The organism is Flavobacterium sp. PL002, from assembly GCF_054165825.1.
Genome location: NZ_CM135110.1, coordinates 2,513,771 through 2,629,113 on the forward strand (window position 1 = coordinate 2,513,771; position 115,343 = coordinate 2,629,113).

The 115,343-nt window shown below is 33.6% G+C and carries 103 protein-coding genes and 4 tRNA genes (1 of these 107 cut by a window edge); 69 read left to right on the forward strand and 38 right to left on the reverse strand.

Annotated features, from left to right (window positions below; genetic code table 11):
- Positions 1–97 precede the first annotated feature (97 nt).
- The 5 genes from ACVEGE_RS10990 to ACVEGE_RS11010 form a co-directional block, all read right to left on the reverse strand.
- A complete protein-coding gene (locus tag ACVEGE_RS10990; protein WP_192500446.1) occupies positions 98–1,225 on the reverse strand; it encodes an esterase-like activity of phytase family protein in 1,128 nt (375 codons plus the stop codon).
- Positions 1,226–1,249: 24 nt separating this feature from the next.
- Positions 1,250–1,639: a group III truncated hemoglobin gene (locus ACVEGE_RS10995; RefSeq protein WP_192500445.1), complete on the reverse strand. Its 390-nt coding sequence runs from the start codon at positions 1,637–1,639 to the stop codon at positions 1,250–1,252.
- A gap of 61 nt (positions 1,640–1,700) precedes the next feature.
- A complete protein-coding gene (locus ACVEGE_RS11000) occupies positions 1,701–2,231 on the reverse strand; it encodes a DUF4136 domain-containing protein (RefSeq protein WP_173856988.1) in 531 nt (176 codons plus the stop codon).
- 47 nt (positions 2,232–2,278) lie between these two features.
- Positions 2,279–4,261, reverse strand: a complete 1,983-nt coding sequence (locus ACVEGE_RS11005) for a urocanate hydratase (RefSeq protein WP_192500444.1) — start codon at positions 4,259–4,261, stop codon at positions 2,279–2,281.
- Positions 4,262–4,444: 183 nt separating this feature from the next.
- On the reverse strand, positions 4,445–4,621 hold the full coding sequence (locus tag ACVEGE_RS11010) for a DUF5522 domain-containing protein (RefSeq protein ID WP_173850998.1): 177 nt from the start codon (positions 4,619–4,621) through the stop codon (positions 4,445–4,447).
- Positions 4,622–4,822: 201 nt separating this feature from the next.
- On the opposite strand from ACVEGE_RS11010, the gene ACVEGE_RS11015 reads away from it, so the two are divergent.
- The 5 genes from ACVEGE_RS11015 (at position 4,823) to hemL (ending at position 10,557) form a co-directional block, all read left to right on the forward strand.
- Positions 4,823–5,167 carry a hypothetical protein gene (locus ACVEGE_RS11015; RefSeq protein WP_192500443.1) on the forward strand — a complete coding sequence of 115 codons (345 nt, stop codon included), beginning with the start codon at positions 4,823–4,825 and terminating at the stop codon, positions 5,165–5,167.
- 353 nt (positions 5,168–5,520) lie between these two features.
- A complete protein-coding gene (locus ACVEGE_RS11020) occupies positions 5,521–7,353 on the forward strand; it encodes a T9SS type A sorting domain-containing protein (protein ID WP_192500442.1) in 1,833 nt (610 codons plus the stop codon).
- 84 nt (positions 7,354–7,437) lie between these two features.
- Positions 7,438–8,334: a 1-aminocyclopropane-1-carboxylate deaminase/D-cysteine desulfhydrase gene (locus ACVEGE_RS11025; RefSeq protein WP_192500441.1), complete on the forward strand. Its 897-nt coding sequence runs from the start codon at positions 7,438–7,440 to the stop codon at positions 8,332–8,334.
- The gene (locus tag ACVEGE_RS11030) at positions 8,327–9,223 is read left to right on the forward strand and encodes a glucosaminidase domain-containing protein (RefSeq protein WP_192500440.1); all 897 of its coding nucleotides are present in this window, start codon (positions 8,327–8,329) and stop codon (positions 9,221–9,223) included. Before ACVEGE_RS11025 ends, ACVEGE_RS11030 begins: the two co-directional genes overlap by 8 nt.
- Positions 9,224–9,270: 47 nt before the next feature.
- Positions 9,271–10,557 carry a glutamate-1-semialdehyde 2,1-aminomutase gene (hemL, locus tag ACVEGE_RS11035; protein ID WP_173850168.1) on the forward strand — a complete coding sequence of 429 codons (1,287 nt, stop codon included), beginning with the start codon at positions 9,271–9,273 and terminating at the stop codon, positions 10,555–10,557.
- A 39-nt stretch (positions 10,558–10,596) separates the two neighbouring features.
- Here hemL and ACVEGE_RS11040 read toward each other — a convergent pair whose 3' ends face one another.
- Entirely contained in the window at positions 10,597–11,061 is a 465-nt protein-coding gene (locus ACVEGE_RS11040; RefSeq protein WP_192500439.1) for a hypothetical protein, read from the reverse strand.
- A 159-nt stretch (positions 11,062–11,220) separates the two neighbouring features.
- On the opposite strand from ACVEGE_RS11040, the gene ACVEGE_RS11045 reads away from it, so the two are divergent.
- The 4 genes from ACVEGE_RS11045 to ACVEGE_RS11060 all read left to right on the forward strand — a co-directional run bounded on the left by ACVEGE_RS11045 (position 11,221) and on the right by ACVEGE_RS11060 (position 14,623).
- Complete coding sequence (locus ACVEGE_RS11045; RefSeq protein ID WP_192500438.1) at positions 11,221–11,562, forward strand: hypothetical protein; 342 nt, start codon at positions 11,221–11,223, stop codon at positions 11,560–11,562.
- Between the two features lie 102 nt (positions 11,563–11,664).
- Positions 11,665–12,465, forward strand: a complete 801-nt coding sequence (locus ACVEGE_RS11050; protein WP_192500437.1) for an MbnP family protein — start codon at positions 11,665–11,667, stop codon at positions 12,463–12,465.
- 143 nt (positions 12,466–12,608) lie between these two features.
- Positions 12,609–13,646: a cytochrome-c peroxidase gene (locus ACVEGE_RS11055; protein WP_192500436.1), complete on the forward strand. Its 1,038-nt coding sequence runs from the start codon at positions 12,609–12,611 to the stop codon at positions 13,644–13,646.
- 5 nt (positions 13,647–13,651) lie between these two features.
- Positions 13,652–14,623 carry a transporter gene (locus ACVEGE_RS11060; RefSeq protein WP_192500435.1) on the forward strand — a complete coding sequence of 324 codons (972 nt, stop codon included), beginning with the start codon at positions 13,652–13,654 and terminating at the stop codon, positions 14,621–14,623.
- Positions 14,624–14,679: 56 nt separating this feature from the next.
- Here the strand turns inward: ACVEGE_RS11060 and ACVEGE_RS11065 are convergent, their stop codons facing one another.
- The gene (locus ACVEGE_RS11065) at positions 14,680–15,351 is read right to left on the reverse strand and encodes a ribonuclease HII (RefSeq protein WP_192500434.1); all 672 of its coding nucleotides are present in this window, start codon (positions 15,349–15,351) and stop codon (positions 14,680–14,682) included.
- Between the two features lie 153 nt (positions 15,352–15,504).
- On the opposite strand from ACVEGE_RS11065, the gene ACVEGE_RS11070 reads away from it, so the two are divergent.
- The 5 genes from ACVEGE_RS11070 to ACVEGE_RS11090 all read left to right on the forward strand — a co-directional run bounded on the left by ACVEGE_RS11070 (position 15,505) and on the right by ACVEGE_RS11090 (position 21,403).
- Positions 15,505–17,454 (forward strand): putative porin, encoded by a 1,950-nt coding sequence (locus tag ACVEGE_RS11070; RefSeq protein WP_192500433.1) that lies wholly within the window; start codon positions 15,505–15,507, stop codon positions 17,452–17,454.
- 338 nt (positions 17,455–17,792) lie between these two features.
- A complete protein-coding gene (locus tag ACVEGE_RS11075; RefSeq protein ID WP_192500432.1) occupies positions 17,793–19,154 on the forward strand; it encodes a pyridoxal-phosphate dependent enzyme in 1,362 nt (453 codons plus the stop codon).
- A gap of 123 nt (positions 19,155–19,277) precedes the next feature.
- Positions 19,278–19,760, forward strand: a complete 483-nt coding sequence (locus ACVEGE_RS11080; protein ID WP_173850157.1) for a 3'-5' exonuclease — start codon at positions 19,278–19,280, stop codon at positions 19,758–19,760.
- Between the two features lie 61 nt (positions 19,761–19,821).
- A complete protein-coding gene (locus ACVEGE_RS11085; RefSeq protein WP_192500431.1) occupies positions 19,822–21,099 on the forward strand; it encodes a DUF2851 family protein in 1,278 nt (425 codons plus the stop codon).
- 64 nt (positions 21,100–21,163) lie between these two features.
- Complete coding sequence (locus tag ACVEGE_RS11090) at positions 21,164–21,403, forward strand: PspC domain-containing protein (protein ID WP_225738088.1); 240 nt, start codon at positions 21,164–21,166, stop codon at positions 21,401–21,403.
- Between the two features lie 72 nt (positions 21,404–21,475).
- Here the strand turns inward: ACVEGE_RS11090 and ACVEGE_RS11095 are convergent, their stop codons facing one another.
- Positions 21,476–22,957 carry an amino acid permease gene (locus ACVEGE_RS11095; protein WP_192500430.1) on the reverse strand — a complete coding sequence of 494 codons (1,482 nt, stop codon included), beginning with the start codon at positions 22,955–22,957 and terminating at the stop codon, positions 21,476–21,478.
- A gap of 307 nt (positions 22,958–23,264) precedes the next feature.
- Between ACVEGE_RS11095 and ACVEGE_RS11100 the strand changes: the two genes are divergently transcribed.
- From ACVEGE_RS11100 to ACVEGE_RS11195, 20 genes are all read left to right on the forward strand, one after another.
- The gene (locus tag ACVEGE_RS11100) at positions 23,265–24,149 is read left to right on the forward strand and encodes a ComEA family DNA-binding protein (RefSeq protein WP_192500429.1); all 885 of its coding nucleotides are present in this window, start codon (positions 23,265–23,267) and stop codon (positions 24,147–24,149) included.
- 176 nt (positions 24,150–24,325) lie between these two features.
- Positions 24,326–25,495, forward strand: a complete 1,170-nt coding sequence (locus ACVEGE_RS11105; RefSeq protein ID WP_173857002.1) for an acyl-CoA dehydrogenase family protein — start codon at positions 24,326–24,328, stop codon at positions 25,493–25,495.
- 253 nt (positions 25,496–25,748) lie between these two features.
- A complete protein-coding gene (rpsU, locus tag ACVEGE_RS11110; protein ID WP_007137807.1) occupies positions 25,749–25,943 on the forward strand; it encodes a 30S ribosomal protein S21 in 195 nt (64 codons plus the stop codon).
- Positions 25,944–26,020: 77 nt separating this feature from the next.
- Entirely contained in the window at positions 26,021–26,914 is an 894-nt protein-coding gene (locus tag ACVEGE_RS11115) for a tyrosine-type recombinase/integrase (protein ID WP_173857231.1), read from the forward strand.
- A 42-nt stretch (positions 26,915–26,956) separates the two neighbouring features.
- Positions 26,957–27,259, forward strand: a complete 303-nt coding sequence (hpf, locus tag ACVEGE_RS11120; RefSeq protein ID WP_173857232.1) for a ribosome hibernation-promoting factor, HPF/YfiA family — start codon at positions 26,957–26,959, stop codon at positions 27,257–27,259.
- A 91-nt stretch (positions 27,260–27,350) separates the two neighbouring features.
- A tRNA-Thr gene (locus ACVEGE_RS11125) sits at positions 27,351–27,424 on the forward strand.
- A gap of 56 nt (positions 27,425–27,480) precedes the next feature.
- Positions 27,481–27,561 (forward strand) — tRNA-Tyr (locus ACVEGE_RS11130).
- A 34-nt stretch (positions 27,562–27,595) separates the two neighbouring features.
- Positions 27,596–27,667 (forward strand) — tRNA-Thr (locus ACVEGE_RS11135).
- 59 nt (positions 27,668–27,726) lie between these two features.
- A complete protein-coding gene (gene tuf, locus ACVEGE_RS11140) occupies positions 27,727–28,911 on the forward strand; it encodes an elongation factor Tu (RefSeq protein ID WP_173850150.1) in 1,185 nt (394 codons plus the stop codon).
- Positions 28,912–28,968: 57 nt separating this feature from the next.
- Positions 28,969–29,039 (forward strand) — tRNA-Trp (locus ACVEGE_RS11145).
- 21 nt (positions 29,040–29,060) lie between these two features.
- Complete coding sequence (secE, locus tag ACVEGE_RS11150; protein WP_173850149.1) at positions 29,061–29,258, forward strand: preprotein translocase subunit SecE; 198 nt, start codon at positions 29,061–29,063, stop codon at positions 29,256–29,258.
- Positions 29,259–29,266: 8 nt separating this feature from the next.
- Positions 29,267–29,818, forward strand: coding sequence for a transcription termination/antitermination protein NusG (gene nusG, locus ACVEGE_RS11155; protein ID WP_173850994.1), 552 nt, complete (start codon positions 29,267–29,269; stop codon positions 29,816–29,818).
- A 68-nt stretch (positions 29,819–29,886) separates the two neighbouring features.
- Entirely contained in the window at positions 29,887–30,324 is a 438-nt protein-coding gene (rplK, locus tag ACVEGE_RS11160) for a 50S ribosomal protein L11 (RefSeq protein ID WP_173850148.1), read from the forward strand.
- A 13-nt stretch (positions 30,325–30,337) separates the two neighbouring features.
- Entirely contained in the window at positions 30,338–31,027 is a 690-nt protein-coding gene (rplA, locus tag ACVEGE_RS11165; RefSeq protein ID WP_173850147.1) for a 50S ribosomal protein L1, read from the forward strand.
- A gap of 22 nt (positions 31,028–31,049) precedes the next feature.
- Positions 31,050–31,559 carry a 50S ribosomal protein L10 gene (rplJ, locus tag ACVEGE_RS11170; RefSeq protein WP_173850146.1) on the forward strand — a complete coding sequence of 170 codons (510 nt, stop codon included), beginning with the start codon at positions 31,050–31,052 and terminating at the stop codon, positions 31,557–31,559.
- Between the two features lie 89 nt (positions 31,560–31,648).
- Positions 31,649–32,017 carry a 50S ribosomal protein L7/L12 gene (rplL, locus tag ACVEGE_RS11175; protein ID WP_026708579.1) on the forward strand — a complete coding sequence of 123 codons (369 nt, stop codon included), beginning with the start codon at positions 31,649–31,651 and terminating at the stop codon, positions 32,015–32,017.
- 277 nt (positions 32,018–32,294) lie between these two features.
- Positions 32,295–36,107: a DNA-directed RNA polymerase subunit beta gene (gene rpoB / locus ACVEGE_RS11180; protein ID WP_173850145.1), complete on the forward strand. Its 3,813-nt coding sequence runs from the start codon at positions 32,295–32,297 to the stop codon at positions 36,105–36,107.
- Positions 36,108–36,347: 240 nt separating this feature from the next.
- On the forward strand, positions 36,348–40,664 hold the full coding sequence (gene rpoC / locus ACVEGE_RS11185) for a DNA-directed RNA polymerase subunit beta' (protein WP_173850144.1): 4,317 nt from the start codon (positions 36,348–36,350) through the stop codon (positions 40,662–40,664).
- A 179-nt stretch (positions 40,665–40,843) separates the two neighbouring features.
- Entirely contained in the window at positions 40,844–41,146 is a 303-nt protein-coding gene (locus ACVEGE_RS11190) for a DUF3467 domain-containing protein (RefSeq protein ID WP_173850143.1), read from the forward strand.
- Positions 41,147–41,498: 352 nt separating this feature from the next.
- A complete protein-coding gene (locus ACVEGE_RS11195) occupies positions 41,499–41,855 on the forward strand; it encodes a hypothetical protein (protein WP_173850142.1) in 357 nt (118 codons plus the stop codon).
- Between the two features lie 72 nt (positions 41,856–41,927).
- Here the strand turns inward: ACVEGE_RS11195 and ACVEGE_RS11200 are convergent, their stop codons facing one another.
- Both ACVEGE_RS11200 and ACVEGE_RS11205 read right to left on the reverse strand, forming a co-directional pair.
- A complete protein-coding gene (locus tag ACVEGE_RS11200) occupies positions 41,928–43,517 on the reverse strand; it encodes a peptide chain release factor 3 (protein WP_173850141.1) in 1,590 nt (529 codons plus the stop codon).
- Between the two features lie 104 nt (positions 43,518–43,621).
- Positions 43,622–45,064: an alpha-amylase gene (locus ACVEGE_RS11205; protein WP_458008538.1), complete on the reverse strand. Its 1,443-nt coding sequence runs from the start codon at positions 45,062–45,064 to the stop codon at positions 43,622–43,624.
- Between the two features lie 493 nt (positions 45,065–45,557).
- On the opposite strand from ACVEGE_RS11205, the gene ACVEGE_RS11210 reads away from it, so the two are divergent.
- From ACVEGE_RS11210 to ACVEGE_RS11240, 7 genes are all read left to right on the forward strand, one after another.
- The gene (locus ACVEGE_RS11210; RefSeq protein WP_173857234.1) at positions 45,558–46,991 is read left to right on the forward strand and encodes a peptidylprolyl isomerase; all 1,434 of its coding nucleotides are present in this window, start codon (positions 45,558–45,560) and stop codon (positions 46,989–46,991) included.
- A gap of 78 nt (positions 46,992–47,069) precedes the next feature.
- Positions 47,070–48,023, forward strand: a complete 954-nt coding sequence (locus tag ACVEGE_RS11215) for an AAA family ATPase (protein ID WP_192500428.1) — start codon at positions 47,070–47,072, stop codon at positions 48,021–48,023.
- Between the two features lie 158 nt (positions 48,024–48,181).
- Positions 48,182–48,814 (forward strand): PAS domain-containing protein, encoded by a 633-nt coding sequence (locus ACVEGE_RS11220; protein ID WP_192500427.1) that lies wholly within the window; start codon positions 48,182–48,184, stop codon positions 48,812–48,814.
- A 407-nt stretch (positions 48,815–49,221) separates the two neighbouring features.
- Complete coding sequence (locus tag ACVEGE_RS11225) at positions 49,222–51,993, forward strand: bifunctional aconitate hydratase 2/2-methylisocitrate dehydratase (protein ID WP_192500426.1); 2,772 nt, start codon at positions 49,222–49,224, stop codon at positions 51,991–51,993.
- A gap of 108 nt (positions 51,994–52,101) precedes the next feature.
- Positions 52,102–54,363 carry an aconitate hydratase gene (locus ACVEGE_RS11230; RefSeq protein ID WP_192500425.1) on the forward strand — a complete coding sequence of 754 codons (2,262 nt, stop codon included), beginning with the start codon at positions 52,102–52,104 and terminating at the stop codon, positions 54,361–54,363.
- Between the two features lie 279 nt (positions 54,364–54,642).
- Complete coding sequence (gene trhA, locus ACVEGE_RS11235) at positions 54,643–55,275, forward strand: PAQR family membrane homeostasis protein TrhA (RefSeq protein WP_192500424.1); 633 nt, start codon at positions 54,643–54,645, stop codon at positions 55,273–55,275.
- A 364-nt stretch (positions 55,276–55,639) separates the two neighbouring features.
- Positions 55,640–56,995, forward strand: a complete 1,356-nt coding sequence (locus ACVEGE_RS11240; RefSeq protein ID WP_192500423.1) for a C40 family peptidase — start codon at positions 55,640–55,642, stop codon at positions 56,993–56,995.
- 184 nt (positions 56,996–57,179) lie between these two features.
- Here ACVEGE_RS11240 and ACVEGE_RS11245 read toward each other — a convergent pair whose 3' ends face one another.
- The 4 genes from ACVEGE_RS11245 to ACVEGE_RS11260 all read right to left on the reverse strand — a co-directional run bounded on the left by ACVEGE_RS11245 (position 57,180) and on the right by ACVEGE_RS11260 (position 59,859).
- The gene (locus ACVEGE_RS11245) at positions 57,180–57,635 is read right to left on the reverse strand and encodes a ferritin-like domain-containing protein (protein ID WP_192500422.1); all 456 of its coding nucleotides are present in this window, start codon (positions 57,633–57,635) and stop codon (positions 57,180–57,182) included.
- 240 nt (positions 57,636–57,875) lie between these two features.
- On the reverse strand, positions 57,876–58,256 hold the full coding sequence (locus ACVEGE_RS11250) for a PH domain-containing protein (protein ID WP_173850133.1): 381 nt from the start codon (positions 58,254–58,256) through the stop codon (positions 57,876–57,878).
- Between the two features lie 23 nt (positions 58,257–58,279).
- Positions 58,280–59,140 (reverse strand): NAD(P)-dependent oxidoreductase, encoded by an 861-nt coding sequence (locus ACVEGE_RS11255; RefSeq protein WP_192500421.1) that lies wholly within the window; start codon positions 59,138–59,140, stop codon positions 58,280–58,282.
- A 371-nt stretch (positions 59,141–59,511) separates the two neighbouring features.
- Positions 59,512–59,859, reverse strand: a complete 348-nt coding sequence (locus tag ACVEGE_RS11260; protein WP_192500420.1) for a DUF6249 domain-containing protein — start codon at positions 59,857–59,859, stop codon at positions 59,512–59,514.
- Positions 59,860–60,005: 146 nt separating this feature from the next.
- Here ACVEGE_RS11260 and ACVEGE_RS11265 point away from each other — a divergent pair, with 146 nt between their 5' ends.
- From ACVEGE_RS11265 to ACVEGE_RS11275, 3 genes are all read left to right on the forward strand, one after another.
- Positions 60,006–60,596 carry an RNA polymerase sigma factor gene (locus tag ACVEGE_RS11265; protein ID WP_192500419.1) on the forward strand — a complete coding sequence of 197 codons (591 nt, stop codon included), beginning with the start codon at positions 60,006–60,008 and terminating at the stop codon, positions 60,594–60,596.
- Positions 60,577–60,990: a hypothetical protein gene (locus tag ACVEGE_RS11270; RefSeq protein WP_192500418.1), complete on the forward strand. Its 414-nt coding sequence runs from the start codon at positions 60,577–60,579 to the stop codon at positions 60,988–60,990. The genes ACVEGE_RS11265 and ACVEGE_RS11270 overlap by 20 nt, the downstream gene beginning before the upstream one ends.
- A 127-nt stretch (positions 60,991–61,117) precedes the next feature.
- On the forward strand, positions 61,118–61,345 hold the full coding sequence (locus ACVEGE_RS11275) for a CDGSH iron-sulfur domain-containing protein (RefSeq protein ID WP_192500417.1): 228 nt from the start codon (positions 61,118–61,120) through the stop codon (positions 61,343–61,345).
- Between the two features lie 80 nt (positions 61,346–61,425).
- Here the strand turns inward: ACVEGE_RS11275 and ACVEGE_RS11280 are convergent, their stop codons facing one another.
- The 3 genes from ACVEGE_RS11280 to ACVEGE_RS11290 form a co-directional block, all read right to left on the reverse strand.
- Positions 61,426–62,397 (reverse strand): tetratricopeptide repeat protein, encoded by a 972-nt coding sequence (locus tag ACVEGE_RS11280; protein WP_192500416.1) that lies wholly within the window; start codon positions 62,395–62,397, stop codon positions 61,426–61,428.
- Positions 62,398–62,739: 342 nt separating this feature from the next.
- Positions 62,740–63,699: a fasciclin domain-containing protein gene (locus ACVEGE_RS11285; protein WP_192500415.1), complete on the reverse strand. Its 960-nt coding sequence runs from the start codon at positions 63,697–63,699 to the stop codon at positions 62,740–62,742.
- A 19-nt stretch (positions 63,700–63,718) separates the two neighbouring features.
- The gene (locus tag ACVEGE_RS11290; RefSeq protein ID WP_192500414.1) at positions 63,719–64,603 is read right to left on the reverse strand and encodes a hypothetical protein; all 885 of its coding nucleotides are present in this window, start codon (positions 64,601–64,603) and stop codon (positions 63,719–63,721) included.
- Positions 64,604–64,989: 386 nt separating this feature from the next.
- Between ACVEGE_RS11290 and ACVEGE_RS11295 the strand changes: the two genes are divergently transcribed.
- Complete coding sequence (locus tag ACVEGE_RS11295) at positions 64,990–66,396, forward strand: APC family permease (RefSeq protein WP_192500413.1); 1,407 nt, start codon at positions 64,990–64,992, stop codon at positions 66,394–66,396.
- 232 nt (positions 66,397–66,628) lie between these two features.
- Here the strand turns inward: ACVEGE_RS11295 and ACVEGE_RS11300 are convergent, their stop codons facing one another.
- On the reverse strand, positions 66,629–68,077 hold the full coding sequence (locus ACVEGE_RS11300; RefSeq protein WP_192500412.1) for a glyceraldehyde-3-phosphate dehydrogenase: 1,449 nt from the start codon (positions 68,075–68,077) through the stop codon (positions 66,629–66,631).
- 155 nt (positions 68,078–68,232) lie between these two features.
- Positions 68,233–69,633, reverse strand: coding sequence for a trypsin-like peptidase domain-containing protein (locus ACVEGE_RS11305; protein ID WP_192500411.1), 1,401 nt, complete (start codon positions 69,631–69,633; stop codon positions 68,233–68,235).
- Between the two features lie 136 nt (positions 69,634–69,769).
- Here ACVEGE_RS11305 and dapF point away from each other — a divergent pair, with 136 nt between their 5' ends.
- From dapF to ACVEGE_RS11330, 5 genes are all read left to right on the forward strand, one after another.
- Positions 69,770–70,552, forward strand: coding sequence for a diaminopimelate epimerase (gene dapF / locus ACVEGE_RS11310; protein WP_192500410.1), 783 nt, complete (start codon positions 69,770–69,772; stop codon positions 70,550–70,552).
- 41 nt (positions 70,553–70,593) lie between these two features.
- Positions 70,594–71,127 carry a GNAT family N-acetyltransferase gene (locus tag ACVEGE_RS11315; RefSeq protein ID WP_192500409.1) on the forward strand — a complete coding sequence of 178 codons (534 nt, stop codon included), beginning with the start codon at positions 70,594–70,596 and terminating at the stop codon, positions 71,125–71,127.
- Positions 71,128–71,137: 10 nt separating this feature from the next.
- Positions 71,138–72,178 carry an endolytic transglycosylase MltG gene (gene mltG / locus ACVEGE_RS11320; protein WP_192500408.1) on the forward strand — a complete coding sequence of 347 codons (1,041 nt, stop codon included), beginning with the start codon at positions 71,138–71,140 and terminating at the stop codon, positions 72,176–72,178.
- Between the two features lie 2 nt (positions 72,179–72,180).
- Positions 72,181–73,098 (forward strand): DUF2279 domain-containing protein, encoded by a 918-nt coding sequence (locus ACVEGE_RS11325; RefSeq protein WP_225738087.1) that lies wholly within the window; start codon positions 72,181–72,183, stop codon positions 73,096–73,098.
- Positions 73,099–73,195: 97 nt separating this feature from the next.
- Positions 73,196–73,837, forward strand: coding sequence for a peptidoglycan-binding protein LysM (locus tag ACVEGE_RS11330; RefSeq protein WP_173854467.1), 642 nt, complete (start codon positions 73,196–73,198; stop codon positions 73,835–73,837).
- An 83-nt stretch (positions 73,838–73,920) separates the two neighbouring features.
- On the opposite strand, the gene scpA is transcribed toward ACVEGE_RS11330, so the two are convergent.
- The 8 genes from scpA to dnaA form a co-directional block, all read right to left on the reverse strand.
- Positions 73,921–76,050: a methylmalonyl-CoA mutase gene (gene scpA / locus ACVEGE_RS11335; RefSeq protein WP_173854468.1), complete on the reverse strand. Its 2,130-nt coding sequence runs from the start codon at positions 76,048–76,050 to the stop codon at positions 73,921–73,923.
- Positions 76,051–76,106: 56 nt separating this feature from the next.
- Positions 76,107–77,471, reverse strand: coding sequence for a methylmalonyl-CoA mutase subunit beta (locus ACVEGE_RS11340; protein ID WP_192500407.1), 1,365 nt, complete (start codon positions 77,469–77,471; stop codon positions 76,107–76,109).
- A gap of 28 nt (positions 77,472–77,499) precedes the next feature.
- Complete coding sequence (locus ACVEGE_RS11345; RefSeq protein ID WP_173854470.1) at positions 77,500–77,829, reverse strand: FtsB family cell division protein; 330 nt, start codon at positions 77,827–77,829, stop codon at positions 77,500–77,502.
- Positions 77,830–77,980: 151 nt separating this feature from the next.
- Complete coding sequence (gene udk, locus ACVEGE_RS11350) at positions 77,981–78,589, reverse strand: uridine kinase (protein WP_173854471.1); 609 nt, start codon at positions 78,587–78,589, stop codon at positions 77,981–77,983.
- Between the two features lie 279 nt (positions 78,590–78,868).
- The gene (locus tag ACVEGE_RS11355) at positions 78,869–79,750 is read right to left on the reverse strand and encodes an SDR family oxidoreductase (protein ID WP_192500406.1); all 882 of its coding nucleotides are present in this window, start codon (positions 79,748–79,750) and stop codon (positions 78,869–78,871) included.
- A gap of 282 nt (positions 79,751–80,032) precedes the next feature.
- Positions 80,033–80,755 (reverse strand): SAM-dependent methyltransferase, encoded by a 723-nt coding sequence (locus tag ACVEGE_RS11360; protein WP_192500405.1) that lies wholly within the window; start codon positions 80,753–80,755, stop codon positions 80,033–80,035.
- 103 nt (positions 80,756–80,858) lie between these two features.
- Positions 80,859–81,326, reverse strand: coding sequence for a low molecular weight protein-tyrosine-phosphatase (locus ACVEGE_RS11365; RefSeq protein WP_192500404.1), 468 nt, complete (start codon positions 81,324–81,326; stop codon positions 80,859–80,861).
- 7 nt (positions 81,327–81,333) lie between these two features.
- A complete protein-coding gene (dnaA, locus tag ACVEGE_RS11370; RefSeq protein WP_173854475.1) occupies positions 81,334–82,761 on the reverse strand; it encodes a chromosomal replication initiator protein DnaA in 1,428 nt (475 codons plus the stop codon).
- 196 nt (positions 82,762–82,957) lie between these two features.
- Here dnaA and ACVEGE_RS11375 point away from each other — a divergent pair, with 196 nt between their 5' ends.
- Positions 82,958–83,362, forward strand: a complete 405-nt coding sequence (locus tag ACVEGE_RS11375) for an acyl-CoA thioesterase (RefSeq protein WP_173856586.1) — start codon at positions 82,958–82,960, stop codon at positions 83,360–83,362.
- Between the two features lie 20 nt (positions 83,363–83,382).
- Here the strand turns inward: ACVEGE_RS11375 and ACVEGE_RS11380 are convergent, their stop codons facing one another.
- On the reverse strand, positions 83,383–84,015 hold the full coding sequence (locus ACVEGE_RS11380; RefSeq protein WP_192500403.1) for an IMPACT family protein: 633 nt from the start codon (positions 84,013–84,015) through the stop codon (positions 83,383–83,385).
- A gap of 86 nt (positions 84,016–84,101) precedes the next feature.
- Entirely contained in the window at positions 84,102–85,145 is a 1,044-nt protein-coding gene (gene ribD / locus ACVEGE_RS11385; RefSeq protein WP_192500402.1) for a bifunctional diaminohydroxyphosphoribosylaminopyrimidine deaminase/5-amino-6-(5-phosphoribosylamino)uracil reductase RibD, read from the reverse strand.
- Between the two features lie 116 nt (positions 85,146–85,261).
- Here ribD and ACVEGE_RS11390 point away from each other — a divergent pair, with 116 nt between their 5' ends.
- On the forward strand, positions 85,262–85,747 hold the full coding sequence (locus ACVEGE_RS11390) for a GNAT family N-acetyltransferase (RefSeq protein WP_192500401.1): 486 nt from the start codon (positions 85,262–85,264) through the stop codon (positions 85,745–85,747).
- A 45-nt stretch (positions 85,748–85,792) separates the two neighbouring features.
- On the forward strand, positions 85,793–86,647 hold the full coding sequence (gene prmC / locus ACVEGE_RS11395) for a peptide chain release factor N(5)-glutamine methyltransferase (RefSeq protein ID WP_192500400.1): 855 nt from the start codon (positions 85,793–85,795) through the stop codon (positions 86,645–86,647).
- 13 nt (positions 86,648–86,660) lie between these two features.
- Here prmC and ACVEGE_RS11400 read toward each other — a convergent pair whose 3' ends face one another.
- Entirely contained in the window at positions 86,661–87,905 is a 1,245-nt protein-coding gene (locus ACVEGE_RS11400) for an ABC transporter permease (protein WP_173854481.1), read from the reverse strand.
- A 139-nt stretch (positions 87,906–88,044) separates the two neighbouring features.
- On the opposite strand from ACVEGE_RS11400, the gene ACVEGE_RS11405 reads away from it, so the two are divergent.
- The 10 genes from ACVEGE_RS11405 to ACVEGE_RS11450 all read left to right on the forward strand — a co-directional run bounded on the left by ACVEGE_RS11405 (position 88,045) and on the right by ACVEGE_RS11450 (position 98,630).
- Complete coding sequence (locus ACVEGE_RS11405) at positions 88,045–89,214, forward strand: peptidase associated/transthyretin-like domain-containing protein (RefSeq protein WP_192500399.1); 1,170 nt, start codon at positions 88,045–88,047, stop codon at positions 89,212–89,214.
- A gap of 128 nt (positions 89,215–89,342) precedes the next feature.
- Positions 89,343–90,713, forward strand: coding sequence for a histidine--tRNA ligase (gene hisS, locus ACVEGE_RS11410; RefSeq protein WP_192500398.1), 1,371 nt, complete (start codon positions 89,343–89,345; stop codon positions 90,711–90,713).
- 333 nt (positions 90,714–91,046) lie between these two features.
- The gene (locus tag ACVEGE_RS11415) at positions 91,047–91,625 is read left to right on the forward strand and encodes a nucleotide exchange factor GrpE (RefSeq protein WP_173854484.1); all 579 of its coding nucleotides are present in this window, start codon (positions 91,047–91,049) and stop codon (positions 91,623–91,625) included.
- Positions 91,626–91,713: 88 nt separating this feature from the next.
- Positions 91,714–92,838: a molecular chaperone DnaJ gene (gene dnaJ / locus ACVEGE_RS11420; protein ID WP_192500397.1), complete on the forward strand. Its 1,125-nt coding sequence runs from the start codon at positions 91,714–91,716 to the stop codon at positions 92,836–92,838.
- 181 nt (positions 92,839–93,019) lie between these two features.
- Positions 93,020–93,943, forward strand: coding sequence for an ABC transporter ATP-binding protein (locus ACVEGE_RS11425; RefSeq protein WP_173854486.1), 924 nt, complete (start codon positions 93,020–93,022; stop codon positions 93,941–93,943).
- Positions 93,944–94,006: 63 nt separating this feature from the next.
- Positions 94,007–95,329 carry an ABC transporter permease gene (locus ACVEGE_RS11430; RefSeq protein ID WP_192500396.1) on the forward strand — a complete coding sequence of 441 codons (1,323 nt, stop codon included), beginning with the start codon at positions 94,007–94,009 and terminating at the stop codon, positions 95,327–95,329.
- Positions 95,330–95,597: 268 nt separating this feature from the next.
- Positions 95,598–96,761 (forward strand): sigma-54-dependent transcriptional regulator, encoded by a 1,164-nt coding sequence (locus ACVEGE_RS11435; RefSeq protein WP_173856593.1) that lies wholly within the window; start codon positions 95,598–95,600, stop codon positions 96,759–96,761.
- A gap of 56 nt (positions 96,762–96,817) precedes the next feature.
- Positions 96,818–97,480, forward strand: a complete 663-nt coding sequence (locus ACVEGE_RS11440; protein ID WP_192500395.1) for a DEAD/DEAH box helicase — start codon at positions 96,818–96,820, stop codon at positions 97,478–97,480.
- Between the two features lie 58 nt (positions 97,481–97,538).
- Complete coding sequence (locus tag ACVEGE_RS11445; protein ID WP_173854490.1) at positions 97,539–97,757, forward strand: DUF2007 domain-containing protein; 219 nt, start codon at positions 97,539–97,541, stop codon at positions 97,755–97,757.
- Between the two features lie 75 nt (positions 97,758–97,832).
- Positions 97,833–98,630 (forward strand): Cof-type HAD-IIB family hydrolase, encoded by a 798-nt coding sequence (locus tag ACVEGE_RS11450; RefSeq protein ID WP_192500394.1) that lies wholly within the window; start codon positions 97,833–97,835, stop codon positions 98,628–98,630.
- An 8-nt stretch (positions 98,631–98,638) separates the two neighbouring features.
- On the opposite strand, the gene ACVEGE_RS11455 is transcribed toward ACVEGE_RS11450, so the two are convergent.
- The gene (locus ACVEGE_RS11455; protein ID WP_173856595.1) at positions 98,639–99,160 is read right to left on the reverse strand and encodes a hypothetical protein; all 522 of its coding nucleotides are present in this window, start codon (positions 99,158–99,160) and stop codon (positions 98,639–98,641) included.
- A gap of 173 nt (positions 99,161–99,333) precedes the next feature.
- Positions 99,334–100,938: an ABC transporter substrate-binding protein gene (locus ACVEGE_RS11460; RefSeq protein ID WP_192500393.1), complete on the reverse strand. Its 1,605-nt coding sequence runs from the start codon at positions 100,936–100,938 to the stop codon at positions 99,334–99,336.
- A gap of 87 nt (positions 100,939–101,025) precedes the next feature.
- Here ACVEGE_RS11460 and mtaB point away from each other — a divergent pair, with 87 nt between their 5' ends.
- Positions 101,026–102,354, forward strand: a complete 1,329-nt coding sequence (mtaB, locus tag ACVEGE_RS11465; protein ID WP_173854494.1) for a tRNA (N(6)-L-threonylcarbamoyladenosine(37)-C(2))-methylthiotransferase MtaB — start codon at positions 101,026–101,028, stop codon at positions 102,352–102,354.
- A 284-nt stretch (positions 102,355–102,638) separates the two neighbouring features.
- Positions 102,639–103,076 carry a hypothetical protein gene (locus tag ACVEGE_RS11470; RefSeq protein WP_458008539.1) on the forward strand — a complete coding sequence of 146 codons (438 nt, stop codon included), beginning with the start codon at positions 102,639–102,641 and terminating at the stop codon, positions 103,074–103,076.
- Between the two features lie 132 nt (positions 103,077–103,208).
- Here the strand turns inward: ACVEGE_RS11470 and ACVEGE_RS11475 are convergent, their stop codons facing one another.
- The gene (locus ACVEGE_RS11475) at positions 103,209–103,925 is read right to left on the reverse strand and encodes a 3-ketoacyl-ACP reductase (protein WP_192500103.1); all 717 of its coding nucleotides are present in this window, start codon (positions 103,923–103,925) and stop codon (positions 103,209–103,211) included.
- A 305-nt stretch (positions 103,926–104,230) separates the two neighbouring features.
- Here ACVEGE_RS11475 and ACVEGE_RS11480 point away from each other — a divergent pair, with 305 nt between their 5' ends.
- The gene (locus tag ACVEGE_RS11480) at positions 104,231–105,124 is read left to right on the forward strand and encodes a L,D-transpeptidase (RefSeq protein WP_192500102.1); all 894 of its coding nucleotides are present in this window, start codon (positions 104,231–104,233) and stop codon (positions 105,122–105,124) included.
- A gap of 198 nt (positions 105,125–105,322) precedes the next feature.
- Here the strand turns inward: ACVEGE_RS11480 and ACVEGE_RS11485 are convergent, their stop codons facing one another.
- From ACVEGE_RS11485 to ACVEGE_RS11500, 4 genes are all read right to left on the reverse strand, one after another.
- Positions 105,323–107,479, reverse strand: a complete 2,157-nt coding sequence (locus tag ACVEGE_RS11485) for a VWA domain-containing protein (RefSeq protein ID WP_192500101.1) — start codon at positions 107,477–107,479, stop codon at positions 105,323–105,325.
- A 40-nt stretch (positions 107,480–107,519) separates the two neighbouring features.
- Positions 107,520–108,458: a hypothetical protein gene (locus tag ACVEGE_RS11490; protein WP_192500100.1), complete on the reverse strand. Its 939-nt coding sequence runs from the start codon at positions 108,456–108,458 to the stop codon at positions 107,520–107,522.
- A 2-nt stretch (positions 108,459–108,460) separates the two neighbouring features.
- A complete protein-coding gene (locus tag ACVEGE_RS11495) occupies positions 108,461–108,961 on the reverse strand; it encodes an RNA polymerase sigma factor (protein WP_173854500.1) in 501 nt (166 codons plus the stop codon).
- Positions 108,962–109,061: 100 nt separating this feature from the next.
- Positions 109,062–109,898: a DUF6929 family protein gene (locus ACVEGE_RS11500; protein ID WP_192500099.1), complete on the reverse strand. Its 837-nt coding sequence runs from the start codon at positions 109,896–109,898 to the stop codon at positions 109,062–109,064.
- A 214-nt stretch (positions 109,899–110,112) separates the two neighbouring features.
- Between ACVEGE_RS11500 and ACVEGE_RS11505 the strand changes: the two genes are divergently transcribed.
- The 3 genes from ACVEGE_RS11505 to ACVEGE_RS11515 all read left to right on the forward strand — a co-directional run bounded on the left by ACVEGE_RS11505 (position 110,113) and on the right by ACVEGE_RS11515 (position 114,413).
- Positions 110,113–110,991 (forward strand): PPK2 family polyphosphate kinase, encoded by an 879-nt coding sequence (locus tag ACVEGE_RS11505; RefSeq protein ID WP_173854511.1) that lies wholly within the window; start codon positions 110,113–110,115, stop codon positions 110,989–110,991.
- A 130-nt stretch (positions 110,992–111,121) separates the two neighbouring features.
- A complete protein-coding gene (locus ACVEGE_RS11510) occupies positions 111,122–112,564 on the forward strand; it encodes a PhoX family protein (protein ID WP_192500098.1) in 1,443 nt (480 codons plus the stop codon).
- 91 nt (positions 112,565–112,655) lie between these two features.
- The gene (locus ACVEGE_RS11515) at positions 112,656–114,413 is read left to right on the forward strand and encodes a cytochrome-c peroxidase (RefSeq protein ID WP_192500097.1); all 1,758 of its coding nucleotides are present in this window, start codon (positions 112,656–112,658) and stop codon (positions 114,411–114,413) included.
- 60 nt (positions 114,414–114,473) lie between these two features.
- Here the strand turns inward: ACVEGE_RS11515 and ACVEGE_RS11520 are convergent, their stop codons facing one another.
- Positions 114,474–115,343, reverse strand: partial view of a catalase gene (locus tag ACVEGE_RS11520; protein WP_192500096.1) — the end only. It continues 1,281 nt past the right edge of the window; the window shows 870 of its 2,151 coding nt (coding positions 1,282–2,151); its start codon lies beyond the right edge, outside the window; it ends in the stop codon at positions 114,474–114,476.

Genomic DNA, 115,343 nt, shown 5'->3' on the forward strand with positions numbered 1-115,343 from the left:
CAGAAAACAATATAAAACACAACCAACCTCAAAAAATAAACGAAAAAAATCCGCAACAAAGCTGTTACGGATCTCTAATATCATTTATAAAGGCAATTTACTCTATTTCAAAAAGCAATACTTGCGTTTTTTGTTTGTCAGAGAAATTGTTATCAGTCACAAAAAGTAATGACTGCTTGCCATTGGCTAATTTAGGACCAAAAGTAATTCCTTCTATATTGTCTGTAAAAATTCCTAAATCGTCCATATTCAAAATTAATTTTTTAGGAGCGACAGTGAATTCTTGATTTTGTAATGAATCTATGTTTTTTATATCAGTCGCTTTCGATAAATCGCATAAATACAATTTTATGGTGCACGCTTGTTTTCCTACGGAATACGAACGCTCTAAAATGAATAAATGATTGTCATCATAAAATTGAATCGACGATATTCCGTTTACGGCAAAGCCAGTATGCGGGTTGGGTTCGTGTGCAATGGGATCGAGCAGGTAGCCGTATTGCGCGGTATTTTTTCTGGATTTAGCATCAAATTTAAAGATACGGATTAAGCCACCTTTAGTTGTTGTTGCTTCAGTATCGTCTTCGTATAAAGGTTCTTCAACGTTAGTGTAAACAACACTGTAATCTTTATTGAAAGTAATTCCCTCAAGCACACCATTGCTACGTGGCCCTTTTTCCTCTTTTTGCATGTTGAGGTTACTGGGTAATTCAAATGCGTTACTGTAATCTCCGTTTAGTTTTGCATACTGCAAAGACGGATTTTGAATAACCGCAAAATCTTTGGCAATTACGCGTGCGCCTTCGCTGCTCCAAACCACCGATTTTGTTTTTGGGTTATAACGCATCTCTTCAGGATCTATAGAGCTATCAGGATATTTTTCCCAGTTGGCGTATTTTTGACCAGCCTCATTTTTTAAAGCAACTACATTTTGAAAAGCAATATGGTTTAAGGTGTCTGCAGTCAATTGAATTTTGGCGGTATAGAAACGCGCATCATTATAAATGGATCGATCATCGCAAATAAAATAATATAAATCATTTTTAGCATCATAATCTACACTTGACAATCCGCCTACAACGGTATTTTTGAATTCTTGATTAAAAGGCACTTCAATTGTGTTGATGTATCTTAATGTTGGGTTTTGGTTTGCTGTCGTTGCAGGTTTAATGCTAGAACAAGAGATGATTGCGAAAGGTAAAAAAGCAAGGAGTAATTTGCGCATGAGGTATTGTTTTTAGTTTAAAGACTAGTTATTTTTGGCTGCGTCTCTAAAATAGTTGATTTTATAATTAAACATTTCGGCCATGTTTTTAGCACGTAATTTAGCTTCATCGGCAATTGGCCCTTCAAATAAAGTATCTACTGTAGCTACAAAAATTTCCATCCAACGGTCAAAATGTTCTTTGTCTACGGGTAAATGTTTGTGTGGTGGAAAAGGACTGCCAGAATAGGAATGGACTTCCAATAAAATAGTTTGCCAAAAACGGTACATTTTTTCTAAATGCTCTGGCCAGTGGTTGCCTATTTTGTTATTAAATATAGGGCCTATAAAGTCGTCTTTTTGAACTTTGGCATAAAAAGTATCAACTAATAATTTAATATCATCGAGTGTGGATATATCTGCTTGTGTTGTCATAAGTGGGTATAAAAAAAGCCTACGCAAAGGTAGGCCATTTCTAGTAAAAAGTCTTGTTTTTTTATTGTTTTGGAGGAAACTGTGCTAGAATTTTAGCAACAAATTCGTTGATTACTTGCTCTTTTCTATCACGATTTTCGGTTAAATATCCTACGCCTTCACCTTCCCAAATTAATTCTTTTTTCTTGGCATCAATCAGGTCAATGTATAAGGTTCCTTCTGTCGATGAGCTTACGTAATTGCGTCCGCCCCACATGTAAGGATTCCAACCAAATCCCCAACCATAACCAAATCCAGCATTGAACTGGTTCACTTCTAGCTTTTCTCTTTCTTTAGTCATAATGTTGATTAAAAGATCTGGATTCTCACTTTTTGTCATTCCCATTTTGCCCAATTCGTTATCGATGGCACGCAGAATTCGTTTTTTATCAAATTCAGATATTTGCACTTTATCTATGCCGTTTTTATGAAAGGCATACGTTTTATATTGCGTAAAATCTACATTTTTATCATAATCGGCATTCACTCTCACAGAGCTACAGGCACCTAATATGAAAAGGAAAAGTACGGGAAGAAGTTTAATTGCTTTCATAGTGTGATTATTTTATAATTAGGAGGTATTAAAGATACTTTTAATGTTTAAAAATCTAATAAACTATCTTCAACTATATTAGGGATGGTAACTTTTAATAAAGGTTGCGTTTCCATCGCTCTTTTTATTGCAAAAATAGCACCTTCGTTACGAGCCCAACTTCTTCTAGAGATTCCGTTATTGACATCCCAGAAAAGCATTGAGGCTAAGCGTCTTGAAGCTTCTTTAGAACCATCAAGAACCATACCAAAGCCACCGTTAATTACCTCTCCCCAGCCAACACCTCCACCATTATGAATAGAAACCCAAGTTGCACCGCGAAAACTATCGCCTATTACGTTTTGTATTGCCATATCAGCAGTGAAACGGGATCCATCGTAAATATTAGAGGTTTCTCTGTAGGGTGAATCTGTTCCAGATACATCATGATGATCACGACCTAATACCACAGTTCCAATTGACACTTTGGCTATAGCCTGATTAAAAGCTTCAGCAATTTTTACACGACCTTCCGCATCGGCATATAATATTCTGGCTTGCGAACCTACTACTAGTTTATTGGCCTGCGCTCCCTTGATCCAAGTAATGTTATCCTGCATTTGTTGCTGAATTTCAATAGGAGCTGTTTTTGCCATTTCTTCAAGAACGGCGCATGCAATGTCATCTGTTTTTTGTAAATCTTCGGGTTTCCCTGAAGCGCAAACCCATCTAAACGGACCAAATCCATAATCAAAACACATTGGTCCCATGATGTCTTGTACATAACTAGGGTATCTAAAATCAATGTTATTTTCGGCCATAATTGCTGCACCTGCGCGGGAAGCTTCTAGTAAAAAAGCATTTCCGTAATCAAAGAAATAAGTTCCTTTGGCGGTGTGTTTATTGATAGCCTCTGTATGACGGCGTAATGTTTCTTGTACTTTTTGTTTGAATAATTCGGGATTTTCGGTCATTAGTTTATTCGATTCTTCAAATGAAATTCCGACAGGGTAATAGCCTCCCGCCCAAGGATTATGAAGCGAAGTTTGATCACTACCAAGGTCAATAGAAATGTTTTCTTGATCGAATTTTTCCCATACATCGACTACATTTCCTAAATAAGCTAATGAGACTACCTCATTATTTGCTTTCGCCAAAGCGACTCTGCTCACCAGTTGGTCTAAGTCTTCAAAGACTTCGTTAATCCAACCTTGACTGTGGCGAATGTGGGTGATTTTGGGGTTTACTTCGGCACAAACAGTGATGCAACCGGCAATATTACCCGCTTTGGGTTGTGCGCCGCTCATTCCTCCTAATCCTGAGGTAACAAATAAACCTCCTTCGGGGGATTTTTTTATTTTTCTAAACCCATTCAAAACAGTAATGGTTGTTCCATGAACAATTCCTTGTGGACCTATGTACATATAACTTCCTGCCGTCATTTGACCATATTGAGATACGCCAAGCGCATTCATTTTTTCATAATCATCAGGTTGAGAGTAGTTAGGGATTACCATTCCGTTTGTCACCACAACTCTTGGCGCTTCTTTATGCGAAGGGAACAAGCCCATAGGGTGTCCAGAGTACATGGTTAGGGTTTGGTCTTCGGTCATTTCAGACAAATACTGCATGGTCAATAAATACTGAGCCCAGTTTTGAAATACAGCTCCATTACCACCGTAAGTAATTAATTCATGCGGATGTTGCGCCACTGCATAATCCAGATTGTTCTGAATCATTAACATAATCGCTTTTGCTTGTTCGCATTTCCCAGGATATTCTGCTATGGGACGCGCACGCATTTCGTAATCAGGGCGCAGGCGGTACATGTATATACGGCCATAAGTGGCTAGTTCATCTTTAAATTCTGGAATTAATTCGGTATGATGTTTTGCATCAAAATAGCGTAAGGCATTGCGAAGCGCTAGTTTTTTTTCATCTGTAGATAAAATATCTTTTCGTTTAGGCGCGTGATTAATGTTGGCCTCAAACGGTTTTAGTTGCGGTAAAGTAGTTGGAATTCCTTGTTGGATTTGTTCTTTAAAAGTCATCTTAAAATGTTTATTCGTTAAATAGGTGAATTGTTTGTTACTAATATGCGTACAAATCACTAAGGATAACGAATATCTGACCGATGATAGGATTTGAAGATGGTAATCCTAAATTTCTGAGCGCAAATATCCATTTTATTATGTTTAATTTTTTAAATTGAGCAGTTGATTGTAGCAATCATCTTATTTTTTAATTGCTCCTGTTTTTTTGTCGTAGCCATATGGGCAATGACGACAGCCACTTTTACAGCAATAGCCTCTTTTTAAGTGGTGTTTTTCGGTGAAGCATTTATAACCTTCTGGGGTATAATAAAAATCTTCTCCTTCAATTAATTTATTTTGATTCTCAGGTTCTTGCATTCTTGTAACGGTATGATTTTTAGTATTTAAAACTTGTCCTTCTATAAAAGTCAATTGTAGCAATGATAATTAAGAAAAATCAGTTGTGTGATTACAAATTTATGCTTTTTAAAGCGATAGTGCCATTTACTTATTAAATATTTAATATTGTGTATTGAATTGATTTTTTTATTATCTTTAATCATTATTGAAATGATTTAGATGTTGTTAGTATTTACAAAGTTTTTAATCCCAAAAGGATTTCGCGGTTTAACAATTTACCCCTTTGTATTTATAAGACATAAATCAGATAAGAAGAATGCAATTTTTATAAACCATGAAAAAATTCATTTGAGACAACAATTAGAAATGCTAATAATCCCTTTTTTTATTTGGTACTTCTTAGAATTTGTTTTCAGATTATTACAATATAAAAATTTTGATCGAGCATACTTGAATATTAGTTTTGAAAGAGAAGCTTATACTAAAGAAAGTGATCTTAGTTATTTGAATAAAAAGCCTTTTTTTAGCTTTTTAAATTTTATTTTGGTGAAAACCAAAAAGTAAAAAGTCTCCCCATTTTGTGATTTCTTAAGTAGAAATCTTTTTTTTACAAACCTACCTTGTTGATTTATTGATAATTAACTCAGTCTTCTATTTTTTAAATACGAATATTCTTATATGGTAGATTTTAAAATCTTTATATATAGATATTATTGTAAGAAAAAAAGCTAATTAAATCAGCAAAAGTGTAGTTTGTCGATATTATAGGTGTTTTATCGGTTATTTTTCAATTCTGAATTGTTATTAATTGTAGTTTTGTAAAACAAATTATCTAAAAAGAACGATTGTTCCTTCTGTTAAGAAAATCATTAGTTCTCCATAATAAGAATGTATTATTAACTAAATTTTTTACGCTTATGAAAACAAATATACCTACCCAAATTTGCTTAGCCTTAGGGTTTTTATTTACAGTTTCTACTGTGAAATCGCAAATGTTTGTGAGTCCTAATAGTAGTGTTTATGTAAGTAATGAAGTTGTTTATATAAAAAGTGGTTTAGAATTAAATGGAGGAACTAGTAATTTTTATTTAAGAAATGATGGGCAATTACTACAAGGATCAGCTGTAGCAAGTACCAATAAAGGATTAGGTAATTTGTCAGTTTATCAAGAAGGAAGTACTAATAACTTTCAATATAACTATTGGTGTTCTCCAGTAGGAGGGAATGATGTTGTTACTGGAAATTCAAATTTTGGAATTACTCAATTGAATGATGTTACTACAAATACAACTAGTACGGCAGCGACAATTTTACCGTCAAATAATTATGACGGTACAGCATCTCCACTTGGGATAGCTCCTTATTGGATTTGGAAATTACCTTCACTAGCAGCTTCGAACTGGGTTTATGTAGGTTCAGGAAGTACACTAGCGGCTGGAGAAGGATTTACAATGAAAGGAACTTCAGGGACAAATGCAACCGCAGTAAATGGAGTGCAAAATAACCCAGGAGGTAAGCAACGTTATGACTTTAAAGGCAAACCTAATGATGGTACAATTACAATTCCGGTTTTAGCAGGTAAATTAGTATTAACTGGGAATCCTTATCCATCAGCAATTGATTTGTCTGCTTTTTTATTGGCAGCAACAAATACTAGTGGGATAGCTTATTTCTGGGAACAAGACAAGACAAATAATACACACTATATAGCAAGTTATAAAGGAGGGTATGGAACCTATTCTCCTATGGGAGGTTCTGGTAATGGAGTATATAGTCCAGCTACATTTTACACCTACGATGGTTCTGGAAATCAAGTAGCAGCTGCAGGAGCTGGAGCTTCTTATGAAAGACGCTTTTCGCCAATCGGGCAAGGTTTTATGATTGCGGGAACGGCGAATGGGAATGTAGAAATGAAAAACAGTTTTCGCGTTTTTGTTAAAGAAGGCTCAACAAATTTCTCTCAGTTTGAAAGAAAAGAAAATACCTCAAAAACTACAAAAGATACGGGGTATTATGAAGCTATTGCTTCGGTTTCAGGTTTTGATTATACTACAATTAGTACAGCTCCTACGCCACAAATTAGATTAAATGCGGTGCTAAATAGTCAAGGCGTACGCCAAATTGTTGTGGCTTTTGCAGAGAATGCAACTGATGGATTAGATCACGCAATGGATGCCGCTTCAACGGGAGTTGATGCTAAAGCAGATGCTTATTTTGTTGTTGAAGATAGATCAGTTGTGATTAATGCAATGCAAATGGATATTGATAAAAAAATTCCGCTAGGGTTCACAAATAATGCAGAAGCTAATTATAAAATTATGGTTAACGAAATCATTAATTTAGATGCCGTAGATAATGTGTTTTTACATGATAAAATCACTAATGAATATTTTGATATTAAAAACAATTTTCATGAAATGACATTGCCTGAAGGGGTTAATAATACACAGTTTGAAATTACATTTAAAAATGGTAGTACTTTAGGAGTTGATGATGTTACTAAAGAAAATTTAATAATGTATCAGGATAATAACGCTAAAAGCTTAAAAATAAGCAATCCACTTCAAAAAGAATTAGTTTCATGTAGTGTATATGATATAGTTGGAAAACTTATTTTTAGCAAAGCTAAATTAGGATCGGATTCAAATTATAACTTTTCAACTTCGGGATTAAGTGACGGAATTTACATCGTTAAATTGATAACAGATGATAAAGTAGATATAGGTCAAAAAATTATTATTAGAAATTAAATTAAAAAATAACTTATTCAAAATGCAATCCTTAAACCGATTGCATTTTTTTTTGTCTATAAGTTTTTACCTTTGTAAAAAAAGTTGAATCAGCTAATTACTTTCCATCTTCCCTCTTCTGTTTCTGTTACTGTCAAACGCGACGATTTGATACATCCGTTTGTTTCAGGTAATAAATTCAGAAAACTTAAGTATAATTTGCTTGAAGCAAAAAAAGAAAATAAGCAAACGCTATTGACTTTTGGAGGAGCTTTTTCGAACCATATTGCAGCAGTCGCTTATGCAGCAAAAGAAAATGGTTTGCAAAGTATTGGAATCATTAGAGGAGATGAACTTCGCGATAAAATCATTCAAAACCCTACTTTGCAATTTGCTCAAGATTGTGGCATGCAACTTGAATTTATAACTAGAGAAGCGTATCGTGATAAGAATGAACCAACTTTTATAGCATCATTACAAAAACAATTTGGAGACTTTTACCTAGTGCCTGAAGGAGGTACAAACGACTTAGCTATTAAAGGTTGTGAAGAAATTTTAACTAACGAAGACGCTGCGTTTGATTATATCTGTTGTGCTGTGGGAACTGGTGGTACGATATCAGGACTTATAAATAGTGCCTTGCCTCATCAAAAAGTTTTAGGTTTTCCTGCTTTAAAAGGGGACTTTTTACAAGATGAAATTCGTATTTTTGTCCAGAATCAAAATTGGGAGCTAATAACCGACTATCATTTTGGCGGTTACGGAAAAGTGAATGAAGTCTTAATTGCTTTTATAAATGAATTTTTTAAGGAAACGAAAATTCCTTTAGATCCTATTTATACTGGAAAGCTATTTTTTGGCGTTATGAATATGATCGAAGATAACTATTTTCCGCCTCAGTCAAAAATAATGTTAATTCATACGGGAGGACTTCAGGGAATTCAAGGAATGAATAATAAATTAAGAAACAAACATTTACCAATAATAGATAGCCATGTTTAAAAAAATATTTTTTGTTTTAGTACTAGTGTGTTTAGTAAGTTGTAATGCTACAAAAACACCTATTAGAACCACCAAATCGGCGCCATCAAGTGTTAGGAAACCAGTGGTAAGAAACGTGAGAGCAAGGACTGATGCAAAGGCAACGAGACCAGCGGTTGCGCAAAGGTCAACAACGAGAAACAACCAAAATGAAGTGATTGAATCGACTTCAAGAACCGTAGTTTCTAATGATGTTATAGGTGATTATATTTATTTGTACAAAAATATAGCCATGAATAATATGAAGGTTTATGGAATTCCTGCTAGTATTATTCTTGCGCAAGGTATTTTAGAATCAGGAGCGGGTAGAGGTGACTTAGCGCAAACTGCAAATAATCATTTTGGAATTAAATGCCATGCAGGATGGACAGGCGAAAGTGTACGTCATGACGATGATGCGAGTCAAGAATGTTTTAGAAAATATGATGATCCAGGAGAATCGTTTAAAGATCATGCCCTATTTTTAACTGGAAGAGGCCGTTACTCTACATTATTTGAACTTGATAAAGACGACTATAAGGCATGGGCTAAGGGGTTAAGAAAAGCAGGCTATGCTACTGATCCTAGGTATCCTGAAAAGTTGATAACCTATATTGAACGTTATGATTTAGGGCAATATGATGCCTTAGTATTAGGAAATAAATTTGTTCCTACAGAAAACAGAACTGTTGTAAGGACAGTAAGTAATGCTTTAGCTTACGATCCTAATAGAACGTATCATGAAGTGTTAAAAGGAGATACGTTATACTCTATATCAAAAAAATACAATGTTCAAGTTAATGATTTAAAACTAAAAAATAATCTCTCAGAAAACACGATTTCTATTGGTCAAAAACTAATTGTAAATTAATTTTTTACTCACGATCTATAATTTTACTATAATAAATACTAATTATAATGCTATATAAAAGAAGTAGTCAGCTTTTTGCTGAAGCAGAAAAAGTAATACCAGGCGGAGTTAACTCGCCTGTAAGAGCTTTTAAAGCAGTAGGAGGAACCCCTATTTTTGTAGAACGCGCAAAAGGAGCTTACCTGTATGATGTTGATGGAAATCGTTTAATTGATTATATTAATTCATGGGGTCCTATGATTTTAGGTCATGCGTTTGAACCCGTTGTGCAAGCAGTTATTGAGAAAGCAAAACTGGGAACTTCATTTGGAATGCCAACAGAACTAGAGACTCAAATCGCTGCATTGGCTGTAGATATGGTTCCTAATATAGATAAAATACGTTTTGTGAATTCAGGAACTGAAGCTTGTATGAGTGCCGTACGTTTGGCTCGTGGATTTACTAAAAGAGACAAGATAATAAAATTTGCAGGCTGTTATCACGGCCATTCTGATTCTTTTTTAATTCAGGCAGGAAGTGGAGCAGTAACTTTTGGTTCTCCTAATAGTCCAGGGGTGACTGAAGGAACGGCTAAAGATACTTTACTAGCTACCTATAACGATTTAGAGAATGTAAAAACCTTAATCGAAGCAAATAAAAACGAAATTGCAGCAATTATTATTGAACCTGTTGCAGGGAATATGGGATGTATTCCACCTAATAAAGGTTTTCTTGAAGGTTTAAGAGCAATGTGTACGGCTAATGGAATCTTATTAATTTTTGATGAGGTTATGACTGGTTTTAGATTAGCTAAAGGTGGTGTACAAGAGTTATTTAATATCAAAGCTGATATCGTTTGTTTTGGAAAAGTAATTGGAGGCGGATTGCCAGTAGGTGCTTTTGCAGCTCGTAATGAAATAATGAATTTTCTTGCTCCTCTAGGGCCTGTTTATCAAGCAGGAACGTTGTCAGGAAATCCACTAGCTATGGCTGCTGGATTAGCAATGTTACAAACACTGAATGAAGACAAAATTATTTTTGACAGACTAGCAGAGAAAACGGCCTATTTACATGCTGGAATTGAGAAAGTGTTAACTGCTAATAATGTAGTTTTTACCATCAATAGAATTGGGTCTATGATATCGGTACATTTTGATGCACGACCAGTTATTGATTTTAAATCGGCTGCAAATGGAGATAACGAAACTTTTAAAAAGTTCTTTCATGGATTGTTGCAAGAAGGGATTTATATTGCACCTTCAGCTTATGAAACTTGGTTTATAACTGATGCACTTAGTTATGAAGATTTAGATTTCACAATTCAGGCTATAGATAAAGTGAGTAAAACATTTTAGACTAAATAAAAAACTTCCGGCTTTCACCGGAAGTTTTTTTTATTTCTGTTCTTGATTTTTGTGGTCCATTTTGTCACCAGCTTTTTTATGCTTTTTGTGACCTCCACGTTTGTGATGCTTTCCTTTCATGGCATCCCATTTAGTAAATTGCTCAGCAGATAAGATTGTTTTCATTTTTGCTTTCATAGCAATTTGCTCGTCAAGCATTTTAGTTTTCATTGCAAAACGTTCATCCTTTGTTGGTTTTACTTTACTGTCTTTGTTTTGCTCTCTCTCTTTCATCATAGCATCTCTTTTTGCAGTTTTATCCGCTATGATAGGTTTCATTTGCTCTTGTTGTTTTGCATTTAAATCAAGTTGTAATGTCATCTTTTTTAGCATCAACTCATTTTGTTGCGTTGGAGTAAATTTTTCAGTTTCAGCTCCTTTTGGCGTGTCTTTTTTAGCTTGTGCAAAGTTGGCTATACTAACTGCTAATAAAGCAGCAATAAATAATTTTTTCATTTTAACTGTTTTTAAGGTTATAGTAATAAGACCATGATTTGTTTCATAGGTTTAATGCTTAACAAAAGTTTAGCAAAAGATGATTTTTATCATTTAAAATTAAATTTTGTAATGTATCTTTGAAGCGTGAAAAAATATGCAGTCATAATTTTGTTACTCTTGTTTCTAAAACCAATTCTTCCGGTTATAGACTATGCTGTTAATTATGAGTATATATCACAAGTACTTTGTATCAATAAAGCAAAACCAGAATTAAAATGTAATGGTAAGTGTCATTTGATGAAAGAATTGGCAAAAGCATCTGATGATGATAAATCCACTTCTTCTGAAAAAAAACAAAGTACCAATCCATTTGTAGATCTTTTTGTTGCAGAAGTAGCTTCTTATTATTATTTAGTTTTTCAAAAAACAGCTACACAACAATTCAATGTTAACTACACTAATCACTATTCACATTTAGATAGTGACGTTGTTTTTCGTCCGCCAATTTTCATTTCTTAATATACCGTTTTTTTGTATCTAATTTCCTTTGGCGAAAGCCTAGTGGGATTTTTAGTGACGCAATTTATTTAAAAATTATAAAAAGAAATTATACTTAACGAAATGAAAAATTTACTATATAAAGCCTTAGTTGTACTAGCTTTGAGCGCTACTTTTACTGCATGTTCTAATGATGATAATGAAGCAATTTCAGGAACAGGTTCACTGGGTTTAGAATTTGATAATTCTTTCAACGGAAACGATTTAATCCTAGATACACAAGCGAATACAACTGCTAGCAACGAAGTACTTAAAATTACCTCAATAAAATACATTATTAGTAATGTTGTTTTGACAAAAGAGGACGGAACTACATTTACTTATCCTAAAAGCGAAAGTTATTTTATTGTAGATGAAGCAAATGCTGATAGCCATGTTCTTGACTTGAAAAATGTACCTGCGGCTAATTATACTAAGGTTACTTTTGGTATCGGTGTAGACAAAGCGCAATGGGATTTAGGGATAACTGGCCAAGGAAATTTCTATGCTACCGCACAGGATGCAAAAATGATGTGGAACTGGTCTGCAGGATATAAATTTGTGGCTTTCGAAGGTACTTTTACCTCTCCTACAGTTACTACAGCCTTACCTTTTATGGTTCATACTGGACAAACAGGTACTGATTATAACTACACAACTGTAACGCTAGATTTGCCAACTAATGCTTTGGTAAGAACTACTATTACACCTGATGTTCATATTATCACAGATTTGTCTAAAATATTAAACAGTACCAATACGATCAAACTTTCTGATAATAATGCTACAGGAACGGGAGCAATGATTATGGGTGGAACTAATTTACCATTAATTACTGCAAATGTTGCTACAATGTTTACTGTAGACCACGTTCATAACGATTAATTTCATCATTAGAAGCACAAGAGTAAAAGTTTAATCAAGTGTAGTCCCGTTTTTCGCTATATCTTTTTTTTAAAATAAAAAAAGGATGCCGCTGCAACCGGGGCTAAACGATGCCTTTTGTGCTTCTTTTAAAATATATAACCATGAAAATAAAATATTTTCTTTGGCTACTCCTTCCTTTATTAACTAGCTGCTCTGATCAAGATGACGACTATGTAAACGTACCATTAGATTTTACAGTGCCTTCAAATTTCCCAGATTTACAATATGATATTACTTTAAATCCGCCTACAGAGAAAGGATTTGAACTGGGTAAAAAATTGTTTTATGATGGTCGCTTAGCGTCTGATGGACTTGTTTCTTGTGGGTTTTGTCACCTACAAGAAAATGCCTTTACGCACCATGGACATACCGTGAGTCATGGCGTGAATGATGCTCAAGGAACAAGAAATGCACCAGCTATTCAAAACATGGCTTTTCAAAGTATTTTTATGTACGATGGAGCTGCATCACATTTAGACTTGCAACCGCTCATTCCGTTAGTTAGTGAAATTGAAATGAATGGTAATTTAAATACGATTCTTGCAATGATGAAGGCTGATAAAGCCTATCGTGAATTGTTTAAAGCCTCTTTTGATGATGGAACTGTTTCTGTCGAGAACATGCTTAAAGCACTTTCGCAATTTATGGTTATGTTGACTTCATCTAATTCAACATTCGATCATTACAGGCGCAACGAAGCAGGAGGAACGTTAACAAGTGATGAAAGTGCGGGTTATACTGTATTTAAAAACAAATGTGCTTCTTGTCATGCAACAGATTTAATGACAGATGACGCTTTTAGAAACAATGGCTTGGCCGTTAACCCATTAATAAATGATGTGGGGCGTTACCGTGTAACAGCATTAGTGACGGATTATTATAAATTCAAAGTACCTAGTTTGCGTAATGTTGAGGTAACTGCTCCTTATATGCATGATGGTCGCTTTGGTACTCTAGAAGCGGTGCTTAATCATTACAGTTCAGGAATCGTAGATTCGGCTACTTTAGACCCTATTTTAAAACAAGATGGGAAACTTGGAATCTCACTTTCGGAGATAGAAAAACTGCAATTAATTGCATTCCTAAAAACATTAACAGATAATCAATATCTAACGGATAAACGATTTTCAGAAAATTAATTACAATGAAAAATACATTAATAATAAGCCTGCTAGCTTTTTTATCCTTACAATTAGTTAGTGCTGCCCCCGTAAAAGATAGTATTTCAGGATTTACTTTTCAAAAAATGCAATTGGATGCAGTAATGGATTTTGATTGTGATGCTTGCGGATGTTCTGCCAGTGGAGGAAGTATGGGATTTAGTTCTATGCTAAATAGTAACTTTGTGGGTATTCGTTATTTCAACCAAAGTTATTCTAGTAGAGATGGGATTTTTGCTAACTCTCCTTGGGTTGATGAAAACTTTAATACTGCGCAAGTTTGGGCAAAAATCCCCATAACAGAGAAGGTGCAAATTACTGCATTGATTCCGTATCATTTTCACAATAGAGAATTGACTACTGGAAATGAAGGCATTAGTGGTTTAGGTGATGTAACACTTATGGCAACCTATTCTGTTTATCAAACTCAAAAAGATAGTACTGTTTTTACGCACAACTTACAAATTGGAGGTGGAGTGAAAATGCCAACAGGTAAGTTTGAAGAAGCAAACAATTTAGGAACAGTAAACCAGAGTTTTCAACTAGGAACTGGAAGCTGGGACTATCTTTTGATTACTGAATATGTGATTAAAAAGAAAAATTTAGGTTTGAACAATATGTTGAATTACAATATAAAAACTGAGAATTCTAAAAAATACCAGTTTGGGAATCAATTTAATTACGGAAGTACGTTGTTTTATCTTTTAGATTTAAAAAGTATCCAGTTAGTGCCTCAAATAGGTTTAGCAGGAGAAGTTTATGAAACCAATAAGCAATATGGTGAAAAAGTCCTTAATACGTCAGGAGATATTTTATTTAGTAAATTTGGTTTTGAAATTGGTAAAGATAAATTTTCATTGGGGGTAAATGCTATGTTGCCTATAAATCAAAATTTATCTAAGGGTGCTATTGAAGCCAATTACCGTTGGAGTGTAAATTTGAATTATACCTTGTAATAATAGTTAAATAAAATAAAAAGTCCCTCAAAACTAGTTTAGTTTTGAGGGATTTTTTATTTTATAATATCAAAATCAAGTTTTATTTGTTCAGGGAGAAGTCTAAAAGTCATCCGGTGGTATTTTGTTACACCATATTTTCTGATTGCTTCACGATGTTCTTTAGTAGGGTAGCCTTTATTTTTTTTCCAATTGTACATGGGGTATTCTTCGTGAATGCTATTCATGTATTCATCGCGATAAGTTTTTGCAAGAATTGATGCTGCAGCAATACTTAAAAACTTAGAATCCCCCTTTACAATACTTTGATGCGGGATTGAGGTAAGAAGTTCTTTTTCTTCTAAAGTGAAAATTTTCCCAGTTTTATTCTGAGCCCATTTTTTTTGAATAAAAGCACTATTACCATCCACAATAACATATTCGGGAGCGGGATTTAGTTTCAATACACATTCTTGCATTCCCTTTATAGAGGCATTAAGAATATTGATTTGGTCAATTTCTAGAGGCTCTAAATGGGCTACAGCAAAAGTTACTGCTTGCTCTTCAATAATAGGACGCAATTTTTCTCTCACTTTTTCTGAAAGTTGCTTACTATCATTTAGAATATCGTTTTTAAAGTTAAATGCTAAAATTACTGCTGCCGAAGTCACGGGTCCAGCAAGACAACCGCGGCCGGCTTCATCAGTACCTGCTTCTAATATAATAGAGGAATAGTTGTTTTTTAGCATTTGTTTTTTTAAAGGTGCAAAGATTGTATTTTTTTTTGGATTAAAACGAACCTCAAATCACTCCATTTATTGTGTTTTTTTATACGTTTATATCATTTACCTTTGCGATAATTATTCTGAATTAAAATACATCATAATTATATCTTTATCTAAATGAGAATTCTTCTTTATATCTATATATTACTATTTTCAGTAGTTGCTTTTTCACAAGCAAGGCCCGATAAAAAACCAGAATTGAACTCTAGTGAAAACGGTGTTTTAGATTCTACTAAAACTAAAAAAATTCAAGAAGTAGCTACCATTGATCAATATCGATTTATCAATATTGAACGTGATACGACTTACTTAGATACTTCGCTTACTATTAAAAAAGAACATACTTTCAATTATTTAAGAAAAGATAATTTTGGACTATTAGCATTTCCTAATGAGGGACAAACCTATAATACTTTACAGTATGGTATGGGTAAATTTTCTCCTTATCCTGAATTTGGTTTTAAAGCCAAACATTTTAATTTTCTTGAAGCTAATGATATTAAATACAGTTCTGTTGCTACTCCTGTAACCGAATTATATTTCAAATCGGTGATGCAAAAAGGACAATCATTAGATGCTTTTTTTACATTAAATATCACTCCGAGACTTAATTTTTCGATTGCTTACAAAGGATTACGATCTGAAGGGAAATATATAAACCAACTTTCAAGTACGGGGAATTTTAGATTTACTACTAGTTATAATACTTTAAATAAGCGCTATTTTGTTAACGCACATTATACATATCAAGATATTTCTAATGAAGAAAATGGGGGAATAACAACTCTTTCAGATTTTGAAAGTGGGAATGCTGATTATAATAATAGAGAGAGGCTTCAGGTGTATTTTAATGATGCTAAATCATTCTTAAAGGGGAAAAGAATATTTGTGGATCAATTTTTTAGAATCAATCCTAGTAAAGGAGAAAATAATCTTTATGTTTCACACCAATTTAATTACGAGAATAAATTTTTTGAATTCAACCAACCTACTATTGAGTCTACAGTAGGTATTGAAACGGTCTATAGATTTGGTGATTCTTATAAAGATAATAGCATCAATGATCAAACGCATTATAATAAGATGTATAATAAGGTTGGATTGACTTATGAGAATTTAACTTTAGGAAAGTTTCAGTTTTTTGCAGATGACTTTAGAAGTAATTATTATTATTACCAAATATTGATTCGAGCGGATGAAACTATTCCAGCTTCATTAACACGTAATATTAATAATATTGGTGGACAGTACGATTATAAAAAAAATAAATGGAGGGGAACATTTTTATATTCTACGTCTATTACAAATCAGTCTTTGTCTAACTTAGATGCCAAGATGGAATACGAGTTGAATGATGATTATCAGTTTTCTTTTGGGTATCAAAACCTCAATAAGCTTCCTAATGATAATTATCTCTTGCATCAAAGTAGTTATGTAGGTTACAACTGGTCAAAGAATTTACAAAACGAAAAAATAAACATAATTTCAGCGAATGCTACAACACCTTGGATTAATGCTTCACTTCAATTAATGACTTTAAATGATCATTTGTATTTTGAAAATACTGCTACAAGTGATAGTCAGCAAATTGTGACACCACAGCAATATGGTGGCTCAATTAATTATGTTTCGGTGAAGGCGAGCAGAGAATTTAAATTTGGCAAATTTGCTTTAGATAATACTGTTTTGTATCAAAAAGTGGATCAAAAGAACGCTATTTTAAATGTTCCTGAATTAGTTACAAGAAACACAATATATTATACAGACCACCTTTTTAAGAAAGCTTTGTTTTTTCAAACAGGATTTACTTTAAATTACTTCACTAAGTATTTTGCAAATGATTATAATCCAGTTATTGGAGAGTTTTTTATTCAAGAAAAAAAGGAAATAGGGAACTATCCTAATATTGATTTCTTTTTTAATGCTAAAATTCAAAGAACCCGAATTTACTTTAAAGCAGAACATTTTAATTCCTCTTTGACAGGAAATGATTTTTATGCAGCTCCTAATAATCCCTATCGTGACTTTATGATACGTTTTGGATTGATCTGGAATTTCTTTAATTAATGCCAAAATTATTTCAATTATATAGTTCAAATTAATTTTTGTCAAGTCGAGCAGGGTATTTAGATAGTAATAGTCTGTACTAATTGATGATTAGACTGTTTTACAAATAGTATTGTTATCATGAGTTTTTTTTGCTATAATTTGGACGTGATTACAATGTTTTTTTATTTGAAATTATAGCATAGTAATTGTTGTCAAAATATACTAAAGCCACATTTAGAGAATCAGCTGGTAATGAAATGTCAAATGCAATTTGGCTTAAGCCAAAATGTTTATAACAAAATACTATCTTTGCAAAAGTATTTATAACAAAATTAGAATCTTAAACGTATAACTGAATGCAATACGCAGAAAATATATTAGGTACTATTGGAGGAACTCCATTAGTGAAATTGAATAAAGTAACTAAAGAAGTTGACGCTTTAGTACTTGCAAAAGTAGAGACTTTTAACCCAGGAAACTCTGTAAAAGACCGTATGGCTGTCAAAATGGTTGATGATGCCGAAGCTGATGGGCGTTTACAACCAGGAGGTACTATTATTGAAGGTACTTCTGGAAATACAGGAATGGGATTAGCTCTTGTAGCTATTATTAGAGGTTACAAATTGATTTGTGTGATCTCTGATAAACAATCTAAAGAAAAAATGGACATCCTTAGAGCTGTAGGTGCTAAGGTTGTTGTTTGTCCTACTGATGTAGAGCCATCTGATCCAAGATCATATTATTCAGTTTCTAAAAGATTAGCGACCGAAACTCCAAATTCTTGGTATGTAAATCAATATGATAATCCTTCAAACGCTTTAGCACACTATGAGCAAACTGGTCCTGAAATTTGGGAACAAACAGAAGGTAAGATTACTCATTTTGTTGTAGGAGTAGGTACAGGTGGGACAATTTCAGGTTGTGCTAAATACTTGAAAGAGAAAAATCCAAATATTAAAATTTGGGGAATAGATACCTATGGTTCTGTTTTTAAAAAGTACCACGAAACAGGTATTTTTGATGAAAACGAAATCTACTCTTATATTACCGAAGGGATTGGAGAGGATATTTTACCAAAGAATGTAGACTTTTCTTTAATTGATGGATTTACAAAAGTAACTGATAAAGATGCGGCTGTTTATACTCGAAAAATAGCTCTTGAAGAAGGGATATTTGTAGGGAATTCTGCTGGAGCTGCTATTAAAGGTCTTTTACAACTGAAAGAACATTTCAGACCAGAAGATGTTGTAGTGGTTTTATTTCACGATTCAGGAAGCCGTTATGTAGGTAAAATGTTTAATGATGACTGGATGCGTGAAAGAGGTTTCTTAGAGGAAACAATCACAAAGGCTGAAGATGTTATTAAAGATCATATTGATAAACCATTAATTGTTGCCCGTACTGAGGAATTAGTATCACATGCAATAGAGAGAATGCGTAAATATAAAATATCACAAATTCCGGTTATAGATATTACTGGATTTGTAGGTTCATTAGATGAGTCTGATTTGTTTCAAAGCTTTGTTAATGATAAAAACACTGCTGATAGACCTATTAGAGAGGTTATGGGAAAAGCTTTTCCTATTGTGCCACTAGGAACAACAATTGAAGAAGTTTCAAAATTATTTACTAGAGAAAATCCGGCAGTATTAATCGATTTAGGGAATGGTAAACACCATATCATCACTAAATATGATATTATTGGGTCTATTAAATAATACTAACTATTTTTTTTACCACGAGTTTCTACTTTTTGCATTTAGGTGTGAAATTATGAAATTCGTGGTTTTTTATTTTCAAATTTTAGACGGTTGTCTAAATCACTTTAATTAAGTTAATATATGACTTTTGTTGCAATAGATTTTGAAACTGCCATTGCGCACCATCCTTGCTCAGTAGGGATTGTTACTGTAGAAAATGGTGTGATTATAGATGAGTTTGTGAGTTTAATTAAGCCACCTAATAATCTCTACTCTCCTTATACTATCCAGGTCCACGGTATTTACCCTCGAGACACTGTTAATGCAAAAACATTTTCGCAAGTTTACCCTGAAATTCAAAAACGTCTTCAAAACCGAGTTGTTGTAGCACACAACGAAAGTTTTGATAGAAATGTATTGAGCAAATCAATGGCGCTTTATAATTTAGATTATGAAAGCTTAAATATTGCTAGTAAGTGGGAATGTACAGTAAAAATTTATAAAGCAAAAGGACTGAAACCTACTAAGCTTAGTGATTGTTGTAATGCAATGAATATTGCCTTGAATCACCACGAAGCACTTTCGGATGCTAGGGCTTGTGCCAAATTATATTTGCTACGATAAATACAAAATTGGTTAAGGTATTTATTTTCATTACTTTAGTGGTTTAGCTATTGTTTGTATTATGAAAGAAGCCTTTTTACATTACCTCTGGAAATTTAAAAAATTTGATACCTTAAATTTGTTTTCGGTGAGCAAAGAACCAATAATTATTGCTAATGTTGGCCAATATTTAGAGCTAGCAGGGCCTGATTTTTTTAATGCTCAAATAACAGTGGGAAGTCAAAAATGGGCTGGTAATGTTGAGATTCACCTTAAGTCATCTGACTGGTATGTTCACAATCATGAACGTGATGCTAATTATGATAACGTTATTTTGCATGTTGTATGGGAACACGATGCCGAGATATTTAGAAAGGATAATTCAATAATTCCTGTTTTAGAACTTAAAAGCTATGTTGACAAAGAGACAATTGCTAATTATCAAGCTTTAATAACTCCCAAGTCTTGGATTTTTTGCGAAAGGGATTTGAGGGATGTTCCATCTTTTACTATAAATAACTGGCAAGAAAGACTCTTTTTTGAGCGCTTAGAGCGAAAATCACAACCTATAGATGACTTGCTCTTAAAAACAAATAATGATTGGGAGGCGGTCTTGTTTTGTATGTTGGCTAAGAATTTTGGGCTGAATACTAATGGGGCTATTTTTAACGAAATAGTACAAGCGATTCCATTTAGTATTATCAGGAAAGAAGGCTTTGAAACTGAAAATCTAGAAGCTTTATTGTTTGGTTTCGCTAATTTATTGGAAACTGATAAAGAAGATGTTTATTTTAAAGATTTGAAATTCCGCTACTATTATTTACTCCACAAATACCAATTAGAAGCACCAGTCTTTGAACCTGTTCAATTTTTTAAACACAGACCAGATAATTTTCCTACTATTCGATTGTCTCAATTTGCTAATTTATATGGAGAACAACATAATTTGTTCTCAAAAATTATTGGTTTAACCAAGTTGGATTCCATTTATGATGCCTTTAAATTAACTGTATCTACCTATTGGAAAACGCATTATTTATTTGATAAGGAGAGTAGTTTTAAGCATAAAAAAGTTTCAAAGTCATTTATTAATTTAATCGTTATTAATACGATAATTCCATTACAATTTGCTTACGCCAAAAGTCAAGGGCAAAACCCATCAGAAGAAATTATTCGCTTAATGCATGAAGTAGCACCCGAAAAGAATGCTATTATTGATAAGTTTTCATCCTTCGGGATTAAGTCAAATAGTGCTTTTGATTCACAATCTTTATTGCAATTAAAAAATGAGTATTGTGCTAAAAGTAAATGCTTAGATTGTGCAATAGGGACTTATTTATTAAAAGGAGCATCTTCGTGAATATTATGATTTAACTAAAATAATGATGTACTTTTGATGGCAATTAATTTCATCTATACTAGATATGCCTGAAAAAATAGCAAGAGTAATAAAAATAAAGTATTTTTTTGAAAAATATGGCTTCCATGTATCTTCGCGTTTAGCCGATAAATTGGGTATGCGTGTGACGAGTGTGCGTTTGTTTTTTATTTATATCTCTTTTGTAACTGTGGGATTGTGGTTTGGAGTGTATTTAACTATAGCTTTTTGGCTTAAGTTCAAAGATTTAATTCGTGCAAAAAGAACCTCAGTATTTGATTTGTAAATACGCTTTAAATAGAAAAAGGGATTATAAAGTTGGTACTTTATAATCCCTTTTTATGTTTAGTATGAACTGTTATTTTTTGTCCGGATTATTTAATATACTGTTTCTCTTTCCGTATAAGAAATAAATCACCACACCAATAACCATCCAAATTGCAAGTCTTTCCCAACTTACAATAGGTAATCCAGCCATTAAAATTAGGCAAATGATAACACCTATGATAGGGAAAACGGGTACAAAAGGTACTCTAAAACCTCTTTCTGCATCTGGATTTGTTTTTCTCATTACAATAACTCCAATACATACAAGAGCAAATGCGAATAATGTACCAATACTTACCATATGGCCTAAGTCTGATACTGGAACAAAACCAGCAAATACACTTACAAAAATCATGAAAAGTAAGTTTGTTTTATATGGTGTTCTATTTTTTGCATGCAGTGTACTAAAAAATTTAGGTAATAAACCATCTACACTCATACTGTAGAATACCCTACTTTGTCCCATTAACATTACTAACATTACTGATGTATATCCTGCAATAATAGCGATTGTAAGTGCAGAGTTTAAGAAAGTATATCCTGTTTTAGCAAATGCGGTAGTAACTGGACTAGCATCACCCTTAAAGTTTAAGTAATTTTCTAAACCTGTTAATACAAAAGCAAAAAGAACGTATAAAATTGTACATATAATTAAAGATCCTAAGATACCTATTGGCATTCCTTTTTGTGGGTCTTTTGCTTCTTGTGCAGCAGTAGATACAGCGTCAAAACCAATAAATGCAAAGAAAACAACTCCTGCACCTCTTAAGATACCACTCCATCCATAATGACCAAAGTAGTCGCTGCTAAAGAAGTTTAAGAATGTCATTTTACCTGAGCTTAAAAGTGCTTCTCCTTCATTTACAGGGATAAATGGGGTGTGGTTAGCGCCATCTATGAATCCCCAACCTAAAGCGATGAACACAATAACAACAGTTACTTTCAAAATAACTAAAATATTATTTAGTAAAGCAGATTCTTTTGTACCTCTAATTAATAAAAGAGATAGTGCAAAAATTATAAGTATGGCTGGTAAATTGATAAATCCAGGGCTACTGTCCCATGGTCCATGGAGTATTTCTTGCGGAATATGGAGGCCGTAATTGGCTAAGAATTTGTCGACATATTGTGACCAACTCACCGCCACGGTAGCAGCTCCAAGGGCATATTCTAGAACTAAATCCCATCCAATAATCCATGCTACAAACTCTCCCATTGTGGCATAAGAGTAGGTGTAAGCACTACCTGCAACTGGAATCATAGAAGCAAATTCAGCGTAACATAGTCCTGCAAAGGCGCAACCAAAGGCTGCTAATATGAAAGATAAGGTTACTGCTGGTCCTGCATTATCTGCGGCTGCTATTCCTGTTAAAGAAAATAATCCAGCACCAATAATAGCTCCAACACCAAGTGCGACTAATGAGCGTGCAGATAAAGTCCTCTTTAGACCTTTCTCATCGTCAGACGCCTCATTTAATAAAACCGAAAGTGGTTTTGTTTTCCAAATTGACATATATTTTTAGGTTTATTGTTATTAGTGCCCAAATGTATTATTTTTTATAAAATATAAAAACAATATTACAATATAAGTTTAAAATAAAATCAGCATATATATATGGTTTTAATTCAGAATACCTAATATTCTACTCTTACTAATTGAGGATTTGTTTGTTTATTAAGTGTTTGTCTGTAGTGTTGTTAATTTTTGTTTTTGTAAATTGCTGTTTTTTATTATAAAAACGTTGTGTTTGAAATATTCTTAAATGACTATAATTGATACTGTTAGTGCTTAATTATGGTTAAATTACTAAGCTTTATAAATGAACTTTAAAAAAATTACAAACTATTTTAAATATTCAAAAGAACAGAGTAAAGCTGTTTTATTGTTATTCGGTATTATTATAACTTCTCAAATGATTTATTTTTTTGTTGATTTTGATTCGCAGGAAGAAAATGATCCCGAAGAACAACAGTGGCTTTCCCTTCAGCATGGAATTGATTCATTAAAAATTCAAAAAGATAGTTTAGCTTATAAAGTGTATCCTTATAACCCAAATTTTATAAGTGATTATAAAGGCTATAAACTCGGAATGTCAATTGCTGAAATTGATAGACTGCATGATTTTAGAAATAAGAATAAATATGTTAATTCGGCTGCTGAATTTCAATCAGTGACTAAAGTCTCAGACTCATTGTTGCAAACAATGTCATCCAATTTTAAATTTCCTGATTGGGTTACAAATAAAAAAAGCACAACTAAGTATGTTAATTATACTACTAAGGCTTTCGCCAAAAAAGAAAAGGTGCAAAGTGATATTAATAGTGCTACTCAAGAAGATTTGATAAAAGTGTATGGGGTGGGGGCTGCTTTTTCAGAAAGAATATTAAAATATAAAGCCACTTTAGGTAGTTTTGTTTCGATGGATCAAATTGAAGATGTTTGGGGACTTTCTCCAGAAGCGGTGCAAGGAGTGAAAGATAATTTTAAAATAGGAACCACAACTAATTTGAATAAATTAGATATAAATAATGCGTCTTTAAAAGAGATTTCGAGATTCCCCTATTTTAATTATAAGCAAGCTACTAGTATTATAACGTATCGAAGTATGAATGGTGATTTTGTTAATATTGAGGATTTAATAAAAATTAAGGGTTTTCCTGTTGATAAAGCAAAAATAATTGCCTTATATTTGGACTTTGATTAGAAGTTTGTAAATAAGGGCTTTTTTATTTTTAATTAATCTTCAGGATAATTGTTTTGGAGATTGCTTTTTTCTTTAAAGTACGGTCCTTTAACATAACTTAAAAAAAACTTAAATTTGAAACACAAAGCATTTGCTTTCGATTTCAATTACTTAATTTGTTAAAAAACTTTAGTTATATGGGATCAATTTATTTCACAGAAGAGCACCAATTATTCAGGAAGAGTTTGCAAGATTTTTTGCAAAAAGAAGTGGTGCCTCATATTGAAAAATGGGAAAAAACGGGAACGATAGAGCGTTTTATTTGGAAAAAGTTTGGTGAAATGGGCTTTTTTGGAATAAATTATCCAGAAGTTTATGGTGGAATGAATCTAGATTTATTTTACACTGTTATTTTTTTAGAAGAACTTCAAAAAATTAAGTCTTCTGGTTTTGCAGCTGCAATGTGGGCGCACTCTTATTTAGCAATGACGCATTTAAATGCAGAAGGAGATGAAAGAATTAAGCAAGATTATTTAGCTCCAAGTATTTCAGGAGATAAAATAGGCGCTTTGTGTATTACAGAACCTTTTGGAGGTAGTGATGTTGCAGGTATGCGCACTACTGCAATAAAAACAGGCGATAAATATGTCATTAATGGATCTAAGACCTTTATTACTAACGGAGTTTATGCTGATTATTATGTAGTCGCTGCTAAAACGAATATGGAACTTGGTAATAAGGGAATAAGTATCTTTTTAGTAGATAAAAATACAAACGGAATTTCTGCAACAAAATTGGATAAATTGGGTTGGAGAGCTTCAGATACTGCAGAAATCGCTTTTGATAACGTCGAAATTCCTTTAGAGAATTTGATGGGTGAAGAAGGGAAAGGTTTTCCTTATATCATGCAACATTTTGCTTTAGAACGTTTGATTATGGCTATAAATGGTCATGCAAGAGCCGAATATGCAATTGAGTATACAATAGAGTACATGTCGCAACGAGAAGCTTTTGGTAAAACAATTGATAAATTTCAAGCGCTAAGACATACATTGGTAGAACATGCAACAGATGTTGAGCATTGTAAAGTGTTTAATTATGCTGCTGTGGCACGATTAAATAAAGGAGAGTACGTGGTTAAGGAAGCGACAATGGCTAAGTTGAAGTCTACAAAAGTAGCTGATGAGACAATTTATAGTTGTTTGCAAATGCTAGGAGGCTATGGTTACATGGAGGAATATCCTTTGGCGCGTTTATTAAGAGATAGTCGTCTAGGGCCAATAGGTGGTGGAACATCAGAAATCCTTAAAGAAATATTGTCAAAAATGATTATTGATAATAAAAATTATAAACCAGCGGTGAAGTAATATTTTGTTGAAGAGTTAGAGAAGAGTCAATTTGGTTATTGACTCTTTTTTTGTGTGAAGGATAGTAGTGTAAATCCTTTTATGGAGCCATGCGGAGTAAAAGATTGTAACGAATAGCCTGACGGCAAACGGAAAGTTGTTTTGAAATAAAATGTTGTTTTTGCCGGCACATCCAAAATAAATAGTAATTTATAGTCTTTAACCCAAAATAATGTTTACTTTTGCACACTTAACGAAAGGGGGTGTCAAAATTATGTTAATTATACCAATTAAAGACGGAGAAAATATCGATAGAGCATTAAAGCGCTATAAAAGAAAATTTGATAAAACAGGAACTGTTCGTCAGTTAAGAGCACGTACTGCTTTTATTAAGCCTTCTGTAAAAAATAGAATTAAAGTTCAAAAAGCAGCTTATATTCAAAACATGAAAGACAACTTAGAAAACTAAGTAGTTCTTTTTACATGATAATTACCGTTAGTCATTAAAGTTTTATAACTTTGATGCTAACGGTTTTTTTATTTATTATGAATTCTAATATTGCAGCTTTTCAGGATTATTTACAAAAAGAGAAAAAATATTCACAGCATACGGTTAAAGCGTATTGTGGTGATGTTTTAGAATTTCAAGTGTTTAATACTGCTGAATTTGATGATGATGACATTGCGGGTGTGGCTTATGGTCAAATTAGATCTTGGATTGTGCTTCTAGTTGATGGGGGTTTGTCGAATACTTCAGTAAATAGAAAGATTGCCTCTTTAAAAGCTTTTTATCGTTTTCTTCTTAAAAGTAAACAAATTGTAGTTTCTCCTTTAGTAAAGCACAAGGCTTTAAAAACAAATAAAATTTTGCAAATCCCTTTTTCTGAAAAAGAAATTGTTAATGCTTTGAATGTCGAGATAGGCTCGGGTAGTTTTGAAATAGTAAGAAATAAGTTGATTGTGGATTTATTTTATGCTACAGGTATGAGGCGGGCTGAATTGATTGGTTTGCGTTATGCAAATGTTGATTTGTCAAATAGTACTATTAAAGTGCTTGGAAAACGAAGTAAAGAACGCATTTTGCCTATTTTACCAGTTGTAATGGGGCAATTTTCAAGGTATATTGAAGAACGTTCTCATTTGGAATTAATTAGTGATGAGGATTCTTTTTTTTTGTCTAAAAAAGGATTAAAGTTGAGTGATTCTTTTGTGTATCGTTTAATTAATTCTTACTTTAGTAGGGTGTCAGAAAAGGTGAAGACGAGTCCGCATGTTTTGCGACATACATTTGCGACTCATTTGTTAAATAACGGCGCTGATTTGAATTCTGTTAAAGAATTATTAGGTCACTCTAGTTTGGCTTCGACTCAAATTTATACGCACAGCAGTTTGTTAGAATTGAAAAAGGTGTATAATGAGGCGCATCCAAGGAGTGAATAGTGATTTATTGATGGGGATGTTTAACTATAAAACAAATTGATTATGAAGGTAAGTGTTCATGCGGTTAATTTTGCAGTAGATGCAAAGTTGGTGGGTTTTATTCAAGAGAGAATGGATAAATTGGAGAAGTATTATGACAAGGTTGTTTCTTCGGATGTTTATTTAAAAGTTGAAAATACCAGTGATAAGGAAAATAAGATTGTTGAGATTAAAATGAATGTTCCTGGAGATGATTTTGTTGTTAAAAAACAATGTAAGTCTTTTGAGGAAGCAGTGGAGGTTTCGGCGGAATCATTGGAGAGAATGCTGGTAAAAAGGAAAGAAAAGATAAGAGCTCATATTTAAAATGAAAATTTTTTAAAAAAATGTTTTGTTTCAGAGATAAAATCTATACATTTGCAGTCCGTTAGAAATAGCGGGCTTTTTTAACAATACTGCCAGCGTAGCTCAGTTGGCTAGAGCAGCTGATTTGTAATCAGCAGGTCGTGGGTTCGAGTCCCTCCGCCGGCTCTAAATAGTGATTGTATTGTATTTGGCTAAATGCAGTATTAAAGATAAAAAAGTGAGGGGAGATACTCAAGCGGCCAACGAGGGCAGACTGTAAATCTGCTGTGTAAACTTCGCAGGTTCGAATCCTGCTCTCCCCACAAAATTAGATTTTAGGTCTAGTTAAAGGGCTCTGCCGGTGTAGCTCAGGGGTAGAGTGCTTCCTTGGTAAGGAAGAGGTCTCGGGTTCAATTCCCGACATTGGCTCAACAAAGTATATTTTGAACACTAATAAATATTAATAAAAAGATTAAAAACGAAGTAAAATGGCAAAAGAAACCTTTAACCGTTCGAAACCACATTTAAATATAGGTACGATCGGACACGTAGATCACGGAAAAACTACATTAACTGCTGCAATAACTAAAGTGTTATCTGATGCAGGTTACTGTCAAGCAAAATCATTTGATCAAATTGATAATGCTCCTGAAGAAAAAGAAAGAGGTATTACAATTAATACATCTCACGTTGAATATGAAACTGCTAATCGTCATTACGCTCACGTTGACTGTCCAGGTCACGCGGATTACGTAAAGAACATGGTTACAGGTGCTGCACAAATGGATGGAGCTATCCTTGTTGTAGCTGCTACAGATGGACCTATGCCACAAACACGTGAGCATATCCTTTTAGGACGTCAGGTAGGTATTCCTAGAATTGTTGTATTCATGAATAAAGTGGATATGGTTGATGATGAGGAATTACTTGAATTAGTTGAAATGGAAATTAGAGACTTATTGTCTTTCTATGAATATGATGGAGATAATGGTCCTGTTGTTCAAGGTTCTGCTTTAGGTGGATTGAATAATGACGCTGCATGGGTTCCTAAAATTCTTGAATTAATGGATGCTGTTGATGCATGGATCGAAGAGCCAGTAAGAGATGTTGAGAAACCTTTCTTAATGCCTGTTGAAGATGTATTCTCAATTACAGGTCGTGGAACTGTTGCTACAGGTCGTATCGAAACTGGAGTTGCTAATACTGGAGATGCAGTTGAAATCATTGGTATGGGAGCTGAGAAATTAACTTCTACTGTAACTGGAGTTGAGATGTTCCGTAAAATCCTTGATAGAGGTGAAGCTGGAGATAACGTAGGTATTCTTTTAAGAGGTATTCAAAAAGAAGACATCAAAAGAGGAATGGTAATCTGTAAGCCAGGTTCTGTTAAACCACACGATACTTTCAAAGCTGAGGTTTATATCTTGAAAAAAGAAGAAGGTGGACGTCATACTCCATTCCATAATAATTACCGTCCACAGTTTTATGTACGTACAACTGATGTAACTGGTATTATTACTTTACCAGAAGGTGTAGAGATGGTTATGCCTGGGGATAACTTAACAATTGATGTTAAATTATTAAGCCCAATTGCATTAAACGTAGGTTTACGTTTTGCAATCCGTGAGGGTGGTAGAACAGTAGGTGCAGGTCAGGTAACTGAAATTGCATAATTCTATAAAATAATTTTTAAACCAGTAACCGCTTAAGAGTTGGTTGCTGGTTTTTATACGGGCGTAGTTCAAGGGTAGAATAGCGGTCTCCAAAACCGTTGATGGGGGTTCGAATCCCTCCGCCCGTGCAAAAAAAAAATATATCTAAAATGGCGAAAATAGTTAATTACATTACAGAATCATTTGAGGAATTAAAGTCAAATGTGACTTGGCCAGAGTGGGCTGAGGTGCAACGTCTAACAATTATTGTTGCTATTTTTTCAGTATTATTTGCCCTGTCAACTTGGGGTGTAGATGAGTTTTTTGCAGGAGTATTAGCTAAATTTTTCACTTGGGTAAAAGCTTAATTTTTGTGATGACAGATAATAATGTAAAAAAATGGTACGTCGTTCGTGCGGTAAGTGGGCAAGAGAATAAAGTGAAAGCTTATATAGAAACTGAAATCTCTAGATTAGGGATGGAAGACTATGTTTCTCAAGTTTTAGTACCTACGGAAAAAGTAGTTTCTGTTAAAGACGGAAAAAAATTAATCAAGGAAAAAGTTTATTTTCCTGGTTATGTAATGATGGAAGCTAATTTAGTTGGGGAAGTTCCTCATATCATTAAGTCAATAACAAGTGTTATTGGTTTTTTAGGAGAGACTAAAGGCGGGGAGCCTGTTCCTCTTAGGCTTTCAGAAGTGAATAGAATGCTAGGTAAAGTAGATGAACTTGCTGTTAATACAGATAATCACGCAATACCTTTTAACTTAGGAGAAACAATTAAGGTCATTGATGGACCTTTTAATGGTTTTAACGGTACGGTTGAAAAAATTAATGATGAAAAGCGTAAACTTGAAGTTATGGTTAAAATTTTCGGAAGAAAAACACCATTGGAATTAAGCTTTATGCAAGTTGAAAAAGTATAATATTTGTTACATTACCTATAATAACATTGCAATCGCTTCCAATGATTGTAATGTAAAATTTTAAAAAAATGGCTAAAGAAATTAGTAAAGTAGTTAAACTACAAGTTAAGGGAGGTGCTGCGAATCCATCGCCACCGGTTGGACCTGCTTTAGGAGCTGCTGGGGTAAACATCATGGAGTTCTGTAAGCAATTCAATGCTAGAACACAAGATAAACCCGGCAAAATATGCCCAGTACAAATTACTGTGTATAAAGACAAATCATTTGATTTTGTTATTAAAACTCCTCCTGCAGCCGTTCAGCTATTGGAAGCTGCGAAGCTTAAATCTGGTTCTGGTGAGCCTAATCGTAAAAAAGTAGCTAGTGTTACTTGGGAACAAATTAGAGCTATTGCTGAAGACAAAATGCCTGACTTAAATGCTTTCACAACGGAAGCTGCAATGAGTATGGTTGCTGGAACAGCTAGATCTATGGGTATAACTGTATCAGGAGACGCTCCTTTTTAATTAAGAGAAAGACATGGCAAAATTGACAAAAAAGCAAAAAGAGGCTAATTCAAAAATTGACAAGAACAAATTTTATTCTTTAAAAGATGCTGCGGCATTAATAAAAGAAGTTTCTTCTGCAAAATTTGATGAGTCTGTTGATATCGCAGTACGTTTGGGTGTAGATCCAAGAAAAGCGAATCAAATGGTAAGAGGTGTAGTTACATTACCTCACGGTACTGGTAAAGACGTTAAAGTATTAGCATTGGTTACTCCAGATAAAGAAGCGGAAGCTAAAGAGGCTGGAGCAGACTATGTAGGTCTTGACGAATATTTACAAAAAATTAAAGACGGTTGGACAGATGTTGATGTAATTATCACGATGCCTTCTGTTATGGGTAAATTAGGTCCATTAGGTCGTATTTTAGGACCTAGAGGTTTAATGCCTAACCCTAAAACAGGGACTGTAACTATGGATGTTGCAAAAGCTGTTGCAGAGGTTAAAGCTGGTAAAATCGATTTCAAAGTTGATAAAACTGGTATCGTACATGCAGGAATTGGTAAAGTTTCTTTTGGAGCTGAGCAAATTTTTGACAATGCACACGAAATTATTCAAACATTAATCAAACTTAAACCAACTGCTGCTAAAGGAGTATACATTAAAAGTATCTACCTTACAAGTACAATGAGTCCTGCTATTGCATTAGACCCAAAAGCAGTATAATTGGTAGTTAATAATTTTTAGTATGACTAGAGAAGAAAAATCAATCGCGATTGAAAATTTAACTGCACAGTTAGCTGGTACAAATATTCTTTACGTAGCAGATATATCTGGACTGAATGCAGATACAACTTCAAAATTAAGAAGAGCTTGTTATAAAGCTGGAATTAAATTAGAAGTGGTTAAAAATACTTTGCTTGTAAAAGCAATGGAAGTTTCTGAAAATGAATATGGTGAATTACCTGCAGTTTTAACAGGGAATAGTGCGATCTTTATTTCTGATGTTGCAAATGCACCAGGAAAAATTATCAAAGATTTTCGTAAAAAATCAGATAAGCCAGTTTTAAAAGGAGCTTATGTTAATTCTGAAATTTACATTGGAGACGATCAGTTAGATATGTTATCTACTATCAAATCTAAAGAAGAGCTTCTTGGAGAACTTATTGGATTACTTCAATCTCCAGCTCAAAGAATTATCGCTGCACTTCAAAACAAGTTTGCTGGAGAAGAGCAAGCTGAAACTGAAGAAGCATAATAACATACGAGCTTTGCTCAAATGTTGTTACTTACAACGCGCACAATAAACAAAATATATTTTACAAATCATTTTAAACGATAGAAAAAATGGCAGATTTGAAACAATTCGCAGAACAATTAGTTAACTTAACTGTTAAAGAAGTTAACGAATTAGCAACAATATTAAAAGATGAGTACGGAATCGAACCAGCTGCTGCAGCTGTAGTAGTTTCTGCAGGTGGTGGAGAAGCTGCTGAAGAGGCTCAAACTGAATTTACAGTTGTATTAAAAGAAGCTGGTGCTTCTAAATTAGCAGTTGTGAAAATGGTAAAAGAACTTACAGGTTTAGGTTTGAAAGAAGCTAAAGATGTAGTGGATAGCGCACCATCAAATGTTAAAGAAGGTGTTTCTAAAGAAGAGGCTGAAGGTCTTAAAAAATCATTAGAAGAAGCTGGAGCTGTAGTTGAACTTAAATAGTTAAACTTAGTTTAAAGAATAAGGTTTAGGTCTTGGGTTTAATCGCCCAAAGACCTAAACCATTTTTTCGTATAACAAAAGTCTATATTGTATCGCTACATAATAACTTTTCAAATCGAAGTTATTTTACCTATTACGAGGAAAAAAAATTGACAGATAATAAGAAAGTAGTTATCTTAAATTGGTTTTTAAAGATGTAATGGTTGTAAAATTCAGGTATAAATTAAATAATATTTATACAAAAAAATTACTTTTATAATCAAAATTTTGTCCATTGATGATTACAAATCAGACCGAAAGATTGAATTTTGCCTCTACTAAAAATATTCCTGCATATCCAGATTTTCTAGATGTTCAGGTTAAATCTTTTCAAGATTTTTTTCAATTAGAAACTAAATCTGACGAAAGAGGCAATGAAGGACTTTATAATACCTTCATGGAGAATTTTCCAATTACAGATACAAGAAATAACTTTGTATTGGAATTCCTTGACTATTTTGTAGATCCACCACGCTATACAATTCAAGAGTGTATAGAAAGAGGACTAACTCATAGTGTACCTTTAAAAGCAAGGTTAAAACTATATTGTACAGATCCAGAACACGAAGATTTTGAAACAATTGTTCAAGATGTATATCTTGGTACAATTCCTTACATGACGCCAAGTGGTACTTTTGTAATCAATGGAGCAGAGCGCGTTGTCGTTTCTCAGCTACATAGATCTCCAGGAGTTTTCTTTGGTCAATCTTTTCATGCTAATGGAACAAAATTATATTCTGCCAGAGTAATTCCTTTTAAAGGTTCTTGGATTGAATTTTCTACAGATATCAATAGCGTAATGTACGCTTACATTGATAGAAAGAAAAAGTTACCTGTTACTACTTTATTCCGTGCAATTGGTTTTGAAAGAGACAAGGATATCCTTGAAATCTTTGACCTTGCTGAAGAAATTAAAGTTTCTAAAACAGGACTTAAAAAATATATCGGTAGAAAATTGGCTGCTCGTGTATTAAATACATGGCATGAAGATTTCGTAGATGAAGATACTGGTGAAGTAGTTTCTATCGAACGTAACGAAATAATCCTTGATAGAGATACTATTATCGATAAAGATAATGTAGAAGAAATCATTGATTCTAACGTTAAATCTATTTTGTTACATAAAGAAGATGCTAATCAAGCTGATTATGCCATTATTCATAATACGTTACAAAAAGATCCAACAAACTCTGAAAAAGAAGCTGTTGAGCATATCTACAGACAATTGCGTAACGCAGAACCGCCTGATGAAGAAACTGCTCGTGGTATTATTGATAAATTATTCTTCTCAGACCAACGTTACAACTTAGGTGAAGTAGGTCGTTACAGAATGAATAAAAAGTTACAGTTGGATATCCCAATGGAAAAGCAAGTGCTTACCAAAGAAGATATCATAACTATCGTGAAGTATTTAATTGAGTTGATTAATGCGAAAGCAGATATTGATGATATTGACCACTTATCAAACCGTCGTGTTAGAACAGTTGGGGAACAATTGTCACAACAATTCGGAGTTGGTTTAGCTCGTATGGCTAGAACTATTCGTGAGAGAATGAACGTTAGAGATAACGAGGTGTTTACACCAATTGATTTGATCAATGCTAAAACATTATCATCAGTTATCAACTCTTTCTTTGGTACGAACCAATTGTCTCAATTTATGGATCAAACGAATCCATTAGCTGAGATTACGCACAAGAGAAGATTATCTGCGCTAGGACCAGGTGGACTTTCGAGAGAAAGAGCTGGATTTGAGGTTCGTGATGTTCACTATACGCACTACGGACGTTTATGTCCTATTGAAACACCAGAGGGACCAAACATTGGTTTGATTTCATCTCTTGGAGTTTATGCTAAAGTGAACGGAATGGGATTCATTGAGACTCCTTACCGTAAAGTAACTAATGGAGTTGTAGATTTAGAGGCCACTCCAATTTACTTAAGTGCAGAAGAAGAAGAAGGAATGTTGATCTCTCAAGCAAATATTGAGATGGATGATTCTGGAAAAATTCTTGCTGAAAACGTAATTGCACGTCAAGAAGGTGATTTCCCAGTAATTGACCCTACAAAAGTTGATTATGCTGATGTTGCTCCAAATCAAATTGCTTCAATTTCTGCATCTTTAATTCCTTTCTTGGAACATGATGATGCGAATAGAGCGTTGATGGGATCTAACATGATGCGTCAGGCCGTACCATTAATTCGTCCTGAAGCACCTATCGTTGGAACTGGATTAGAGCGTCAAGTTGCTTCTGACTCTAGAGTATTAATTAATGCTGAAGGAGATGGAACTGTTGAATACGTAGATGCAAATATCATTACTATTAAATACGATCGTTCTGAAGAAGAAAGAATGGTTAGTTTTGAATCGGATGATAAAACATATAATCTAATTAAATTTAGAAAAACCAATCAAGGAACAAGTATTAACTTGAAACCTATCGTAAGAAAAGGGGATAGAGTTATTCTTGGTCAAGTATTATCAGAAGGATATGCTACCCAAAATGGTGAACTTGCTTTAGGTCGTAACCTAAAAGTAGCGTTTATGCCATGGAAAGGGTACAACTTTGAGGATGCGATTGTGATTTCTGAAAAAGTGGTTCGTGATGACATCTTTACTTCAATTCACGTAGATGATTACTCATTAGAAGTAAGAGATACGAAATTAGGTAATGAAGAGTTAACGAATGATATTCCTAACGTTTCAGAAGAGGCTACAAAAGACTTAGATGAAAACGGAATGATTAGAATTGGTGCCGAGGTTAAACCTGGTGACATTCTTATCGGAAAAATTACTCCAAAAGGAGAATCAGATCCTACTCCAGAGGAGAAATTGCTTCGTGCAATCTTTGGGGATAAAGCAGGTGATGTGAAAGATGCTTCATTAAAAGCTTCTCCATCTTTACATGGTGTGGTTCTTGATAAAAAATTATTCGCGAGAGCGGTAAAAGATAAACGTAAACGTACGCAAGATAAAGATGCTTTGGGTGCTTTAGAAATGGAGTTCGAAACTAAATTTGTTGAATTAAAAGACAAATTAGTAGAGAAACTTTTCTTGATCGTTAACGGAAAAACTTCTCAAGGTGTAATGAATGATTTGGGTGAAGAAGTTTTACCAAAAGGTAAAAAATATACTCAAAAGATGCTTTATGCTGTAGAAGATTTTGCTCACTTAAGCAAAGGACAATGGGTAGCAGACGATGCAACTAATAAAATGGTGAATGAATTAATTCATAACTATAAAATTAAGTTGAATGACTTGCAAGGTTCTTTACGTAGAGAGAAATTCACGATAACTGTAGGTGATGAATTGCCAGCAGGAATCTTGAAATTAGCAAAAGTTTATATCGCTAAGAAACGTAAGTTAAAAGTAGGGGATAAAATGGCGGGACGTCACGGTAATAAGGGTATTGTTGCTCGTATTGTTCGTCATGAAGATATGCCTTTCCTTGAAGACGGAACACCAGTTGATATTGTGTTGAACCCACTTGGGGTACCTTCACGTATGAACATTGGTCAAATTTATGAGACGGTATTAGGATGGGCTGGAATGAACTTGGGTAGAAAATTTGCTACTCCAATTTTTGATGGTGCTTCTCTTGATCAAATCAATGAATTAACTGATGAAGCTGGAATACCACGTTTTGGACATACACACCTTTACGATGGTGGTACTGGAGAGCGTTTCCATCAAGCAGCAACTGTTGGTGTAATCTATATGTTAAAATTAGGACACATGGTTGATGATAAGATGCACGCACGTTCAATAGGACCATACTCATTAATTACGCAACAACCACTTGGTGGTAAAGCGCAATTTGGTGGACAACGTTTTGGAGAGATGGAAGTTTGGGCACTTGAGGCTTATGGAGCATCAAGTACACTTAGAGAAATCTTGACTGTGAAGTCTGATGATGTTATTGGTAGAGCTAAAACTTACGAAGCTATCGTAAAAGGAGAATCTATGCCAGAACCAGGATTACCTGAATCATTCAATGTATTGATGCATGAATTGAAAGGTCTTGGATTAGATATTAGATTAGAAGAATAAATAAAAGTTTGTAGTTGTCAGTCCCGATTTTTTTCGGGGCTGATTACTCATTTATAAGAGTTTTTTAGATTTAGACCCGTAAACCGTTCCGATTTTTTATATAAAATTTAGTTTTGTATAATTAGCACTTTAATAAAAGTTTAAAGTTTAGAGAAGTAATCCGAGGGAGGTAGAAGTATAGTAATCTATATATGTGCCAAAATCAATTTTTTAATTGCAATTAAATCAGTAGTAAAAACTATGATGAATAATAGAAATAACAACAATAATAAAGATAAGAATCCTATAAAAAGATTTAGTAAAATCTCAATAGGACTTGCTTCTCCTGAATCTATCTTGAAAGAGTCAAGAGGTGAGGTTTTAAAACCAGAAACAATTAACTACCGTACGCACAAGCCAGAGCGTGACGGTCTTTTTTGTGAAAGAATATTTGGACCTGTAAAGGATTTCGAATGTGCTTGTGGGAAATATAAAAGAATACGTTACAAAGGGATCATCTGTGACCGTTGTGGTGTAGAAGTTACTGAGAAAAAAGTACGTAGAGATAGAGTAGGTCACATCAACCTTGTTGTGCCAATTGCTCACATCTGGTATTTCCGTTCTCTTCCTAATAAAATTGGTTATATCCTTGGTCTTCCATCTAAGAAATTAGATATGATCATTTACTACGAGAGATATGTAGTAATTCAAGCAGGTATCGCTAAAAATGCTGAAGGTGAATCTGTTAAAAGACTTGATTTCTTAACTGAAGAAGAGTACTTGAATATTTTAGATACTCTTCCAGCAGATAATCAATATCTTGATGATTTTGATCCAAATAAATTTGTTGCCAAAATGGGAGCAGAATGTATTATGGACTTATTAGCACGTATTGATCTTGATGAGTTATCTTACCAATTAAGACATAGTGCTAATAACGAAACGTCTAAACAACGTAAAACGGAAGCTTTAAAAAGATTACAAGTAGTTGAATCTTTCCGTGAATCTAACTTGAACCGTGAAAACCGTCCGGAATGGATGATTATGAAAGTGGTTCCTGTTATCCCACCAGAATTGCGTCCACTTGTGCCACTTGATGGAGGTCGTTTTGCAACTTCAGATTTAAATGATTTATACCGTCGTGTAATTATCCGTAACAACCGTTTGAAAAGATTAATGGAGATTAAAGCTCCAGAGGTTATCTTAAGAAACGAGAAACGTATGTTGCAAGAATCTGTAGATTCATTATTTGATAATACAAGAAAAGCATCTGCTGTTAAAACAGAATCAAACAGACCATTAAAATCATTATCTGATTCCCTTAAAGGTAAGCAAGGACGTTTCCGTCAAAACTTACTTGGAAAACGTGTGGATTATTCTGCTCGTTCGGTAATTGTTGTTGGACCTGAATTGAAATTGTTCGAATGTGGTATCCCTAAAGATATGGCAGCCGAATTATACAAGCCTTTTGTGATCCGTAAATTGATCGAAAGAGGAATTGTAAAAACTGTAAAATCAGCTAAGAAAATAATAGACAAGAAAGAGCCTGTAGTTTGGGATATACTTGAAAACGTAATTAAAGGTCACCCTATATTACTGAATAGAGCCCCTACTTTGCACAGACTTGGTATTCAAGCATTCCAACCAAAATTAATTGAAGGAAAAGCAATCCAATTGCACCCTTTAGTTTGTACGGCATTTAATGCGGATTTTGATGGGGATCAAATGGCAGTTCACTTGCCTTTAGGACCAGAAGCTATTCTTGAAGCACAATTATTAATGTTGGCTTCACACAATATCTTAAACCCTGCAAATGGAGCTCCAATTACGGTACCATCTCAGGATATGGTTTTGGGTCTATATTATATGACCAAAGAGAGATTGTCTACTCCAGAAAAGAAAATTTTAGGTCAAGATCTAGTTTTTTATTCTGCAGAAGAAACAAATATTGCATTAAACGAAGGAAGATTAGAATTGAATGCTAGAGTGAAAATTAGAGCAAAAGATTTTAATGATGCTGGAGAATTAGTGTACAAAATTATTGAAACTACTGCTGGACGTGTATTATTTAATGAAGTAGTACCAGAAGCAGCTGGATATATCAATGATGTATTGACTAAGAAAAACCTTAGAGATATTATCGGTCACGTATTGAATTCAACAAGTGTACCGGAAACGGCTGCCTTCTTGGATAATATGAAAGATATGGGGTATAAATTTGCCTTTAGAGGTGGATTGTCATTCTCATTAGGAGATATTAGAATTCCAGATCAAAAACCAAAATTAATTGCAGATGCTAGAGAGCAAGTTGAAGGTATCTCTGCAAATTATAACATGGGTCTTATTACAAATAACGAACGTTACAACCAAGTTATTGATGTATGGACTTCTGCAAATGCGCAATTAACTGAGTTAGCAATGAAAAACATTAGAGAAGACCAACAAGGTTTCAACTCGGTGTATATGATGCTTGATTCCGGGGCGAGGGGTTCTAAGGAGCAAATTCGTCAGTTAACTGGTATGCGTGGATTGATGGCTAAGCCTAAGAAATCGACTGCTGGTGGTGGAGAGATTATTGAGAATCCAATTCTTTCTAACTTTAAGGAAGGTCTTTCAATTCTTGAGTATTTCATTTCTACTCACGGTGCGCGTAAAGGTCTTGCGGATACTGCCTTGAAAACGGCGGATGCAGGATATTTAACAAGAAGATTGCATGATGTTTCTCAAGATGTTATTGTTAACATTGAAGACTGTGGAACATTAAGAGGTGTTGAAGTATCAGCATTGAAAAAGAATGAAGAAATTGTTGAGTCATTAGGAGAAAGAATTTTAGGACGTGTTGCATTACAAGACGTAATTAATCCTTTAACTAATGAAGTGTTAATCCAATCTGGACAACAAATTACTGAGGCGATAATGAAAATTATTGAAGCTTCTCCTATCGAGAAAGTGGAAGTTCGTTCTCCTCTTGTTTGTGAAGCGCCAAAAGGTATTTGTGCTAAATGTTACGGTCGTAACTTAGCTACAGGTAAAATGACACAAAGAGGTGAAGCAGTTGGTGTAATTGCAGCACAATCTATTGGAGAACCTGGTACACAGTTAACATTACGTACTTTCCACGTTGGAGGGGTTGCGGGTGGTATTTCTGAAGAGTCTAGTATTGTTACTAAATTTAATGGTAAACTAGAAATCGAAGATTTAAAAACTGTTAAAGGAGAAGATAATGATGGTAATGCAGTAGATATTGTTGTTTCACGTTCAACTGAATTAAAATTAGTTGATGAAAAAACTGGTATTGTATTAAATACGCATAACATTCCTTACGGATCAAGTATTTTTGTAAAAGACGGTCAGTCAGCTGCAAAAGGTGACGTGATTTGTAAATGGGATCCATATAATGGAGTTATTGTTTCTGAGTTTACAGGAAAAATTGCTTACGAAGATTTAGAGCAAGGACAATCGTTCATGGTAGAAATTGATGAGCAAACAGGTTTCCAGGAAAAAGTAATCTCTGAAGCAAGAGCTAAAAAATTAATTCCAACTTTATTAGTTTATGGTAAAGATGATGAGTTGATTCGTTCTTACAACTTACCAGTTGGAGCCCACTTAATGGTTGAAAATGGTGAGAAAATTAAAGCAGGTAAAGTATTAGTAAAAATTCCTCGTCGTTCTTCTAAATCAGGAGATATTACTGGAGGTTTACCTAGAATTACTGAGCTTTTAGAAGCGCGTAATCCTTCTAATCCAGCTGTAGTTTCAGAAATTGATGGTGTTGTTTCTTTTGGAAAAATCAAAAGAGGTAACCGTGAGATTGTAATTGAATCTAAATTTGGAGATATCAGAAAGTACCTAGTTAAACTTTCAAGTCAAATTCTTGTTCAAGAAAATGACTTTGTAAGAGCTGGTGTGCCTTTATCAGATGGAGCTATTACTCCTGAGGACATTTTAAGAATTAAAGGACCAGCTGCTGTTCAACAGTACTTGGTTAATGAAATTCAAGAAGTATACCGTCTTCAAGGGGTGAAAATTAACGACAAGCACTTTGAGGTAGTTATACGTCAAATGATGCGTAAAGTTAGAGTTCAAGATCCAGGAGATACATTGTTCTTAGAAGATCAATTGATTCATACTAAAGATTTTATCGTTCAAAATGATAAATTATATGGTATGAAAGTAATTGAAGATGCTGGTGATTCAAGCAACCTTAAAGAAGGTCAAATTGTTTCTCCACGTGAATTACGTGATGAAAATTCATTATTGAAACGTAACGATCAAAATATTGTTGTAGCTCGTGATGTAATCACTGCAACTGGTACTCCTGTTTTACAAGGTATTACTAGAGCATCGCTACAAACAAAATCATTTATCTCTGCGGCTTCTTTCCAAGAGACTACTAAAGTGTTAAACGAGGCTGCTGTTGCAGGTAAGATTGACTACTTAGAAGGATTGAAAGAAAATGTAATTGTAGGACATAGAATTCCTGCAGGAACTGGTATGAGAGAATATGATAATGCTATTGTAGGTTCTAAAGAAGATTACAATGACATGATGGCAAACAAAGAAGAATATATTTATTAATAAATAATATGTTTTAAGCTAAAAGATAGAAAGATTACCTCGTGTAGTCTTTCTATTTTAGTTTAAAATAGATTTACTTTTAATTGAAGGTAAGCAAGAGCAAAATGGGATTTGGTTGTTAAAACTAATGAAAATCCGCAAATTGCATACCACCGATAAATAACAATGAAATTCAACATATGAAAGACCAACAAGATCAAATTAATATAGAATTAGATGAGAAAACTGCTGAAGGGATTTACTCTAATTTGGCAATTATAAATCATTCTTCGTCAGAATTTGTTCTAGATTTTGTAAGTATCATGCCTGGTATTCCAAAGGCTAAAGTAAAATCAAGAATTGTCTTGACGCCACAACATGCTAAAAGATTGTTGAAGGCAATAGGAGAAAATATTCACCGTTTTGAAATCGCTCATGGCGAAATTAAAGATACTGAACAACCTCCAATTCCTCTTAACTTTGGTCCTGCTGGACAAGCATAGTTTATATTAAAGGCTCCATTTTTTTGGAGCCTTTTTTTATATCAATACAAACAATTCTACTGTATGTTCAAGCGGAGTAGAGCACCAATAATCATTAACATAACAAAAAATGGATTTAGTTGTAATGTGATTTTTTGGATATTATATAGTATTGGTAAGTCTATTACTGTCTTGTTAAAAGGGGATTTTTAGACTTAAAAGCTTATAAATGTGCATTGTTACAGTTTTCTTTGGTAGCTAAACGAGTATTAATGTTGTTCATCGGAAATATTTTTGAGAAGGATATTCCTGCTGTACTTTTGTACTAGAATTAGAGTTATGAATTTATCTCTATCAAAAAACAAATTTTAATATGACCAATTTTTCTAAACAAAACAAAGCTAAAAGTACTCTTACTATTTTAACTTTTGTTTTGATTTTTTTATCAAGTTTCTCAGTTTTTAGTCAATCATCAGTAAAAAATGAAAATTTTTCTAGTGAAAATGAAATCACTGTTATAAATGAGATAAAAGCAGAAAATAATAAAGCAAACACAAATATGGAATTTGTTTTGTGGTTCATGGGTTCGAAACAAAAACCCAACACCACAATTTCAACTGAAGGTATTAATACTAAAAAACAAATAATGACTTCAGGAATTGCTCCAAATCGTACATTATTAAAAGCTTTCTTAAAAAAAGCAGTCAATTATGAAACGTCTTTAGCATAAAGAAATGACTTAATTTTTTACAGATATAAAAAAGCGCTAATTTAAAATTAGCGCTTTTTTTATGATAATTTTCTATTCAAACTCCGAAGTGAAAAATAGTTTAACACTCGGGTATTTATTCTGTGTCATTTGAATTGTAAAGTCTGAATCGGCGAGAAATACTAATTGACCGTATTTGTCTTTTGCTAAAAACTTTTGTTTGATACGTTTGAATTCCTTGAACTCTTCATTCTTTGGGTCATTGGGTTTAACCCAGCAAGCCTTATGTACAGGAAAGTTTTCATACGTACATTTAGCGCCATATTCATGCTCTAAACGGTACTGAATTACTTCATATTGCAATGCTCCTACAGTTCCAATAATTTTTCTGTTGTTCATCTCAAGAGTGAATAATTGAGCTACACCTTCATCCATTAATTGATCGACACCTTTATCAAGTTGTTTTGCTTTAAGAGGGTCAGCATTGTTTATGTATCTAAAGTGTTCTGGAGAGAAGCTAGGAATTCCTTTGAAACTCATTATTTCACCTTCGGTTAAAGTATCTCCAATTTTAAAATTTCCAGTATCGTGTAATCCTACAATATCTCCAGGGTAGGAAATATCTACAATTTCTTTCTTTTCAGCAAAAAAAGCGTTTGGACTAGAGAATTTTAAATTCTTTTTAAGTCTAACGTGATAATAAGGTTTGTTTCTTTCAAATGTTCCAGATACAATTTTGATAAAAGCCAATCTGTCTCTATGTTTAGGATCCATGTTTGCATGAATTTTAAAAACAAATCCAGACATTTTTTCTTCAGTTGGATCAACTAACCTTGTTTCTGATTCTTTAGGTCTAGGTGATGGAGCGATGGTGACAAAACAATCTAAAAGCTCTCTTACTCCAAAATTATTCAGTGCTGAACCAAAGAATACAGGTTGTAATTTTCCGTCTAAATAGTCTTGACGGTCAAATTTTGGATAAACTTCATCAATCAACTCTAATTCTTCGCGTAAAGTATCAGCAGGTTTTTGTCCAATTATTTTTTCTAATTCGGGATTTTGAACATCCGAAAAAGCAATAGTTTCTTCTATGTTTTTACGATTGTCTCCACTAAATAAATTAATGTTTTGCTCCCATAAATTATAGATTCCTTGAAAATCATAACCCATTCCAATAGGGAAACTAAGTGGAGTAACAGTTAAACCTAATTTTTGCTCCACTTCGTCCATAAGATCAAAAGCGTCTTTTCCTTCACGGTCCATCTTATTGATGAAAACAATTATAGGTATTTTTCTCATTCTACATACAGATACTAATTTCTCCGTTTGTTCCTCAACTCCTTTTGCAACATCAATTACAACAATAACGCTGTCTACAGCAGTTAAGGTTCTAAAAGTGTCTTCAGCAAAATCCTTATGTCCAGGAGTATCAAGAATGTTGATTTTTTTGTCTTGGTAATTAAATGCTAAAACCGAAGTAGAAACCGAAATTCCTCTTTGGCGTTCGATTTCCATAAAATCACTCGTTGCTCCTTTTTTAATTTTATTATTCTTAACCGCACCAGCCTCTTGAATAGCTCCTCCAAAAAGTAGGAGTTTTTCTGTAAGTGTTGTTTTACCGGCATCAGGATGCGATATAATTCCGAAAGTTCTTCTTCTTTGTATTTCTTTTAAAAAGCTCATATTTACTGTAAATAGTTTGCAAAAGTACTATTTATAAATGCTAATTAAAAAAAAGTGAGGCTGTCTTTTAAGTTAGCCTCACTTATAATGCTATAATTTTATATTTACATATTAATTGACCATACAGAATAGCTATTTGGAGGACATTGAATTTTTACCCATTTGTCTCCTTGCGTAGTAGGTAACCATGTGGAGTTTCCTGTAAAATCTTTAATTTGTGCATTAGCCCAATTAGTAGGAACCCATCTTTCTTGCCATGAAGATGAATTGTTGATATATACTACAAGTCCTGGGTTGCCATTGTATCCATTTCTTCGTGCAATATATTCATCATTATCGGTGTATAAAATTGAAGTTGTTCCAGTTGCTTTATTATTATGGATCCAAATAAGATTATTTAATTTGGACTTGTTTAACCACTCCTCATAATCCTTATAGAAAATAGTCGGGTACCCTTCATGTGTTAAGATGTAGGCATATGCTAAATCTTTCTTTGAGATTTCATCTGTATCATGATTTGTGACAAAGGTAACCGCCTTATATGGGTTTCTTTTCCACATCATATCATCATTTAAAATATTTAGGTTATTGCCGTCAAAAGCGTCATTCATTTTATAATAACAAGCAAAATCAAATACAGAACTATTGGCGTTGTTAGCCCACCATTCTAAAGTATTTACATTAGAATCCCAATACTCGCCTACTGAGAACCCACCTACATTTGCATTCCAATCTTTAATTACCCAAGGGCCAAATCCTTTAACGTAATCAAATCTCCAGCCATCAAATTTCATTGTATTTTTATAATATTTCCCCACTCCATCACTTCTAAGCCATAGCCAGTTTTGGACATTAGGAGTTACATGAGATAAGTCTGGAAAGCCTCCAAAAGCACCTTCATCATTATTTGCATAAGAGTTTTTGTAGAAGTCTGCACTTGAGCGTGGAAATTTACCGGATGCCACACCAGTGAAATTTGTGTAGGTTTGCGTTCCGGTAAATGGATTGCTTTCTAACTGTCCGCCGCTATTATGATTAAGAACCATGTCGGCATAAACTTGAATGTTTTCGGCATGAGCTTTAGTAATTAAATTTACTAACTCTGTTTTAGAACCAAACCTTGTTTCAATTGTGCCATTTTGATTGTAATTTCCAAAGTCAAAATAGTCAGTTGGATCATACCCCATAGAAAAGGGTCCATTTTGCGCTTTTGAAACAGGTGGTAACCATATTGAACCAATGCCGGCATTTGACCATTCGGTTACTTTTGAACTAACAGTATCCCACCAAGTTCCCCCTGCTGGTACATCCCAATAAAAAGCTTGCATCATTACACCGCCACCTGGATTTGATACATATTTTCCTGTTATGGAATTAGTGTTCTTACCAGTATTAAAAGGTTTTCCATCATGATGTGTTACATCAATTACCGTGCTGTTTGCTTTTGCTTGGGAATTGCTGTCATTGAGCTCATTTGTTGTTTCACATGATAAGATACTAAGTGCTATTGAAGCAATTAAGTAAAGTTTTAAGTTTCTCTTTTTCATAAATTTGTAGATTTGTAGATTTGGGTTGTGTTTTAATTTATTCTTAATTTTAGAGAATAATGTATTAATAATGCTAATAATTTAATTAATTCGTATTTTTAGCTAATGTAAATAAAATTTTAACTAAAAATATTATGTACATAGTACATTATCTACGATAACGTTGTAGTGTTGAAAACTTGTTGTTATTTTGTTAAAAATGAGTGGTTTATAGTAATATTTTTAAATGTATCTTGTGGGCTTTTATTAGGGTGAAAAGCAATGTAAATAGTAAGAGTTATTTATTTTTTGGTTTTGTCTATAAAATTTTGTTAATAGTAAGGTGTAAACTTGTATTATGTAATCGAATTGTTATTTTTGTTCGCCTTTATTTTAGAGAATTGTTTGTAGGAACATTTTTCTTTCTTAACTGTAATGGCGTATATTTGGTGCCGAGTACCTAGATTTCTTTTGATTAATCAGTTTCTAACTATAAAAATATAAATTTCAAATAATGCTATTAAAAACAATACAAATGAAGTCCATTACTATTACAGTTGCGCTTGTCCTTTTTCTGTTTTCTACAACGATAACAAAGGCTCAAGAAATTATTACGGACAGTGTTGCAGTTGCAGTTGCTCCTGTAAAAAAAGTTCAAACGAATCAAAGACAAAAAATTGATGGGATTATTGCAACGGTTGGGGATTATATTATTTTGGATTCCGATATTGATAAATCTTATTTAGAAATTTCAAGTCAAGGTGGTTCTATAAAAGATATTACAAGATGTCAGATGTTAGGAAAACTAATGGAAGATAAATTATATGCACACCAGGCAGTTCAAGATAGTGTTAAAGTTACTGACGCTGAAGTGAAGAGTATGATGGAAGAACGTTTGAGCTATATGGTTAGTCAAATAGGAAGTATTGATAAGGTAGTACAATACTATAAAAAAGATTCAGAAGAAGATTTTAAGAGTTATTTCTTTGACCTTTTAAAGGAGCAAAAGCTTAGTTCTGAAATGCAAAAGAAAATTGTTGAAGAAGTTGAGATCACTCCAGAGGAAGTTCGTAATTTTTTTAAATCTATCCCTAAAGATGAATTGCCGCAGTTTGGAGCCGAAATGGAAGTAGCTCAAATTGTTATTGAACCCAAGATTTCTGATGCTGAAAAGCAAAAAGTAATTGATAAGTTGAATGAATTTAAAAAAGATATTCTAGCCGGTTCTAGTTTTGCAACTAAAGCAGTTTTGTATTCTAAAGATCCAGGGTCAGCTAGTAATGGTGGTTTTTATAAAATGAATAGAAAAACTCCTTTTGTAAAAGAGTTTAAAGATGTTGCTTTTAGTTTGCAAGAAGGGGAGATTTCAGTACCATTTGAAACTACTTTTGGATTTCATATTATTATGATTGATAAAATTAAGGGACAAGAAGTTGAATTGAGACACATATTATTGACTCCTTCTGTTTCTGAGGATGAGATTCAGTCTGCAAAAGATAAAATTACACTTATTAGAAATAAGATTATTGATAAAAAACTTTCTTTTGCAGATGCTGCCAGAACAGAATCTGATCAAAAAGAAACTAGAGCTAATGGTGGTGTTTTAATTAATCCAAAAACTCAAGATACGCGTTTTGAATTAACTAAAATGGACCCAAGTCTTTATAGTCAAGTTTCTAATCTAAAAGATGATGCGATCTCGCAACCTATTTTAGATACTGATGAGAATGGAAAGAAAAGCTTTAAGTTAATTACGGTAACAAATAGAATTAACGAGCATATCGCTAACTATGCTACGGATTATATTAAGATTAAAGATTTAGCTTTAAAAGAAAAGCAAATCAAAGCAATTGGAAAATGGTTTGATGAAAAAATTAAAGAAACATATATTAAGGTTCTTGGTGAATATAGAGACTGCGAGTTTACCAATAACTGGTTGAAAAAATAATATTTTTTATAATAAATAAAAAGAGTTAGTTTTATGAAATCATAAGCTAACTCTTTTTTAATTTAAATACTTTTCAAAATGTCTGATGTTGCAGCAATACACGATTTAGTTCAAAAACGAAATGAACTTAAAAATGAAATCGCCAAAATAATTGTAGGTCAAGATGCTGTAGTTGATCAAATCTTACTCTGTATTTTTTCTGGTGGACATGCTTTATTAGTTGGTGTCCCAGGATTGGCAAAAACATTATTAGTTAATACTTTGGCGCAAGCCTTAGGATTAGATTTTAAAAGAATTCAGTTTACACCTGACTTAATGCCTTCGGATATTTTAGGAAGTGAGATATTAGATGAAAATCGTCATTTTAAATTTATAAAAGGGCCTGTTTTTTCAAATATTATTTTAGCTGACGAAATCAATAGAACGCCACCTAAAACGCAAGCTGCTTTATTGGAAGCTATGCAAGAAAGGTCTGTGACTATAGCTGGGGAAAACTACAAGCTGTCATTACCTTATTTTGTTTTGGCTACGCAAAACCCAATTGAACAAGAGGGAACTTATCCTTTGCCTGAAGCACAATTGGACCGTTTTATGTTTGCTATTAAATTAGAGTATCCTTCCTATGAAGAAGAAGTGCAAGTGGTGAAAAGAACAACTTCGGATGTTAAAGAAACGGTTAATGCTTTATTTACAGCACAACAAATTATAGACTTTCAACAATTAATTCGTCGCATTCCTGTGGCTGATAATGTAATTGAATATGCAGTTACACTTGTGAGTAAAACACGTCCTGATAGTGTTTTGACAAATGACTTTGTAAAGAATTATTTAGATTGGGGAGCAGGACCTAGAGCTTCTCAAAATTTAATTTTGGCTGCTAAAGCCCATGCTGCTTTCAAAGGAAAGTTTTCTCCAGATATTGAAGATGTAAAAGCAGTTGCGGTTGGTATTTTGAGACATCGTATTATTAAAAATTACAAAGCAGATGCTGAAGGAATTACTGAGGAAATGATTATTTCTAAGTTGATTTAGTTTCTGTAATAAGAACACTTATTTATTGGTCGGAGAAAAGTTGTTACTAAATAATTTTCATTATGTAAGTTTTTTATAGTATAACATGATAAAAGTCATGGCTGATTTAAGTCTTAATACATAGTTTTGTAAATCATTTATTTACAAAAAAAATCATTATGATTGAACAGAATCAAATTTTTAGAAGGCCAAATCCAATCGATAAAGAGGTTTCATGGGATAAGACTCAGGTAATTATGAGTAAAACAAATTCCAAAGGTATTATTGAATATGCTAATGAAGTTTTTATTGATGTCTGTGGGTACGAGGATTATGAATTAATGTCTCAACCGCACAGTATTGTAAGGCATCCTGATATGCCAAGAGTGATTTTTAAGATTCTTTGGGAAAATTTAAAAGGAGGGAATAATTTCTACGCAATCGTGAAAAACCTTGCTAAGTCAGGAAGGTATTATTGGGTAATGACGGATTTTGAAATTTCAAAAGATCAAACGGGTGATATTACTCATTATTTTGGTAGAAGGAAAGCGGTACCTCAAGAGGTAATTAGCAAACATATTGAGCCACTATATAAGAGGTTGTTGCAAATTGAATCTGTAAGTGGGATGGAAGCTAGTGAAAAATATTTAATAGGTTTTTTGGAAGAAAAAAAAAGGAGTTATGTTGAGTTTGTTAAAGAGTGCATAATAGACTACGAACAAGAGCAATATTCAAAAGAAAGAAAAGAGCAAATAGAACAAGATGAGGAGAGTGAAAGCAGGAGCTTTTTCTCTAGATTTTTTGGGAGATAAATGGCAGTAGTTTTTAATCGATTTAAAGTATAATCATTGTGGGCTGTGTTTAACTATAGTTTAGTAATGCCTGATAGGTTTAATTTAGAAAGGCTCTTTATTCAAATCAGAATAAAGAGCCTTTTTTTAATTCTATTGATTTCGATATTGATAAAAAATAAATATTATTTTGCTAATTGTTTAATATTGTTACGGTATTTTGTCAATTGTTTAATAAAAAGTAAAATAACGACGTTTTTAGCAATAATAATTTTCTAAAATAGCACTTTTATTAAATTTTTTTTAAATCTCACCTTAAATTCGTTAATTTGCATCACGAAAAAACAAAAAAAATACCAAGATAGTTTGGTTGTTTATTTTTGATATAATCAAGACAAATAGCCTTTAACATTGAAAAGAATTCTACTATGAACATTTATAACGATTATCTACAAGAAATCGAAGAACGAAAAGGGCAAGGGCTTAACCCAAAACCTATTGATGGTGCTGACTTATTAAGTACAATCATTACACAAATAAAAGATTCAGATAACTTAGATCGTGACGAATCGCTTAAATTTTTCACGTACAATGTTGTTCCTGGAACTACTCCAGCTGCAGCGGTCAAAGCGGTATTTCTAAAGGAAATTATTCTAGGTCAATCTGTAGTGAACGAAATTACTCCTGCTTTTGCTTTTGAATTATTATCACACATGAAAGGTGGTCCTTCGATTGAAGTATTACTTGATTTAGCTTTAGGTAATAATGTTGCTATTGCAAAAGAAGCAGCAAAAGTATTAAAAACACAATTTTTTCTTTACGAAGCTGATACAGCACGTTTAGAAGCTGCATTTAAAAGTGGTAGTGAAATTGCTAAGGAAATTTTAGTAAGTTATGCTAATGCAGAATTTTTTACAAAACTTCCTGAGGTAGCAGAAGAAATTAAAGTAGTTACTTATGTAGCTGGTGAAGGAGATATTTCTACTGATTTACTTTCTCCAGGAAACCAAGCACATTCAAGATCAGATCGTGAATTGCATGGAAAATGTTTAATTTCTCCTGAAGCGCAAGCTGAAATTCAAGCTTTGCAAGCACAACATCCGGATAAAAGTGTGATGTTGATTGCTGAAAAAGGAACAATGGGTGTTGGATCATCAAGAATGTCAGGTGTGAACAATGTAGCATTATGGACAGGTAGAAAAGCAAGTCCTTATGTTCCTTTTATTAATATCGCTCCAATTGTAGCGGGTACAAACGGAATTTCGCCAATTTTCTTGACTACGGTTGATGTAACGGGTGGAATTGGTTTAGACCTTCAAAACTGGGTAAAAGTAGTTGATGATAAAGGGAATGCTGTACGTAATGAAAACGGAGATGTTGTTCTAGAAGAGGCATATTCTGTTGCTACAGGTACTGTGCTTACTATCAATACTAAAACAAAAAAATTATACAACGGGGACAAAGAGCTAAAAGATATTTCTAAAGCTTTTACTCCTCAAAAAATGGAATTTATAAAAGCAGGTGGTTCATACGCTATTGTTTTTGGTAAAAAGTTGCAAACTTTTGCTTCAAAAACTTTAGGTATTGCTATTGTTCCTGTATTTGCTCCGTCAAAGGAAGTTTCTGTTGAAGGACAAGGACTTACGGCTGTAGAAAAAATATTTAATAAAAATGCAGTTGGTACTACTCCAGGTAAAGTATTACACGCAGGATCAGATGTACGTGTAGAGGTTAACATTGTAGGTTCACAAGACACAACTGGTTTGATGACTTCACAAGAATTAGAGTCTATGGCTGCTACTGTGATTTCACCAATCGTTGATGGTGCGTATCAATCAGGTTGTCATACTGCATCGGTTTGGGATAATAAGTCGAAAGCAAATATTCCTAGATTGATGAAATTCATGAATGACTTTGGTTTGATTACTGCTCGTGATCCTAAAGGAGAATACCTTGCAATGACCGATGTTATTCATAAAGTATTGAATGATATTACGGTTGATGAATGGGCTATCATTATTGGTGGTGACTCTCATACAAGAATGTCAAAAGGCGTTGCTTTTGGTGCCGATTCAGGTACGGTTGCGCTTGCATTGGCTACTGGTGAAGCTTCTATGCCAATTCCAGAATCAGTAAAAGTAACTTTCAGAGGGGATATGAAAACCTATATGGATTTCCGTGATGTGGTTCACGCTACTCAATCTCAAATGTTGAAACAATTTGGTGGGGAAAATGTATTCCAAGGTAGAATTATCGAAGTGCACTTAGGTACACTTACTGCGGATCAGGCCTTTACTTTTACAGACTGGACTGCAGAGATGAAAGCGAAAGCTTCTATTTGTATTTCTGAGGATGAAACTTTGATTGAATCATTGTTGATTGCTAAGAGAAGAATCCAGATCATGATTGATAAAGGAATGGATAATGCGAAACAAGTTCTTAAAGGTTTGATCGCTATCGCTGATCAAAGAATCGCTGACATCAGATCTGGTGCTAAACCAGCTTTAACTCCAGATGCAAATGCTAAGTATTTTGCTGAAGTTGTTATTGATCTTGATTTGGTTGAAGAGCCAATGATTGCAGATCCAGACGTTAATAATGCAGATGTTTCTAAGAGATATACACACGACACTATTAGACCATTATCATTTTATGGTGGAACTAAAAAAGTTGATTTAGGTTTTGTTGGATCATGTATGGTTCATAAAGGAGATTTAAAAATCCTTTCGCAAATGCTTAAAAATATTGATGCACAATTTGGTAAAGTAGAATTTAAAGCGCCATTAGTTGTTGCTCCACCAACGTACAACATTGTTGATGAATTGAAAGCGGAAGGAGACTGGGAAGTGTTGCAAAAATATTCAGGTTTCGAATTTGATGATAATGCGCCAAAAGGAGTAGCACGTACAGGATATGAAAATATTCTTTATTTAGAACGTCCAGGTTGTAACTTATGTATGGGTAACCAAGAAAAAGCAGCAAAAGGAGATACTGTAATGGCAACTTCTACCCGCCTTTTTCAAGGAAGAGTTGTTGAGGATGCTGAAGGTAAAAAAGGAGAGTCATTACTTTCTTCAACGCCAGTTGTTGTGTTGTCTACAATCTTAGGTAGAACGCCAACTATGGAGGAATACAAAGCAGCAGTGAAAGGAATTAATCTAACGCAATTTGCACCATCTCATAAGTTATTAGTTCAATAATAAATTAAGATTTGTTAATTATATCAAAAAGCCTGAGTCAATGACTCAGGCTTTTTTTATTTTTCGTACCTTGTGGTATCTAAAATACAATACTTAAAACAATTATATATGGCATTTGATATTGAAATGATTAAAAAAGTGTATGACAACATGACAAGTCGTGTTGATGCTGCACGAAAAGTAGTTGAACGTCCACTTACTTTAACCGAGAAAATTTTATATAGCCACTTATGGGATGGAACAGCGAAGCAGGCCTATGGACGAGGTGTTGATTATGTTGATTTTGCTCCAGATAGAGTAGCGTGTCAAGATGCAACTGCACAAATGGCTTTGTTGCAATTTATGCATGCAGGTAAGAAAACAGTTGCTGTGCCAACAACAGTTCATTGTGATCACTTGATTTTGGCAAAAGTAGGAGCAGAGAAGGATTTAGCTGTTGCAAAAGAACAATCAAGCGAAGTTTTTGATTTTTTATCATCAGTTTCAGATAAATACGGTATTGGTTTCTGGAAACCAGGATCGGGAATTATTCATCAAATTGTTTTGGAAAATTATGCTTTTCCAGGTGGGATGATGATTGGTACTGATTCACATACTGTAAATGCAGGTGGTTTAGGAATGCTGGCCATTGGTGTTGGTGGAGCTGATGCTGTAGATGTAATGTCAGGAATGGGATGGGAATTGAAATTTCCTAAATTAATAGGAGTGAAGTTAACCGGAAAATTATCTGGTTGGACTGCTCCAAAAGATGTGATTTTAAAAGTTGCTGACATTCTTACTGTAAAAGGAGGAACTGGAGCAATTGTTGAATATTTTGGTGAAGGGGCGACTAATATGTCTTGTACTGGTAAAGGTACAATTTGTAATATGGGTGCCGAAATTGGTGCTACAACTTCTACATTTGGTTACGATGATTCTATGCGTAGGTATTTAACAGCTACTGGTCGTCAAGACGTAGTTGATGCTGCCGATAAGGTAGCTGATTATTTAACTGGTGACCCTGAGGTTTATGCAAACCCAGACAAATATTTTGATCAAGTAATTGAAATTAACCTTTCAGAATTAGAGCCACATATCAATGGACCATTTACTCCAGATAGAGGTACTCCAGTTTCTGAAATGAAAGCGGAGGCGAAAGCTAATGGATGGCCAATAAAAGTGGAATGGGGATTAATTGGTTCTTGTACGAACTCTTCTTATGAAGATATGGCTCGTGCGGTATCCATCGTGAACCAAGCTGTAGAACATGGTATTACTCCTAAAGCAGAATTTGGTGTTAATCCAGGTTCTGAGCAAATTCGCTACACTATTGAAAGAGACGGTATGATTGCTGCATTTGAAAAAATGGGGACTAAAGTATTTACGAATGCTTGTGGGCCATGTATTGGTCAATGGGATAGAGCTGGTGCAGATAAACAAGAGAAAAATACAATCGTTCATTCGTTCAACCGTAACTTTTCTAAAAGAGCAGATGGTAATCCAAATACGCATGCTTTTGTAACTTCTCCAGAAATGGTTGCGGCATTAGCAATTGCAGGAAGATTAGATTTTAACCCGCTTACGGATACATTATTAAACGACAAAGGAGAAGAAGTTAAATTGACCGCGCCTTATGGTGATGAATTACCTAAAAAAGGATTTGAAGTAGATGATAATGGTTTTCAAGCTCCTGCTGCTGATGGATCAACTGTTCAAATTGTGGTTAGTGAATCTTCGGATAGATTACAACTATTAGCACCATTTGACGCTTGGGACGGTAAAAATATTACAGGAGCTAAATTGCTAATTAAAGCATTTGGTAAATGTACTACGGATCATATTTCTATGGCTGGACCGTGGTTGCGTTTCCGTGGACATCTAGATAATATTTCAAACAATATGTTGATTGGTGCTGTAAATGCTTACACTCAAAAAACAAATTCGGTTAAAAATCAATTAACTGGTGAATATGGTGCGGTTCCTGCTGTAGCGCGAGCGTACAAAGCAGCTGGTGTTCCTTCTGTTGTTGTTGGAGATCATAATTACGGGGAAGGTTCTTCTCGTGAGCATGCTGCAATGGAGCCTCGTTTCTTAGGTGTTAAGGCGGTATTAGTGAAATCTTTTGCTCGTATACACGAAACGAATCTTAAAAAACAAGGACTTCTTGGGTTGACATTCGCTAATGAAGCGGATTATGATAAGATCCAAGAGGATGATACAATTAATTTTATAGATTTAGTTGATTTTGCGCCAGGAAAACAATTAACGGTAGAGTTTGTTCATGCTGATGGAAGTAAAGATTTAATCTTAGCAAATCATACGTACAACGAAGGACAAATTGGTTGGTATGTAGCTGGTTCAGCATTAAATTTAATTGCTGCCGAAGCTTAATATTATCATTTATTATATATTTAAACGCTCTGTGTAAACAGAGCGTTTTTTTTGTTTTAAAGTTTTTTTCTAGCTAGGAATTTATGGAAAGAAGGTGATTCCCTTTTTTTTATTTGACAACAAAGTAGTTAGGTTGCTTTAATATTCTAAAGATGATATTTTGAATTAAAAATTGAATTTTTCTCTCAATCAATAAGTTAAAGCCGACGTTATATTTGTATCTTTAATGTAGGTTTTAATTGTGCAATTATTCATAATCCTCAATAGAATACATATAATATGGAAGAAAGAGATCAAACTAGAAAAGAAGAATTGGCTAACGGAATTTCACATTTTTTAGGAGTGATTTTTTGCTTAATTGCAATACCGTTTCTAGTTGTAATAGCTTATCAAGAACATGATTTGGTTACAGTTTTGTCTGTTCTAGCGTTTGGAATAGGGATGTTATTAGTATATTCTTTTTCGACTCTGTATCATTTAGTGGTAAAAGAGAAAATAAAGCATGTGCTTAATATTGCAGATCATATTAGTATCTATTATCTCATTGCAGGAACTTATACGCCGTTAATGGTTGTTTATTTAGATAAAAAAAACGCAATAATTTTTCTAAGCATAATGTGGTCAATAGTTTTGTTAGGGACTTTTTTTAAGATTTTTTATACTAACCGTTTCAAAATACTTTCTACAGTGTTGTATTTATTAATGGGTTGGATGATAATATTTGTAGTTAAACCACTGTGGGGAGTTGTGCCTCTTTCAATTTTTTTATGGATTCTTGCTGGAGGATTAAGTTATACTATTGGGGTTTATTTTTATGTAAAGGGACTAAAAAGTTATTATCACACAATTTGGCATGTTTGGGTCCTATTAGGTACGGTGTTCCATTATGTTGCAGTATTAAAAAGTTTGTAAAACATTTATTAAATAGTTCATAGATGAGATTTGTAATTTGTAAGATACTTGCTTTTCAATATATTATATTTTGAAAGGGTTTTCTATTTCTCAATTATAATGAATAACAAATTAATTAGAATGAACCTTTTAATTTAAAATTCAATATATAGTAAAGCATTCTGTGTTAACAGAATGTTTTTATGTTTTACATAGTTTTGTTAAAAAGAATATAAATGGATGTTAAAAATTGCGATATTTCCTTTTATAGATTAAATTAGCTTTTTTTAATACTTTATCGTGAATATTTACGTTACAGTACCATAGAAAATCGATAAGCTTAGATCTTTTAAGTTTAATAGCATATAGAATTAAAAAAGTGTTTATGAAGTATACTAGTTGGATTTTAGGAATGGTTTTTTTAAGTGGTTTTAGTGCATTTTCTCAAGAGAAATATAGTGAACACACCGTTGCAAAAGGAGAGACAATCAGTAAAATTGCGCAGCAGTATAAAGTCAAATCTAGTGCTATCTATGCGCTTAATCCTGAGTCGAGAAAAGGTATAAAGTACAAAGGTATTTTACTAATTCCTATTAAGACTGGAAAATCAAAAAGTACTGTAGCAACTGTTTCTAATACTAAAACACATACTGCTTATCCTAAAGAAACGTTGTATAGTATTGCAAAAAAATATAGCATTACCGTTGATGAATTATACGCCGTTAATCCAAGTTTAAAAAAATCAGGATTAAAGAACGGTCAAAAAATACAAATTCCAGTTACTACTTCAAATACAGCTTTAATCTCAAACGAGAAAACACAACAAGCACCAGAACTGGTTTCGGTTGAAAATTCGGTTCCCCAAGAAATTACTCCAACTCATAACACTACAGGAACTATTGTTCGTGAAATTTTACCTAATGAAACTAAGTACGCCATTGCAAAGGAATACGGAATTTCAGTAGCGGACATTGATAGTGCAAATCCTATTCTTGAAACTGAAGCACTAAAAATTGGGCAAAAAATTATTATTCCAATAAAAGATGATAATAGTAGTAATGTTTTGGCTATAGCCAAAGTAACTCCAAAAATTGAAACAGTAACCGCAATTGCTGAAACTACTATAACTCGCGAGGTACTTCCTAAAGAAACTAAATACGGAATCGCTAAAGAATACGGAATCACAGTAAAGGAATTGGAAAATCAAAATCCTAATATTGTAAACGGACTTCCAGTAGGATATAAATTAAATATAACTAGTAAAAATGAAATTGCTTCTACTGTATCTAATGAGGCAATAGTTGCTAATGATTCTAAAGAGCATGAAGGTTCTAAAGGTTTTAAAAGTACTAAAGATGATGATTTTTTAGACCAATTAGTGTCTACAGCTTCTGAAAATTTAGGGACTCGTTATCGCTATGGTGGTACAACTAAAAATGGTATTGATTGCTCTGCTTTAATGTGTAATACTTTTAGTGCATTTGACATTCAGTTGCCACGAACTTCAATCGAACAATCGCAATACGGTGTTGTAGTTAACAATGAAGAAGCTAAAAAAGGAGATTTGATTTTCTTTAAAACAAGCAGAAGAAATCGTATAAACCATGTAGGGATGGTTGTAGATGTAAATGATGGAGATATAAAATTCATTCACGCATCTGTTAGTGAAGGCGTAATTATTTCCTCTGTAAAAGAAAAATACTATAGTAAAAGAGTAACGCAAATCAACCGTGTGCTATAACTGAAAATAAAAATCAGTTAGGTCATAGATAACTAATACAGATCATTAGGTAAAATATTTAATTAAACACTTGTAAAAGTTTTTGCAAGTGTTTTTTTTTGTTTTCAATATTTTCTATAAAAGCATCATATTTTAGTGTTGTCAAAGCAACGTGAATCGCTTTTTGTTATCATTACCCGCTGATTTATATAAAATGAGAATGACACATAGCTTGAACTCTATCGTGGTCAGTTTTGAGGTCTAAATATTGAAATTTTAGAATATCAAGCACTTCAAATGACAAATCAGTCCCATGTTCTCTTATGGCATCTTCATAGTTTTTTTTAACTACATCTTCACCGTATTCACAAGATTCTAAAATAAATTTTCGGTCTTTGTTTGTAAGTGCGGCTTTAACATCCATCCATATTCTAAAAAACTTGCCAATAACGCGAGTACTTTTTACTGATTCTCCACCTAGTTTTAACACTTCTGATAAAAGTGCTTCTTTGCATTTTTTACTCGTTGTTATAAATTGTGCGAATAAAATTTTTAAATCATTCTCTTCCGTTTCGTTAGTAGCTGACTCGTAACCTTCTATTCGGTCATTGTTTATTTGAATCAGATTATTTAATAATCCTATAGTTTTTATATCGTCCATGAATATGTTTTTTAGTTGTACCACTGTTTCGTGATAGAACAAATATCCAACAAACACACGAAAAACTATTTACAGAATTTTTTCTAAAGTTTATGCCATTTTCACTTTAACTTTTCGATATGATTTATGAATAAATAGACTTAGTAAAACAGTGTATTTTTTGTAAAAGCATAAAAAAACTGCTATAGATTCAATAGCAGTTTGATTGTATTATTAAATGTTGTGAAAATTGTATCAGGACTATTTTAGTACATGGTGAGCAAGAACTTTCTGTACTTCATAGACATTCACTGATTTGTTAAACTGTTTTCTAATGCTAGGTTGTAATTCGCTAGAAACCCAAATTTTTAATTCGGCATCAAGGTCAAATGTGCCCGCAGTTTCAATACTAAATCTCGAAATGCTTTTGTAAGAAATCGATTTGTATTCGGTTTTACTACCTGTTAGTCCTTGTTTGTCAACTAATATCAATCGTTTAGTAGTGAAAATAAAGGTGTCACGAATTAACTTAAACCCCATTTCAATTTCTTCTCCTTCAGTTAAAAGTTGGCCATAATCCTTAGTTAATTGTTCCTGACTCACTGCTCCGGCATTGCCTAATAGTGCTGAAAATAATCCCATAATTCGCTGTTTTTTATTAAATATTATTTGTTTTTTAAACTACTTATAATAGCCATAACGTCTTGATCTCCTAATCCTTCTTCCTGAGCAAGTACAAAGCTATCATAAAGAGGGTGAATTAAAGGAGAGTCTAGTCCAGCCTCTTTGGCTAATCTTAAGTCTTTAACAAGATGTTTTAGTGCAAAAGCAGCGGCATAGGAGTCGTTTAAAATTGCAGGAGCTTTAATAGCGGTGATTCCGTTACCACAGGCACCTTGGTTAATAATATTCAACATGTCTTCCTTGCTAACACCATTTTTCTCGGCAAATAAAACAGTTTCAGCTAAACCTTGTAAATTAAGACCTAGAAGATAATTAATTGCTAATTTGGCGGCACTTGCTACACCAGCTTCACCTACGTGAATAGCCACTTTTCCTAAAATTTCAAAAATAGGTTTTACTATTTCGTAATCGGCATTGTTAGCGCCTACAAGAATTACAAGTGAGCCTTCTTGTGCTGGTTTTACACTTCCAGAAACTGGAGCATCTATAAAATGAACCTGTTTTTTGCTACAAATAGTGGCAAGATAACGAGACGTTTCTGGAGAAACGGTACTCATGTTAATGATGATTTTTCCGGGATTATCTTTCGAGAGTAAACCTTGCTCACTTTCAAAAACTTCTTTTACCGCCTCATCATTAGATAACATCGTGATAACAACATCACAAGCTTGTAATAAAGCTTCTGGAGTAGCAGCTGATGTTGCTCCGGCAGAAATTAAATCTTTTTCTTTATCCTTGGTTCTATTAAAAACAGTTACCTCTAAACCTGCTTTTAATAAATTTTTCGCCATTGGATTTCCCATATTTCCTAGGCCTATCCATCCTATTTTTAATCTATTCATTTTTATAATGTATTGTTGTTTTATTAGAAATGTTGAGGTTGAGCTACCTCAGAAAGCGAGTACTAAATTACCGTTTATTTTATAAAAAAAGAATAAAGAATTGTTAGGATATTTTAATTTCATCTTGAGTTTTTATAGAGCTATTTCCTGCTGTCGTTACATTCTTATTTCATTAATTTCCTTTTTTATAATGCCCTAAAAGGAGCTTCTTTTAGTCGCTCTTTTAGTTCAATAAAAAATAAAAATTAATTTCACAAGAATTTCACTCCCATCAGGGCTAATACATGTGGTTTTGAAATTTATTTTTTTTACACAAAAAAACTGCTATTGATGAAATAGCAGTTTAAGTTGATTGATGTTTGAAACGGTATTTAGTTATTTTCTAAATCCTTAGTCATTTTAAATCCAATTAGTAATCCAGTACCCGCAGTCAGGAAGATGATTCCTGGAAATAATGCTTCGCTGGTAACGTTAAAAATGGTTTGAATAATTATTGCGAGTAATATTCCCGCTCCAATACCCATTAATAATACGGCTAGATTTAAGATAAACATTCTCCACATTGGTGCGTTTTTTTGTCTTTTGGACATAAAAATACTAGCGTCAGCTCCTTTTTCAATAAGTGCTAAGCGCTCTTTGTTTCTCGTTGAAAAAAATAAATAAAATACGCCAAAGACTGCTCCGAAAATGGTCATTACAATAAAAACTTCTGGTCCCATGATTGTTTGTTTTTTAATTGATTACTTTTAATGTGTTCCTAGCTTAGGACGATAGAAGTTTTACTTTGGTTACAAGTTTTGTCATTTTTTTATTTTTTTTAAATTAGTTGTAACCAAAATTCAATAGTAGCAGTCTTACCATGTACATGACTCAAATCGAAGATACATATTATATTACCAAAATAATAGCTGGCGACACAAAAGCGTTTGCTGTTTTGGTCGATCGGTACAAAGATTTGGTGTTTACATTAGCATTGCGAATGCTTAAAAATAGGGAAGAAGCAGAGGAGGTTGCACAAGACACCTTTATAAAGGTATTCAAATCAATAAATAAGTTCAAAGGTGATTCTAAGTTTTCTACCTGGATCTACAGGATAACATATAACAGTTGTTTAGATGTTTTAAAAAAATACAAGCAAGAATATAAACTAGATCCTATTGACGAATATACCGAACGGCAGTTAGTTACTTTTGAAAATGCTTTTGACGCATTGGCCGATAAAGAACAACGACAGACCATTGAAACGTGTTTGCAAAAATTGCCTGAAGAAGATGGTTTTTTATTGACTTTGTATTATTTTGAAGAGCAATCCATAGATGAAATTGCTAAAATTGTAGGTTTAACGACGAATAACGTTAAAGTCAAGCTGTTTAGAAGTAGAAAAAAGTTGGCTTATCTATTAAAGGATAGCTTAGAACCAGAAATAATTGAGCATTATGAACGCGAAAGAAAATAAGGAAATAGACAACTTAGTGAATAAAATGATGAAGAAAGCTACTTTAGAGTCGCCTTCATTTGATTTTACTGCTCAAATAATGGAACAAGTTAATTCATTGCAACAATCCAGAGCAACCATTTATGAACCTTTGATTTCAAGAAAAGCTTGGTTTTTTATTTGCACGGGCTTAGTAGCTTTGATGGGATATGTTTTATTAGGAACACAACAACAACCCACTAGCTGGGATCATTTTTTAGATTTAAACATTTTTATAAATGATGCTTTTTCCATTGCATTACATCGTTTCTTATTTTCGAATGTTATGCTGTATTCTTTAGCTTTTTTGTCGGTAATGGTGCTCGTGCAAGTGTTTTTTTTAAGTATGTTCTTCAATAAGAGATTTGAGAATTAATTAATTCATTAGCTTTTTTAAAATAGAATTAATGTAAATAGGGTTTTAAATCATAAAAAAAGTACTAGAGTTAATAACGTTCAAAATATATTTTACAATCTTTGAAGTCAAAATAACAAAGTGCATTATGAGCAAGACAAAATTAACAATCAACAAGAACGGTTCTATAAAAATAGAAGGAGATTTTGAAATAACAGACAGTCAAGGTCAAGTTTACGGACTTGAAGGTAGAACGGCTTTGGGTCTTTGTAGATGCGGATTATCTGCTAATAAACCTTTTTGTGATGGTTCACATCGCAATGGTTTTGAACATGAACCTGCGGCATTTGATTTGCCACCTATGAAAACAAAGTAATTCATCGTTTTTCAAGTTGAATCATAAAAAAGGCTGCATTCTTTAAATGCAGCTTTTTTGGTTTTATACTTTATATTTTATTAGTCTTGAGAAATATGATTGTCTTTTAATATTTGGTCGAACTGTTCTTCTTTCCCTTCTTTTTTCATTTCAGTATAAATCATGCTGATTAATGTTTCGGCATCAGTGCGATATGGAGATTTGTGTTCAACATATAAATTGTATGCTTTGCACATATTGTTTAATCCTTTTTCATAATCTTTTAAATTTGTTGCGTAAACATTACCTAAACCGTAATATACTTCAGGGTTGTTACTGTCAACTTTAGCTAACTTTTCATAGGATTTAATTACATTATCGTAATCCTTTTTATGCAAGTAAGCAACGGCAATGTTTTGCAATGGCATTAAGCCGTTTGGATCAATTTCAATTGATTTTTTATACGCTTCGATAGCTTTGTCAAATTCATTTAAATAACGATAATTAATTCCCAAGTTATCCCAAGCAAAAGCAAATTTAGGATCTTCTTTTACTGCTTTTTCAAAATAATCAACTGCTTTTTTGAAGTTTTCTTTTTCGGACTCTTTTTGTCCTAATGAATAATATTCACGTGCTTTTTTATTATTTGATACTGAATTTTCATTTAATTTCTCATTGCTAGAAGCCTTGTCTTTCATGGCCGGACAATTGCTCATCAGGTATCTTTCTAATTCGTAATAGGATGTTTTGTATTCTTTAGAATTCTCATCTAAATTGATCGCGATGTCAATTTGCTTTTTTTCATCAGTTTGTTTTGATATTTTTTCTAAATCAGGAATGTTCAAAAGCTTTCTTCCTATTTGTAAGGCTCCTGCTTGCTTGTTTAGGCACGCACTAATTTCTAGCGAAACTTCCTTATTGTTTTTATTGTATGCATTGATTGAGTCGATGCACTTGCAGCCATTTTCGGCTAATTCTTTTAAAAGGTTGTCTGGGTTTTTAGTGTTGTTTTCTTGTGCGTTTCCCTGTGTGAAAAAAGAAAAGATTGCAAATAGGGTTATTATTTTTTTCATTGGTTTGAACTTTTTCAAGAGTTAGTTATCCAAATATAATAATAAAGAGTTTTGTTATGTAGTAAAGTAATGGCTTATTTCTTGTTATTTTAAATGATTTATTAAATCTTAAAGTTGAGGTTGTCTAAATGTTTTAATTGCGTAAGGGATAGTAGCGGCATCCTTTTAAGGAATGCAATGGAATAAAAGATATAGCGAATAGCCCGACCTCACTGTAACGAGAGTGGAAGTGCGGTTACGCCCAGAGTAAATTAACTTAGGTGGTTACTAGCAACAATTAAAAATTAAGCACAAAAAAAAGCCTTACAAAATTGCAAGGCTTTAAATTTAAAATAATAATAATTATGGTAATAAAACAGTATCAATAACGTGAACGATACCATTGCTACATTGAATATCTGGAATAACCATTTTTGCAGGAGTTGCGATTCCGTTACTTTTTACAGTGAAAGTTCCGTTTAAGAAAGCACTGTATGTCAATGTTCCTCCACCAGCTGTTACAGCAGTAGTACTTGTTTGCTCAGATGTGAATTTACCTCCTACAATAGCGTGGTTTAATAAAACAGCTTGTAAAGTAGCTTGTGGTGCATTTTTAACATCATCAAGAGTTGCAAATCCTGCTGCTTTAAAGGCAGCATCTGTAGGTGCATAAATAGTGAAATTATTATCTGGATCAGCTAAAACTGATGCCAAACCTGAAGATATAACTGCTTGAACTAAAAAAGTAAGTTCTGGCGCTTTAAAAACTTTAGCGTCTTTTAATAATATTGCCGACTCTACAATGTTAACCCCTGTAGCGATCATTACTTTGTCTATGGCATGTACGGTTCCATTGCTTGCGTTAACGTCAGTCAAGATGATTTTTGAGCCATTGATGTATAAATCATTTCCTCTGCTAATGAAGCGTCTGTCAACACCTAAAGCTGATGTAGATGTACCTCCATTCATGATTTTACTTGCAAGTAAATCACCATTAGAAACGTGGTATAATAAAGTGTTAGTCAAAAAGTCATTTTGCAAACCTCCTAAAGTTCCGGCGTCTACTAATCCCAATCTTGCAAATGCATCATTTGTAGGTGCAAAAACAGTATAATGTCCTGATGGATCGTTAGGGTTACTATTGCTTAAAACGCCTACAACACCACCTTGAACCGCTGCTCCTTCAAGTGTACTAAAATTTGGATTAGCAACTGCAATACCTGCAATACTTGGCGTTTCTTCTTTATAATCAGAATCACAAGAAACAATTGTTCCTATTAGTGTTAGTGCCAGTAGCACACTTTTTATATTTATATTTTTCATCTTATTTGTTTTTTTGTAATTAAAATTTGTAAACTAATCCACCGTAAAAACCAGTCGATTTACCTATGTTTCTACCAGCTACTAATGTGCTCGCTCCTGCAGAAACTCCAATTTCTTTGTAAATAGGAGTGTATAAATCGATACCTATTTTAGTGTAATTAACTTTTGTGATTGGAAAATATCCTGCGAATCCTTCACCAAAGATGTCAACACCACCAGTAGATTTTTGGTTAGCAATGTAAATGTCACCGTAAAATAATCTTGCAGCATAACCTACTTTAAGTTCTGTTGCATACGAGTTTGGTACGTCATTAGAGGCATAGTTTCCTGCTAATTGTGCTGAAGCAAAAATTCCAGAATCCATTCTGAACATTGCCATTCCTGTTGTACTAACGGTTGTACTTCTATTTCCAATAGCAATAATAGATTGAAAACCTTCTTCAACTTTATAGTTGCTAAGAGGTGTTTTTAATCCTAATGCACCAATAAGTCGTAATGATGAAGTGCCAAAATCAAAATTAAACGGACTGTATTTTACAAAAACCGATACATCTTGAAAGCCTTTTCTTTCGTTTTCTAAACCTAAGTTTGTCAATACTTCTTCGGTAGCACTACCTTTAGCAGTTACGTATGGCAATACTAATACTACATCAACTTGGTCGGTAATACCGTAAGTTGCATAAATAGATGTGCTTGAAATTTTTGTTTCGTTAAAAACAGGAACCCCGTCTACTTTTTCTGGAATGAAATATACTTCATCGTATTTTTCTGAACTATAAGAAATAGAAATATCTCCTTTACCTTTTCCTTGCATAAATCCACTAATAGGACTTTGAGAATGAGCTGTGTTAATATATCCAAATGTTGTTACAGCCAAAATGAATAGTAATTGCTTTTTAATCATAATATTATATTGTTAGTTTACTGTTGCGGTTATTTACGTAAGAAGGTTGGTTGTGGTTTTATAAAAACATAAAATAATTATAAAAAAAGTTTAAAAACAATTGAAACTAATTGATTTTCAATTGTTTGTTAGTAAAAAAAAAGAGATAAAAATTAATTTCAATTGTTTTTTTAAGATCATTAAACAGTCAAATACATTTAAAGTCAATTATTTAATTCCGTTAATACTTTTTTTTTTGATTTCAATTGATTACAAACAAATAACTATAATTGAATTGTAATGCTGTTTTAAGATTTAGGATTCCTAGTTGTAATTTTTTTTGTGTTTCTAAAAAAGCATATCTTTAACCAAACCAAACCAAACCAAACCAAACCAAACCACATTTTATGGAAGACAATAACCAAGACGATTTTAAAAGAGAACTAGGATTACTAGACGGAACGATGCTTGTTGTGGGATCGATGATAGGTTCTGGAATATTTATAGTAAGTTCAGATATGGTACGACAGTTAGGGTCTGCTGGATGGCTCATTGCTATGTGGGTACTTACAGGTACTATTACTGTGATCGCCGCTGTGAGTTATGGCGAGCTAAGTGCGTTGTTTCCTAAAGCAGGCGGTCAGTATGTTTATATTAAAGAAGCTTACGGTAAATTAATAGGTTTCCTATACGGTTGGAGTTTTTTTGCAGTAATACAAACCGGAACGATTGCTGCTGTAGGTGTTGCTTTTTCGAAGTTTACGGCTTATATTTTTCCTTCTTTTAGTGATAAGAATATCTTGTATGAAATAAGCGGTTTTCAACTTAACGCTGCCCAAATTGTATCCATTGTTACTATTGTTTTGCTGAGTTACTTGAATAGTCGCGGTGTTAAAAATTCTAAGATTTTACAAACAGTATTAACGGTAATTAAAATTTTGTCTTTAGCTGGATTGATCCTTTTTGGATTTTTTGCTGCTAAAGCTGAGGTCTGGGATGCTAACTGGGCTAATGCTTGGACATCGCAATCACTGGATGTCGCAACCGGCTCGTGGTTGCCTATTAGTGGGACAGCTTTGATCTCAGGAATTTCAGCAGCATTAGTTGGGTCTATGTTCTCGAGTGTGGCTTGGGAAGGCGTCACTTTTATTGCTGCCGAGATTAAAAATCCAAAAAGAAATGTAGGACTGAGTTTGTTTCTAGGGACTTTGATTGTAAGTGTGATTTACATTCTAGCTAATTTAATGTATCTAGCAGTTGTACCATTACAAGAAATTGCTACGGCAGAGTCTGATAGGGTAGCTGTAGTAGCATCACAATATATTTTTGGACCTATTGGAACCTTAATTATTGCAGTAATGATTATGATCTCAACTTTTGCTTGCAATAACGGACTCATTATGGCCGGTGCGCGTGTGTATTACACTATGGCTCAAGATGGTGTTTTCTTTAAAAAAGCAGCCCAATTAAACGGGGCAAAAGTTCCTGCTTGGTCAATATGGGCACAGTGTTTATGGGCTTCGGCTTTGTGCTTGACTGGTAAATACGGAGATTTACTAGACTTTGTAGTAATTATTGTATTGATATTTTATATCCTAACAATTTACGGGATATTTATATTACGTAAAAAAATGCCAGATGCAGAGCGTACTTATAAAGCCTTTGGGTACCCTTTTCTTCCTGCTTTATATATTATTATAGCTTCTGCAATTTGTATTGCTTTGCTGTATACTAAAACAAGTACTTGTGGTTGGGGTGTATTGATTATGCTTATTGGGATTCCGGTATATTATTTGACAAAAGCTAAAAAGTAATTCAGTTCTTGAAAGAGTAAAGAGAATTGAATAAAAGGAATGATATGAGAGGATAGCGTAAAGCTTGATGATCTGATTTCGTTTTCATTAAAATAAAAAAATCCGTTTCGTGTATTACGAAACGGATTTTTTATGAGATACAGGCTGGAGGTTATAAACTTTAATCTAAAACTTGAACTAAAAACTAAAAACTAAAAATAATAGTAACCAATTCCAACCTGTAAGTGGTAGGCTAGTAGTAAGTAAAACGTCTTACTTTAGCGATATATTTTGCCAAGCGTATTACTTGGTGACTGTAACCATATTCATTATCGTACCAGATGTACAATACTATGTTTTTTCCGTCATTAGAAACAATTGTAGCGTTGCTATCGTAGATAGATGGTGCTGATGTTCCTACAATGTCAGATGAAACTAATTCATTATTGGTAGAATATTTAATTTGCTCTACAAGTTCTCCCTCAAGAGCATATTTCTTCATGATAACGTTGATTTCTTCCACTGAAGTTTCTTTAGATACCTCAAGATTTAAAACCACTAATGAACCGTTAGGTACAGGAACACGAATTGCGTTTGAAGTTAGTTTTCCTGATAATGAAGGTAAGGCTTTTGCAACAGCAGTACCCGCTCCAGTCTCTGTAATAACCATATTCAAAGCTGCAGCTCTACCACGACGGTATTTTTTGTGCATGTTATCAACCAAGTTTTGGTCGTTAGTATATGAATGAATCGTTTCAAGATGGCCTTTTACTACTCCTAAAGTGTCTTCAACAGCTTTAAGGATAGGAGTAATTGCATTTGTAGTACATGACGCTGCCGAGAAAATATTGATTTCGTCAGGATTGTACTCATTTTGGTTAACACCATGTACAATATTAGGAACTCCTTTTCCTGGAGCAGTCAACAATACTTTATGCGCACCTTTTGAAACTAAGTGTCTGCTTAACGCTTCTTCTGTAGTAAAAGCACCTGTATTATCAATAATTAAAGCATGATCAATATCAAAAGCGGTATAATCAATTTCTTCAGGAGCATTAGCTGTGATGATATGTACAGTTGTTCCGTTGATAATCAAAGCATTGTTTTCTAGGTCAGCTACAACCGAACCTTGAAAATCACCGTGAATAGAATCATAACGCAATAATGAAGCTCTTTTTTCAAGACTAGCTGCATCATTTTTATCTCTAGTTACAATGGCTCTCAATCGCAATTGATTTCCTTTTCCAGTTTTAGACATTAATTCTCTAGCTAATAAACGACCAATTCTTCCAAAACCATAAAGAACAACATCTTTAGGTTGGATTTCCTCTGATGTTTTAGCGTCTTTTAATTTGTCTAAAACAAAATGTCTTGCGTCTGGATATTTTTCATCTTCTAAAAGATACTCGTAAGTTAGTTTACCAATATCTAATTTTGATGGTGGTAAGTCTAATTCTAAAACGACTCTAGCAATTTCTACCGAATCAAAAATAGTAATGGGCTTGCCTACAAATTCACCAGCATATTGATGTAAGTTGATAATGTCACTTACGTTTTTGTCTAATAATTGGTTCTTGAACAAAACCATCTCGATGGATTTGTCATACCATAAATCACTTATGATTTTGATTAATTCGACTCCAGCGCGACGTCTGTCGACTTGAAAGGAAACTTCTTTTTGGTACAGAGCTGTATTTTTCATGAATGAAAATTTGTAAAAATTGAGTAGTTATTTTTTTAAATTTGGTGCAAAAATACCTATTTCAATCGATTTCGTAACTTATTTTTTGATTTTTTTCAAATAAAAAAAGTCAGCTCGATTTTTCAAGCTGACTTTTATTTTAAAATTAGAAAGTCTTAGATGATAATTCGAATAACTTCTCCGTTTTTATTTATCATTTCTAGACGCATACTTTGATTCTCTTCTTTATCATTTAAAAGTTTAGAAACCGTTTCAATGTCTTTTGCTTTTACATTATCAATACTCAAAATGATATTACCACGCAATTCCTTGTCGTATTGCATTAGGTTTTCATTAGTAATCGATCTTATTTTTACGCCATAATCAATTCTGAATTTCTTTTTATCTGCAGCATCAATGTTTTCTAACTCGATTCCTTTAAACTCTGTGGTAAAGAATTCGTTTTTACTTAAAACTACAGGTACGGTTTTGGTTTCTCCGTTTCTAGTAATCATTACCTGAACTTTGTCATTAGGTCTTTTAGTATTGATATACCCTGATAGATCTGCAAAAGTTGATACATTTTGGTTGTCAAGTTTGATGATGATATCTCCTTTTTTAAGTCCTGATTTCTCAGCGCCTGAGTTTTTAGTGACTTTGTTGATATAAAAACCTTCTGTTTGCGTCACGCCTAATTCCTTTGATGCCATCGCATTCAATTCACCACCTTCAACACCTAGTATTCCGCGTTGCACATTACCATACTCCATAATATCCTCAATTATTTTTCGAGCAATATTTGAAGGTACTGCAAACGAATAGCCTACATAAGAACCAGTCGTTGACGAAATCATCGTATTGATTCCTATTAAATCACCTCTGGTATTGACCAAGGCACCTCCACTATTTCCTGGATTAACGGCAGCATCTGTTTGAATAAAGGATTGAATTCCGTTAGTTCCTAAATTTCTGGCTTTCGCCGAAACAATACCTGCAGTAACCGTTGAGGTCAAGTTGTACGGGTTACCTACAGCAAGAACCCATTCGCCTACTTTAACTGAATCCGAGTTACCAAAAGTAGTGTACGGTAATTTTTCATCAGCATCAATTTTTAATAAAGCAATGTCCATTTTAGAGTCGGTTCCTATTAATTTTGCCTTGTATGATTTTTTATTATTCAAGGTGATTTCAATTTCCGAAGCATCTTTTATTACATGATTATTGGTTACAATATAACCATCTGCTGATATAATCACACCAGATCCTGTTCCTACTTGCTCTTGTGATTGTCCACCTTTGTACCCGTAAAAATATTCTAACATGGGGTTAGAAATTGTTTTATAGGACACGTTTTTTACGTGAACTACTGTATGTACAGTGTTTTCTGCTGCTACAGTAAAATCTAAAATATCTGATGATAATCCTACTTTTCGTTCATATGATTCATTTGCCACAGTGCTAATTGGACTGTTGTGAGTCGAAAAATAACCATTATTATCGAATAATAATTTATAAGCCCCTAGCGTGGTGGCTCCACTTAATAGCGATACCAAAAATAGCTTTGAAAATTGTTTCATAATAAAGTTCGTTTTTACGTTATTTGTAAGGTAAATTTAACGCTAAATTCAATTGTTAAAATACAGTTTAACGCTCTTTAACAGTGATTAACATTTCATTAATATTCGTACTTTTGTACCATACAACACATAAATAATGCAAATAAAATTTTATAAATACCAAGGCACCGGAAACGATTTTGTAATGATTGATAATCGTTTAGAAACTTTTCCTAAAAAAAACACTCAACTTATCGCGCATTTATGCGACAGGCGTTTTGGAATAGGTGGCGACGGACTTATTTTATTAGAAAACGATCCTGAGACTAATTTCAAGATGGTTTATTACAACTCAGATGGTAATCAAAGTACCATGTGTGGTAACGGAGGAAGGTGTTTAGTGGCTTTCGCCAAAAAGCTTCAGGTGATCGATAACAATGCTACTTTTAATGCTATTGATGGGTTGCATCACGCTTCGGTGGCTGAAAACGGAATAGTTTCTTTACAAATGATAGATGTAGATACTATTATAGACAAAAGCGAGTATTCATTTTTGAATACGGGTTCACCACATCACGTACAATTAGTTGACGACTTGGTTCATTATAATGTAAAAGATAATGGAGCTGCCATACGTTATGGTGATTTATATGGGAAAGAAGGTAGCAATATCAATTTTGTAAAAAAAATTAATGCCAATACATTTGCCTTACGTACTTATGAAAGAGGTGTAGAAGACGAAACGTTAGCTTGTGGTACAGGAGCAACAGCTGTAGCAATAGCAATGCATGCAAATGGACAAACTAATGCAACAGCAATAAATATCAATGTTGAAGGCGGAAAACTGGCTGTTTCTTTCGATAAAAAAGACAACCAATTTACAAATGTTTTCTTAATAGGACCAGCTGAATTTGTTTTTGAAGGAACTATTGAAGTATAGTTTAAAATTGCATCTCTAATTTCTTAAATCTATTTTTAATTATGATAACCCTTAAAGGAGATACTATATATATTCGAGCACTTGAACCTAATGATTTAGAGTTTATCTATGCTATAGAAAATGATCAAACTATTTGGGATGTAAGCAATACACAAACTCCTTACAGCCGTTTTTTAGTAAAGCAATATTTAGAAAATGCACATCAAGATATTTATGAAGCCAAACAATTGCGTTTAGCAATTTGTCAAGATAAAGACTTTCCAGCCTTAGGATTAATTGATTTATTTGATTTTGATCCAAAAAATAACAGAGCAGGTGTGGGGATTGTCATCCAAAAAAATGATAAAAGAAATCAACGCATAGGTTCTGAGGCACTTGGCTTATTAATTGAGTATTCTTTTTACCATTTGAACCTAAACCAACTTTATGCAAATATTGATACCGAAAATGAAGCAAGTATTGCTCTTTTTACTAAATTTGGTTTTAAATGCATCGGAATAAAAAAACAATGGAACCTAGTTCACGGAGTCTACAAAGATGAAGGAATGTACCAGTTAATTAATCAACAATTTTAAATTTTAAACTTTGAACTTAAAGAAAATTATATCAATAGCAGCCGTTGTTCTTGTTACAGGACTAATTGTTTATGGCTTTGTATTAGTAAGACAAATTTTTTCAGTAAACACTAAATTTGCTGATAAAGAAGTTTTTGTACACATACCTACAAATGCTACGTATGAGCAAGCTAAGGAAATTATTGCGCCCTATGTAGACAATATGGATCGATTTGAAATGGTTGCTACCAAAAGAAATTATCCTGAGTCAGTAAAACCAGGTCGCTTTTTATTCACAAAAGGAATGAATAGTTATGAATTGGTTAAAAGTTTAAGAACAAATGTTCCGGTTAAATTGGCGTTCAATAATCAGGAACGTTTAGAAAATCTTGCAGGTAGAGTAGGTTCACAAATTGAAGCAGATAGTGTTTCTTTATTAGCGAGTTTTAAAGATTCTATTTTCCTTCAAGAAAATGGTTTCAATGAAGACAACGTTTTTGTAATGTTTATTCCTAATACTTATGAGTTTTATTGGAATACACCTGCTGAAAAGTTTAGAGATAAAATGATCAAAGAATACCGCAATTTCTGGAATAAAGAGCGTGTTACTAAAGCAGAAAAACAAGGATTAAGTCCTGTTGAAGCAACAATTTTAGCCTCTATAGTTCATAAGGAGTCGGTTAAAAAAGATGAAAGACCTAGAATTGCAGGAGTCTACTTAAATCGTTTGCGATTAGGAATGCCGCTTCAAGCCGACCCTACAGTCATATTTGCCATTAAAAAGAGAGATAACGATTTTGACCAAATCATTAAGAGAGTTTTTTATAACGATTTAACTATGTCGTCTCCATACAATACCTATGTAAATGTTGGGCTTCCTCCTGGGCCTATTGCTATGCCTGATATTACTGCACTTGAGGCAGTTTTAAATCCAGAGAAAAACGATTACATTTTTTTCTGTGCAAGTGTAGAGCGTTTTGGTTACCATGAGTTTGCTGCTACTTTGGCAGAACATAATGTTAACGCAAAGAAATACTCGGAGTGGATTAATAGTCAAGGAGTAAAAAGATAGTTTTGAATTTAAAAGATAACCTGCTTTTTACATTTTTAATTTTATTAGTTTTCCAATTTTCCTCTGGACAAAACGGATTGAATAGCTTTTTAACACCTGCTGACACCCTCAACCTGAAAAGGCAGAATAGAGTAGTGGTAGCCGAAGGGTTATTGGCTTCAGCCGCTTTAGTAGGATTGAACCAACTTTGGTATGCCGATTATGCTAGTTCTAAATTTCATTTTTTTAATGACAATGAGGAGTGGTTACAAATGGACAAAGCAGGTCATGCCTATTCCTCTTATCAAATGGGACGTTTTAGCGCCGAAGCTTTAAAATGGAGTGGAGCTAGTCATAAAAAGCAATTGTACGGCGCTGGAGCAGGATTTGTTTTTTTAACAGCTGTTGAGGTAATGGACGGATTTTCCTCTGAATGGGGTTTCTCTGTTGGTGATGTTATTGCTAATGCTTCAGGAACTGCTTTATATGTTTCACAAGAATTATTGTGGAAAGAACAACGTATTCAACCTAAATTCTCATTTCATAGAACACAATTTGCAAAATACCGACCTAATGTTTTAGGAAGTTCTTTTTCAGAAGAAATTTTGAAAGATTATAATGGACAAACTTATTGGCTTTCGGTTAATTTACATTCTTTTGCTAAAGATTCAAAAATACCCAAATGGTTGAACCTTGCAGTAGGATATGGAGCCGATGGGATGATAATAGGAAACGGTGAAAATTCTGACTTATTATTGCTCCCACAAAGCGAAAAATACAGACAGTTTTACCTCAGTTTTGACCTAGACTTGACGAAAATCCCTACCAAATCCCATTTTTTGAAGACTTTTTTCTCTGTTTTTAATAGTTTGAAAATTCCAGCGCCTACCCTAGAATACTCGGGTAATGAGGGATTTAGAGCGCACATTTTCTATTTTTAGACAAGTTTAACAAGTTGATTTTCAGTATTATAAAAATTGTTGTATCTTTGCCCGCAGAAATTTCATAACGGGACAGCGTTTTGAAGAAAAACAATTTATGGTAAAGAAGTGGTATTTTTATGCAAGTTTAACTATTATTATAGCCTTTTTAAGTTCCGGTTTTAAGCCGCTTAAGTTAGACACAAATAAATGGTTTCTAGTAAAAAACACAGATGGAAAACAATACTTATATCCATCTTTAAAACAAGAAGATTATACCAATTTGAATTTCCCTTTTACTGGAAATTTATTTATTGGTTTTAAAGAAGCTTTAGGTTTCAAAGAGTCACAAGGGAGATATAGAATGATTAATTCTCTTGGTTATTTAGGTAAATACCAGTTTGGAGTAGAAACTCTTAAAGCGGTTGGAATACGAGATAGCCTTATGTTCTTAAGAAGTCCTAAAATTCAAGAAAGGGCATTTGTAGCACTTTTGTCGAAAAACAAAGCAATACTACAAGATGTTATAGAAAGATACAATGGTACTGTTGTTAATGGTATTTTAGTTACAGAGTCTGGAATTTTAGCAGCAGCTCACTTAGGTGGCGCTGGATCTGTCAAAAAATATTTCAAGAATAACGGTAAAAAGTACATTAAGGATGCTTACGGAACTTCTATTAGGAGTTATATGAAAGCTTTTGGAGGGTATGATACTTCTTTTATCACTGCAAACATAAATGCAATGGTTAGTTTGAAGTAATTAATAAACAATAACAATAAAAAAGCGGTTCAAATTAAATTTGAACCGCTTTTTTTATGCTTAAAAAGTATAGAAACTATTTTCTAGTCAATTAAGATTTCTAAAATTTTGATAGCTGCTTCGCTAATTTTAGTTCCAGGACCAAATACGGCTACTGCTCCAGCATCAAATAGGTATTGGTAATCTTGTGCAGGTATAACACCACCTACAACCACCATAATGTCTTCACGACCGTATTTTTTTAATTCTTCAATAACTTGAGGGACTAACGTTTTATGTCCCGCAGCAAGTGAGGATACACCTAGAATGTGTACGTCGTTTTCTACTGCTTGTTTAGCAGCTTCGGCAGGAGTTTGAAACAATGGACCTATATCTACATCAAATCCTACATCAGCATAACCAGTTGCTACTACTTTTGCACCACGATCGTGACCGTCTTGACCCATTTTTGCAATCATGATTCTAGGACGGCGCCCTTCCTGCTTTGCAAATTTATCTGCTAATTTTTTTGCTTCTTCAAAACTTTTATCGTCTTTTATTTCTTTACTATACACACCGCTAAAAGATTTAATTTGTGCTTTATACCTACCAAAAACAGTTTCTAAAGCGTCACTGATCTCTCCAAGAGTTGTTCTATAACGAGCAGCTTCTACGGCAAGCTCCAGTAAATTACCTTCTCCTGTCTTAGCACAAAGAATTAATTTTTGTAACGACTCTTGTACTTTTGCGTTGTCTCGAGTTGCTTTTATATGGTCTAATTGCTCCAATTGTTGTTTACGAACCATTTGGTTGTCCACATCTAATATTTGCAAAGGATCTTCTTTTTCTAAACGATATTGATTTACACCTACAATAATATCTTGTCCGCTATCAATACGTGCTTGTTTTCTAGCCGCGGCTTCTTCAATTCTTAATTTTGGAATTCCAGCCTCAATAGCTTTGGTCATTCCGCCTAGTTCTTCTACTTCTTCAATTAACTTGAAAGCACTTTCAGCAATTTCATTAGTCAAGGTTTCAACATAATAACTTCCAGCCCAAGGATCTACAGTTTTAGTGATTTTAGTTTCTTCTTGAAGAAATATTTGTGTGTTTCTAGCAATTCGAGCCGAAAAATCAGTAGGAAGGGCAATTGCTTCATCTAATGCATTGGTATGCAAAGATTGTGTTCCACCAAAAGCTGCCGCAGTAGCTTCAATACAAGTACGTGCTACATTGTTAAAAGGATCTTGTTCTGTTAAACTCCAGCCGCTTGTTTGGCAATGTGTTCTTAAGGCTAATGATTTTTCGTCTTTAGGATTAAATTGTTTAACTAATTTTGCCCAGATCATTCTTCCCGCACGCATTTTAGCAATTTCCATAAAATGATTCATTCCGATGGCCCAGAAAAAAGAAAGGCGTGGAGCAAAATCATCAATTCCCATTCCAGTTGCTAAACCAGTTTTTATGTATTCTAGTCCGTCAGCTAATGTGTAGGCTAATTCAATATCTGCTGTAGCACCTGCTTCTTGCATGTGGTAGCCAGAAATAGAAATGGAATTGAACTTTGGCATTTTTTTACTGGTATATTCAAAAATATCAGCAATTATTTTCATCGAAGGCGTAGGAGGATAGATATAGGTATTGCGCACCATAAACTCTTTCAAAATGTCATTTTGAATTGTTCCTGAAAGCAATTCAGCTTTTACGCCTTGTTCCTCTGCAGCTACAATATAGAAAGCCATGATAGGTAATACTGCACCATTCATAGTCATAGAAACCGACATTTGATCTAACGGAATCTGGTCAAAAAGCACTTTCATATCTTCAACAGAGTCGATTGCTACTCCTGCTTTTCCAACATCGCCTACTACACGTTCGTGATCAGAATCATATCCGCGGTGGGTAGGTAAATCAAACGCAATTGACAATCCTTTTTGTCCAGCAGCTAAGTTTCGTCTGTAAAAAGCATTGCTTTCTTCGGCAGTTGAGAAACCAGCATATTGACGTATTGTCCATGGTCTGCGTACATACATTGTTGTGTAAGGACCACGTAAATTAGGTGCAAAACCAGCGCCAAAATCAAGATGCGTTAAGTTTTCGATATCCTTTTCAGAATAAGTTTCTTTGAGTTCAATGTTTTCAGCAGTAAAGAATTCTTCGGTCTTTTCTATTCCGCTTTCAGAAGCCGTTTTGCTACTTTCTAATTGAATATGTTTGAGGTCATTTCGTATCATTTGAGATCTTAATTTGCACTGTTTGTAATCGCTATTTGCTTTTTAGGACTGCTAATTTATTCTGCTGCTAATCGTTCCTGCTCTAATTTTTCGGCTAATCTTTTTTCGATTATCGGAGTAATTAAAGTTTTTCTAGGATTTATTTTGACAAAAGGGAAAAGCTCTAGATCTTGTTTCATTCGGTCGTCTTTATTAGGATATTTGTTGGTTCCTAGTAAAACTTCTTTTCCAGAATCAAAGAGTTCTTGTTCCTTGTCTGCGCTTTCTTGAATTTTTCTTTTGATAATTCCTTCGTTCAATTGCTTTAAGAAACCACCATTTGCTTCGATATCCTTAAATAAAACCAAGGCTTTCTCTGCTAATTGATTGGTAAGTGTTTCTATATAGTAGCTTCCATCAGCAGGATTGTTTACTTTGTCAAAATAACTTTCTTTTTTTAGAATCAATAATTGATTTCGTGCTATACGATCACCAAATTCATTGTCTTTATGATACAAAGAATCATAAGGTAAATTAGCAATGGTGTCAGCGCCACCAAGTATTGCCGACATACATTCGGTAGTGGTGCGTAGCATGTTTACATTATAATCATACAATGTTTTGTTACGTTTTGTAGGGATCACGAGTAAATGACAATCTAAATCATGATTGTACTCTTTTGCAATAAGCTTAAACAAAACTCTAATTGCGCGCAATTTTGCGATTTCAAAAAAGTAATTTGTTCCCACAGCTACTTTAAGTACAATTTTTTGATTTATAATAGGGATTCTATTAAAATATTCATTGGTATGTGCGAGTGCATAGGCAATTTGCTGTACCATGTTTGCACCTGCATTTTGATACAAACTTGCATTAACGCTAATAATAGCATTTTTAGTAACGGTATTTGCTAATAGGTTTAGGGAATCAAAATTAGTTTTTTCGCTTGTAGTAAACCAGTTTCCATCTTTGGCTAACTGACCTATAGGATCTATGTTGTAATAAAAGTTTCCTTTTTTTTGTAATGCAACGGCATCAATTCTTTTAACGAAATCGATTGAGAAAAAGCTCATGTTGAAATAAACGGGAACGTTTTCAAGAGGTAGTTTTTCTAGCAATTTTTCTACTGCTAGAGTTTCATCCTCAATGGTAAATCGCAAACTTTCGGCACCACGGTTTAAGGCATCTAAGGCTCTTTCAACTGATTTTTCTATATCGTAAACAAAAATATTTTGACATATTTTAAACGCAGTCGCTCTAGTACCTGTTGAAAATCTTTTTGAAAATTCATCTTTATGATAAAAAGGCTTGACCTTGATGTCTTCGGGTGAATTCCATATTAAGGTTTCATTGTAATCAGCTCCTTTTAATTCAAACTGGATTTTTTGTTTCCATTGTTTGGATGAAACGGCGTCAAAATCTTCGAATTGATTAGTTGTCATTGTCGTTGTTATTTAAGAAATTCTAGATTTACTGGCTATTTTTTTCGATGCTGTCGCTTTCAAACTCTATGATGTAGATGTCTTCGTTTTCTTTTTTCATAAAGTATTTTTCACGCGCATACTTTTCTATTTGTTCAGGGTTTCTAAGCTCTTTTATTTGCTCTTCATCCTTGTAGATTTCTTCTTCGTAATAGGTTTTATTGTCTTCAAGTTCGCTTATTTGATTGTCTAAAAAGCGGTGATCAAAATACGAGTAGTTGTCTAGAAAAACCATCCAACCTGAAAAAAAAAGCAATACCCAAATGTACTTGTTGCTTATGAATTTAAACCAAGGTTTGTTTTTATACGATTTTTTCATTTGGTTTGTTGTTTTAGCCCTGATGGGAACGGCATCCTTATATACCAGTGTTTGGTATGTAAGATACAGTGTACAGCAGGAAATAGCTCTAAATCAGTATTGTTGTTAATTTTATATCAATAAATTATGCTGTGATAAATTTACAATAAAATTATAGAATTCTTTGATTAATTACGGCACGAACTACGTCAATTGCTACGGTGTTGTACTTGTCATTAGGGATAATGATGTCAGCAAAGGCTTTTGTAGGCTCAATAAATTGCTGGTGCATTGGTTTTAAGGTGTTTTGGTAGCGGTTTAAGACTTCGTCCATATCGCGACCGCGCTCTGCAATGTCTCTTTTTAAACGTCGGATTAATCTTTCGTCTGAGTCAGCGTGAACATAAATTTTCACGTCAAATAAATCTCTTAATTCAGGATTAGCCAAAATTAAAATACCCTCAACAATCATTACTTTTCGTGGGTGTGTAGTGATAGTGTCTTCGGTTCTATTGTGTGTTACAAACGAGTAAACGGGTTGATGAATTGTTTTTTCGGCTTTTAATTCTTTCAAATGCGAAACTAAAAGTTCGAAATCTATGGCGCGAGGATGATCAAAGTTGATTAACGCACGTTCGTCAAAGCTCAAATTATGGTTTTCCTTATAATAAGAATCTTGCGAAATAATACCTACTTCAGCTACTGGTAGTTCATTCATAATTTGATGAACTACAGTTGTTTTTCCACTTCCTGTTCCTCCGGCAATCCCTATAATTAGCATAAAATAATTGAGTTATATTTGTTTTGCTGCAAAAATAGGAATTTATAGATTGAAAATAAGGAATTGCTAAATTAGAATTGCTAATTAATCTATATTTTATAGATCAAGATGTTTTTGTTGAAAATCATTGCTAATTTGTAGTAAAAATAGGCTGTAGTTAATTAAGAAATAGTATTAGAGAAATGTTTTTTTTGTTTTATATTATTGGAGAATATAGTGTATAAAAAAAGCGTGCTAAAAGTGTAGCACGCTATTTTGTAAAAAGAACTCCAATGGTCTCTATTTATTTTTTTTTGCTTTTATCATCATTTCTAGTTGATCCCAAATTTCTTCAGGAATTGCTTCAAACATATTAAATTGTCCAGCACCTTTAAGCCATTCGCCACCATCTATTACTACAACTTCTCCATTTACATAAGCAGAAAAATCAGATACTAAGTACGCAGCGAGATTTGCTAATTCTTGATGATCTCCTACACGTTGCAAGGGCACTTTTTTGGCCATGTCAAATTTTTCAGCAAGGTCTCCAGGTAGTAATCTATCCCAAGCTCCTTTAGTGGGGAAAGGGCCTGGTGCAATTGCGTTTGTACGGATACCGTATTTAGCCCATTCTACTGCTAAACTGCGTGTCATGGCAAGTACTCCCGCTTTTGCAGTAGCGCTGGGAACAACATAAGCTGATCCTGTCCAAGCATACGTTGTTACAATATTTAAAACCGTAGAAGAAGTTTGTTTAGTGTCTATCCAGTGTTTACCAAAAGCCAAAGTACAGTTTTTAGTTCCTTTTAAAACAATGTCAATAACGGTATCAAAGGCATTTGCTGATAATCTTTCGGTAGGTGAAATGAAATTTCCAGCAGCATTATTCAATAATACATCTACTTTTCCAAAAGTTTTTAATACCTCTTGCAACATGTTTTCTACTTGATCATAATGACGCACATCACATTGTAATGGTAAGCATTTTCCGCCCGTATCAGTTTCAAGTTCTGCAGCTGTTTTTTTTAATTTCTCTAAATCTCTAGAAGTAATGGCTACGTTTGCACCAAGTTCTAAGAAGTATTGGGTCATTGCTTTGCCTAATCCACTTCCACCGCCTGTAACTACAATTACTTTTCCTTTAAGGGCGTCGTCGCGTAACATTTTATCAGTATAATTCATAGTCTATAGTTTTTATAGTAAATATAGTGAAATGTTTTAATATGCACGCATAGTAAATATATCCTATTTTGCGTCTGTTTTATAGCTTTGTAGGAAAGTTATTGGGATCAGTATTGATGATTTAGGTATAAAAAATCCAATTTATAATAAAGCGATTGCTTTAAAATAAATTGGATAGCTATGTGAAGTAATAGAAACTGTATTTGTTTTAGGTCTATTGTAACTGTTATTCAGAATATGAAATTTTAATCCCTTTTTTGGTTAAACCAAATGTAACAAAAATTACATTTTATGAATAATAAATATTGTGGGACGTTTGTGTAAATCGATGGTTTCTTTTTTCCAAGCTGCAATCTTCTTGGTCTTAATGTATTCTGTTGGTAAGGTGATGTCTGTAGCAATGCACAAATGCGTTTCAGGATTTAAGGTTTGCACCAAATCTTCTAGTAATTTATTGTTACGATACGGAGTTTCGATAAATATTTGAGATTGATTTTTCTCGAAAGAGACTCTTTCTAAAGTTTTAAAACTGGCTCTTTTTTCGTCTTTTTCGATGGGTAAATAGCCATGAAAAGTAAAACTTTGTCCGTTCATTCCTGAAGCCATCATGGCAAGTAATATAGATGAAGGTCCAACTAATGGTACGACTTGAATGCCTTTGTCATGCGCTAACTTTACAATTACAGCACCTGGATCAGCAACTCCAGGACATCCCGCTTCACTCATTAGACCTACATTTTTCCCTTCTAACAAGGGTTTAATAAAGTCAAGGTGTTCTTTAACTTCAGTACGTTTATTTAATGTAAAAAGAATTAAATCAGATTGTTTTTTTTCAGGACTAACTTCTTTAATTGATTTACGAGCTGTTTTTTCGTTTTCAACAATATAATGGTCAATGAAATCAATGGTTCTTTTTACGGTTTGTGGTAAAACATCCATAGGGTCGCATTCGCCCATTGTGGTTGGAATGAGATACAATTTTCCTAAAAGAGTTGGTGATTTCATGATAATGGCTTTATTTTTAAACTAAATTAATAGTACAAAGAACGGTATTAATATGGGAATATAATAAAGGAATCTTTTAAAATAAAAGGGGTGGAGTAGTAATTTAGGTGTGTTTGCTAATTAATTTGTCAGCAATAATGGAGCAAGCTTCATCAAGCATGCTGTACACGTTTTCAAAACCATTTTCAAGTCCGTAGTAAGGATCTGGGACGTCTACATTTTCACCAGGAAATAATTCGTTCAAGATAATCTGGACTTTTTGTTTTTGTTCTGTATTATTCGCTAATGCAATGACATTATCATAATTAGATTTGTCCATTACGTAGATATAGTCAAAAACATCAAAGTCGGTTTTATTAAATTGCCTTCCTTTTTGTTTTGAAATGTCTAAATGGTGTGCTTTTGCAGTAGCGATAGAACGCTTATCTGGAGAGCTACCTATGTGCCAAGAACCAGTTCCTGCAGAATCTACAGAAAAATTATTTTCAGGAAGTTTTGCAGCTAATATTCCTTCGGCCAGTGGTGACCTACAAATATTACCTAAACAAACCATAAGAATTTTTACGGCCATGGAATTTTTAAAGCGTTAGTTTTTTATGAATATCGTCTACAAACTTTTTAAATTGTTTGTCAGTTGCAACTAAGTTATCGACAGTTTTGCAAGCGTGTAATACGGTTGCGTGATCACGATCACCTATTTGTGAACCTATGTTTGCTAAAGAAGCTTTTGTGAATTTCTTTGCAAAAAACATGGCTAACTGTCTTGCTTGAACAACGTGTCTTTTTCTTGTTTTTGATTGTAAAATCTCTAAATCTAATTGGAAATAATCCGAAACAATTTTCTGGATGTAATCAATAGAGATTTCGCGTTTTACATTTTTAACAAATTTTTCAACAACACTTTTAGCAAGATCAATTGTTACTTCTTTTTTATTGAAAGAAGATTGTGCAATTAAAGAAATGATGGCACCTTCTAACTCACGAACATTTGATTTAATGTTACTTGCAACGTATTCTATAATGTCTTCTGGAATTTCAACACCATCACGATACAAGATATTCTTTACGATAGAAATTCTAGTTTCGTAATCTGGTTGATGCAACTCAGCAGATAATCCCCATTTAAAACGGGATAGTAAACGTTGTTCGATATCTTGCATATCTACTGGCGCTTTGTCAGAAGTAAGGATTACTTGTTTTCCGTTTTGATGCAAGTAATTAAATATGTGAAAAAATACATCTTGCGTTCCTGATTTACCTGATAAAAATTGTACGTCGTCAATAATTAAAACATCAATAAGTTGGTAGAAGTGAATAAAGTCATTTCTATTGTTTTTCTTAACGGAGTCAATATATTGTTGCGTGAAAATTTCGGCAGATATATATAAAACCGTTTTTTCAGGATATTTGTCTTTTATTTCAACACCAATAGCGTGTGCTAAATGGGTTTTTCCTAAACCTACACCACCAAAAATAAGTAGCGGATTAAATGAAGTTCCACCTGGTTTATTGGCAACAGCCATACCTGCAGAACGCGCTAATCTATTGGAATCTCCTTCAAGGAAATTATCAAAGCTATAATTAGGATTTAATTGAGATTCAATTTTTAAATTTCTGATTCCTGGAATTACAAAAGGATTTTTTAATTCTGGATCTAAATTTTTAAAAGGAGCGTCTACATTTTGTGGTTTCATTGGAGCCCGATTTGCACTTGGTAACTGCTCCGTAAACGGTTGTTTATTACCATAAGTGTTCTCCATCTTGATTTTATAAAGTAACTTTGCGTTTTTACCAAGTTCTTTTGTCAAGGCAACTTTTAATAATTTTACATAGTGCTCTTCTAGCCACTCGTAAAAAAATTTACTAGGAACTTGAATATATAATGCGTTATCGGTAAGTTCAACTGATTTGATTGGTTCAAACCAAGTCTTATAAGCTTGGTCTTGAATGTTGTCTTTGATAAAAGACAAACAGTTTTCCCATACTGATTGAGCAGTTTTGTTCATAAATTCTATTAAATTATTTTATTTAGTAATCGTTGTAATGTTAAAAAAAACGGTTGAAATGTTCTTTTTTTTCGGGGTAACAAATATGTGAACAAAATTCTATAAAAAAAAATTATTAGTGGTTGAATTTGAACTAATAATGTTGTAAGTACAGTAAAAGTATCAAAAAATAATAGTCAAAAATAGTATAAAAATTATGAAAGAACACGAATTAAAAGTGCGAGTGAGGTACTCAGAAACAGACCAAATGGGCGTAGTTTACCATGGTAATTATGCACAGTATTTTGAGATGGGACGCGTGGAATGGCTTAGAAACCTTGGGATTTCTTATAAATGGATGGAGGAAAATGGAATCATGCTTCCTGTAGTTTCTTTAAATATGAATTACAAAAAACCAGCGCGCTATGATGATTTGTTAACGATTAAAACAATATTGAAAAGTCAGACTTCTGTGAAGATAGAATTTGACTACGAGATTTACAATGAACAAATGGAGTTATTAACAATTGCAAGTTCAGTTTTGGTTTTTGTAGATATGAAAACGGGTCGTCCAACTGCACCTCCAGAGTATGTAAATGAAAAACTATTGCTATTACAATAATGTATTAATTAGCGAAATGATTATTCCTTAATTTGTATGTCAATTTCGTACAAAGAATGAAAAATGTCGGCAATTTGTTCGGCATTTTTTTTTCTTATTTTGATCTCAATTATGCCTATTGGGAGTCCGGTTTCTTCTTTTATTTCCATTTCTTGAGTCACAATATCAAGGTTTTTTTCCTTGATTACACGCATCACTTTATTCATGTTTTTGTAATCAAAAGAGATTAAATAATGAATGTCAATCGTTTTTTCGATGATATCGCAACTTTCTAAGGTAATTTGTGCTGATGTTTTATAAGCAGAGATTAATCCTCCTACGCCTAGTTTTGTTCCTCCAAATAAGCGAACCACTATAACGACTGTATTGGTCACGTCAAACGACTGTAATTGTCCATAGATAGGCATTCCGGCACTATTGCTTGGTTCTCCATCGTCATTTGCGCGATAAGTAATTGTATCAGTACCTATTTGATACGCATAACAAAAATGGCCCGCATGAGGGTGTTTCTTTTTTAAAGTCTCAATAATGGGCTTTAACTCCTCCTCTGAAGAAATAGGGAAAGCATATCCAAAAAATTTACTGTTCTTTTCTTTAAGTAAAGTTTCTTCTGATTCGAATGCAATGGTGTTGTAAGTGTCTTTAATTTCCAATAGTTTTTTTAGATTATTTGTTTGCTAAATAAGTCTACAACGTCTTCTTGATACTTGTCTAAAATGATAAATACGTTCCCAAATCATCAATCATGATTGAATATTTTTATAAGTTCATCGTCAAGAATTGCAAATTTTTCTAGATTTTTCCTTGCTATTTCAGGAGCTGTAGTTCCTGTTTTAAAGGATACGTTTCCTATAAAGATGCGTGCTTCATCCCATAAATTAGCAGTTATAAATGTCTGTAAAGTTTGTCGGCCTCCTTCAATAATCACAGATTGTATTTTGTGTTTGTATAATACTTCGGTAACTTGAGACGCTATATTTTGTTCAAAGTCTATACTTTCAAAGAGGCAGTTTTCTTGTTCTGTTTCCGGTTTAGATTTTGATATAAAAATTGTTTTAACTTGATTGTCGAAAACATGGAGTGAGTTTGGAATTCTATTATTTTGATCTAAAACCACACGCACAGGATTAGCTCCTGTCCAATGTCTAACATCTAGTTTTGGGTTGTCATCAAGAACGGTTTGCGTTCCTACAAGAATGGCTTGCTCTTCACTTCGCCATTTATGTACTAATTGTCTAGAATAAGCATTTGTAATCCAAACCGGTTTTTGTTCGTCTTTATTTTCGGGAGCAATAAATCCATCATTGCTTTCGGCCCATTTTAAAATAATGTAGGGTCTTTTCTTTAAATGAAAGGTAAAAAAACGTTTGTTGAGTTGGTTGCATTCTTTTTCTAAAATACCTACAGTAACTTTTGCACCAGCGGCAACTAATCTCTTAATTCCGTTTCCTGCTACTTGAATGTTTGGGTCAACTGTACCAACCACTACGTACGGAATCTCATTTTTTATGATCAAATCACAACAAGGAGGTGTTTTTCCAAAATGGCTACAAGGTTCTAAACTAACGTAAATGGTTGCTTTTTTAAGCAGTGATTTATCTTTAACGGAGTTTATTGCGTTTACTTCGGCATGCCCTTCCCCCGATTTTTTATGCCAGCCTTCACCAATTATAGTATCATTATAAACAATAACGCTACCCACCATAGGGTTTGGGTAGGTAGTTCCTAAACCGTTTTTGGCTAAGGCAATGCAACGCTCGATGTATTTTTCATGTATATTCACAATGCAAAAGTAATTATTTTTAGGCTGAAGCCGAAGGATTAACATTAGTTTTGAAACTACAGTAAATTACAACAAACTATTTCTATTTTTGTCCTATTATAATTAAGTAGTAGATAATGGAGAATTGTATTATTAGAAAAATTGAAAAAAAAGACAATCAAGCCGTAGCAGCTTTGATACGTGCTGTTTTTGACGAAATGAATATTCCAAAAGTAGGAACTGCGTATGAAGATCCTTATTTGGATTTAATGTTTGAAGAATATAGCAAACCAAAATCAGTTTATTATGTACTTGAAAAAGAGGATAAGATTGTAGGTGTAGCCGGAATTGCACCCTTAGAAAATGAAGCAGAATCCATTTGTGAATTGCAAAAAATGTATTTTCTGCCAGAAACAAGAGGATTAGGTCTTGGTGCTAAAATGATGGATACTTGCTTAAAAAATGCAAAAGAGATGGGGTTTGAAAGCTGTTATCTAGAAACAATGCCTTTTATGCTTGGTGCTCAAAAATTATATAAAAAATCAGGTTTTGAATACATTGATGGTCCAATGGGAAGTACGGGACATACCTCATGCCCAATTTGGATGTTGAAAAAACTATAAGTAAATGAATTATGAATCTTGGATTTATAAAGCAATAGAAATAAAATGAAAATTAAACAGTATCGAGACCAGTTTATTCAAGCACTTTCTCCTATACACGGTGAAGACGAAGCGGAGAGTTTCTTTTATTTAATATTAGAAGATAAAAACCAATTGAAAAGAATTGATTTGGCTCTGCAGCCAGACTTAGTATTTTCTCAAGAAGAATTAGTGATTTGGAACACGCTTTTAGAACAATTAAAATTAGAAATTCCAGTGCAGTATTTGCTGGGAAACACTAGTTTTTACGGATTAGAATTTGAGGTAAATGAACACGTTTTGATTCCGAGATCAGAAACTGAAGAATTGGTTGAGTGGATTGTAAGCGACTGTTTGAATAGATCAGAAATAAAGAGTTTGAAAATTCTAGATATTGGTACAGGTAGCGGATGTATTGCTATTGCTTTAGCTAAGAACGTTCCAAATGCTCAAGTTTTTGCAATTGATGTTTCGGAGAATGCTTTGGCTACAGCCAAGATGAACGCCGCAAATAATGATGTTAAAGTCACTTTTTTACTGCAAAATATCCTTGAAACCAAAGATTTAAACCAACAGTTTGATATTATCGTTTCTAATCCTCCTTATGTTCGAAATTTAGAAAAGCAGGAAATTAAAAAGAACGTTTTAGACAATGAACCTCATTTAGCACTTTTTGTAGAAGATGATGATGCTCTAATTTTTTATCGAAAAATAGCTGAGCTTGCCCAGAAAAATCTAGCTCCAAGCGGGCAGTTGTATTTTGAAATTAATCAATATTTAGGTGAAGAGACGGTTGCTTTGCTGGGTGAATTGCAATTTAAAAACACCCAGCTGCGCAAAGATATTTATGGAAACGACCGCATGACAAAAAGCAGTTTGTAATAGTTATTGATCTCTATTCGTAGCGCAAAGATTCAATGGGGTCTAGTTTAGACGCTTTTAAAGCAGGGTATAATCCTGAAATAATGGCAACAATAAAACTAGTGATAAATGCAGCAAGCATTGCCATCCACGGAATCACAAACACAAATCCCATTGCAGTTGCAATACCAAAACCAATAAGGACACCAAAAATAATTCCTACAATTCCACCTAATTGGCCTATTATTAAAGTCTCTATGAAAAATTGGTAAGCAATTGTACTTCTTTTTGCTCCAAGTGCTTTTCTTACTCCTATTTCACGAGTCCTATCGGTTACGGATACAAACATGATGTTCATTAATGCTATTGAAGAACCTAATATGGTAATGATACCAATGAACCAAGAGGCGATTCCTAAATATTGTGTGATGCTTAGGATTCGATTTATCAAATCATCGGAACGAACAATACCAAAGTTATTGTCTTTTATAGGGCTCAACTTTCTTACCCTACGCATGGTGCTATTGGCATTATCAATGGCTTCTTCAAGAAATTGCTTGTTAGAAACCATGACACTCATCGTGTAGTTAATATTAGGTGCGGTAAATAAAGATCGCGCGACTTGTATAGGAATTAGGACACGTAAATCTTGGCTGTTGCCAAAAGTAGACCCCTTTTCTTTTAAGATTCCTATTACTTTAAAACGAGCACCACGAATCGAAATTATTTTATCAATTGGATTGATATCTTTTAATAATCCTTTTCCAAAATCAGAACCTACAATACAAGAATAGGTATTGTTACTAATATCAAAATTGGTAAAATTACGTCCTAAGTCAGTTTCTAATCCAGAATTAGTTAAGAAGAATTCGTCTACACCTAGAACTGATATTTCTGGATCTGTTTTGTTAGCTTCATATTTTACCTCAGCAGATGAAGTTGCTGTAAATGAAACGGATGTTTCGGTAAAAGGGTATTTGTATTTATTCTTGAATGCTACTGCTTCAGGATAGGAAATTATGGGATTGATTACTTCTCGCTCATCGCCACCACGTCTACGAGTGGTGTTTTCATATTGCTTTATATTGAAGGTATTGGCACCCATAGAGGCGAAATCGGAAGAAATAGTATTCTCCAATGCCGAAACAACGGTTAGGATACCAACCAAAGCGGTAATTCCTATAGCAATAATAATTACGGTAAGAATAGTTCTTAGCATTTGAGTTCTAATGGAACCTATAGCAATCCGTACATTTTCTTTGAATAAATTTAGCATCATACTAGTTTGACACGAAAATACAATTTTTGTTACAAGTTTGTTTTACAAGAAGTGTTTTTTATTTTATAAATAAGAAATTTACTGTTTAAAAATTGCATATTTGTTTGATTTCTAGAAATTTAATTTACAAATTTAAAAAATGAATAACATCTTTTTTACTCTTTGCTGTCTCGTTTTTATCAGCAGTGTAGGACGCTCACAGGTTTTCAATGTTAACAAATTAATTGTTGATAAAGAGACAAAATTTCCTTTAGAAAATGTTAGCGTTTCTAATGATATTGATAACTCCTCAACAAATCATGAAGGTTTTTTTATTTTTAATTCCAGCAAAAATGAAATTAATTTTAATTTATTAGGTTACAACTCCATTAAAAGTACTTTCGATGCTATAGCAAAAAAGGACACTATTTTTATGGAATCCAAAGCTTTTATATTAGATGAAGTACTTGTTTCGAATGTTGAGCCTTTTATGAAAAAAGTATATGATAAAATGAGCGATAATTTTATCAAGGAATATACTGCCAATTTCTTTTTAAGGAGTGTATTGAAAAATGAGGATAGCATTATTATTTTACAAGATATTCAGGGTAAAAGAGGGAGGTATGATAACTCAAAAAATCCTTATGACATCGAGGTCTTAAATATGAGAAAGACAAGTTTATTCGAAAAAAAGAATGCTATCGATTTTACATTGCCTGACTTTAATCAGTTTTTTAGCCCGCCAATACCAGTTAGAGAAAAAACAAATTTTACGGAGGTAATTTATAATGATGCTGATTTTCGAAAAATAGTATTTGAAGGAAAAGAGAAAGATACTTGGGGGCAGACGCTCAAAGGTTATTTTATTATCAATAAGAATGACTATGCTATCGTGGAGCATTATATCTCACTTTATGATAATCCTGATCTAATACCCTATGTAAAATTCACATTGTCGAGTATGCGCTATAAAACAACAAACTATGAGCGATTTTTTAGTTACAGTAAAAATGAAATTTTAAATAAATATTATTTAAAAAGTTCAAAACTTAATACGCAGTTAGAAGTTTTGAGAAATAAAAAAGATACAAAACCAGCTTATTGTGATTTCTCAATGGACTATTTTATAACTAATGCAGTAACTCGCGATAAGGTGGAATCTAATTTCTCTGTTGATAAAGATGTATTCAAGGCTAAGTTTCCTTATTCGGCCGATTTTTGGAACAATCAAAATCAACTACCATTAACAACGGAATTAAAAGTATTTTTGAAAAAAGTATCTCAAAATAAAGATAAAAAGAAGGAATTTGAGATAATAGGGAATTTCTAAAAATGTTTATTTAAAAAATTAGATATTTGCAGTCCTATTTATGAAGTTAAAATAAAAAACAGTGGTTTCAATAATCGGTTTTAGTTTGTAATTCATAATATATCATTTAAAATTCATAACTTATTATAATGGCATCAAAACCAAGTATACCAAAAGGGACAAGAGATTTTTCGCCTACTGAAGTGGCAAAGCGTCAATATATCATGCAGATTATTAGAAGTAATTTCGAAAAATTTGGTTTTCAACCCATCGAAACTCCTTCTTTTGAAAACTCCGATACTTTGATGGGGAAATATGGAGAAGAAGGAGATCGTTTGATTTTTAAGATATTAAATTCAGGTGATTATTTGGCGAAAGCCAATGAGGCTCATTTAGAAAGCAGAGACAGTACAAAATTAACATCAAGTATTTCAGAAAAAGCGTTACGTTATGACTTAACAGTTCCGTTTGCAAGATACGTGGTGCAGCACCAGAATGACATAGAGTTTCCTTTCAAAAGGTATCAAATTCAGCCAGTTTGGCGTGCTGACCGTCCGCAAAAAGGACGTTTTAGAGAATTTTTTCAGTGTGATGCTGATGTGGTTGGATCTACTTCATTATGGCAGGAAGTAGAATTAGTGCAATTGTATGATACTGTTTTTACGGCTTTAGGATTAGAAGGTGTTACAATAAAAATCAATAACAGGAAAATATTATCTGGAATTGCTGAGGTAATTGGCGCTTCGGATAAGTTAATTGACTTTACTGTAGCTCTAGATAAACTGGACAAGATAGGCGAGGACGGAGTGAAAAAGGAAATGATTGAAAAAGGAATCACTGCAGATGCAATTGAAAAAGTGCAGCCTTTATTCCATTTTACGGGAACGATTTCTGAAAAAATAACCCAATTATCACAACTTTTAGCGGCTTCAAATGAAGGGATGAAGGGAGTAGAAGAATTGCGTTTTATATGTGATAATGTGTCTAAATTGGGATTAGATACAGCTATTTTAGATTTAGATGTAACCTTAGCTCGTGGATTAAATTATTATACAGGAGCTATTTTTGAAGTGGCTGCGCCAAAAACTGTTGCTATGGGGTCCATTGGTGGCGGTGGAAGGTATGATGATTTGACGGGTATTTTTGGTTTGAAAAACATGAGTGGTGTTGGGATTTCATTTGGTTTAGACCGAATTTATTTGGTTGTAGAAGAGTTGAATTTATTTCCAGAAACAGTTACAGCTGCAACAAAAGCATTGTTTATTAATTACGGAGATAATGAAGCTTTGTATGCAATGCAAGCCATTAAAAAATTAAGAGCTGCAGGAGTTAAAGTAGAGTTGTATCCAGATAGTGCCAAAATGGCTAAACAGTTTCAACATGCCGACAGGAGAAATATACCTTATGCAGTAATCGCTGGAGATAAAGAAATGGAGACCAATAGTTATTCTTTAAAAAACCTAGCTTCTGGAGAACAGCATGTGGTTGATTTTGAGAAGTTAAAGGCAGCGTTGCTGTAGTGACAATAGGGAATATGGTTATATTAAAAAAAGCTTTGTTATTACAACAAAGCTTTTTTTGATATAGGGTAATCACGAATTAATAATTAGGGCAAAACCAATCTTAATTTTTTAGTAGATCATAAAATCTAAATTTGGATTAGAATCGAAAACAAACATATCGAAATTTAGGTTAAACAATCTTAAAATTATATTAAATTTTTATTTATTGCTAAAAAATACGGTTATTAATACGAATAGGTTAAAAGTGACTGTGTTTTAAAAATTATCGTGACAATTTGACATTTTTTAAGAATTGGCAGTACTTTTGCCTTCCAAAGAAAAGTGCAAAAAATGAAGTTTAAGAATATATTTAAAAATACTAGTAATATGGCTACTGAAAATACAGATATCGATCAAAAATTAGAAGATGTAACGATTGAGAACAATGCTAATGAGGAACAAGTTGTTGCCGAAGAATTAACTGTTGAAGAGCAATTAACGAGAGACTTAGCACAAGAGAAAGATAAGTTTTTGAGATTGTTTGCTGAGTTTGAAAATTACAAAAGACGTACTACAAAAGAACGTATTGAGTTGTTTAAAACGGCAAATCAAGAGGTTTTACTAGCAATGTTACCTGTTCTTGATGATTTTGATAGAGCAATGATTGAAATTTCTAAATCAGAAGATGAGGTAATGACTAAAGGTGTTGAGCTTATTCATGAGAAATTGAAAAGTACTTTAGTGACTAAAGGATTAGAAGTTGTTGATGTAAAAGCAGGTGATCCATTTGATGCTGATTTTGCTGAAGCAATTACTCAAATTCCAGCACCTACTGATAAAATGAAAGGTAAAATTGTAGATGTTCTTGAAAAAGGATACAAATTAGGTGACAAGATTATTCGTTTCCCTAAAGTAGTAATAGGACAATAGAGACACAATAAGGACATTATTACAGGTCTTTAATAGTATATCTAAAGAATCCTGACATCAGTTTGTGGTTCAACATAATAAAATTAAAATGAAACAAGATTTTTACGAGATATTAGGTATTTCTAAAAATGCAGATGCTGCAGCAATTAAGAAAGCCTACAGAAAAAAAGCATTAGAATACCATCCTGACAAAAACCCTGGAGACAAATCGGCAGAGGATAAGTTTAAAGTTGCTGCAGAAGCCTATGAAGTTTTAAGTGATCCAAGCAAAAAAGCGAAGTACGACCAGTATGGACATCAAGCATTTGATGGTTCTGGTGGTTTTGGCGGAGGCGGAGGTCAAGGCGGCATGAACATGGACGATATCTTTAGTCAGTTTGGTGATATTTTTGGTAGCGCTTTTGGTGGTGGTGGCGGATTTGGAGGCGGAGGCGGTGGTCAACGCAGAACCAAAGGAAGTAACCTACGTATCAAAGTAAAATTAACACTAGAAGAAATTGCTAATGGTGTTGAGAAAAAAGTAAAAGTTAAACGTAAAGTACAAGCACCTGGGGTTTCTTATAAAACTTGTGGTACTTGTAATGGTCAAGGGCAGGTAATGCGCGTGACTAATACAATTTTAGGTAGAATGCAATCAGCTTCTACTTGTCCTACTTGTGGTGGTTCTGGTCAAATTTTAGATAAAAAACCTACTGAAGCAGATGCTCAAGGAATGATTCTAGAAGATGAAACTGTTTCTATCAAGATTCCTGCTGGAGTTGTTGACGGGATGCAATTAAAAGTTTCTAACAAAGGAAACGATGCTCCAGGAAACAGTGTTCCAGGGGATTTAATTGTAGCTATTGAGGAGTTAGAGCATGAATTCTTGAAACGTGAGGGAGAGAATTTACATTATGACTTATACATTAGTTTTGCTGAAGCTGTTTTAGGTGTTTCTAAAGATATCGAAGCAGTAAATGGTAAAGTGAGAATTAAATTAGAAGACGGAATCCAATCAGGAAAAATCCTTAGATTAAAAGGTAAAGGTATTCCAAGTATTAATGGCTACGGTAACGGGGACTTATTAGTACATGTGAATGTCTGGACTCCTAAAACATTAAATAAAGAACAAAAACAATTTTTTGAGAAAAATCTTGAAGATGATAATTTTGTTCCAAATCCTGAAAAGTCAGATAAATCATTTTTTGAGAAAGTAAAAGATATGTTTTCTTAAATATGAATTTAGTATAGAAAGAATCTTGTATTCGTTTCTTCTAAAATATAATTCCCATCCTTGTGAAAATAAGGATGGGTTTTTTTATGGAGAATCATAAAGATTTCGCTACTAATTATTTACTTTTACACAGCCGCGGGATTTGTTTAATCTCACTGCGGAAATAAATTTAAAATTCAGTATGAGTAACTTACTTGAAGTTAATAAAGTGGTTAAGCAATACGGTGATTACGTAGCGCTTAACGAAGTCTCCTTGACTGTTCCTAAAGGCAGTATTTACGGTCTTTTAGGCCCTAACGGAGCTGGAAAAACGTCCCTAATTAGAATCATAAATCAAATTACTTTGCCTGATAGTGGCGAAATAATTCTTGATGGTGAAAAACTACAGCCCAAACACGTACAATATATAGGGTATCTTCCTGAAGAAAGAGGGTTGTATACCAGTATGAAAGTAGGGGAGCAATGTTTGTATTTGGCTCAAATGAAAGGATTGTCTAAAGCCGAAGCAACAAAGCAGCTACACTATTGGTTTGACCGATTGGGAATTCAAGGATGGTGGAATAAAAAAATTCAAGAACTTTCTAAAGGAATGGCACAAAAGATTCAGTTTGTAGTTTGTGTTTTGCACAAGCCTAAATTGCTAATTTTTGATGAACCTTTCTCTGGTTTTGATCCCGTTAATGCAAATATTATAAAAGATGAAATTCTGGCATTAAGAGAGGAAGGAGCTACGATTATATTCTCTACACATCGTATGGAGAGTGTCGAGGAATTGTGTGACCATATTGCTTTAATTCATAAGTCAAACAAACTGATTGAAGGAAAACTAGATGCCGTAAAAAGAGATTATAGAACAAATAGTTTTGAAGTAGGAATCCTATCAAGTAATGTAGAGCAATTAATGTATGCGCTTACGCAAAAGTTTACTGTTGCTCCTGCAAATTTTAAATCGTTAAATAACGAGTTAAAACTAGAAGTGCAATTAGGAAACGGAATGCCTAATGAGTTATTGAATATCTTGACTCAGCAAGGACAAGTCACTCATTTTGTTGAAAAAATCCCTACAGTAAACGATATTTTTATTCAAGCAGTAAGCGAGAAATAAGCAGTATTATAAATTTCATAATCCATATTCAGTTTGGGTTTTTATATTTGATAATTTAAAATTATGAGCATCATATCATTAATCATAAAAAGAGAGTTTGTTGCAAAAGTGCGCAATAAATCCTTTATTGTAATGACTTTTTTAAGTCCGCTATTATTTGTCGCTATTGCTGCATTTATAGGATATTTAGGTTCTATGAAAGCCGATACAAAGCGTATTGCAATTCACGATGAATCGGGTTTATTTGTAAAGGAATTTACAACTAAAAACAAAGTTGATAAAAGCTATAAGTACCTTGATCTCACTTCGGTTCCTGTAAGTGCGCTCAAAGATAGTATTACAAAAGAAAGCTTTGAAGGTTTACTCGTTATTCCTAAAACGACTTCTATTACAGATTTAGAGTCTAAAATTCAATTTGTTTCAAACAGCAGTCCTAGTATTGTGTTCATTGAAAAAGTACAGAATACGGTTGCTAATAAGCTGACTAATATCAATCTTCAAAAAGCAAGTTTGGATACCCTTGCTATTCAAAAAGCACAATCAAAGGTAAGTATCAGTCTTACTAAAGCTTCTGGAGAAGCTAGTTTAAAAGGGCTTAACGAAATTAAAATCGCCATAGGTGGTGGTTTTGGTTATCTTATTATGATGTTTATCATTATCTATGGTAACATGGTAATGCGAAGCGTAATCGAAGAAAAAACGAACCGTATTATCGAAATCATTATTTCCTCGGTTAAGCCATTTCAATTAATGATTGGTAAAATCATTGGAACATCATTAGCTGGGATTTTGCAATTTTTCATTTGGGCAATAATTGGGTTGTCATTAATGTTTGCGGCTTCTATATTTTTTGGAGTCAACGTAGGACCAACTGCAAAAGTACCACCCGAAATGCTAAACGAAGCGCAACAACAATTTACAAGTACTGCGCAAATGTATATTATGGAATTGTGGAATCTACCTATCGCAACAATCTTAATTAGTTTTGTCGTTTATTTTATAGGCGGATACTTTTTATACAGCTCATTTTATGCTGCTATTGGCGCTGCGGTAGATAATCAAACCGACTCTCAGCAATTTTTATTACCTATTATAATGCCATTAATGTTAAGTGTTTATGTTGGGTTTTTTAGTGTAATCAATGATCCGCACGGCACAGTAGCTGTTGTGTTTTCAATGATTCCGCTTACTTCTCCAATCGTGATGCTCATGCGTATTCCATTTGGCGTACCTTTGTGGGAAATTGCAATATCAGTAACACTATTATTTGCAACTTTCTTTGGTGTTGTTTGGTTCGCAGCAAAAATATACCGAGTGGGAATATTAATGTACGGAAAAAAACCAAGTTGGAAAGAGTTATACCGTTGGTTGAAATACACGGGATAAAAAACCGTAGTATTAAGCGCTATTATTATTGATATAAAGCTGAAAATAAAAAGGTTTTGGAGCGAATGGCTTGGTTTTTGTCAGTATACACAGTACCTGCTGTCCCCTTTATCTTTCCATCCCGTCCCGAGTTATCGGGAGCGGGATTACAAGGATGCCGGCTCCATCAGGGCTAGATCGCAAGCAATAGGTTTGTTAATTGTGTATTTAGATAAAAATTTAGGAAGCAACAATCAAGCAAAGAATAACCGAATAATATATATAAAACATGCCAAAAATACTAATCATAGAAGACGAAGCAGCGATACGTAGAGTATTAACAAAAATTCTATCAGAAGAAAATGATACCTACGAAGTAGAAGATGCAGAAGATGGTATTATAGGTTTTGAAAAAATAAAAAACAACGATTACGATCTAGTACTTTGCGATATCAAAATGCCAAAAATGGATGGTGTTGAATTACTAGAAGAAGTAAAAAAAATAAAACCCGAAATCCCAATGGTAATGATCTCAGGTCATGGCGATATGGAAACGGCAATAAATACCATGCGAATGGGAGCTTTTGATTATATCTCAAAACCACCAGATTTAAACCGATTGTTAAATACGGTACGAAACGCATTAGATAAAAAACAACTCGTAGTTGAGAATAAGATTTTAAAGAAAAAAGTCAGTAAAAACTACGAAATGGTAGGGGAGAGTGAAGCAATCAATTTAATCAAAGTGATGATTGATAAAGTAGCTGAAACCGAAGCTAGAGTTTTAATTACAGGTCCTAACGGAACCGGAAAAGAACTAGTTGCGCACCAATTACATGAAAAAAGTGAGCGCGCCGCTTTTCCTTTGATCGAGGTGAATTGTGCTGCGATTCCTAGCGAATTAATAGAAAGTGAATTGTTTGGCCACGTAAAAGGGGCGTTTACTTCTGCCGTGAAAGATCGCGCTGGTAAGTTTGAAGCTGCTGACAAAGGAACTATTTTCTTAGATGAAATTGGCGATATGAGTCTTTCGGCTCAAGCCAAAGTGTTGCGTGCTTTGCAAGAGAGTATGATAACAAGAGTAGGAGCAGACAAAGACATCAAAGTAGACGTACGTGTGGTAGCTGCAACCAATAAAGATTTAAAAGTTGAAATTGCCGAAGGACGTTTCCGTGAGGATTTATATCATAGGCTTGCTGTAATATTGATAAAAGTACCGTCTTTAAATGAAAGACGTGATGATATCCCATTGCTTATTACGCATTTCACTAATAAAATTGCTTCAGAGCAAGGTACAGCAGTGAAGAAGTTTTCTAAAGATGCCATTAAGTTATTGCAAGAATACGATTGGACAGGAAATATTAGAGAATTGCGCAATGTTGTAGAACGCTTGATTATCCTTGGCGGAAGCGAAATATCAGAGAATGACGTAAAGCTTTTTGCATCAAAATAAAATAGAAATAAATTAATGATTTAAAATTCCGATTTTAAATCTTTCAATCATAGATAATGAAATTAAAAAAATTAAACGAAGGCTTAAAAGAATCTTTAATCAATAACGGTTTAACCGAAGCTAATATCTTGCAACAAGAAACATTTTCGACTATAAAAAGTGGTGCTGATTGTTTGATATTATCCCCTGCGGGAAGCGGAAGAACAACAACAATTGTAATTAATGTTATTCAGCAATTAGTAAAAGAGGGAGAGCAATCACCGCGTGCACTAATTGTAGTTCAAGACAAAGACAAAGTGCTTGAAATGCTGGCTATGTTTGAAAAATATGGCAAACATACTGATTTAACAGTGTTTGGTGTTCATGAAAAAGGTGACATGGAATATGATAAAAACTTTATTTCAGGAGGTATTGATGTGCTTGTAGGAACGCCAAGTAAATTGAGTGAGATGTTTACCACAGCGGGTTATAATGTCAACCGTCTAAAAATGTTTATCGTTGATGATGCTGATCCTATTTTAAAATTACGTCATGAAACGAGAATAATGCGTATTTCTAATAGTATCGTAAAAACGCAACGCATCATCTTTGCATCAGAACTTACCGATCGTATAGAATCTCTAGCAGATAAAATGCTTGATGAGCCTTTTGAATTCGACTTTGATGGTATTGAAGAAGAGGATGAGGATGATGAAGAAGAAAGTCAAGAAAAAGAATAGATTCAGTCATTAGATTTTAAAGATAAAGAATAAGTAATAAACGATAAATAAAAATGCTATGGGATTAATGAAAGTGTTTTCAGGGAGTGAAATTTTGGCTTTAGCCTTAAAAGAAAAAATTGAAGCTGTAAATGTAGATGTCTTGATGAAAGACAATATTCAATCGGGTCGATTGGCTGGTTTTGGTACTTCGGGTTCAGCAGTTGAATTATTTGTTCAAGAGACTGATTTTTCAAAAGTGAATCCTATTATTGAGGAGTTCAGATTAAATATCTAATATAAAAATTAGTATCGTAAAAAACCCTGACCGCATACTACGCGTATCAGGGTTTTTTACTTTAAAAAATAAAAGATGAAATATAAAATGTTAGTTTTAGATATGGATGATACGCTGTTAACAGATGATCATACTATTTCTAATGAGAATAAAGAGATGTTGGCTTTAGCCAAAGAAAAAGGAGTGTACATTATTTTAGCATCGGGACGTCCAACACCAGCGATGGTTAATTATGCTAGAGAATTAAGTTTGGATAATTCGTATATGATATCTTATAATGGCGCCGTTATTACGGATTTAAAAGAGGATAAAGTGATCTTTGAACAAATGCTAACCAAAGAGCAAATACACGAATTATATGATTACAGTGTAAAAAGTAAAACGGATATTATTACTTATTTGGACGGAAAAGTAGTAAGTGAAACCGACTCAAAGTATATAGATATAGAGCTAAATATAACAGGACTAGAACACAATAAAGTGACTAGCTTTAAGGAAACAGTGCAAACTGCTGCGGTAAAATGTATTTTGTTAGAAGAGCCATGCTATCTTAAAGAAGTCGAAAAAGACTTAAAAAGGGCTATGCCACATTTAAGCGTGAGTATGTCAAAGCCTTTTTTTCTAGAAGTTGCACAACACGGAATCGATAAAGCGGCAAGTATTAAAATAATAGCTCAGAAGCTTGGTATCCTTCAAAGCGAAATTATAGCTGTAGGAAATGCAGGAAATGACTTGACAATGATTGAATATGCCGGTTTGGGTGTTTGGGTGGCTAACGTGACACCGGAGTTAAAAGATAAGGCGGATGTGATTGTTGCCTCAAATAATGACCACGGTGTTGCTGAAGTAATAAAGCGTTTTATATTAAATTAAAACGGGTATTATTTTTTTGTAACTGATAGGAAATATTTGTTTCCATCACCCATTGATAATTTTACTCTCTCATCACATAAGTCAATTGAGAAATTAGCACTTTCGTAACATGAACAAGTAGTTTTTGAGTCTTTTGCCATTTCAGTTTCGCATTTACCAATTTTGTAATTTGTAAGTTGTGGAGTGTAAAAACGAACTAAATCAGTAGATGCTGTAACTAATGAGATGATGCTAGCGGAGTTGTCATTAGCAATTTTATATACAATGCGATCAGTATAGTTAATCTCATTAACTTTAGTTTTACGGATATAAGTGAAAGAAGTAGTTGCTCCTGCAGCAATCTTTTCTTCAAATTTAAAACCTAAGTTTCTTATCTCTAAATCAAATTTGGGTTGAGAGTTGTATGCTGCCCAGCTAGTAAGTGTACTTAAAGTAGGGAACGGGTTTGATTCCGTGATATTATTGTTTTGTGCTACTGTTAGTGTAATGCAAGAAAAAATTAAAAGAACTGATGCGTAAAAATTTTTCATAATTATAATGTTGTGGTATTTATAGAATTTTATAGATAAAATACTTTGTAAGTTTCAAAAATAAACCTTTTTTTTTAAAGTAAACGTTAGAAAAGACAATATGTTATTATTTCAAGCAATAATTTTAGGTGCATTTTATAAAAAGTACTTTTTTTTACTTTTTGTAATAGTTTTTAAATTTTCTTTACGTTTTTCAAACTTAATAAATTTAAAGGATTCATACCAAGTCCTGTAATATTTTTGCGAGTAAAACGGGCCACTTTGTCATAAAATAAAGGAATCACTGGTGCTTCACTGATTATGATGGCATCCATTTTTTGATATAATAAATAACGTTTTTCATTGTTAGTTTCTTTAAAGGCTAATTCATAAAGGCGATCAAATTCGGTGTTTTTAAAATGGGTGTAATTTGGACCTTCTGGTGAGAAGTTTTTACTATAAAAGAGAGAAAGGTAATTCTCCGCGTCAGGATAATCAGCAATCCAGCTCGCTCTAAAGAAAGTTACTTTTCCAGTAGCTATTGCTTGGCGCAAAGTAGATGGCGGACTAATGTCTACCTGAACATCTAAACCAATCTTTTGCCATTCGCGTTGTAAAAACTCTCCAATGTCAACATAGGAAGCATTTGTGCTCAATTGGATTACGGGCTTTCTATCACCAGTTGCTTTTTTGTATTCAAGAATGAGCTGCTTTGCTTTTTCGATATCATAGTTATAGCCCTTTGCATTATTAAAACTAGGCAGTCCCATAGGGATCATTCCGTTCACAGCGGGTGTTCCCATGTTGTTACGCAAATAGGTAATCATTTTTTGACGGTCAAAACCATAATTCATTGCTTGACGAATGCGTTTATCGAGTACTGCTTTATTGGTGCCATCCATTCTAAATCCTAAATACTCTGTGTTGAGGTAAGGTCCTGTAATTAAATTGACATCGTTTTTATACTTAGGTTGCAATTCTCCTACTTGAGTCAAAATCTCATCTTTATAAGAAGGATCTAATCCAGAAGTGAAATCGAGTTTTCCTTGGATAAACTGTAAAAACCCACTTTGTTTATCAGGCAAGAAAGTAATAGCTACGGCTTCTAAGTAGGGTAAATGATTTCCTTTTGCATCTTTCTCAAAGTACAAAGGGTTTTTTCGCAATACTAATTTTACGTTTTCCTCCCATAATTTAAACTGAAAAGGTCCTGTTCCTATTGGGTGTGCACGAAAATCACTTCCGTAAAAAGCAACAACTTCTTTAGGAACTACTGAGGCATATTTCATCGTCATTAATCCTAAAAATGCGGGGAAAGGTTTTATTAGTTTTATCTGGAATACACTATCATTTTGTGCTTTGATACTGGCTACATTTTGCAATACCCAGCCACCTGGCGAAGCAACTTTTTCATCTAATAAACGGTTTAGGCTATATTCAAAGTCAGATGCTTTTACAGTTCTTGTACTATCTTTCCCAAAAAGAATGTGTTTTTGAAAATAAATATCATTGCGTAAAGTAAAAGTATAGGTCATTGCATCAGGACTAATTATCCATGATTTAGCAATGTCAGGTTTAATATTTAAGCGGTCATCAAGTTGTACAAGTCCATTATAAATATGGTTACAAGCCCATATATTAGATTGTACTTTTGAGAAAGCAGGGTCGAGAGAAGTGATGTTTGAACTCTCATTATATCTAAAAACCAGATTATCATTAATTTGCTCGCGTTCTTTTCCGCAAGAAATAAATAATAAGGCAATACAAAATACAGATAGATAGCTGGTTATTGATTTCATTTTAAGGAATATTGTACGTAAATTTGCAAACTCTTTTTACAAAGATGTAAATATAATAAGTTACTACTTAAAACGTAGTTTATCCCTATGGAAAACAGAAAAAAAGTTGCCTTTTATACACTTGGATGCAAACTGAATTTTTCAGAAACATCTACTATTGCTCGAAATTTTCAAGATGAAGGTTTCGACCGTGTTGATTTTGAAGAAGTTGCTGATATGTATGTCATTAATACTTGTTCAGTAACCGAAAATGCTGACAAGCAGTTCAAACAAGTGGTTAAAAAAGCCATGAAATTAAATAATCAAGCCTTTGTTGCTGCCGTAGGTTGCTACGCGCAGTTAAAACCTGAAGAGTTAGCCGCAGTCGATGGTGTTGACTTGGTACTTGGTGCTACCGAGAAATTCAAAATTACCGATTATATCAACGACCTAAGTAAAAACGACATGGGTGAGGTTCACTCTTGTGAAATTGCTGATGCTGATTTTTATGTAGGATCTTATTCAATTGGTGATCGTACCCGTGCTTTTTTGAAAGTGCAAGACGGTTGTGATTATAAATGTACCTACTGTACGATACCATTAGCTAGAGGAATTTCCAGAAGTGACGAACTTGAAAATGTATTGAAAAATGCATCTGATATTTCTAAACAAGATATTAAGGAAATCGTGCTTACGGGTGTGAATATTGGTGATTATGGAAAAGGGGAATTCGGAAATAAAAAACACGAACACACTTTTCTTGAATTAGTACAAGCATTAGATAAAGTAGAAGGTATTGAGCGATTACGTATTTCGTCTATTGAGCCTAACTTATTGAAGAATGAAACAATAGAGTTTGTATCTAAAAGTAGAACGTTTGTTCCGCATTTTCATATTCCGTTGCAATCTGGAAGCAACGATATATTAAAATTAATGAAGCGTCGTTACCAGCGTGAAGTATATACGGAACGGGTGAATAAAATTAGAGAAGTAATGCCTCATGCTTGTATTGGTGTGGATGTTATTGTTGGTTTTCCTGGTGAAACCGATGAGCATTTCTTAGAAACTTACCATTTTATAAACGATATGGATATTTCGTACCTACACGTTTTTACTTATTCAGAAAGAGACAATACGGAAGCCGCAAATATGAGTGGAGTTGTTCCTGCAAATGTTCGTGCTAAGCGTAGTAAAATGATGCGTAGTCTATCTGTTAAAAAACGACGTGCTTTTTATGAAAGCCAGTTAGGAACAAATAGAACAGTTTTATTCGAAAGCGAAAATAAAGAAGGTTACATTCACGGATTTACTGAAAATTATGTAAAAGTAAAAACACCGTGGAATCCTGAATTAGTCAATACCTTACACCCTATCAATTTAACGAAAATTGATGATGACGGAAGCGTTAGAATGGAATTTATAGCGGTAGAAGCATAACATTTATTACGATAAAAATAGAAATCATTAAGGAATTAAGATAATTAAAGTAAAATTTAATACGCTTAATTACTTAATGGTTTTTTTATATTATTTGGTTTTAAAATGAGTTTTGATTACTAAATCTCAGCTGTTTCTTTTAAAATTTTGCCTCGTTAATTTAACTTTTTATATGAAGATTATTGACTACCTTTCTTATAATTATGAGGGCTTTCATTACACTGAAATAAACAATCAATGGCGGTTACTTTTTGACACAGAACTAAACAATAAAATTTAAAATCATGAAAAAATCATTATCAATATTTTTAGGAATATTAGTTTTTTCCTTAGTATGCAATACACGAGTTATGGCTCAAGAAAGTTCTAAACAAGAACAAAGTCAGGAACTAAAGATGGAAAAAGAAAATAAAGCAGCTGAGAAATCTAAAGAAATAGCGCTTAAGAAAGAATTAAAAGAAATTAAAAGAAGTAAGGCTAAAGCTGATAAAGAAGCAAGGGCAACTTTAAAAGCAGAAAAAGAAGCAACTAGATCAGCTGCTAAATCAGAAAAAGCAGCCAAGTCAGCAGCTAAAGCACAAAAATCTGCTGAGAGAGCTCAAAAACAAGCAGATAGAAGAACATCAAAAGCCAATAAAGCAGCCAAGTCAGCTGAGAAAGCTAGAAAAAAAGTAGAGAAAGAAGCAGCTAGAGCGAAAGAGGAAATGGTTAAAGAAAATTAACGATCACCTCTAAATTAGAGTAAAAATTATAAAGTAGGCTACTTTCATAACTACAAATAGGAATAACACTAAATAAAAAAGGGACTGTTCTAGTTTTAAGCTAAAACGGTCCCTTTTTTTAGGTGTAATTTATTATGGATTTGTAGACCAGATACCAGCATCTTTGATAAATACACGTCTGTTTAATTTTAATTGGGCTACAATTAATTCAGCAATATCCTCAGGTTGCATTACGTTTTCAGGATTACCATCCGTTAATTTTAAGTCTTTTGCCATTTCGGTAGCAACAGTACTTGGTGTTAAAGCAGTAACACGTATGTTATCTTTTCTAACCTCTTGCATCAATGATTCAGTTAATCCAAGAACAGCAAATTTAGAAGCACTATAAGCACTTGTTAAAGCATTTCCTCTTTGTCCTGCAGTAGATGAAATGTTGATGATATCACCAGTTTTTCTTTCGATCATGTTAGGCAATACCGCACGAGTTGTGTAGTAAGTTCCCATTAAGTTGACTTTAATAATGCGTTCCCATTCTTTAGGTTCTAATTCTAAGAACTTTCCAAAAGCAGCAATTCCGGCATTATTAATTAAAATATCGATAGTTCCAAATTCCCCAAGCGCTTTTGCAACAGCTTGATTAATCGAGTTCATGTCAGATACGTCAGCAGTAACAGCTAATGCTTTTACGCGTAATGAGCGTACTTTTGTCGCAACAGTTTCAATTTCATCTGCTGTTCTAGCTACTAGAATTACGTTTACACCTTCTTTTGCTAAAGCTAAAGCAATGGCTTTTCCAATTCCTTTTCCAGCGCCAGTAATTAAGGCATTTTTATTTTTTAAGTCGTTCATGTTGTTTCTGATTTTTCAATTGTGAATAGCAAAGTTAACGCATTAGATTTTTTTAACAGACATTCAAAAGTGAAAAAAATGATAAATAAGTCAATTTCTATTTTTACTTTTTATCGAAAAAAAAATAGTTGTGTAAGAGTTAGAATTCAGTTCTAAAATTTGGTTTACAGATTAAACAAAATCGTTTTACTTTTTATTATCGAAAGAAATTATCGAAACCTTGAAATTAGACAACTTTTAAGTGAAATTATGTAAAGAAAAATGCAGCCTAAATGTAGAATTTTACGACATAGAAAAATACACTTATGAAAAAATCAATCCTACTATTGAATATGGTTTTAGTTCTTTTTATTACATCATGTAAAAATAGCGAAGCTGAAGCTAATAAAGCAACAACTGCACCATCTGATACAATTGCTGATGAGGTAAAAGCACCAGAGCGTGTAGCGCCCAAAAGTATTTCTTACCAAATGGTGAAAACAAAAGACTGGTTGAAAGAAAAACAATCAGATAGTTTGCAACTCCGTGCTGCCTATGCACTGAATAGAACAGATGCCAAAAATCTAAAAACATTAGATTCTATTGTTGTTACTAATGATGCTACTGGCGATTTGGAATTTTATTTACCATTTCCGTTAGAAGTTGCTAGTTTGAAAGAAGTAAAAAAAATAATCTTTTTCTCGTATCCTACACAAACATTTGCAACCTATGAAAACGGTTATTTAATGCATACGGGACCAACTAATATGGGTAGAAAAAAAGATCAAACTCCTACAGGTTTGTTTTTTACAAACTGGAAAGCCGAAGAAACTACCAGTACATTTAATGACGAGTGGGATTTAAAATGGAATTTTAATATCGAAAATAAATTAGGTGTTGGTTTTCACGAATACAGTTTGCCCGGATACCCTGCTTCGCATTCCTGTTTACGTTTACAAGAAAGTGATGCTAAATATTTATACGAATTTGCAGATCAATGGGAACTAGCTGACAAAGAAAATGTAAAAGTTAAGGGAACAGCTGTAATTGTTTTTGGTACGTATGATTTTGACGGTCCAAAACCTTGGTTAAAAGTGGTTAAAGATCCTAAATCATTAACAATCTCTGAAGCTGATCTAGACAAAGTAGCTAAGCCATTTATAGCTAGTATTTTAAAAGAACAAAAAAATAGAGCAACTTTTGAAAGCGAAAAAAAATAGTTAAAAGCAAAAAACTCCTTTTGAAAAAAAGGAGTTTTTTTATGTTTATAGCTATGTAATTTATACTTTGTATCAATAGTCAGTTCGAGCGGAGTCGATAACTATTATTGTATCGTGATACATCAAAAAATACTTGCAAGGAGTTAAACTGGATTTCGTTTCATTAATAATAGCTATTAATAATTTGTATTTCATTGTCTAATTAACCGCCTCTACTAATCGAATAAATTCGGCTTTATAACCTTCAGGATCTTTTGATAATCCTTGTTTTGCTAGAATTAAAATATCCTTTGATGATTTATTCGAAATCAATTTAGAATCCCTCAATTTTAAACCAAACCAGGCAACTGCAGCACTAAATTTTAAATCATCTGATGCTTGTTGTATGGCAGTTGTTTTATTTGCTATAACTTGTACCAACTCGATACTTTTGTCACCGTCAGGTTTTTTATATCTAAATTTGATAGTTGCTAATTCATCACTGTAAGTACTAGTGTCATTTTTAACTGCTGTATATTTCAATTCAGGTTGGCTAAAGTCACTTTCTACTCCGGTAGGAATGATTTCGTATAAAGCCGTTACGGTATGGCCACTTCCTAGTTCTCCTGCATCAATGGCATCGTTTTTAAAATCTTCAGGACGTAATTTTCTGTTTTCGTAGCCTATCAATCGGTAGGATTGCACGTGTTTTGGATTGAATTCTATTTGGATTTTTACATCTTTGGCGATAGCAAACATAGAACCTTTGAATTCTTTACTTAAAAAACGGTTGGCTTCCTGAATATTATCAATATAAGCATAGTTTCCGTTTCCTTTGTTGGCTAATATTTCCATTTTACTGTCTTTGTAATTTCCCATTCCGTATCCTAAACAAGTCAAAAAGACTCCGGTTTTTCTTTTTTCTTCAATTAAAGTTTGCATGTCAGTATTTGCAGAGCTCCCTACATTAAAATCACCATCAGTAGCTAAGATTACTCTGTTGTTTCCATCTTTTATAAAATTTTCTTGTGCAATTTTATAGGCTAGTTCTATTCCGGCTCCACCAGCAGTACTGCCGCCAGCATTAAGGTTTTCTAATGCATTAATAATAGTAGTCTTATCATCACCAGAAGTAGGAGGTAAAACTAAACCAGCTGCTCCAGCATATACAACAATAGCTACTTTATCATCTTTTCTAAGTTCATTGACTAAAATTTTCATGGATTGTTTTAATAACGGTAATTTGTTACTATCTCCCATAGAACCTGATACATCAATTAAAAAAACCATGTTTGATGCAGGCAAATCATCAGTTGGAATAATTTTTCCTTGTAGGCCAATTTTTAATAACTGATGTTTAGTATTCCAAGGGCAGTTGCTGTACTCCGTATTAATAGAAAATGGATTTTTGTCTTGAGGTTGCGGATAATTGTATTTAAAGAAATTCATCATCTCTTCAATACGTACGGCATCTTTAGGAACGGTTTGTCCGTTGTTAATAAAACGTCTAATATTAGTGTAGGAAGCGTTATCCACATCTATAGAAAATGTAGATAGTGGAGCTGTTTTAGGCGTTTCAAACTGATTTTCGATAAAGTTCTCGTAATCTTCTTGATCCACTGCTATTGGTTGCTGTTGCTTTACATCTAATAGTGCTAGTTTTTCTTTAAGTTCTTTTTTTGAAAGATTTTGTTGTACTCCGTTTTGTGTAGTTATGAGTATAGCGCCCCCTTGACCTCTTGAACCATAAAGAGCGGTTGCTGTAGCTTCTTTTTCAACCCTTACGTCTTTAATTGTTTTTGGATCTATTTGATTTATGCTGTCTTTATTTACAGGTACGCCATTCACAATATATAATGGTTCATTATTGTTATTAGTTAATGCCTTGCCACGAATTTTAATGTCTGAAGCCGTATTATTATTAGCCGGACTAATTTGAACTCCTGCAACTCTGCCTTGTAACGCTTGTGTACTTGAACTGTTATATACAATACTGGGACTTTGCATGCTAACAATTTCAGCTTTAGAGGCTTTGTGTTTTTTATTTGCATACGCTACAACCACAATTTCTTCTAATGCCGCTGAATGTTCGTTTAGTATTACATTAATTGTATTTGATTCACCAACTTTAACGGTTTTTGACTCCATCCCAATGTAACTAAAAACGAGCTGATCTCCTTTATTAGCAAGAATTGAGTACTGTCCATCAAAATTAGTTTGAGTTCCTTTTATGGTGCTTTTTACAGTAATACTGACACCTGGTAAAGGGTTAGCAGCTCTATCGGTTACGACTCCTGTGATTGTTTTTTCTTGTCCAAAACTTAGGATAGAAAAAAGCATAGCAATGGCTAATGAAATAAGTTTTTCGCTTTTCATGATAGTAATATTTAAAATGTTAGTAATGTGTTTTTCGGAATTATTTACCTACGGGTTTTCTGTTTTTAGTGGTAATTATGACAACTCCTTTTTTTCCTTTGTCACCATATTTAGTAATGGCTTCATCGTTTTGTAAAATTTCTATTGATTGAATTTCTTGTTTGTTCAAAGGTGCGTAGGGGCTCGTAGGGTTTGCGCCAAATAAATCCTCTTCACTATATTCGACACCATTTATAATGTACAAAGGCTCTTTTAAAATGAGTACGGATTCGATATCGTTATTTTTTAGATTGGAAGCTATTTCCATTCCCGTATTACCCAAGTCTTTACTTTTTTTACTCGACAATGCTTGACCATCAATAACCACTAAAGGAGCTGCGTTAGCTTGTATAGCTTGTGAGCTAACAGCATCTGCTTGTACTACAGTCTCATTATTTACTGGTGCATGACTAACAAGTATTGCGTCATAAACAGCTCCCTTGTGAAACTGACTCGACTGTTTTTTAAGCGTTTCTTTGTTATATGATTTTTTTTCTATTGATCTCTGAATTGGTTCAGGAATAGCTGTTTCTTCCATGACAATAGCTTCTGTTTTTTGAGTAGCATTTATTTGATTAGATACAATGCGTGTACTTTTAAGAACGTTGTTAATTTTTACGGTATCTATAGTAGTATGCGTGATTACTGGAGCATCAGGTTTAGCTATTTTTTTTATGATAGTATCTGCCGTAACAATTTCGTTTTTTATAATTTGAATTTCATTTGTAGGTTTAATTACTTGGTATGCTACAGAGATTAATAATAAAACAGATGCAGCAATTGCTATTTTTTTCCAAAGTTTATTTTTAGTTTTTAGTGCTTTTTTATCCAGTTTTTCATCTACTCTTGCCCAGACTTTTTCCATTCCAGGAAAATCTCTGGTCTCCGCCTTTTGGGAAGCAGTTCTAATTTTATCGAATATTTTATCTTGATTGTCCATGACTAGTTCAATTTTTGGTAATACAAATTATTTACTAATTCCTTCAGCTTTGTTTTCGCGGCATTCAATTGTGATTTTGAAGTGCCTTCAGAAATGTTAAGCATGAGGGCTATTTCCTTATGAGCGTACCCTTCTATTACAAAAAGGTTGAAAATAGTTTTACATCCCTCAGGAATACGGTTTAGTAAATTAAGTAAGTCTTCTTCTTCTAAATCGGTTGCTTCATCATTAAATGGTAAAGCAATCGATTTGACATCATCAAGGTACATGTTGAAATTGGTATTCTTTTTTATGCTTGCCAAACAATGATTAACAGTAATCTTTCTAGCCCAAGCTTCAAAAGCGCCTAATTCTTTTAATTGATCAAGTTTAGTAAAAATAGTATAGAATGCATCGGCTAGAGCTTCTTCTATTTCTTCTTCTTTCTTTAAATACCGTTTGCAAGTACGATACAATTTGGGTGCCATATTTTCGTACACTTGACGCTGGGCGTCTCGGTGCATTTTTTTGCAGGCAATTAATAGGTTTTCGTTTATCACAATGATGTCTTTAATAGTAAAGAGAGCAGAAAAGAGAAAAAGGTTGGGAGCGAATTGATTTTTTTTATTTTAATTCTAAAGTGAGCTTAAAAATAGTACTTTCTTGCGCATCAGTGTCATTGTCTTCGCAGAGTAAAAAAGTTATTTGGTTCTTATCTTTTTTATATAAAGTTAAGCCTTCAAATTTATTAGCAGCACTAATGGTTTTAGTAAAGTCTATTTTCATCGATTCAAGATCAATGCGTCCTATAATGCTTCCAAGGATTTCACCATCATCATAGGTTGACTTTGTATCTTCGGCTGCAGCCAAAAAATAAATTTTATTGTCGACAAGAATAGCATCTGTGAAACTGGTACGAACGCCTTTTATTTTGGGTAGTTTATAATCATTAGAGAGCAATGAGAATTCTTGATCTAGTTTTTTAGCTTTGAGCGTAAAAAGCGTATTTTTATTAGTCTTGCTATTGCCACGATTAAAAAAATACCAAAAATCCCCATCATAAATAGCGCCTTCTAGATTAAAGTCTTCGGGATTGATGTTTCCAAAGCTTTGCATTATGGCATAGATGTCAGTTAGATTGTTAGTTCTGACTTTTGTTTTTTGCGGAATACTGAATTCTATCATTTTGTTGCGATTAGCAGTAGAACCAGATCCAAAGATATAGAGTGTGTCTTGAAAATGCGTTATGGATTCAAAATCAGGTTTGCTGTTTTTGGGAATATTATTTGCGGGATCTTTTAATAATGGATATTTATTTAAGGAGGCATCGAGCATGTTGTATTCATATAAGTAACTACTGTTGTCGCCTATGAGATATAAGATGTCGTTTTGATAAAATAATCCTGAAGCTGAACCGATACCAATGATGTGGAAAACTATATCGAGTGTAAATTTTTTCATTATAATGAGGTTTTAGATACAAAATGCCTAGCCCAGATTGCAGTGAAAATAAATTGAAAATAAATTGCATTTTTTTCTGGAAGCCGCAGAGCGATTAAAATGAGCTCCTGCGGTGCCCTAAGAAAAAAGCAATTTATTGAAAATGTATTGCAACGTAAAGCTGGATATTGCTGCTCAAAAATACTATATTTACTTTAATTATAATTTATATACTATGAAATCAATTGATCCTAAAAATTTTAAGGTGGTTGCACCAATACGTTTGGCTGATATTGCCACAAACTTGAATAATGATGCCAGTGATGATGATAAGGAAGATAAATTAGACGGCGTACGTGAAAAACTGAGTGAGTTGCAGGATGTCATGTATGCGCACAACCGTTATGGGGTTTTAATTTGTATGCAGGGAATGGATACTTCTGGAAAAGACAGTTTGATTAGAGAGGTTTTTAAAGAATTTAATCCGCGTGGAGTAGAGGTGAGTAGTTTTAAAACGCCCAATTCAACTGAGCTGGAGCATGATTATTTATGGAGGCATTACCTGGCTTTACCAGAGAAGGGGAAATTTGCTATTTTTAATCGAACGCATTATGAAAATGTTTTAGTAACTCGTGTGCACCCAGAATATATTATGAATGAAAATTTACCTGGAATTGAAAAAGTAGCAGATATTACGCCTCAATTTTGGGAAGATAGAATGGAACAAATCAATAATTTTGAGAAACATATTTCGCAAAATGGAACGATTGTCATGAAGTTCTATTTTCATATGAGTAAAGAGGAGCAACGCAAACGCTTGTTACGTCGTTTAGAAAATGAAGAGCATCACTGGAAATTTTCGCCTGGAGATTTAAAGGAAAGAGAACGCTGGGATGATTATATGAACTATTATGAGGAAGCGATTAATAAAACGGCTAAAGAAAATGCACCATGGTACATCATTCCATCAGACGATAAAGATATGGCTCGCTATATTGTAGCGGAAATTATCTGGCAAGAAATGCAAAAATATACAGATATTAAAGAACCTGCACTTGATGAGGAGGTAAAAAAGAATTTTGCTATCTACAAAGCGGCGTTGTCAAAAGAGTAATTTTAGGGTGTGTTAAGGGATTGTTTTTAATTGTTAAATTAAGATTGAAATCTTTAAGTTTTAGTAATGTTTAGTTGATTTCCTATTAAAATATGGGGTGTTTCTTTGCTTCAAACAAAAAAACACCCAGATGAAAAAAATTATTCTTCCAGTACTATTACTAACTTCTTTATTGTCGTGTAATAATGATGATAATGCAACTAAAACCGATGTTGTTCTAGCAACACAATCTACAACTCCAGTGCTATTGAAAAAGCAAGCAGGATTTGAAAATTTAGAATTATTCTCTTTAATTAGTTCTGATGATGTTTTGCCTTCCAGTCCTAATTTTGTTTTTGGAGGATCAGCAGATGGATCGGGATTATTAAAAAATACTGATGGCACTTTTACTTTCTTGGTAAATAATGAGGATAATTTTTCGGTATCAAGAATCACTTTAGACAAAACATTCAAGCCTGTAAAAGGAGAATATTTATTGAATTCAGATGGAGGAACATGGAGGCTGTGTGGCGCTACGATGGCAACTCCTGCTGAACACGGTTTTGGTCCTTTGTATTTAACTTGTGGAGAGTCAGGACAAGAATCACGCACCCACGGATTAGATCCTTATGCAGATGCAGGAACAAATAGTGTTTCAAGAGAATTACCAGGTTTAGGACGCTTAAGCGCTGAGAATGCATTACCATTAAAAGCTACTGCGTTTGCAGGTAAAACAGTGATTGTTATAGGTGATGATGACTCTGGAACTTATGGTGGTCAATTGTTTATGTACGTTGCTGATAAAGTAGGAGATCTTGCTAATGGGTCGCTGTACATGATGAAAAGAAATGACGACAACCAGAGAGAGAAAGATATGGTTGCTAATCAAAACTACGACGTTTCTTTTGTGAAAATAGTAGATCATACTACGCTTACGGGAGCACAAATTAACGCCTCGGTAAATACGTTAAAAGCAATTAAATTTGGTCGTGTAGAGGATTTAGATTATCGCAAAGGTGGTAAAGATGCTGATCGCGAAATCTATTTTAATGTAACCGGTCAAAATACTACTGGGAATAATGCAGATGCTTCTAGAACAAAGTATGGTAGAGTGTACAAATTGAATTTGAATGCTACTGATCCTCTTAAAGGTACGTTACAAGTTTTACTAGACGGAGATGACCGTACTGGTATTGCGGGTAAATTCCAGAATCCTGATAATATATGTGTGACTAAAAACTACGTGTATGTGCAAGAAGATGCTAACGGTTACGGTGATGAAACACACGATGGGTATATTTATCAATACAACATTGCTACAAAACAATTGAAAGTAGTAGTTGAATTAGACCACCGTCGTACTGCTGAAGATGCTGCAAAATATAATGTGGGTGGTACATCAGGTTTTGGAGAATGGGAATATGGTGCTTTAATTGATGTGTCAGAACAATTAGGTATTGATGATACCTTTTTATTGAGTGTGCAACCACATACCTGGACAGGTGATAAATACAAAGGCGTAGATGGAGGATCTGGACGTCCTAACGAAAACCAAGCAAGTCAAATTGTTTTAATCAAAGGATTAGCGAGATAAACATTTTTATGCTATAAACTAAAGCCTGCGGTTTCTTAATTGAAACCGGGGCTTTTGGTTTATATAAAATTTTCTAGTTGCACTATTTATTATGAAAAAAATTATCCCATTCCTGCTGTTTCTGGTTTTAATTGGCTGTCAGAAAAAAGAAAAGTCGGTACAAGTAAATGACTTGTTTAAAGCTGATGTTGCGTTAGTCTTTAAAGAAGTTTCGCTATTGCAAAAGGGAATCGAGTCCAATCAAGACGAACAAAAATTACAACAGCAATTTTTGAAAACGCACGAGCAGTACAAAAAGATTGAAATGTTAAGTGAGTATTATTTTCCATCAGTAACAAAAGCAGTAAACGGACCTGCAATTCCAGAGTACGAAGAAAACGATGGAAAAGTAATTGCTCCGGAAGGCTTTCAGGTCATAGAAGAATTGTTGTTTCCGGAGTATGATGTACAGTCAAAAGAAGTACTTCTAAAACAAATAGGAATCGTGACAGCAAATTTGAAACGTATTGCTTCGTTAGCGAAGACCAATACGCTGACAGATTCCCATGTTTTTGATGCCATGCGATTAGAAGTTTTTAGAATAATCACACTAGGTATCACTGGATTTGATTCTCCCGTGGCTAAAAATTCTATTCCAGAGGTCGTTCCAGCGCTACAGACGCTACAGCGGTACTTAGCTGTTTATGATACTGAAAGTGAAGAGGCTAAAAATTTAGTACAACTAATCAACGAAGGAATAAAACAAACGTCAGCTAAAATACCCTTTGATAAATTCGACCGTGCCGCTTTTATTTTGAACGTAGGAAACCCTTTGAGTCGCGCTTTGTATGAGTCGCAATTAAGATTGGGTATTCCTGTTTTTGATGAGGTACGAGGTTTAAAGACTAGTGCTGCTACCTTATTCGATAAAAATGCCTTTGATGCGGAAGCATTTTCGGGCTTTCCAGATTATAAAACAACTGCTGACAAAATCGCTTTAGGGAAAATGTTATTCAACGATCCTGTATTATCGGGAGACAACAGTAGGTCGTGTGCTTCATGCCATCATGAGGATAAAGCCTTCACTGACGGACTCGAAAAAGCAACATCCTTTAACGGAAAAACCTATGTCAAAAGAAATACACCTACATTGAGCAATATTGCTTTTCAAAGAGCCTTTTTTAATGATTCTAGGGTGAATTATCTCGAAGACCAAGCGGTTGCGGTCATTACAAACAAAGAGGAAATGCATGGTGACATGGATGCAGCCGCAATCGAAATTAAGAAAAACAAAGAGTACGTAGCTCAATTCAAAAAGGCGTTTCCTGAAAAGGAGATCAGTGCTTTTGAGATTAAAAATGCGCTGGCTTCTTACATTCGATCACTAAGTAATTATGACGCTAAGTTTGATCGCTACATGCGCGCCGAAACCACTTTTACAGCAGATGAGAAAGCAGGTTTTAATCTTTTTGCAGGTAAAGCTAAATGTGCCAGCTGTCATTTTATTCCTTTGACAAACGGTACGGCACCACCACATTATGATCGCTCAGAAAGTGAAGTGTTAGGGGTTCCAGATAAAAACGGTAAACTAGATGGCGATTTAGGGAAATATTTAATTTCGAATGCGACACTTCATAAAAATTCCTTTAAAACACCCACCATTAGAAACATCACTTCAACCGCACCTTACATGCATAATGGTGTGTACAAAACACTGGAAGAAGTTGTTGATTTTTATGAAGAAGGAGGAGGAGCAGGTTTGGGGTTTAATCTCGATAATCAAACATTACCTACAGACAAACTAAATTTAAGTGATTTAGAAAAAAAGCAGTTGGTTGCTTTCATGAAAACACTCACTGATATAGAATAAGAATTTTTTGTTCAAATAAAAAAGGCTCTGAAATTTTCAGAGCCTTTATAGTTTTTAAGATTATGCTTTTGGTTCGCGTGCCCAAAAACGATGTTGAGCAAGTGCTTTAATATAATCTGGAGCATTGCTATTATCCTCTTTACTGATGATAATTCCGTTGTCTTTATTTTTTTTATCCTCTAATGGAATCATAGTGTCCTTGATAAAGTCTTTGATGTTTTCTCCAAAACCAATTACTTTACAATGTTTGTATGCTTCATTGATAAATTCGATTACATCGGGTGTATTGTCTTTAAAATCAAATTTGGCATTAGCCGGAATGTAAACACTGTCAAACAATACCGAAGCTGCAATTAACAAACTTTGATCCACAGCGATCTCCGTTCCTTTGTCTGTTTTGATGGTTCCTAGATGAGGTGCTATAATTTTTACCATAGCGCCTTTGTCTTCAAGTGCTTTTTTCATGCTATTTAATGATGCCTCATTTACACCATCTGTACAAATAAATGCAACTTGTCTTGTTTCAATCGTATCGTTGTTTTCTTTATTTTTTAACATGCTTAAAGCATCAGACGTTGCTACGCTTGGTTTTTTAATAATACTTTCTTGATCAGGATTTGGATCTGCGCCTACGCCTTGGTTCAAGGGTTTTTGAAGTGTTTTTGGTACTTCCATTCCCAAACCTTCTGCTACTTTTTTAGCCAAAGTCTCATCAACAATAGATAAAAATCCTAACATTCGCACACGTATTTCTTCTGTTTCAACTTTTCCTAACTCAAAACGGAATGCTTTGATGATGTGATTTTGTTCTACAGCAGTCATACTATTAAAGAAAAGTGTTGCTTGACTAAAGTGATCAGAGAAACTTTTACTTCTTTCTCTCACTTTGTGTGCGTCAATTCGTTCGTTAAAACTTTCAAAACCACCTTG

Coding starts and splice junctions, on each gene's coding strand:
- ACVEGE_RS10990 (WP_192500446.1), bottom strand. CDS start 1,225: ATGCGCAAATTACTCCTTGCTTTTTTACCTTTCGCAATCATCTCTTGT.
- ACVEGE_RS10995 (WP_192500445.1), bottom strand. CDS start 1,639: ATGACAACACAAGCAGATATATCCACACTCGATGATATTAAATTATTA.
- ACVEGE_RS11000 (WP_173856988.1), bottom strand. CDS start 2,231: ATGAAAGCAATTAAACTTCTTCCCGTACTTTTCCTTTTCATATTAGGT.
- ACVEGE_RS11005 (WP_192500444.1), bottom strand. CDS start 4,261: ATGACTTTTAAAGAACAAATCCAACAAGGAATTCCAACTACTTTACCG.
- ACVEGE_RS11010 (WP_173850998.1), bottom strand. CDS start 4,621: ATGCAAGAACCTGAGAATCAAAATAAATTAATTGAAGGAGAAGATTTT.
- ACVEGE_RS11015 (WP_192500443.1), top strand. CDS start 4,823: ATGTTGTTAGTATTTACAAAGTTTTTAATCCCAAAAGGATTTCGCGGT.
- ACVEGE_RS11020 (WP_192500442.1), top strand. CDS start 5,521: ATGAAAACAAATATACCTACCCAAATTTGCTTAGCCTTAGGGTTTTTA.
- ACVEGE_RS11030 (WP_192500440.1), top strand. CDS start 8,327: ATGTTTAAAAAAATATTTTTTGTTTTAGTACTAGTGTGTTTAGTAAGT.
- hemL (WP_173850168.1), top strand. CDS start 9,271: ATGCTATATAAAAGAAGTAGTCAGCTTTTTGCTGAAGCAGAAAAAGTA.
- ACVEGE_RS11040 (WP_192500439.1), bottom strand. CDS start 11,061: ATGAAAAAATTATTTATTGCTGCTTTATTAGCAGTTAGTATAGCCAAC.
- ACVEGE_RS11050 (WP_192500437.1), top strand. CDS start 11,665: ATGAAAAATTTACTATATAAAGCCTTAGTTGTACTAGCTTTGAGCGCT.
- ACVEGE_RS11055 (WP_192500436.1), top strand. CDS start 12,609: ATGAAAATAAAATATTTTCTTTGGCTACTCCTTCCTTTATTAACTAGC.
- ACVEGE_RS11060 (WP_192500435.1), top strand. CDS start 13,652: ATGAAAAATACATTAATAATAAGCCTGCTAGCTTTTTTATCCTTACAA.
- ACVEGE_RS11065 (WP_192500434.1), bottom strand. CDS start 15,351: ATGCTAAAAAACAACTATTCCTCTATTATATTAGAAGCAGGTACTGAT.
- ACVEGE_RS11070 (WP_192500433.1), top strand. CDS start 15,505: ATGAGAATTCTTCTTTATATCTATATATTACTATTTTCAGTAGTTGCT.
- ACVEGE_RS11075 (WP_192500432.1), top strand. CDS start 17,793: ATGCAATACGCAGAAAATATATTAGGTACTATTGGAGGAACTCCATTA.
- ACVEGE_RS11080 (WP_173850157.1), top strand. CDS start 19,278: ATGACTTTTGTTGCAATAGATTTTGAAACTGCCATTGCGCACCATCCT.
- ACVEGE_RS11085 (WP_192500431.1), top strand. CDS start 19,822: ATGAAAGAAGCCTTTTTACATTACCTCTGGAAATTTAAAAAATTTGAT.
- ACVEGE_RS11090 (WP_225738088.1), top strand. CDS start 21,164: ATGCCTGAAAAAATAGCAAGAGTAATAAAAATAAAGTATTTTTTTGAA.
- ACVEGE_RS11095 (WP_192500430.1), bottom strand. CDS start 22,957: ATGTCAATTTGGAAAACAAAACCACTTTCGGTTTTATTAAATGAGGCG.
- ACVEGE_RS11100 (WP_192500429.1), top strand. CDS start 23,265: ATGAACTTTAAAAAAATTACAAACTATTTTAAATATTCAAAAGAACAG.
- ACVEGE_RS11105 (WP_173857002.1), top strand. CDS start 24,326: ATGGGATCAATTTATTTCACAGAAGAGCACCAATTATTCAGGAAGAGT.
- rpsU (WP_007137807.1), top strand. CDS start 25,749: ATGTTAATTATACCAATTAAAGACGGAGAAAATATCGATAGAGCATTA.
- ACVEGE_RS11115 (WP_173857231.1), top strand. CDS start 26,021: ATGAATTCTAATATTGCAGCTTTTCAGGATTATTTACAAAAAGAGAAA.
- hpf (WP_173857232.1), top strand. CDS start 26,957: ATGAAGGTAAGTGTTCATGCGGTTAATTTTGCAGTAGATGCAAAGTTG.
- tuf (WP_173850150.1), top strand. CDS start 27,727: ATGGCAAAAGAAACCTTTAACCGTTCGAAACCACATTTAAATATAGGT.
- secE (WP_173850149.1), top strand. CDS start 29,061: ATGGCGAAAATAGTTAATTACATTACAGAATCATTTGAGGAATTAAAG.
- nusG (WP_173850994.1), top strand. CDS start 29,267: ATGACAGATAATAATGTAAAAAAATGGTACGTCGTTCGTGCGGTAAGT.
- rplK (WP_173850148.1), top strand. CDS start 29,887: ATGGCTAAAGAAATTAGTAAAGTAGTTAAACTACAAGTTAAGGGAGGT.
- rplA (WP_173850147.1), top strand. CDS start 30,338: ATGGCAAAATTGACAAAAAAGCAAAAAGAGGCTAATTCAAAAATTGAC.
- rplJ (WP_173850146.1), top strand. CDS start 31,050: ATGACTAGAGAAGAAAAATCAATCGCGATTGAAAATTTAACTGCACAG.
- rplL (WP_026708579.1), top strand. CDS start 31,649: ATGGCAGATTTGAAACAATTCGCAGAACAATTAGTTAACTTAACTGTT.
- rpoB (WP_173850145.1), top strand. CDS start 32,295: ATGATTACAAATCAGACCGAAAGATTGAATTTTGCCTCTACTAAAAAT.
- rpoC (WP_173850144.1), top strand. CDS start 36,348: ATGATGAATAATAGAAATAACAACAATAATAAAGATAAGAATCCTATA.
- ACVEGE_RS11190 (WP_173850143.1), top strand. CDS start 40,844: ATGAAAGACCAACAAGATCAAATTAATATAGAATTAGATGAGAAAACT.
- ACVEGE_RS11195 (WP_173850142.1), top strand. CDS start 41,499: ATGACCAATTTTTCTAAACAAAACAAAGCTAAAAGTACTCTTACTATT.
- ACVEGE_RS11200 (WP_173850141.1), bottom strand. CDS start 43,517: ATGAGCTTTTTAAAAGAAATACAAAGAAGAAGAACTTTCGGAATTATA.
- ACVEGE_RS11205 (WP_458008538.1), bottom strand. CDS start 45,064: ATGAAAAAGAGAAACTTAAAACTTTACTTAATTGCTTCAATAGCACTT.
- ACVEGE_RS11210 (WP_173857234.1), top strand. CDS start 45,558: ATGCTATTAAAAACAATACAAATGAAGTCCATTACTATTACAGTTGCG.
- ACVEGE_RS11215 (WP_192500428.1), top strand. CDS start 47,070: ATGTCTGATGTTGCAGCAATACACGATTTAGTTCAAAAACGAAATGAA.
- ACVEGE_RS11220 (WP_192500427.1), top strand. CDS start 48,182: ATGATTGAACAGAATCAAATTTTTAGAAGGCCAAATCCAATCGATAAA.
- ACVEGE_RS11225 (WP_192500426.1), top strand. CDS start 49,222: ATGAACATTTATAACGATTATCTACAAGAAATCGAAGAACGAAAAGGG.
- ACVEGE_RS11230 (WP_192500425.1), top strand. CDS start 52,102: ATGGCATTTGATATTGAAATGATTAAAAAAGTGTATGACAACATGACA.
- trhA (WP_192500424.1), top strand. CDS start 54,643: ATGGAAGAAAGAGATCAAACTAGAAAAGAAGAATTGGCTAACGGAATT.
- ACVEGE_RS11240 (WP_192500423.1), top strand. CDS start 55,640: ATGAAGTATACTAGTTGGATTTTAGGAATGGTTTTTTTAAGTGGTTTT.
- ACVEGE_RS11245 (WP_192500422.1), bottom strand. CDS start 57,635: ATGGACGATATAAAAACTATAGGATTATTAAATAATCTGATTCAAATA.
- ACVEGE_RS11250 (WP_173850133.1), bottom strand. CDS start 58,256: ATGGGATTATTTTCAGCACTATTAGGCAATGCCGGAGCAGTGAGTCAG.
- ACVEGE_RS11255 (WP_192500421.1), bottom strand. CDS start 59,140: ATGAATAGATTAAAAATAGGATGGATAGGCCTAGGAAATATGGGAAAT.
- ACVEGE_RS11260 (WP_192500420.1), bottom strand. CDS start 59,859: ATGGGACCAGAAGTTTTTATTGTAATGACCATTTTCGGAGCAGTCTTT.
- ACVEGE_RS11265 (WP_192500419.1), top strand. CDS start 60,006: ATGACTCAAATCGAAGATACATATTATATTACCAAAATAATAGCTGGC.
- ACVEGE_RS11270 (WP_192500418.1), top strand. CDS start 60,577: ATGAACGCGAAAGAAAATAAGGAAATAGACAACTTAGTGAATAAAATG.
- ACVEGE_RS11275 (WP_192500417.1), top strand. CDS start 61,118: ATGAGCAAGACAAAATTAACAATCAACAAGAACGGTTCTATAAAAATA.
- ACVEGE_RS11280 (WP_192500416.1), bottom strand. CDS start 62,397: ATGAAAAAAATAATAACCCTATTTGCAATCTTTTCTTTTTTCACACAG.
- ACVEGE_RS11285 (WP_192500415.1), bottom strand. CDS start 63,699: ATGAAAAATATAAATATAAAAAGTGTGCTACTGGCACTAACACTAATA.
- ACVEGE_RS11290 (WP_192500414.1), bottom strand. CDS start 64,603: ATGATTAAAAAGCAATTACTATTCATTTTGGCTGTAACAACATTTGGA.
- ACVEGE_RS11295 (WP_192500413.1), top strand. CDS start 64,990: ATGGAAGACAATAACCAAGACGATTTTAAAAGAGAACTAGGATTACTA.
- ACVEGE_RS11300 (WP_192500412.1), bottom strand. CDS start 68,077: ATGAAAAATACAGCTCTGTACCAAAAAGAAGTTTCCTTTCAAGTCGAC.
- ACVEGE_RS11305 (WP_192500411.1), bottom strand. CDS start 69,633: ATGAAACAATTTTCAAAGCTATTTTTGGTATCGCTATTAAGTGGAGCC.
- dapF (WP_192500410.1), top strand. CDS start 69,770: ATGCAAATAAAATTTTATAAATACCAAGGCACCGGAAACGATTTTGTA.
- ACVEGE_RS11315 (WP_192500409.1), top strand. CDS start 70,594: ATGATAACCCTTAAAGGAGATACTATATATATTCGAGCACTTGAACCT.
- ACVEGE_RS11330 (WP_173854467.1), top strand. CDS start 73,196: ATGGTAAAGAAGTGGTATTTTTATGCAAGTTTAACTATTATTATAGCC.
- scpA (WP_173854468.1), bottom strand. CDS start 76,050: ATGATACGAAATGACCTCAAACATATTCAATTAGAAAGTAGCAAAACG.
- ACVEGE_RS11340 (WP_192500407.1), bottom strand. CDS start 77,471: ATGACAACTAATCAATTCGAAGATTTTGACGCCGTTTCATCCAAACAA.
- ACVEGE_RS11345 (WP_173854470.1), bottom strand. CDS start 77,829: ATGAAAAAATCGTATAAAAACAAACCTTGGTTTAAATTCATAAGCAAC.
- udk (WP_173854471.1), bottom strand. CDS start 78,589: ATGCTAATTATAGGGATTGCCGGAGGAACAGGAAGTGGAAAAACAACT.
- ACVEGE_RS11355 (WP_192500406.1), bottom strand. CDS start 79,750: ATGAATTATACTGATAAAATGTTACGCGACGACGCCCTTAAAGGAAAA.
- ACVEGE_RS11360 (WP_192500405.1), bottom strand. CDS start 80,755: ATGAAATCACCAACTCTTTTAGGAAAATTGTATCTCATTCCAACCACA.
- ACVEGE_RS11365 (WP_192500404.1), bottom strand. CDS start 81,326: ATGGCCGTAAAAATTCTTATGGTTTGTTTAGGTAATATTTGTAGGTCA.
- dnaA (WP_173854475.1), bottom strand. CDS start 82,761: ATGAACAAAACTGCTCAATCAGTATGGGAAAACTGTTTGTCTTTTATC.
- ACVEGE_RS11375 (WP_173856586.1), top strand. CDS start 82,958: ATGAAAGAACACGAATTAAAAGTGCGAGTGAGGTACTCAGAAACAGAC.
- ACVEGE_RS11390 (WP_192500401.1), top strand. CDS start 85,262: ATGGAGAATTGTATTATTAGAAAAATTGAAAAAAAAGACAATCAAGCC.
- prmC (WP_192500400.1), top strand. CDS start 85,793: ATGAAAATTAAACAGTATCGAGACCAGTTTATTCAAGCACTTTCTCCT.
- ACVEGE_RS11400 (WP_173854481.1), bottom strand. CDS start 87,905: ATGATGCTAAATTTATTCAAAGAAAATGTACGGATTGCTATAGGTTCC.
- ACVEGE_RS11405 (WP_192500399.1), top strand. CDS start 88,045: ATGAATAACATCTTTTTTACTCTTTGCTGTCTCGTTTTTATCAGCAGT.
- hisS (WP_192500398.1), top strand. CDS start 89,343: ATGGCATCAAAACCAAGTATACCAAAAGGGACAAGAGATTTTTCGCCT.
- ACVEGE_RS11415 (WP_173854484.1), top strand. CDS start 91,047: ATGAAGTTTAAGAATATATTTAAAAATACTAGTAATATGGCTACTGAA.
- dnaJ (WP_192500397.1), top strand. CDS start 91,714: ATGAAACAAGATTTTTACGAGATATTAGGTATTTCTAAAAATGCAGAT.
- ACVEGE_RS11425 (WP_173854486.1), top strand. CDS start 93,020: ATGAGTAACTTACTTGAAGTTAATAAAGTGGTTAAGCAATACGGTGAT.
- ACVEGE_RS11430 (WP_192500396.1), top strand. CDS start 94,007: ATGAGCATCATATCATTAATCATAAAAAGAGAGTTTGTTGCAAAAGTG.
- ACVEGE_RS11435 (WP_173856593.1), top strand. CDS start 95,598: ATGCCAAAAATACTAATCATAGAAGACGAAGCAGCGATACGTAGAGTA.
- ACVEGE_RS11440 (WP_192500395.1), top strand. CDS start 96,818: ATGAAATTAAAAAAATTAAACGAAGGCTTAAAAGAATCTTTAATCAAT.
- ACVEGE_RS11445 (WP_173854490.1), top strand. CDS start 97,539: ATGGGATTAATGAAAGTGTTTTCAGGGAGTGAAATTTTGGCTTTAGCC.
- ACVEGE_RS11450 (WP_192500394.1), top strand. CDS start 97,833: ATGAAATATAAAATGTTAGTTTTAGATATGGATGATACGCTGTTAACA.
- ACVEGE_RS11455 (WP_173856595.1), bottom strand. CDS start 99,160: ATGAAAAATTTTTACGCATCAGTTCTTTTAATTTTTTCTTGCATTACA.
- ACVEGE_RS11460 (WP_192500393.1), bottom strand. CDS start 100,938: ATGAAATCAATAACCAGCTATCTATCTGTATTTTGTATTGCCTTATTA.
- mtaB (WP_173854494.1), top strand. CDS start 101,026: ATGGAAAACAGAAAAAAAGTTGCCTTTTATACACTTGGATGCAAACTG.
- ACVEGE_RS11470 (WP_458008539.1), top strand. CDS start 102,639: ATGAAAAAATCATTATCAATATTTTTAGGAATATTAGTTTTTTCCTTA.
- ACVEGE_RS11475 (WP_192500103.1), bottom strand. CDS start 103,925: ATGAACGACTTAAAAAATAAAAATGCCTTAATTACTGGCGCTGGAAAA.
- ACVEGE_RS11480 (WP_192500102.1), top strand. CDS start 104,231: ATGAAAAAATCAATCCTACTATTGAATATGGTTTTAGTTCTTTTTATT.
- ACVEGE_RS11485 (WP_192500101.1), bottom strand. CDS start 107,479: ATGAAAAGCGAAAAACTTATTTCATTAGCCATTGCTATGCTTTTTTCT.
- ACVEGE_RS11490 (WP_192500100.1), bottom strand. CDS start 108,458: ATGGACAATCAAGATAAAATATTCGATAAAATTAGAACTGCTTCCCAA.
- ACVEGE_RS11495 (WP_173854500.1), bottom strand. CDS start 108,961: ATGCACCGAGACGCCCAGCGTCAAGTGTACGAAAATATGGCACCCAAA.
- ACVEGE_RS11500 (WP_192500099.1), bottom strand. CDS start 109,898: ATGAAAAAATTTACACTCGATATAGTTTTCCACATCATTGGTATCGGT.
- ACVEGE_RS11505 (WP_173854511.1), top strand. CDS start 110,113: ATGAAATCAATTGATCCTAAAAATTTTAAGGTGGTTGCACCAATACGT.
- ACVEGE_RS11510 (WP_192500098.1), top strand. CDS start 111,122: ATGAAAAAAATTATTCTTCCAGTACTATTACTAACTTCTTTATTGTCG.
- ACVEGE_RS11515 (WP_192500097.1), top strand. CDS start 112,656: ATGAAAAAAATTATCCCATTCCTGCTGTTTCTGGTTTTAATTGGCTGT.